This is a genomic window from Aeromonas sp. S12(2024), from assembly GCF_041402305.1.
GTDB classification, from domain to species: domain Bacteria; phylum Pseudomonadota; class Gammaproteobacteria; order Enterobacterales; family Aeromonadaceae; genus Aeromonas; species Aeromonas veronii.
In genome coordinates this window covers 56190-170792 of record NZ_JBGLRB010000007.1, presented here as the reverse complement: position 1 = coordinate 170792, position 114603 = coordinate 56190, and the positions used below count along the sequence as shown (strand labels likewise).

Here is a 114603-nt window from a genome sequence, read left to right as displayed (position 1 = left end):
ATGCGCTGGTATTCCCGGATCGTCCCGACTACGACTTCGAGCTGGGCGAAAATGGCGAAGTGCTGGCCATCCACGTCGAGCCGCGCCGCATCGCCAACCGCATGGTGGAAGAGTCGATGATCGCCGCCAACATCTGCGCCGGTCGCGTGCTGGGCAAGAGCGTAGGTTACGGCATCTTCAACGTTCACACCGGCTTTGACGAAGAGTCCCTCGACGGCGCCATCGACCTGCTGAAGAGTGCCGAAGCCCCGTTCGAGCGCGACGAGATCGCCAGCCTCTCCGGCTTCTGCGCCCTGCGCCGCTGGATCGACAACCTCGACACCCGCTGGCTGGATGGCAAGATCCGCCGCTTCCAGAGCTATGCGCTGATGTCCTCCGAACCGGGCGCCCATTACGGTCTGGGTCTGGATGCTTACGCCACCTGGACCTCCCCGATCCGTAAATACGGCGACATGGTCAACCATCGTCTGCTCAAAGCCGTCATCGCCGGCAAGACCCCGGGTGAGCGCCCGAGCACCGAGCTTACAGAGCATCTGACCGCCTGCCGCCGCCTGCACCGCATGGTGGAGCGTGACATCGGCGACTGGCTCTATGTTCGCTACCTGAAAGCCGCGGCTGGCACCGATCAGGTATTCAACGCCGAGATCATCGACGTGATGCGTGCCGGTCTCAAGCTGCGTCTGCAGGAGAACGGCGCCGTGGTCTTCCTGCCTGCCCGCCATATTCTGGACAACAAGGATCGACTGGAGTGCAACTGGGACAACGGCCGCGTCTATCTGGACAAGACCGAAGTGGTCTACGAGCTCGGCCAGATCATCGAGGTGAAGCTGACCGAAGCGGTGGAAGAGACCCGCTCCCTTATCGCCAAACCGGCAGTGGATCTGGTGCCGGGTCCGGCACCGGAAGCCCCGGCGACCGAGAGTGCGCCAGCCGATAGCAGTGAAACGACCGCTGAGACTGCCCCCAAGGCAGAATAAGCCACGTAGAATCATCTGATCTGCCCGAGAGCCCGCCATCGTGCGGGCTCTTTTTTGCCCGGCATCCCGCCCTACAAGCTGCTATATATACTGTTATGGCACACTGTTCTATCCACGATTGGCAGAGAACGCAGTGAATGTCTCCACCAGCAGGGCTGAAAGCAACCGTTATGTGCGCTGCCTCTCCTTTCTGACATATTAATCAAGGAGAAATATGTCTATACTCGCTTGGGTACAATCCAAGGGATATTGGTATGCAGGAATGGGACCCGGAACACTTCACCAACTTCGCTCAGTTATGCGAAGTGAGCCTCGCCACCATCCGTGAAAAGACCGATGCCGAACGCCTCTACCTCTGGCTGAAAGCCCCCGAACCGCAGCTCTACAGTTTTCAGCTCGATCACGGGCTGACCACGCTGGATCTCGCCCATCTCAGCCAACTGACCCTGCCCCACCACCTGATCGACAAGGCGATGGAGAAGGGACAACTGGTGATCGAGCAGCTCCCACCACCGCCTGATCCCAGCGAAAACGTGGAGCCCGCCCAGCCGCAGTTACGCGCCTGTTTCCCTCTCAAGCGTCACATGAAGCTGGAAGGGGTCATCTATCTGGAGACCCGCCGCCGCATCGACCGCCTCTCCTCCCACCAGCGTCAGGGCATCCAGCTCCTTATCCACTATCTGACTGCCGAGCTCAGCAATCACCTGCTCTCCAGCCAGGTCAATCAGGAGCGGGACCAGCGGCTCCATACCCAGACCGATCTGGTACAGAGTCAGGCACTGCAGGGCTCCTTCCTCACCATGTTGCAGGCGCTGCACATGGTCAGCGTCACCCTCTCCCGCAGTCGCAGCGAGAACGATCTGCTGCGGGATGCCGTGCTGCTGGCCCGCAAGGAGCTGCAGTTCGATCGGGTCGCCATCTTCCTGATCGAACCCGATGGCAAGACCATGCGCGGCACCTGGGGCACCAGCGAAGAGGGCGAGCTGATGGATGAACACAACTTCATCAGCCCCATTCCGGATCACCCCACGGTGCAAGAGGCGCTCAGGCGCAAGGACTACGTACTGGTGATGGAAGATACCCCCCTCTACTACGAGAAGCAGCAGGTGGGCCGTGGCTGGAACGCCATGGTATCGCTATGGGATGGCACCACCCCCATCGGCTGGATCGCCGCCGACAACCTGCTCTGGCACCGTCCGCTCAAAGCCTATCAGAGCGAGATCTTCAAACAGTACGCCGCCATCCTGTCGCAACTGCTGATCCGCCAGCGCACCCAGGAGCAGCTGGAAGCCCTCAACCGCCAGCTGGAGGCCAGGGTCGCCGAGCGCACCATGCAGCTGGCCGAGACCAACCGGGCGCTGGAGGAAGCCAATCACCGCCTCTCCCTGCTGTCGCTGGAAGATCCCCTCACCGGCATCGCCAACCGGCGCCAGTGGGACATCACCATGCAGCGGGAGTGGGAGTGGGCACGGCGCACCCAGAACCTGCTGGCGGTATTGATGATCGACGTCGACGAGTTCAAGGCCTACAACGACCACTTCGGCCATGCCAAGGGGGATCTCTGCCTGCAACAGGTGGCCCATGTGCTGCGGGATGCAGAGCGGCGCTGCACCAATCTGGTCGCCCGTTACGGCGGGGAGGAGTTCGTCATTCTGCTCTGCGCCCCCCAACCCGGTGAGGCCGAACAGCTGGCAGGGCGGATCCACGATGGTCTTGCCCGCTTGAAAATGCCCCATCCCGCCTCGCGGGTTGCTGATTTCATTACGGTTAGCATAGGCTTTAGCTATCTGGTTCCCTCCCAGGACGGAGCATGGCAGACCCTGACTGAACAGGCTGACCAGGCGCTCTACCACGCCAAGTCACAAGGGAGGGCCCGCACTCTGGCCTATCGGTGATCCCATGCTGTTGCGTCGCTACCCTATCTTCAATCGTCGCCTGGCTCTGGTGGCCTACGGCATCGACTATCAGCTCAGCTCACCGGCCGAATGGCCTTCACTGGCGCAACATTGCCGCCTGCTGGCGCAGGGGCGTCAATATCTGGTGCCCTTCACCCACGAACAGCTCGATGAACAGCGTCCCATGCTGCTGGATCAGGACGCGATCCCGCTGGTTGAAGCCTCCAGTGAACGCCAGCCCAGCTCGTTTCCGGTGCTGGAGCAGTGGCGCGACAGTCGGCGCAGACTGGCGGTGCACGGCGCCAACCGGGATCCACGATGGCTCGGCGCCAGCCGCCTGCTGGTGTACTGGATGGGGGAAGAGGGGATCTGCCAGCCCACCGAACACAAGCGGATGGCGCTGAACATCGAAACCTGGGCGGATTTTCTCCCGCTGCGGGAGGCCGGGGTCGACTTCTTTGCCGGCGGCTTTCTCGCCCGTCCGGAGCTGGTCAATCAGCGGGCGAACCAGCCCGATATGGCGCTGGTACAGCAGATCCTCCAGCTCATCTGCCACGAGGAGTTCTCCTTCGCCCAGGTAGCCCGCCTGCTGGAGCAGGATGCCTGGCTGCCCGGCCTGCTGCTCACCTACGTCAACGCCCCCGGCTTCGATCATGCCGCCCCCATCACCTCGGTGCCCCGCGCCCTCTCCTATCTGGGGGAGCAGGAGATCCGCAAGTTCGTATTGATCAACGGTCTGGCCCGGGTGAGCCAGCACATGCCGGAGGCCTGCACCCGCATGGCCATCGCCCGCGGCCGTTTCTGCGAGCTGATTGCCCTCACCGCCCTCGGTAAAGCGGAGGCAAGCTGGGCCTTTCTGGTAGGGCTGGTGCTAGATGGATCCCTGCTGTCGGAGCCGCTGATGGCCCACCTGCCCAAGAGCGTGCAGCGCGCCATCGAACTGCACGAAGGGCCACTCTTTCATCTGTTTCAGCTGGTCAGCACCTATGAACAGGGCAACTGGGCCCTGCTGGAACAGCTTGCCCCCAAATATCAACTCGATCCGGCCCAGCTCACCCCCGTCTATTTTCAGTCACAAATGTGGGGGCAAGCGTTTCTCACCAGCTAGGTGATGGCGAGGCGGGGAGCCACTGGCTAGAATGGGCTCCCTTTTTTCAGAGACTGACCCGCACCATGACCCTTTCCGGATTCCAAGGCCTGGTCTTTGACCTTGATGGCACCCTGGTCGACTCCATGCCGCTGCACCTCGCCGCCTGGGAGCACACCGCCCGCGAGTTTGGCTTTCACTTCGATGCCGACTGGTTCTATGAGCTGGGGGGCATGCCGAGCCGCAAGATAGCCCTGCTGGTCGCACAGGAGCAGCAGATCCCTCTCGATCCGCTCGAAGTCACCCGCTGCAAGACAGCCCACTATGTGGCCAACCTGCACAAGGCGACCGTCTTTCCGGCCATGCAGGTGCTGGTCGAGCGCTATCATGGCGTCATCCCGATGGGGATCGGCACCGGCTCGCCTCGCGTCAACGCCGAGGCAGTGCTGCGCAACACCGGGCTGGATCGCTACTTCTCCGTGGTGGTCACCGCAGACGATGTGGAGTTGCACAAGCCCAATCCGGACACCTTCCTGCTGGTCGCCAGCAAGCTGGGGGTCGATCCATCAAGCTGTCTGGTGTTTGAAGATACCGGTATCGGGGTACAGGCCGGAGAAGCGGCGGGTATGCAGACCTGCATGGTCAAAGAGGGCAAACCGGTCGGCATAACCGCGTAGTGCGGAAAAAAATATCGCCCTGCAAGGGGCGATAACCGGAACCGGCTCTCATACGGGACATGAATGAAAATGAGAGCAGGTTCCGTCAGCCGCTGACGCAGGGCGCGTCAACGGAGCGTGCGGGGCAGACGATTACTCGTTGTTGCCGCCGCCCTGATTGTCGTCATAACGACCCGGCGCACCGTGGGGGCGCGGCGCCATGGAGACACGCGGCTTGCGAGCACGCTGGATGTTCACTTGCGGACGGCCGGTGTGCATGGCGATGGTGGAGATCTTGGCCTTGTAGACCAGCTGCTGGTTACCATGAGCATCGGTCAGCAGCACGCTGTACTGGTCGAACCCGCTGATGGTGCCTTCCAGCTTGATGCCGCTCACCAGAAAAATAGCGACCTGACTGCGGTTCTTGCGCAACCAGTTGAGGGCAGAATCTTGCCCGTTCCCGAGGGAGAAGGCTTGCTCAATCGTGGAGTAGCTGGGGGATTCAGTTGTCATAAATTATTGTCCCGCGGAAAAAAAGTGGCGTTTGATTGTGCTAAATGGGCACTGGCTTGTCAAAGTCATTCTCACTCCCGCCAGCAATAGCGGCCTCCGGGGGCTGGTCGCTGACCAGCACAACTGCGATAATCGCCAGCTCTGGCTCTACCACGGGCCTTATCTGGGGTTTTATCTTGCATCCGGTTTCACACCAACACCACACCACCTATGTCCATGATGCCACTGCCTGCGAAGAGTGTGACCTGCTGATACCGGCCACACCGCTCGAGGTGGGACAGGCCAGCTGCTGCCCCCGTTGCGGACACACCCTGAGTCGCCACCTGCCACAGCAGGAGTTGCGGCCGATCTCCTACGGGTTCGCGGCACTCATCATGTTCGTGCTCGCCAATGCCTTTACCTTTATGTCCTTCTCGGCCAAAGGGGTGGGCCAGGAGATGACCTTTTTGCAGAGCATCACCACCCTGGTGGATGAGGGCTATCTGTTTCTCGGCGCGGTACTGAGCCTGACCCTGATCGGCCTGCCGCTGGTCTATATGGGCTCCATCATGCTGGTGCTGTGGCGGGTCGATAAAGATCTGCACAGCAATGCCCTGCGCTCCCTCGGCCGTCTGCTCTGCCGGATCAAACCCTGGCTGATGGTGGATGTCTTTCTGGTGGGGGTGCTCATCTCGCTGGTCAAGCTGATGGGGATGGCCGACATCAAGATGGGGCTGTCATTCTGGGCTTTCGTCGGCTACACCGTGCTGCTCATCAAGATGATCTCCTCGCTGGATCAGATGTGGCTGTGGCAGCGGCTGTTCGGCCCGACCGAGGCGCGGGATATCGACCCGGAAGCGGGCGCGCTGGAGTCCGGCCTGGTGGGCTGCCATATCTGTGGCGCTCTGAGCGAGGTGGGCAGCCACAGCTGCTCCCGCTGCGGCGGCAAGCTGCATGCGCGCAAGCCGGGCGGCCTGAACCGCACCTGGGCGCTGCTGTTTACCTCCGCCATTCTCTACATTCCGGCCAACGTCTATCCCATCATGGATACAGTGTTTCTCGGTGATGACAGCCCCTCCACCATCCTCGGCGGTGTGGTGCTGCTCTGGGCCATGGGCTCCTACCCCATAGCGGCGGTGATCTTTTTCGCCAGCGTGGTGGTGCCGCTGGTGAAAATACTGGCGCTATTCTGGCTTTGCTATATGGTGCAGCGCGGCAATGTCACCTCCCCCCTCGGCAAGCTCAAACTCTATCGCATGACCGAATTTGTCGGACGCTGGTCGATGATCGACGTCTTCGTGGTGGCCATTCTGGCGGGCCTGATCCGGCTCGACAATCTGATGACCATCTATCCCGGCCCTGCGGCCGTCGCATTTGCAGGTGTGGTGCTGATCACCATGGTCGCCGCCATGAGTTTCGACTCCCGCCTGATCTGGGATTTACAACAAGGAGAACGCGAACGTGAGTGAGCGTAAAAAAAGGTGGAAACCGGGCTCTGACTTTCTGAGCTCTGCCGCCGCAATCTGGATGGTGCCCCTGCTGGCGTTGTTCATCGGTCTCTGGATGCTGTTCCAGCACTGGTACTCCCAGGGCCCCAGTTTCACCCTGACAGTCGCCACTGCCGAGGGCATAGTCGCTGGCAAGACGGTGATCCGCTCCCGCGAAGTGGACGTCGGCCGCATCGAAGCCGTCGAGCTGAGCGATGACTATAGCCATGCGGTGCTGAAAGGACGGCTGACCAATGCCGCCTCCGGCATGCTGCGCGGTGACAGCCAGTTCTGGGTGGTCAAGCCCAGAGTGGGCCGTGAAGGGGTATCGGGTCTGAGCACCCTGCTCTCCGGCGCCTATATCGAGCTCGCCCCCGGCAAGAAAGGTCGGGCGCGGGACGAGTACGCCATGCTCGACAAACCGCCGCTCGCCTCCCTCGATGCCAAGGGGCTGCGTCTCACCCTCAGTAGTCGCGACACTCGCGCGCTGGGGGAAGGCTCCCCCATCAACTATCAGGGCTTCACCATAGGTCAGGTGGAAGAGGCGAAGTTCCTGCCGGAAAAGAGCGAGATGCAGTATCAAATCTTCATCCACGCCCCTTATGACATTCTGGTGAGCAGCAACTCCCGCTTCTGGATGACCCCGGGCTTCGAGGTCTCCATGAGCAGCGAGGGGATGAAGGTGAAGATGGATTCGCTGGAGAGTCTGATCGATGGCGGCATCACCATGGGGCTGCCACCCGGCTGGGCGCCTGGCGAGCCGGTCAAACAGATGGAAGGGTTCACCCTGTTCCAGGATGAGGCGAGCGTGCTGGCCGGTAGTCTGGATCAGTTCATCGACTACGTCTTCCTGTTCGATGACAACGTGGGTGGCCTGCACCCGGGCGCGGCGGTGCAGTATCGCGGTATCCGGGTCGGTACCGTCATCTCCGCCCCCTACCTCATCGAGGACAAGGGCGTGCAGATCTTCAAGAGCCGCCAGATCCCGGTGCTGGCCCGCATCGAGGTACAGCGCCTCTCCCACCGCTATGCCAAGGCGGAGAAGGATCAATGGCGAGCCCTGTTCGGCAAGCAGTTCAAGGAAGGGTTGCGTGCCAGCCTCAAGACCTCGAGCCTGCTGACCGGCGGCAAGATCATCGACCTCAACTTCTATCCGGACGCGCCACGTTTCGAGCAGGCCAAGCTGGCCGGTTATCAGGTCTTCCCCACCGTGCAGGGCGGGCTGGATCAGATCGAGCGCAAGGTGAACCTCATCCTCGACAAGTTTGTCGACATGGATATGGCGACCACCCTGACCAAGGTCAACGGGTCACTCACCACCCTGGATGGCACCCTGAAGAACATCAGTGCAGTCAGCGCCAACCTGAACAAGCTCACCGCCAAGGATTCCACCCAGCAGCTGCCCGCCTCGCTCAACGAGAGCCTCAAACAGTTGCAGGAGACCTTGCAGGCCTATGACGCCCAATCGCAGACCAATCAGGATCTGCGTCAGTCGGTGCAGACCCTCAATCAGTTGATGCGCGAACTGCAGCCGCTGGTGCACTCCCTCAACGAGCAGCCCAGCTCGCTGATCTTCGATCGCGCGCATCCATCGGACCCTGAGCCCAAGCGAGGCAAACAATGAAAAAAGAGATCCTGACGCTGGCCCTGCTGGGCCTGCTGGCGGGTTGCAGCAGCCAGCCAAGCCTGCACTACTACTCGCTCGATGCCGACAGCCAGCAACCCGTAACGGCCCCGGCCCAACCGCAGCACCAGCTGGTGCTGCGCCCGGTGGCGCTGGCCAGCCAGCTCGACCGGATCAGTCTGGTCTATCAGCTGGAAGGGCAAGAGCTGCACTTCACCGAGTACCATCGCTGGGCCGGTGCGCTGGACGATCAGCTCAACCAGCTCACCCTCAATGGCCTCTCCACCCGCCTGCCGGGCTGGGTGGTGCGACAGGATGGCGCCCGCAAGGGGCCGGTGCTGACCATTCTGGTGGAGCGCTTTCAGGGCCGTCATGACGGCAGCGCCGTGCTGAGCGGCCGCTGGCGCCTGCTGGCAGAAGATGGCACAGTGCTGCGCGATGCCCCCTTCCGTCAGGAGCGGGTACTGCCAGCCGATGGCTACAACGCACTGGTGAACGAACTGGGTCAGGGCTGGCAACAGCTGCTCGACCAGATTGCCGCCGAGGTGCGCAAGCAGGGTTGAGCACATCAACCTGCGAGCATCAGATAGAAAAAACGACGCCAGCTGGCGTCGTTTTTTTATGGGCAAGAGTCGGGGGCGACTTATGCCTTGGCAGGCTGGCTCAGACGGGCAACCGCTTCCACATGCATGGAGTGCGGGAACATATCGACCGGCTGCACCTCGTCCAGCACGAAGCCCTGCTTGACCAGCCAGGCAAGATCGCGGGCCAGGGTCTGCGGGTTGCAGGAGACATAGACCAGACGACGGGGCGCCATGGCGACCAAGGTCTGCAGCACCGCCTTGTCACAGCCTTTGCGGGGCGGATCCATTACCACTACGTCAGCGGTCACGCCCTGAGCGTGCAGCTCGGGCATCAGCTGCTCGGCCTTGCCGACGTGGAATTCGGTGTGCTCGATGCCGTTGAGGGCGGCGTTGCGGCGGGCATCGCTGATGGCGCTCTCCACCGACTCGATCCCCACCACCTTGGCGGCCTTGCCAGCCAGGAACAGGGAGATGGTGCCGATACCGCAATAGATGTCGAACACCGTCTCGTTACCGGTCAGCTCGGCATACTCGAGGGCGCTGGAGTAGAGCACATCGGTCTGGGTCGGGTTGTTCTGGAAGAAGGAGAGTGGCGAGATCTCGAACTCGAGTTCGTGGATCTTGTCGCGGATCACCCCTTCGCCGAGCAGCACCCGGTTGGTGGCACCCAGAATGCGGTTGGTGCGCTCGTTGTTGATGTTCTGCACCAGGGTAGTGACCGGCAGATCGCTCAGGGCTGCCAGCAGCTCGGCTTCGAACGGTAACTCCTCGCCCAAAGTGACCAGCACCACCATCAGCTCGCCGCTCTTGAAGCCCTTGCGGGTCATCAGGTTGCGCACGCAGCCGCTGTGGTTCACTTCGTCATAGGCGGATATGTCGTGCTCGCGCATCCAGTTGCGCACCCGGGCGTTGAGCTCGACATGCAACGGATCCTGCACCGCGCAGTCATCGGCGGTGATGAGATCGTGGGAGTGCTTGCGATAAAAACCGATCTCGGCACCCGCTTCGCAGCCACGCACCGCATATTGCGCCTTGTTGCGATAGGCGAACGGGCTCTCCATGCCAAGGATATCCTTGACCGGAGTATCACCCAGCCCAGCCTGCTCCAGTGCGCTCTGCACCAAAGCCTGCTTGAGCTTGAGCTGGGCCGGATAGGCCAGCGGGCGCACCTGACAGCCACCACACTCGGTGTTGGGGCAGAAATCGGCAACCCGATCGGCGGAGGGCTGGAGCAGCTCGGCGACCTTGCCGTGCAGATAGTTCGGCTTGACCTCGGTCAGCTCCACCAGCGCCTGCTCACCGGGCAGCAGACCTTCGACAAACAGGGGGCGATCGAACAGGCGTCCTTTGCCATCTCCTTTGTCGGTCAGTTCCAGGATCTCGATCTGGTGTTGATGTCCCACTAACGGCATGAGCGGCTCCAAAAGTACTAAAAATGGGGGGTGATGGACGCGGAAAAGCCATGCCCATCGAGAAAAGGTGGCAGAGTTTAGCGGAGATCCGGCCAAATTGCAGGCATAAAAAGCCTGCTTGTTGCAATGGTCATTGCCCTGACCATCTGCCGGGCGTGGCCACCTTTCGGGTTGCGGCAAATTTAGCCCTTGGGCCGCAACGCCCAGCCTGTTAAAATTCCGCTCTTGAAATTATCCTGGGCCCCGCGCCCGTTCTAGCTAAGGTCTACCGCGATGCGTACCAGCCAATATCTGCTTTCCACTCTCAAGGAAACCCCCTCCGACGCTGAAGTTGTCAGCCACCAGCTGATGCTGCGCGCCGGGATGATCCGTAAACTGGCCTCCGGCATGTATGCCTGGTTGCCAACCGGTCTGCGGGTACTGAAGAAAATCGAGAACATTGTTCGCGAAGAGATGAACAATGCTGGTGCCGTCGAAGTCTCCATGCCGGTGGTACAACCCGCCGAGCTGTGGCAGGAGTCCGGCCGCTGGGATGACTACGGTCCCGAGCTGTGCCGTCTGACCGACCGTCACAACCGTCCCTTCGTGCTGGGCCCGACCCACGAAGAGGTGATCACTGCGCTGGTGCGTTACGAAGTGAACAGCTACAAGCAGCTGCCGCTCAACCTCTACCAGATCCAGACCAAGTTCCGCGACGAAGTGCGCCCCCGTTTCGGCGTGATGCGCGGCCGCGAATTCCTGATGAAGGATGCTTACTCCTTCCACATCGACAAGGAATCTCTGGTCGATACCTACGAGAAGATGCACGCCGCCTACTGCAAGGCGTTCACCCGCATGGGCCTGAACTTCCGTCCGGTGCAGGCCGATACCGGCTCCATCGGGGGTACCGGTTCCCACGAATTCCAGGTGCTGGCCGAGAGCGGTGAAGACTTGATCGCCTTCTCCGACAGCTCCGATTACGCCGCCAACATCGAGATGGCCGAAGCACTGGCGCCGGCCGGCGAGCGCGCTGCAGCCACCGCAGCCCTGACCAAGGTTGCCACCCCGAACGTACACACCATCGACGAAGTGGCTGCCTTCCTGAACGTGGCGCCGACCGCCATCGCCAAGACCCTGCTGGTGCTGGGCGAAGAGGATGAGGCTGGCAAGCAGGCCGTTATTGCGCTGGTACTGCGTGGCGACCACGAACTGAACGAAATCAAGGCCGAGAAACTGGCTGGCGTGGCCAACCCGCTGACCTTCGCCAACGACGAGCAGATTAAAGCTGCCGCCGGTTGCGATGCAGGCTCCATCGGCCCGGTCGGCTTTGCCGGTCGCATCATCGTCGATCGCAGCGCTGCCCATCTGGCGGACTTCGTCTGCGGTGCCAACGAAACCGGCTTCCACCTGACCGGTGCCAACTGGGATCGCGACATCGCATCTTACGAAGTTGCCGACCTGCGCAACGTGGTAGAAGGCGACCCGAGCCCGTGTGGCCAGGGCAAGCTGCTGCTCAAGCGCGGTATCGAAGTGGGCCACATCTTCCAGCTGGGTACCAAGTACTCCGAAGCGATGAAGGCGAGCGTGCTGAACGAAGCTGGCAAGTCCGTCACCATGGAGATGGGTTGCTACGGTATCGGGGTTTCCCGTCTGGTTGCTGCCGCCATCGAGCAGAACAACGACCAGTACGGCATCATCTGGCCGGACGCCATCGCCCCGTTCGAAGTGGCCATCGTGCCGATGAACATGCACAAGTCCGAGCGCGTGGCCGAGCAGGCACAGCAGTTCTACGCCGAGCTGAAAGCCGCTGGTGTGGACGTGCTGTTCGACGACCGTAAAGAGCGCCCGGGCGTGATGTTCGCCGACATGGAGCTGCTGGGCATCCCGCATGCCATCGTCATCGGCGATCGCGGTCTGGACAACGGCGTTGTGGAGTACAAGTGCCGCCGTACCGGCGAGAAGCAGGAAGTGGCCATCAGCGACATCGTCGCCATGATCAAGGCCAAGCTAGGCCGTTAATTCCGCTCTCTTCCCGATATAAAAAAGCGCGCCATTTGGCGCGCTTTTTGTTTCTGTGTACTGACGACGGCAACCGGATGAAGGGTTGCCTCAGGGATTGCGACCGATAAAGAGGTCGGTCACGTGGCAGCTGCTTCTGGCTTCCAGTGCGTTGAGCATATAGGCCGCCGCATCTTCCGGAGTCATGAAGCCACTCGGGTCCACGTGATCCGAGTTATCCCAGAATTCGCTGCGGATCCCGCTCGGATAGAGGTTGACCAGCCGCAGTGGCGAGCCTTTCAGCTCGGCGCGCAAGGACTCGAGAAAGCCGCGCATCCCCCATTTGGAGGCGCAGTAGAGGCTCTCGTTGGCCTTGCCCACCTGAGCGGCGGAGGAGAGCACATTGGCCAGTACTCCGCCTTTCTCCCCGATAAGCCGCACCGTCTGCTGGGCCACCAGAATGGTGGAGATGAGATTGCTCTCCACCACCCGGCGGATCTGCTCGGCGGTGTAGACACCGACCGGGCCAAACTCGCCCACCCCGGCGCAGTGGATCACCATGTCGGGCTGCCCGCCCCACTCCACCGCAGCGGCGAAGGCAACGTCGACCTCTTCATGGTGCGCCAAATCGGCCGCGATGCCGATCACCGCGCTGCCGAGCAGTTGTTCCTGCTCCTGCAGTCGCTGATAACGGCGCCCCATCATGGAGACCTGATGGCCCCGCTCAACCAGACCTATGGTCAGCGCCCGGCCGAGACCAGAACCGGCGCCTGTCACTATGATGTGGCCCATTATCGCTCCTCGTCGTCAGTCGACGGTCAGATTAGAAAGTGAATTCGCCGCCCATGAACCAGCCATCAACAGACTGATCGATATTGGCGAAGTCGACCTTGGCTTCACGCCAGCCGGCACGCAGCTTGATCGGCATGGAGGAGAACTTGTAGGAACCACCCAGACGGTAGTCATAGTTGTCCGCATCGTGAGTGCGCAGATCGCCGAAGAAGGCGATGCCGGTGCCCGGGATCTTCACTTCGCTGCCGGCATAGGCCATCAGGGTATCTTCGTCATAACCCTTGCGACCGAAGTAGACCTGCTCGCCATCGTAGTGACGGCCGGTCATACCCAGATCGATCTTGAACAGATCGTTGTTGAACAGACGGTAGTAGAGGCTCAGATCGTAGGCAGTCAGATCGTTCTTGAAGTTGCCGCCGGAGGTGCTGAAATCGGAGACTTCAAACTTGGCGTTCGGCAGGAAGATGATGCCGTGTTCCAGTTGCAGATAGCCGTTCCAGTTGTAGCTGTCGTCATAGCTGCCATCAGCACTGGTGCCATAAGCCTGACCACTGCCCTTGGCGGCCCATACATCGGCACCGGCGGCAAAACGCCAGTCGTCAGCGGCCATGGCACTCTGGCTGCACAGAGCCAGCACAAAACCGGCAATCAGCGTCTTTTTCATTACGTCACTTCCTCTTGCATACATGGAAAAGAGCACTATTTTACTCGGTGCAGCCAAAATACCCAGCGTCAATCCTGAACAAACGACGACAAATGTCAGTGCTTCATATGCTTCATCTCTGCCATCGGCTCAATCGGCTTCACCGGCAGTGACAGATCCAGCTTCTGACCATCATCCATGGTGAGGGTGAGCGGGAAAGGGGTCTGCTCGGAGAGCGTGCCCACCTCGAACAGCATGATGTGCAGGCTGCCCGGTTTCAGCACCGCTTCGCCCTTGGCCGGGATCTCGATATTCTCGACCTGACGCATCTTCATCACGCCATTTTCGTGCAGATGAGTGTGCAGCTCGGCACGCCCGGCCGCAGCAGAAGCCGCCGCCACCAGCTTGACCGGCTGGTCGGCGTCATTCTTGAGCACCATAAAGGCGGCGGTGTTGGGGGAGCCCGGCGGCAACAGGCGCACATAACCGTCGACAGCCTCGACCTTGGCCAGTGCAGGCGCCGTCATACCCAGAACCAGCAGAGAATAAAACGCACGTTTAAACATGGTTGAAATCCTTTTATGATGTTGTTAAACGGCGCCAAGGTTACCCCAGCAGCAACCTTTTTTGCACCTTTCAATAACAAGGATTTAGACATGGCCCCCATTCTCATTGCCGAGCAGCAGGATGGCTTGCTCACCCTGACCCTCAACCGCCCCGACAAGCGCAACGCCCTCAATACCGAGCTCTATAAGCAACTGGTGGCAGCGCTGCGAGAGGCGGCAGCCGATGAAGAGGTGCATGTCCTGTTGTTGCAGGGGCAGCAAGATTGCTTTACCGCGGGCAATGATCTGGCCGACTTTATGGGCAAGAGTTCGCTGGAGCCCGACGACCCCATACTGCAGTTCCTCCACACCCTGGCCGATTTCCCCAAACCCGTGATCGCTGCCGTTGCAGGCCCGGCAGTGGGGATTGGCACCACCATTTTGCTGCACTGCGATCTGGTCTATCTGGCGGATAACGCCCGCTTGCAGCTCCCCTTTGTCGAGCTGGGGCTGGTGCCGGAGTTCGCCTCCAGCCTGCTGCTGCCGCGTCTGGTGGGGCACCTCAAGGCAGCCGAGCTGTTGCTGCTCGCCGAGGCGATTGATGCCGAAGAGGCGCTGCGATTAGGGCTGGCCAACAAGGTAGTGGCGGCCGATGGATTGCTCTCCCTTGCCCGCGAGCAGGGGCTGAAGCTGGCGGCCAAGCCGCCCAGAGCGCTGCAAAAGAGCAAGGCGCTGCTGAAACAGGAGCTTAAACAGGCGGTGCACTTTGTCATCGATCTGGAGGCGCGCGCCTTCGCCCAGGCACTGCAAGGGGAAGAGGCGCAGCAACGCATCGCCCAGAAACTCAAACGGCGAGGCTGAGCCGCGCCCACATCCGTTCAGTTGAGGCGAAAACGGCCGATCAGCTCGCAGCCCTGCACCTTGTCCTGCAGCTGGATCAGCCGGGCAATTTCCGGATTGGGGTGACGCTTGAGAAAGGCGAGCAGGGCTCCACGGCAGCAACCCAGCTCGCTGATCAGCGCCTCGCACTCCCGGTTCGGGCACTGCGGCACCAGCGCAGTCACCAGCTCGGAGGCAAGCTTCAGGTAGCGCAGCTCGTAAGTCGGCTCATCCATCGCCCGCCAGAAGTCAGCCAGCCGGTGACAGGTGGCGACCCGCATGGTGGCCAGCTCGGTCAACTCCACCTGGGTCATCTCGTAAACATCCCCCAGCGCCTGCTGATAAAAGCAGATCGCCGCCCCTAGCGAACCGGCCTGCCAGGCACGCTCCGCCTCCAACATGTATCGTTGCCAACTTTGCGGTGTCATCTCGCTCTCCCGAATCCGTCATGGTGGGAGTGTTATCATGGCTAATTGAGAATAAATATCAACCAGAGGGTTAGTGCAGGATCTCTGCGCAACCTTGGCAAACCCGGCGCCCGACTTTATGATCGCGCCCTTACACCCTTCTTTGGAGCACACCACAATGCGACCACGCCTCCCGCAGATGCTGGGCTGCTCCCTGCTCTGCGTGCCCCGCATGCTGGTCTGGATCTATTAGCTGCGCTCAAGCGAACGCAACCCATCCGATCCATTCAGCAAAGGAGTACCAGCATGAACACCTGCCAACACTGGTCGCAGGTCGAATACCTGCACCTGACGGTGACCAACCCCAATATCTGCCTCAAGGGGCAGCACAGCTACTACTCGGGTGCCTGGGATGGCCCCTTCGAAGAGGTGGCGGTGCGCTACCTCCATGGCGATCCCTTCAGCCGCAGCCCGGAAACCGGCTGGGAGCCGCTCTGGCATATCGACCGGCTCCATATCGGCGACTATGTGCAGATTGCCGCCGGGGTAAAGATCATCATGGGCGGCAACCACACCCACAACACGTCCTTCATCAGCACCTATCCGTTCGCCGATCTGGCGGCGCTCCAGCGCAGCTACCGCCCCGCTGGCGATACCCGCATCGGCAACGATGTCTGGATCGGCATGGAGGCGATGATCATGCCCGGCGTCACCATCGGCGACGGCGCCATCATCGCCGCCCGCTCACTGGTCAATCAGGATGTGCCGCCCTATGCCATGGTGGCTGGCACCCCGGCCAGGGTGGTGCGGATGCGCTTTGGCGAGGAGGAGATTGCCCGGCTACAGGCCCTAGCCTGGTGGGATTGGCCGGATCAACAGGTCAACGATCTGCTACCGCTGATCCAGCAAGGTGACGTCGCCCTGCTTGAGCAGGCGGCTGCCCGCTGGGCGGAGCGCCATGAGTGACCACCGCTAACCAGTAGCTGACAGCATAAGGGCGACCCCGGGGTCGCCCTCTTTTATCTCCGGCATGCTCTGGACGCCGTCATCGCCTATCCACTCACTGCGCGCTTTTGGACTGGTTGAGGCTGCACTGCTTGCCGGGATAACCGGGCAAGTCACTGGCATCGCTGCCGCAGGCGAGCCGTTTGGCCTGTTGCAGGCGGGCCGCCAGATTGGCGCTGTCCACCGGCATCCATTGCATCTGCTTGCCGAGCCAGCTGGCCCAGGCAAACTCGACGAAATAGACCTGTTTATCCTTGCGAAAGTAGCCCGCATTCTGCAGCAGTCCGGCGAGGGTGCGATAGGGGTAATCAGGCAGCTTGTCGATACTGGTCGGCAACTGCTCCGGGGTCAGCGGTTGCCCCTTCTCATCCTTGAGCCAGGCCCAATGATTGTTCTGCATCTGGCTCCAGAAGTTGGCTTTATCCTGCAGACGGCCAATCACCTTGACCCGGGCATCCTTGACGCCCTGCTGCCACAACGCCTTGGTGAGATGGTGGCGGTCCACCAGCCAGTAGCTGCCATCCGGCGCAATCACCACGGGGATCTCTTTCTTTTTCATCAACTTGTCGAGCTGCTTTGCGCTCATGCCCGCCAATGTGGCCTGGGTCTCATCGACCTGGATCTGGCCGACGCCCCCCTGAGTCGGGTGCAAGGCATCGATGCCGATCTCGCACCAGTTGCCCACCGCCGTATCGCTCTGGCACGGGGCCAACGCCCAGGCACCCTGGCTCAACACACAGGCCAGCAATAACCATGCTTTCATCGTTTGACACTCCTCACCACATTGAACTGCACAGACGCCGGGAACGATCTTCTACCCCGATTGGGAGTGAGAGTCGAATGCTGGCGGTCAGACCAGCAAACGGGATATCATGATTTCCCATCTGTCGGCGATATTTTCTCGCCGAGTTTTCTCCCCGCTTCACACTATTTGAAGGATCCGACCCATGAAAGGATGGAGCCCCTTGCTGGCCCTGCTGGGCTGTGCTGCTGTCCAGGCTGCCGATATTCCCGCCGGAACACAACTCGCCGCCGAGCAGATTGTCGTTCGCCACCTCAAGGATGAACCTGCGAGCCTGAGCCCGCTCAAGCTGGTCGGCCTGCCGGAGTTGCAGGTACTGCGGGATCTGTTCGAGGGGCTGCTGACCCAGGGGCCGGATGGCAAACCGGTTGCCGGGGTGGCGGCCAGCTGGGAGAACAAGGGCAACCAGTTCTTTACCTTCCATCTGCGCCCGGATGCGCGCTGGTCCAACGGCGATCCGGTCAAGGCCGGCGACTTCGTCTACGGCTGGCGCAAGCTGGTCGACCCGAAAGAGGCGGCCACCTTCGCCTGGTTTGCCCAACTGGCCCGTTTCGACAAGGTGGACGAGATAGTCGCTGGCAAATTGCCTGCCAGCGAGCTGGGGGTCAAGGCCCTCGATGACCACACCCTGCAGGTGACCCTCTCCCAGCCGGTGCCCTACTTCCTGAACCTGCTGAGCCACCCCAGCCTGTCGCCGCTCCATCAAGCCAGCATCGAGCAGTACGGCAACCAGTGGACCCAACCCGGCAAACTGGTGGGTAACGGTGCCTTTGTGCTGAACAACCGGGTGGTCAACGAGAAGCTGGAGCTGACCCCCAACCCTTATTACTGGGATCGGGCCCATACCGTATTGACCAAGGTGATCTTTATGCCGATCAATCAGGAGAGCGCGGCCACCAACCGCTACCTGGCTGGCGATCTGCATATCACCGAATCCTTCCCCAAGGAGCAGTACGACAAGCTGAAGCAGCAGATCCCGAATGAGGTCTACACCCCGGATCAGCTCGGCACCTACTACTACGCCTTCAATACCCGTCAGGCGCCACTGAACGATGTGCGGGTGCGCAAGGCGCTCTCCTACACCATCGATCGCGCCCTGATCGCCGACAAGGTGCTCGGCACCGGCGAGAAACCGGCTTATCACTTCACTCCGGATGTGACCGCCAGCTTCACCCCGGCCGCCAACCTGCTCTCCACCAGCAGCCAACCGGCGCTGGACAGCAAGGCCAAGGCCCTGCTCAAGGAGGCCGGCTATGGCCCGGACAAGCCGCTCAAGCTGACCCTGCTCTACAACACCGCGGAAATTCACAAGAAGATGGCCCTGGCGATTGCCAGCATGTGGAAGCAGAAGCTGGGCGCCGAGGTCGAGCTGACCAATCAGGAGTGGAAAACCTATCTCGACAGCCGCCAGAGCGGTCAGTTCGAGGTGATCCGCTCCTCCTGGGTCGCAGATTACAACGACCCTTCAGCGTTCCTTGGCCTGTGGGGCTCCCGTCACAGCGGCAATATGGCAGGCTTTGCCAATGCCCGTTATGACCAACTGTTGGCAGAGGCGGCCAGCACTCAGGATGCCGCCAGCCGCAGCAAGCTGTTTGGCGAGGCGGAGACGATCCTGCTGGATCAGGCCCCCATCGCCCCCATTTACCAGTACACCAATGCCCGCCTCATCAAGCCATGGCTTAAAGGCTACCCCATCAACAACCCGGAAGATGTGGCCTACAGCCGCCAACTCTACCTCGTCAAACACTGACACCGGCCACAATGATGCGAGGCCCCGCAGGGCCTCGCTATTGATACTGTTCACATCCCGATTTCCAGCCTAAAATGCCGCCCCTTCTGTTCAATTAATCTTCAATACCCAGTCAGACATGCGTTATTTGATACTGCTCTCGTTGTTGTGGACCCTGCCTGCGCAGGCCAATAGAGAATCCCAATGCCAGCAAGAGTTTGTCGGCTGGATGCTGCACCAGCAGCAACAGTTCAGCGATCGCAAGTCTGACAAGATGGAACGGCGCCGGGCCGAGCGGGCCATCGAGTTGGCTCGTCAGGAGTACGACAAGCAGGCCAGCTTCTGCAAAACCATGCAACTTGTACATGAGTACAAAGATGATGATCCTCGCCTCGCCCCAAGAAAGGGTGAAGTTCACGATTTCACACCGGCCAGCTGACCCTCACTTCATCAATTCATTGTGTTGATTAATTGACCCAAGCCAAGTTCGGGTCACTGAAGAGCCTTAGAATGATTAACTGAGAACGACAATAAAAAACATAGTTATCAGTTATTTGGCTTTTTCAGGAACGACACATGATCAGACTCCATCAGGAGGGGGAGATACACTTCCCCGACAACATCGCACTCATCTCGACCACGGATCCCGCCAGTCATATTACCTATGCCAACCAGCATTTCTGTGATGTGGCCGGGTATGGTGCTGCCGAAATGGAAGGGGTGCCCCACAATCTGGTGCGACACCCCGACATGCCCAAGGCGGCCTTCGCCGACATGTGGCAGCGGCTACGACAGGGCAAAAGCTGGATGGGGCTGGTCAAGAACCGCGCCAAAAGCGGTCAGTTCTATTGGGTAAACGCTTACGTCACCCCGATCCTCAATGCGCAGAAGGAGATCGTCGAGTTCCAGTCGGTGCGCACCAAACCCGCCGCCAACGATGTGGCCTGGGCCGAGCAGCTCTATGGCCTGTTGCGCAGCGGCAAGGCGCTTCCCTGGCTGAGCCGCTTTCACATTGAACCGGGTCAGCTGACCCTCTGGCTCTCCGCTTCTGCCTTGCTCACCACCCTTGCTAACTTTGCCACCGGCAACCTGTTATGGCTGCTGCCCACCGCCTTGTTGCTGTTGGCACAGGCAACCCACGGCTGGCGATTGCAGCAACGGCTGGCTCATCTGCTCACCCTTGCCGATCAAGACAAGGGAACCCGCCTCTGTCAGGTGCTCTACACCCGACGGCGCGACACTCTGGCGGCCGTCGAACTGGCCCTGCGGATGAAACAGGCCGAGCTCAAGGCCGTGGTCGGGCGCAGCGCCGACACCAACCAGCAGATCCTGCAGGCAGCCGAAGATGACCGGGGCAATATCCAGACCATTGATACTCATCTGCAGCAGCAGCGCACCCACAGCGAGCAGCTGGCGACCGCCATCACCGAGTTGAGCCACTCCATTCGCGATGTGGCCCACAGTGCCCATGAGGCGAGCAATCTGGTCATAGAGGTACAGCAGGTATCCGACGAGGGGCTGCAAGCATTGGCGACCACCCGTTCTGCCGTCAACCAACTCCATCAGGAGCTGGATGCCAACCACGCCGTGCTGGCCCAGCTCACCAGCGACAGCCAGAAGATCAGCGGCATTCTGGAGGTGATCAGTCAAATCGCCGACCAGACCAACCTGCTCGCCCTCAATGCGGCCATCGAGGCCGCCCGGGCGGGCGAACAGGGGCGCGGCTTTGCCGTGGTGGCGGATGAAGTAAGGGCGCTGGCCCAGAAGACCCGTGCCTCGACCAGCGAGATCCACGAGATGATCCAGGCGCTGCAACAGACTACACGACAGCTGTCGGAGGGGATGACACAAGGGGCGCAGACCTCGGTGCGCTGCCAGCAGCACGCGGGCACCACCGCCGACGTGCTCACCCAGATCAACCGGATGCTGGGGCAGGTAACCCGCACCAGCGACGAGATCGCCCAGGCGGTGAGTCAGCAGGCCGACGTCACGGCGACCCTCGATGAAGGGGTACACCAGATCCACCAGCTGGCCAGCCACACCGCCGACAACAGCAGGCAGGCGCTAGATGGCATCACCCTGCTGGTAGAGCGGCTGCAGGATCTCTCGCGGCTGATCAACCAGTTCAGATATTGAAGCGACAGCGATCAAAAAAGCGCGTCAACTGACGCGCTTTTTGGCTGCTCTTGCCTTGGCACAACTGGCTTATTCGGCCGTCTCGCTGGCGGCAAACTCCGGCACCTTGGCCATGGCATCCAGCACCACCTGAATATCCGCCCCCGGTTTGCAGGCGTTCTCGCTCAGGTGACGACGCCAGGCGCGAGCCCCCTGCATGTTCTGGAACAGCCCCAGCATATGGCGGGTCATGTGGGAGAGGTAGTTGCCCTTGGCCAGCTCCTGCTCGATATAGGGCAGCATCATCCGCACCACTTCGTGGCGGCTCGGCACGGCGTTGTTCTGGCCGAACACCAGATTGTCCACCTGCGCCAGAATGTAGGGGTTCTGATAGGCTTCGCGCCCCATCATGACGCCATCGACGTGTTGCAGGTGCTCAAGGGTCTGCTCCATGGAGGTGACACCGCCGTTGAGGGCGATGGTCAGCTCCGGGTAATCCTGCTTGACCCGATAGACGCGGGGATAATCGAGGGGCGGGATCTCGCGGTTCTCCTTGGGGCTCAGGCCACTCAGCCACGCCTTGCGGGCATGGACGATGAAGGTATCGCAACCGGCATCGCGCACCTGTTCGATAAAGGCCTGCAAAAACTCGTAAGAGTCCTGATCGTCGATACCGATACGGGTCTTCACCGTCACCGGAATATCGACCACATCGCGCATCGCCTTGACGCAGTCTGCCACCAGCGCCGGTTCACCCATCAGGCAGGCACCAAAGCGGCCGTTCTGCACCCGATCGGAGGGACAACCGACGTTGATGTTCACTTCGTCATAGCCGCGCTCCTCGGCCAGCTTGGCACAGCGCGCCAGATCGGCCGGATTGCTGCCACCCAGCTGCAGGGAGATGGGGTGCTCCTGCTCGCTGTAACCCAGATAATCCCCCTTGCCGTGGATGATGGCGCCGGTGGTCACCATTTCGGTATAAAGCAAGGTCTGGCGGCTCATCAGTCGATGAAAGTAACGGCAATGCCGATCAGTCCAGTCCAGCATGGGGGCAATTGAGAATGTCTGGCGGTGGGCAGGCTTGCCAGATATGGCCTCAGAGCCTGATTTAACGGTGTTTTCACTGATTTGTTTCTGAGTCATTTGCGGGTGTTTCCAGACATTTGTTGATTGAACCTGCCCCATATCTGCCCCACCATTTCATGGGGCAGGTGTACTCCACGAGGTATCTATGGCCGGCTACACAATAGAAAAACGTAAGACCAGCAAAGGCGAGCTACGCTATCGCTGCACCGTCAGGGAACATAAAGGCGAAGAGGTAGTATACCGAGAATCCCGAACCTTTGGCAGACAGTCCGACGCCAAGAGCTGGGGCACGCAGATGGTTGCGATGATCGAGAGGGATGGTTTGCCAGGACAGGTACAACCCGCCCCAACCATCCGCGAACTCATTTCTCTCTACCGTGCCCATCCAGCCATCAGCCCCACCATAGGCAGAACCAAGGCTTATTGCCTCGACCTAGTTGCCGATTGCGATATCGCCAAGCTCAATGCCGACGAGCTCACCATCAAAGACCTGGTCGATCACTGCCAAGCCAGAAGAGATGCGGGGGCATCTCCAGCTACCGTTGCTCACGACATCAGCTATCTTGGTTCTGTTTTTGCAGCCGCCAACCCAGTCTTCAATATCCCGGTCGACAACAAGCTCATCTTAGAAGCACGCAAGACCCTCAACAACCTGAAACTGGTGGGAAAAGCCCAGAAGCGCACCCGTCGTCCGGTGAGCGATGAACTGGAGCGGATCATCCAAGGGTTGGAAAAAAGGCAGAGCCATAGCATGGCCAAGATCCCCTACACAGACCTCCTTAACTTCGCCATCCTGAGCTGCATGCGAATAAGCGAGGTGTGCAAGATCAAGTGGTCTGCCGTAGATGAGAAGAATCGTGCCGTGCTGGTTGAAGACCGCAAAGACCCGAGAAAAAAGATAGGGAACCATATGCTGGTGCCCCTGCTCGGCGAGGCTTGGGAGATCCTCAAACGTCAGCCCAGAGCCGACGATCGCATCTTCCCCTACAACAGCAAGAGCGTCACCGCCGGTTTTCTGCGAGTCAGAACGGAGCTTGGAATTGAAGACTTACGCTGGCACGACCTACGCCGCGAAGGAGCCTGCCGTCTGTTTGAAGCTGGCTTTGTCATCGACGAGGTCGCCCAAGTCACCGGCCACAGAAACATCAACATCCTCTGGCAGATATACACCGACCTCTACCCCAATCGGGTACATGCCAAGTTTGAACGGCTACAACAGGCCAAGGTGGTAGCAGAGGCCAGATAAAGTGGGAAAAGTGGGATACAGATTGATGCTAAGATGTTGCTCTTGTCAGATGTATTCAGGATGATCAAGCAATTAACAGAACCCCATTGAGTCATTTTCGTGAGGTTATGGCCCCACTGATCTCAGGGATGAGGTCAGCATGAGTCACCAGCTCACCTTTGCGGACTGCCAGTTCAATGGTAAACGTCGCAAAACTCGCAAAGAGGCGTTTCTTGCTCGTATAGAGGCTCTGCCTCTATGGGGTATTGTTGCCCAAATCGGCCATTATGCCACAACTTCCCCAGCCCCAGGTGACAGCTACACTTGGGGCTTTCTAACCGGCAGACCAAGGGCATTCAGTTTGTTCATCGCACACACGTAGGCCATGAGCTCTCCCACTTGTCCGTTGTAGTTATGTAGACTGATTTTTCCCGTCATCAATTGTTTGAACCTATACATCGCCGTCTCGGCCAATGAGCGCCGATGATACCCGGACTGCTGCTTCCAGTGAGTCAGCCCCTCCTTGCGCATCACCAGAACCGCTTCATGACGTGGATGCTCCTCACCCCATAAACCGGCATTCTTGCGCGGCGGAATACAAGCCTTTGCTCCTTTGCGCTTTATCAGTTCATCGCAGGCCTTGGTGTCATATGCGCCATCGGCATACACGGTACCAAGGGCTCGGCGTAGCGGATTGAACAGGGTCGGCAACACCTCGGCATCATGAACATTTTCCAACGAAGCCTCGGCTGCCACGATGTCGTGGGTCGCCGGGTCTACCGCCAGGTGCAATTTGCGCCAGACCCGGCGCTTGTCATGGCCATGCTTTCTAACCTTCCATTCACCCTCGCCAAACACTTTCGTGCCGGTGGAATCGATAACCAAATCGGTAACCTTGCTCTTGGGTGGCTGGCGGTATGCCACCTTCACGGTACTGGCGCGCTTGCTGACACAGCTGTAGTCGGGGGCACACAGCGGCACATTCATCAGCTCAAACAGCGAGTCGAGCAGGCCCAGTGTCGCCCGCAGGGAGAGGTTGAAAATGCCCTTGAGCATGAGAAAGGTACAGATGGTCTGGTCGGTGTAGAGGGCGCTTCGTCCCCGGCGGCCATGATGTTCTTGATGGAACCAGTTATAAACGACATTCTCATCAACCCAGAACGTTAGCGAGCCGAGTTTGACCAAGGAACGGTTGTACTGTGACCAGTTGGATATGGCGTGAAGCGACTTGCCCATGATGCTGATTTGAAGAGGGATTTGGTGATCAGATCGCCGTCTCCACCATAAGTTCAATTCAGGTCACTCTGATGTGGGAAACAACGCCCCTCTATGGTTAAGAATGCTCGCTTGCTTCGTCAACTTCGCGACAAAACCTATCAATATACAACCGGTGCCTATGTACTGTAACGGAGCAAAAATTTAGCCAAAAAACATATTGAAACTAGATTTTTTCTTCAGATATATCCCCATTCTGATTAATACCTCTATTGTGTTATTATCGCAAATATAAGTCATAAACATTTTTTTATTGCTGATGTTAAGTAATTCGAAGGCTCGCTTCAGGTGGGTTTGAACTGAGCTGTCTTTTATTTTTAAAATGGTGGCCACTTCTTTTACTGACAAGTTTAATGTTGACAATGAAAGGCACTCAATCTGACGCCTGGTTAAGAATGGCGAGAGCAATTTTGGGATGACATCATACAAGTCCTCTAAAGGACTTCGCAGATTTATATTTTCATATTGCGCTAAAGATATTCCCATTAATTGACCTAATATACCCTGGATGTCAACGACAGATGAATAATGACTGATTTTATTATGTATAAAGGTAAACCGTGAACTCCCTTGGTAAACCAGATCTTTACCAGTTGCAGAAATGCTCAGAAATTCACCTAGGTGTTTTCCTTTTGTGGTCCACTCGATAACAATTTCGTTATGATAAGTTGTAATACTGTCTTCTTTATACAGTGACGTTGGAAATGCTTGCTGCCAAACTTTCAAAGTATTGCAAAATGAATCAGGTCCTACAGACAGTTTAATTGGGCTTTCAATCGTGGTTGTGGGAGTCATAACATCTTTCACGAACTCGGGTGCCTTATCATTCCATACTTTATTCATAAGCTCACGTGCGGTATGAACACACATCTGTCGGTGATTCAAAATACTAACCTTCATTTTTAAAATCGTTGGAATACTTAATTTTAATATTCTGTACCAACTCTTTGATTTTAGTGGGAGGAAAACTACCAATTAACAAGCCGATTACGACCAAAGCACAGCTTAACACTTTTTGTGAAGATATAGCCTCGTGAAAAAAAATATTTGAACCTAAAATGGCAAAGATTGGCACGAGTAAAGTAAAAGGGGCCACATAAGACAAATGGTAAGATACAACTAACCTATTCCAAATCCAGTAACCGAAAAGCGTTGTGAAATAAGCTTGGTATATAATTGAGAATATATCGAGTGTGGTCATGTTTTCTACCAAGGCAGTAAAGTTGTTTGCCCCGACCTGAATGTAGGAAATGAAAAAAAGTGGAATGGGAGCAAAGAGCATGGACCATACGCTGAAGGCGAAAACGCGTTTTGTTTTTGATTTTTTAAGCAAAATACCAGAAGCCGACCAACACAACGCAGCAACCAGAATAAGTAACACACCTTCCATATTGATAGAACCATCGGAAACAGTTAGACTGAAGGCCAATCCAAGCAAAGCGATTAGTGAACCGATGAAACGGTTGGTACTCACCGATTCTTTGAGTAAGAACCAGCTAAGCACCAAGCCGAAAACAACATTAGTCTGAATTAACAAAGCGGCCATGCCTGGTGATAAACCAGCGCCTATAGCCCAAGTTGACAGTCCCCACACACCAACCGAAAAAGTTAAACCATAGGCAGCCAGATAAAACCAATGCACATCAGGCTTTTTCACAAAAAAAACGGCGGGAACAGCCGCTAATGTAAACCTCAGCCCGGTCAGCAACATTGGATCAAGCGCATTTAGTCCTAATTTAACGACAGAAAAATTAAGACCCCATATAGCCATGACTAGAATGCACAGGGTGTAGTCCTTCGACCTCATAGCTAAGCCTTTATATGTTCTAGGGTGTATGAATTACATTTATTCCAGATTGCGAACTGCTTCGCAAAATAGGTTACGATAAGATCAGCCCCCGCTCTTTTTAAACCTGTCAGTGTTTCTAAAACTGCTTCTTGTTCGTTTAACATGCCCATTTGAGCAGCACACTTGATAGCAGCATACTCTCCGCTGACTTGATATGCCGCCAGTGGAAGCAGTGTTTTGCTGCGCAAGCTTGTCAAGATATCCAAGTAAGGCGTACCGGGCTTGATCATTAAAATGTCAGCCCCTTCTTGTTCATCGAGCAATGCTTCGCTTAATGCTTGTCTAGAATTAGCATAATCGAGCTGATAAGTTCGTCTATCTCCTTTGAGATCGCATTCAACGGCATGTCTGAAGGGCCCATAAAAGGAAGATGCAAATTTCGCACTATGTGCGAGTATGGCAACACTAGAAAACCCAGCTTCATCCAACCCTTGACGAATAGCCATGACTTGACCGTCCATCATGGCAGAGGGTGCTAGCATATCGGCCCCGGCGCGTGCTGCAGTGATGCACTGCTTGACTAAGTTTGTCACAGTCTGATCGTTATCTACGTCATGATTGGCCAATGTACCGCAATGCCCGTGCGTTGTATACTCGCAAAAACAGATATCGGGTATCACCATCATTTGCTGACATGCAGATTTTATAGTGGTGATCATACGACTAAGCAAACCGTTGCTATTCCACGTATCACTACCTATTTCATCTTTGTGATGACTAATACCAAATGGCATCACGTATCGAATCCCTAATGCAAAAAGCTCTTTTATTTCAGAAGCAAGCTGTGTTTCCGGTATTCTAGCCAGACCTGGTAAAGCGATAATTGGCACCTCGCTTGAGATATCTTCTTCGACGAAAATCGGGTAAATTAAATCACTTAATTTCACCTCATTTTCCCTGACTAGCTCTCTCATCAGTGAAGTCGTTCGCAAACGGCGTAAGCGTTTGGTTAACTCTTGTTGAGTTGAATTCTTTGAATTTGACATTAATACCACGGTGATGTGACTCCAGAATTTTCCTAGAATATCTTTTATAAGTGGCATCAGTTGGTTATATCGACCGAAGCCACTCCAGATCTACTAATTATCTTAAACTCGCTCAATGATCATGGCCATTCCTTGCCCGACACCGATGCACAAACTACAAAGTGCATAACGCCCGCGTTGTTGTTCTAGCTGATTAACTGCAGTGCCAATCACTCTCGCGCCACTCATTCCAAGTGGATGTCCAAGAGCAATTGCGCCACCATTCGGATTCAGACGCTGGTCGTCTCCCTCAATACCAAGGTTTTTAATAACAGATAGTACCTGAGATGCAAATGCCTCATTTATCTCGATCACGTCCATCTGGTCTAATGACAGTTGCGTTAACTCCAGTACCTTTTTAATAGCTGGTACTGGGCCGAAGCCCATAATATTTGGCTCTACTCCGGCACAGGCTGTTGCCACTATCCTAGCTTTTGGTACTAGTTTATAATTTGACAGTGACTGTTCTGAAGCTATCAATAATGCAGCAGCTCCATCGTTAATACCTGATGAGTTACCAGCACTAACAGAACCATTGTGATGAACGACCGGTTTGAGATTGGCCAAGGTTTCTAAACTCGAGAGTCTGGGATGTTCATCGGTATCAACAAGTACACTCCCCTGACGTTTGTGTTTGACTTCGACAGGTACAATTTCATTTTTGAAGAATCCTCGCTCTTTGGCATCGGCATATTTTTGCTGGCTCAAAAGCGCAAACGCATCCTGTTCTATTCGGGTAATGTGGAACTTTACCGCAAGGTTTTCAGCTGTTTCAGGCATAGAGCAAGTGCCGTACATTCCGTTCAGTTTTGCGTTAACAAACCTCCAGCCCATCGTGGTATCGTAGAATTCAGCATTACGAGAAAAAGGTGAATCAGTTTTCCCAAGCACATACGGTGCCCGTGACATGGACTCAACACCACCGGCAATGATCAGATTGGCTTCGCCAGCTTTAATGGCGCGAGCTGCGCTAGAAACTGCTTCCATCCCAGATGCACATAACCGGTTTACCGTTGACCCTGGTACCTCTTTATCAAAACCAGCTAATAGTAAACTCATCCTAGCGACGTTTCTGTTATCTTCTCCAGCCTGATTAGCACAACCTAAAATCACATCATCGACGTTACGCCAATCCACATTTGAGTGACGTTTTTTAAGAGCCTGCAAAGGGACTGCGGCCAGATCGTCAGCGCGGACAGAGGCCAGTGAGCCGGCATAGCGACCAATAGGCGTTCTTACGAAATCACAAATATACGCGTTATGCATATGCGACCTCCTCGTTATTCATAGTAAAGCTGGATGAGATTAACTCTCTAGCTCTCTCAACTTCAGGCTTAGAAATGTAGTGGTCTCGTCCGGTAAAAATCTGCAGATGCACACTCGCACCCAGCTGATCAAAATATTCGGCCGTTTCTGTCACACGCTCAGCAGATACCCAAGTATCGTTGTTACTACCAGTTATAAATATACTCATTCCATTAAATATATTTTTTTGAGATACTACTTTTGGATAATTAGGCCCGAATAGACCTCCGGTGAATATAATTGCACCACCAACCGGACATAAATATTGCCTCAAAAATTCGGCGACCATACAAGCACCCTGCGAAAAGCCAGCGAGCCAGATGTTTTGACTTTTTACTCCTTGTGAAAGTAAGTCTTGAAGTATATCGTTGATATAATCGAGACCATTATTTAGAAAAGGTTGATTGTCTTCAATGTCGCGGGTAAACCCACGCGGATACCATGTTGTTCCCGGGGCACAAGGTAGTAAATAGGTTACATCATCCAGATTCAGCTTTTGTATTAGTTTAGACATGTCATCTACAGTTTGGCGACGTCCATGCAACAAAATTACCACGGGGTTTTCTGTGCTAAGTTCAGCCCCTTTCTTAACGACTGAATATATGCTAGTGTCTGAAATGGCTTGGGTATTTAACACTATATTTTATTCCTTTTATTGGCTGAAGTTACATGGCCGTGGTGGCAGTTTTTTCTGGTTTTAAAGCTTGGCTTAACCCTAAAATATTTCTCGCCTCATCGACAGTAGCCACTTCCCTGCCTAATTCATGAGACAGCCTGACGATACGATCCACAAGCTGAGCATTGCTGGTCGCAAGCTCACCCTTGCGGTAATAAATATTGTCTTCAAGACCAGTGCGGACGTGACCACCAAGCAAAATTGAATAGGTATTTAGTGGGAGCTGCGCCTGACCGATGCCAATAGCAGACCAAATACTATTTTCTGGGAGACAATCGACTAAATGCAGCAGATCTTTGCAGGTCGGGCTGACCCCGCCATGGATCCCCATAGCGAATGCAAACACCAATTTTGAGCCAAGGTAGCCTTGCTTTTGAAGGGTGATTGCCTCGTTAATCACACCTGAATGATAAATTTCGATCTCTGGTGTAACATTGTGTTGCTTGATGGCAAGCGCCAGTTTTCTAGCAAGTGCGGGGCTATTGATAAATGGTTTATCGCCATGGTTAACCGAACCACAATTAAATGAGGCTATTTCTGGGCTGTACTGAAGATGGTTCCATGCTTCTTCTTCTGGAAAACCTTGTGGAAGGTTTAGACCAGATGTGCTCAGGTTGAGGATAATATTGGAACGCTCACGGACACGCTCAATAATTTCCCGCCAAACGTTGCTATCATAGCTTGGCATACCAGCTTCATCACGAGCGTGGATATGGGCGACACTGGCACCAGCCAAACTACATTGCACTACAGCATCGGCAATTTCTTTTGGGGTATGTGGGACTGCAGGGTTCTTACTTCTGGGAGTTATTCCACCATTTACGGCAGCAGTGATGATTAGATTTTCCATAATTTTTGAGCTTCTATGTTATGCATTTTGATTGATAATATAGATGCCAAGTAAAATAGATGTCCCTAAAAAAAGGGGATTGAAGCTGTATTATCACTCCGTTTATGTGGGCGACTGTCAGGTGAATACCGGCGTTGTTGCCCAAATCGGTCATTCAAACGCCATTCCCCCAGCCCCAAGGGATAGCTACACGAGTGGCTTTCTTACAGGCAGACCCAGGGCGTTGAGTTTGTTCAAGACGCTCACATACGCCATCACTCGCCCACCAGCAACTGCTTGAACCGATACATCGCCGTCTCTGCCAGTGAGCTAAGGTGATATCCCGACATCTTCTTCCAATGCACTAGCCCTTCCTTACCCATCTCCAGCACCGCCTCATTTCTCGGATGTCCCTTTTCCCATAACCCGCGTTCTTGCGAGGCGGGATACAGGCTTTCGCCCCTTTGTGCGAGATCAGCTGATGACTTGCTTTTCTGTCATAACTGCAATAGCTCCATCCGCATAAACACGTCCCAGCTTGCGCCGCAGTGAATTGAGCAGCGTCGGCAGCACCTCAGCATCATGGACATTTTCCAGCGAGACTTCCGCCGCCACGATATCGTGGCTCACAAGGTCTACCGCCAGGTGTAACTTGCGCCAGACTCGCCGTTTCTCAACACCGTGCTTTCTGACCTTCCACTCGCTTTCACCAAACACCTTCAACCCGGTTGAGTCGATAACCAAGTCGATAATGCGCTCCTTTGGGGGCCCACCGTCACCATGCGTGCCCGCTTGCTGACACAGTTATAGCCCGGTGCGCACAACGGCATATTCATCAACTCGAACAGGGAGTCGAGTAGCCCCTGACTGGCCCGCAGAGTGAGGTTGAAAATCCCCTTGAACATCAGGACGGTACAGATGGTCTGGTCCGTGTAAAGCGGACTACAGCAGCGCCACCCATGATGGTCGTTGTGAAACCAGTTCTTCATGGTCTCGGTATCAACCCAGAAGGTGAGTAAACCACGGTTAATCAAAAACTTATTGTACTTAGGCCAGTTGGTTATGGAGTGAAGCAACTGGACCATGATGCAGACTTGAAGAGGATGGTGGTGCAAGACCCAGCGAGCCACTATGCGAATTTCCAAATGGAGAAAATGAACGCTGAGATGGTCGCAGCAGCTTTACCGGATGTGGTGTTGAGGTGCGCGATGGGGTGAGTATTTATGCCAGTTTCAGTTAGTCAGAGTGCGTACCCATTTTCTGAAAAACTGCGAAGGCTGGCGCAGGATACTGTTACTTTACGGGAGGGGCATAAATATCAAGGCATGTTTGCATGCGGCATTGGGGAACCACATCACCCTATGTAACACGTAATTGGGACAGAACCAAAATGACGCTTCTTATACAAGCTTAGATAGCATGTCAACATTGAACGCTGTAAAAATCATTGCTCAAAGTTAACTTGTTTAAGAAATTGTAACAAAGATCACATCGCGTGAATTGATTGTTGTTTTTTTATTGCCATTGCGAGTCGTGTGAGTACCATTCGCCATCGGTTAGCGAACTGCATCTCAACTGGGTATATAGATGCATCTAATGCATCTTTCTGCGTGAATTATAAATAGAGTCAAAATGAAAAAATTAACTGATGTGACACTGGTAAAGCGTGATGACATTCCATCAATACGAACAATTGAAGTTGACGGGGTAGAGCACTGGCTTGGTCACGTGAAAGATTTTATGAAACAACCACATCTGCTGGATTTCCTTCCTGACGATAACCGCGTTTCCATGGCATGGGTACGTTTAGAGGCTGGTGAAGAGTTGGAACCGCACATTCATCCTGTAGAGTCGATGATTCTGATGTGCGAAGGTGGCGCATGGACCACTGGGGATGTTCAAGCAAAAATGCAAGCAGGTGATGCGCTTTTGGTTCCCCCTGGTAAGCTGCATGGATTTAAAGGTGCGAATCCAAATGGGTTCTGGGGGCTATCTATACAATTTGATAGCCGCGGCTTATATGAGGATTATTCTGATCCTTGGGCGACTTTCCTTCCCGACGATATTAAAAAGAATTTTGGCGGCTCTGTGGCAGAACAACTGTTTGCTCGCAATGAGATCTACATGGAGCGCTTTGATAAGCATAAGCTTTTTGCGTTAGTGAATCGCAAGCTGCTGGACAATCCGGTTGCTAAATCCAAGTTTCTCAATTGCTTTCAGGTATGGTCTGATCATTTTCAGCGAATGGTGCTATCTAGAGCCTCCACTCTGAATGACAAGGCTTACGAAGACATGACAATGTCGCACCTTGAAGAAGAGTTAGGACACAACCGTCAACTGAAAAACAATCGTCAGGATTTTGAAGTGGTTTTTGATCCGACATTGGAGGCAGCAAGTTCATGGTTTGTAAGTCAAATGTACTCTTTGACTGACCTCGAAAAGGTCGTCTTGGTGCATTTGGTTGTGGAAGCGTCAGCAGTATTTTTCTACAAGCATATTAAACCTGCTTTAGTGGATTCCTCTACAAAAGAGCATTTTGAGCTGCATAGTGTGCTTGATGATGAGCATGTTCGTATGGGCTACGATTTTATCGCTTCGGCTGAGATTGGAGATAGCCAGGCCTTGTTTGATATCCAGAACAAAGGTTGGGCCATGCTGATGACTGTGATGTCGAGAATCGCAGACCTGACGGTCTATGCCAGCAACCTCGGTGTCAGTACTGAGGCTCATGAGGAGCTTTCGGATGAAGCCATGGCCTAAGGAAGGCACACGCCGAATCCCTTCGGAAGTCTACACCAGTGATTCGGTTTATTCCCAGGAAATTGAATACATTTTCCAGGGCAACACTTGGAATTATGTAGGGTTGGCGGCTGAAGTCGCCAACCCGGGCGATTATATCCAGACATACATAGGTGAGACGCCCGTGGTTGTGGTTCGTGACCGTGAAGGGGCTATCAATGTTTTGGTCAACCGTTGTCCTCATCGAGGTGCGAAAGTTTGTCATAACCAACATGGTAACGTGAAATTGTTCGTCTGCCCGTACCATGAGTGGGCATTTAATCTTCAGGGTGAACTGAGAGGGATGCCGTTTAAGAATGGTATTGATGGTAAGGGCGGGATGTCGGCGTCGTTTAACCCTGATGAACATGGAATGCAGCGGCTGAACGTCACGGTACGTCATGGTGTAATTTTTGCGAGTCACTCATTTGACTTGCCACCATTTGAGGAATACCTCGATCCGACCATGCTTGCCTATTTTGATCGGGTGTGTGATGGCAGGGAACTTAAGGTGATCGGAAAAATGCGACATCGCATCAACTGCAATTGGAAATTGCAGGTTGAAAACGTCAAAGATCCCTTTCATGCAGCATTACTGCACTCGTTTTTCAAAAACTTCGGAATTTGGCGTTCCGATCAGAGAACAAGTGTCGAAGTGTGTCGAACTGGGGCGCACAGTGTTCTTGTTAGTACTGCTTCCTTTCAGTTGCGCCAGAACGAAGAAGCTGCACCTAAGGCTCGACTCAAAGCACCTCAGCTAATTGACCATCAGCGTGAATTTGAGCATGGAACTGGGGCAATTATGACGATTTTTCCAAATCTGATCATGCTACAGCAGCTCAATTGCCTGGCAATGCGACACGTTATTCCGGATGGGCCGAATACCTGTATTAAAGTCTGGACGTTTTTTGGCTATGCAAATGAATCTCAAGCGCTCACGAAACGCCGGCTGCTACAGGCCAATTTATTGGGGCCGTCCGGACTAGTAACTATTGATGACAATGAAATCTTGGCTGTGACGCAAGATGGTGCCAAAGGTAGCCCTCAGTCAAATATTGTTCTGGAGGCCAGCACGGGAGAATCGAGTGAAGACCATATGATGACAGAGTCGGCGATCCGTGGATTCTACCGATATTATAAAGAGGTATTGCACTTTGAGTAGTTTACAAAGAGACCTCACACTGCAGGCGGCGGTGGCAGATTTTTATGCTGCCTATCACCATACTCTTGAGCAAAACGACCTGATGAAATGGGTCACATTTCTAGCACCTGATTGCCTCTATAAAGTGACATCTCGTGAAAACGTTGAACGCGGCTGGCCCATATGTTTTGTGTTATGTGAAAACCAAGACATGGCGTATGACCGGGCCGCAGCATTGCAGGATTCTATTTATTTCCGGCAGCGTGTTCAGCAACACATGGTATCAAATCTGCGCATCACCGAAGTGGAACAGAAAGGATCGTGGACTCTGGTATATGCCACGAGCAGCTTTACGGTATATGAGAGCATTAATGGCCACGAGGCATCTCTACTGGTAACGGGTAAAACATTGGACATCCTGATGATGAGGGACACACAGATTACCTTTAAACGAAGGACCTGCATCTGTGCTCCCGACATTATATCAAACTCAATTGTTTACCCCCTCTAATCTGTCCAAATACTGACTGGAAAAATAACATGTGCCATTTACCTATGTCTGAGTTAACGGTAGTGGATTTAACACGTCATAGAGCTGGCCCTGTGACGTCCCGGCTTTTTGCTGACTGGGGCGCGGCCGTGATTAAAATCGAAGAACCAACCGACCGTGGTGACAGTATGGGGGGGGCACGAGAAGGATTTGATTATCAAAACTTACACCGGAACAAGCTCAGTTTATCGGTGAATCTCAAGACTGACGAAGGTCAGATGATCTTAAAGCGTCTTGTGGCAAAGGCGGATATTGTACTTGAAAACTTCAGGCCTGAAGTGAAATTCCGCTTAGGTGTGGATTATGAGTCTCTTAAGGCAATTAATCCCCGAATTATCTGCGGCAGCATAAGCGGCTTTGGCCAGCAAGGTCCATGTGCCAGTCGGCCTGCAGTGGATCAAATTATACAAGGTGTATCCGGCATCATGTCTCTGACAGGGACTCCGGATACGGGACCATTGCGCACAGGCGTAGCTATCGCGGATGTAAGCGCCGGGATGAATCTGGCCATTGCAGTGTTAATGGCCCTTTATCAACGTGAACTGACGGGCGAAGGGCAATGGGTGACAACATCATTGCTGGAATCGACCTTAGCGATGATGGACTTTCAAGTTGCCCGGTGGCTCCATGATGGGACATTACCGCAACGGATGGGGAATGATCATCCTACATTAATGCCCACAGGTGTTGTGAAAACGCTCGACGGAGAAATAAACATTGCTGCCGCCGAGGATGATAAATTCTCCATTTTGTGTGAACTCTTAGAGCTGGGCGCATTGTACGAACGTCCTGAATATCAGGACATCCACGCACGATCCAATAATCGTGTTGCTTTGATGGCTCTGATTGAGTCAGTAACTAAGAACCATGAGAGTGATGATCTCATTTTCCGGCTGAACGACAAAGGTATTCCTTGCGGTCCTGTCTATGATGTTGGCCAGGCTATGTCTAATCCTCAGATAGATGCGCTCAATATGAAGTGTTCTGTTACCCATCCACGTTTGGGTGAGATGTTGTTGGTGGGCCAACCGATACAACTGGGAGCCTATCCTGCGTTTGACGTTATCAGACAACCTGCACCAGAGCATGGTGAACATACTCGACAGTTATTGACTGATCTCCTTGCGTTTACGCCTGAACAAGTCGACAGCTTTGAAAAGAGTCGGTGCATTTCTCTTTCTGACAAAAAGTCGGTAAGGAGTCATGATGACGTTATTATCTAAGAATTTCTCGAGTCTTGAAAGAATGCCTTGGTTTGGGTTGGTATTACTGTGGCTGGCTGGAGCCGGGACCCGGCTAACGATTCTGGCAACTCCGCCAGTAATTTCACAGATTCATGCTGAAATGGCTCTCACGGAAACTCAAGTTGGGGTGATCTCTGGTATTCCCCCTATCTTGTTTGCGGCGGCCGCGGTTCTGGGGGCACTCCTGATCTCAAAAGCTGGGGCCCTCAAAACTCTCGTGGCGGGTTTGTTGATCACTGGTATCGGCTCTGGACTGCGCGGATCCGTGGATACGGCTATGGCCATGTACCTGGCTACTTCTGTTACAGGGTTAGGGGTGGCGTTTATGCAGCCAGCGTTGCCATCCATCGTTGCCAGCTGGTATCCCAAACATATCGTGTTTGCAACAGCTATTTATGTAAATGGTATGTTGCTTGGCGGTGAGGTTATCCCCGTGGCGATCACCGATACCTTGCTGGTGCCTTGGCTGGGTTCTTGGCGAGAGGCTTATAAGTTTTGGGGCATTGTCTCGTGGTTAATCGCTGGTCTGATTTATTTTGGCGTGCCCCAAAATAATGCTGCTGGCCAGCGATTGGGGAGCGGTGCCAAATGGTGGCCTGATTTCCGACAAACAAACCTCTGGAAACTGGGGCTTATGATGGGATGTGTGAATGCCACGTATTTTTCGACCAACTTTTTTATTCCTCGGTTTTTGGATGAAATAGGTGCAGCATCACAGACACCGTCAGCATTGATTGTATTGAATCTTGGCCAGATACCCGCTTCCATACTTTTGTTGATGGCCACAGGTTCTGTGGCGAAGTCTCGTATGCCTTATCTGTTGTCCTCTGTTGGATTATTGGGAGCCTTGGCGATGGTCGCACTCTATCAAGCGGAGGCTATTGTTCCTGCAGCCGCGATCGTTGGCTTTTTCTCTGCCATCGTACTGATTTTGATGCTTGGGCTTCCAAGTTTGGTGAGTCAGGCCAATGAGGTCCACCGTGTATCGTCATTGATGCTGACCATTGGCTACGCCTGCGCCGTGATCACTCCTGTGGTAAGTGGCTTTTTATGGGACCAGACCGGCCACCCTGAAAGTGCTTTTTATCCTATGATGGTGTGTTCAGTGATGCTCTTTCTTTGTGCAACGAAACCTATTATTGATAACACGGCAACCAACCGCATGGCAGTTAAATTGAATAAGACGACTGGAGATTAAGATGAGAAGTAGCCCTGAGTTTACCTTGAAAAAATTGAGTCCTTTTTTTGTCGCAGAAATTTCCAAACTGGACATGCGGGAGCCACTGAGTGATACGACAATTGCTCAGCTCGAGGAGGCATTGTGTGAGCATGAAGTACTGGTTTTCCCAGATCAAATTTTGTCGTCGGAAGACATCTTAAGGATAGGACGATATTTTGGCCAACTCACTGTACATCCTTTTGCTGAGAATAGTGAAGAACATCCGGAACTCATTGTCTTTGATTACAAAGATGGTAACCCACCAGTATTGACCGACAGGTGGCACACGGATGAGTCCTATAAGCGCTGTCCTCCCAAAGCGACCATGCTTTATTCACACGTTGTGCCTGAAATCGGTGGTGATACTTGCTTTAGTAGTATGACAACTGCATACGAATTTTTATCCAAAAAAATGCGTGAATACTTGCAAGGGTTAGAAGGCATTCACGATTTCTCACCTTATAAGTTTCTATTTCCTGAAACTGAAGCGGGACAGGCGCTCTTGCGTCAGAAAGAGCTGGAATATCCGCCAATATCTCACCCAGTTATTCGAGTGCATCCTATCACTGGGAAAAAAGCACTCTTTGTCAATCAGAGTTACACCCGGGCAATTCAGGGAATGACACAGCGTGACAGTGAAGCGTTACTGATGCAGCTATTCAACGCTACGTCGGTGCTTGAGTATCAATATCGCCATCACTGGAAACCTAATATGTTGGTACTGTGGGATAACCGCTCGGTGCAGCATGCTGCTGTTCATGATTATTACCCGAATCATCGTCATATGGAGAGGGTGACTATTGCTGGTGACAAGCCAATCGGTGCAGTGCCTGCGACTAGAATGGAAGAACTACAGACTTTTAAGGTTCCGCGCTACGATCACAACGATTCACGACGGGCACGTCGTCAGTTTGAAATCGAAACATATTAATACCTTTCCTGCTTCGGGAGAGCATCTCTTGGAGGTTGTTAACTTCTCATTGTTTTTTGTTGTTTGGGAGGAAAGCATTTTCCCAAACTACAGGACTTTCGATTGAATCAACGACAAAAAAAGTCAGCAGAGAAAATAGCCTACAACACAGAGAAGCACTTTGAACGGGGCAGGATTAAAAGGGTCTATTGTCCGTGCTACTGAATTGTCGCTGTTCATGCGGCATGACGACGATGCACAGGTTCTGCCAGACAGAAATAACAAATTAAATAAACTGAGAGATAAGCAGCCTCAGGCTTTCATTCACCTATTCGTAAAGGGAACGTGTTTTGAAATATACAGAATCCATCAGTATTCACCAGGCGATTAAAACTGCCAAGGTGTCCTCTTTTCATATTTACATTCTTTTACTATGTTTAAGCATTCTTATTTTTGATGGTTTTGATACTGCGTTGATGGGGTATGTTGCACCCTCCATTATCGAGCAATGGGGAATTACCAAAGCTGATCTGGGACTTGCAATGAGTGCAGCACTTATCGGCCTAGCTATCGGGGCTATTGTGTCGGGACCGGTCTCAGATCGGCTGGGCAGAAAGCCAATTATTGTTTTTTCTGTGATCATATTTGGAGTGTGCTGCATCGCTACAACACAGGCTATCAACGTGAATCAACTGGTATTCTGGAGGTTGTGCACCGGGATCGGGATCGGGGCAGCAATGTCGAATGCGTTAACCATTATTTCGGAGTTTGCCCCAGAACGATACAAATCTCTGATGGTGAATACGGTGTTCTGTGGTTTTCCTTTTGGCGCTGCATTAAGCGGCGGGCTGGCATCTTGGCTTATCCCGAATTTTGGATGGCACAGTGTATTCATCTTTGGGGGAATACTGCCGTTGCTACTGCTAGTTCCGATCATCCTGACGCTGCCAGAAAGTATTCTGTTTCAACTGAACCAGCCTGGAACAGAATCTAAAATTAGAAAGAGTGTCCATCGGCTGTTAGGTGCAAGACACGTAAACCTTTCTGTCAGCCCAACGTCAGTGTCAGAGTCTGCGACAACCCCAATCAGGGATATACTCTCGAGGTCAATGTTACCTGCGACAGTGTTGCTTTGGCTTGCTTATTTTATGGGGCTGCTCATTTTTTATGTTGTTACCAGCTGGATGCCGATTCTCATGGGGGAAGCCGGTTATGATCTGCAGCATGCGGCATTTTTGACTGCATTATTTCCGCTTGGTGGCGCAGTTGGCACCATTGTTTCTGGGCTGATAATGGACAAAATAACACCACACAAAATTGTGGCGTTTAACTACTTCATAACAGGACTGCTTCTGTTCTCAATTGGTTTTTTATCAGACATTTATCTGTTGGGATTATTTATTTTGTTAGCGGGTACTGTCATGAATGGGGCGCAGGCTTCTATGGGCTCCATCGCAGCACTTCATTATCCGACGTCTTCAAGAGCGACCGGTGTTTCATGGATGCTCGGAATGGGCCGCGCAGGAGGTATTGTTGGTGCCATGATGGGGGCGTGGCTCTTCCAACTTGGTCTGGATCATAAAGGGATATTTAAAACATTGCTTATTCCCAGTCTGTTTGCAGCCCTCGCACTGCTAGGGTTGATGTTAAAGCTGAAATGGGAAAAACGCCGTTTATCTGAGAGCGAATTGATAAACAGTGAAGCTTGTTTATGAAAAGCCTGTATTCTCATCAGTCACAGTCTTCCTGCGATGGGGTGGATCTGCCTCTCATGTACGGTCAGGGACGAGAAGACATTAGGGTTGACCTCAACGCTTTATCAATTCAGCCCTCTGATAAGGTCCTAGTCATTAGTTCCGGTGGTTGTTCTGCACTGCGGCTATTGGCTGAAGGTCCTGCATTGATGACGTCAATAGACTTGAATCGTTCACAAAACTATCTGCTTGAGCTCAAACGAGCTGCAATCAGAGTGTTCGAGCGCTCAGCTTGCATCAAATTTTTCGGTGAAGAAGATGCTTCCCCGCAGGAGCGACAAGGCTGGTTGGATATGCTCTGGGATGACTTGCCAGATGACGCAGCAGCCTACTGGAAAACACATCGTAGGCAGGTGAACCGCGGAGTTAATTATGCTGGCCGGACGGATCGACTGAGTCGTATCACAGGGCTGATTCTGCGGTATCTTATCCACTCCCCTAGAGTCTTTGATGAGATTATGGATCTTCAAACGCTTGAGGAGCAGCGAACTTATTTCAGAGAGCGATTCAATAATCGGCGCTGGCGGGCATTTTTACGCCTGTTCCTTAATTCTTATACATTAAGAAGAATTTATGGTGAAGGATTTTCAAAATATTTGTCTAACGATACTTCGCTGTCTCAGCATCTGGAACGTAAGATAGAAAAAGCCTTTTACTCAACCATGCTCAAAAAAAATTTTTTGATGACTCAGCTGCTCTTTGGCTGCCCTCCAGCTGGAGGCTCTTGTGCATCTTATCTTTCTGATTATTGTTATCAACGGGTAAAGCAAAACCTTGAAAAATTGCATGTTGTCAGCGCTAACCTTTTAGACTTCATCACCCGGGAAGACATGCAGAAAACCTATTCCAAAGTAACACTGTCAAATGTCATTGAGTGCATTCCCCAAGATGCTTTGCGGCTATTATTTATACAGCTTTCTGAGTTTTTGCCCAGTGGAGGTGTGGTAGTAACGCGTTCGATGATCGGCCACCAGAAGTACAATCTGCCTCCAGAGCTCGAAATTGATCATAACCTGAGTGAGCGACTCACGGATCAAGAACAAACGTACATGTACTCTAAAGTGTCGGTAATCAAGAAACGATAACGCTTATTTAAAAGTAGAGTGACCATATGAATATAACAAAATTGAAGACTGCAATTTCCTATGCGGCTAATCGTCAGTTTTATCAGAAACATTGGAGCGATTACGTGGATTTGACAACACCAGAATTTACCGTAGCGCTGTTTGAGCAGATTCCTGTAGTGCGAAAACATCATCTGCGGGACCACTGGGAGGACATCATGGAATACGGTGATGTGACTGATTTTGTGAGCTCATCGGGCACGACCGGCCGCCCTGTTGATATACCAGTACATCGTTTGCAAGAGCAGATTTGGGTGAGTTCAGTCGGTAGGGTCTTAAGTGAAATGGGGGTTCAACCTGGCGACTTTGTAATCCAAATGTTGAGCAATAACGATATGTATACGCTGGGTATGCTGGTGTGCCAAGCAGCAAAACAGCAGGGGGTTGGTGTTTTTCGCTGCTCGCCCCAGCGAGTGAACCGCTTAGTCGATATTATGAAATACCATCGCCCTAAATTTATTGTGGGAAATCCACTATTCCTGCTGGAGATTGCTGAACGACTGGGGGATGCTTTTCCAAGCAAAGATTTATTACCTAAGGTAGCATACTTGGCAGCTTGTGCTTCTTTTGATGCCAATAACCGTTTAACGGCAGCAGCGCAAAAAGTGAAGGAGGTTTGGGGCTTCGAGTTAATGCTCAACGAATATGGATGCAGCGAGATCGGCTCTATCGGATTCGAATGCGGTCATCACAACGGTTTTCATATTAATGATGACTACTTGCATGTGGAACTTCTTGATCCAGAGACGGGCAAGCCAGTAAAAGAGGGAGAACCGGGAGAGGTAGTTGTCACAACTTTGACACAGCCGCGAGGATTTGCGGCGGTGCGTTATGCAACAGGAGATATTGCCAGTGAATTGTCAACGCAGCGTTGCACTTGTGGTCGCTATGGTCCAAGACTAGGGGCGATCATCGGACGTATCGATCATCAACTGAAAGTCAAAGGTCAAAATCTGTATCCAGAATTTGTACTGGATATTGTTGAGTTGCAGAAGTGTACCGATAGAGCTGTTCTTGTCCGGTATCGAGACTCGCTCGAGAGAGATGTGGTTGTCGTGTGGGTCGAACTAAAGAGTGACTATCTGGGCAAACCAGTGCAAGCAGAAAAACAGCTGTCTGAGGCTTTGATGGAACATATCGCTGTCGGCCCTGAAATTTGTATTGTGGAACCTGGTACTATTGCAAGATATATTGCCGATAAAATGTCGCAGTCTAATGGCGTAAAAGTACCGAGACTGATTGATATTGATAGTGAACAACTATCTCTTAAACATAAACTTTCAAAACAACAACAATGTTAAGAGGAGTGTACAGATCTAGTTATCACCTGACACCGGCCTCAAACCGGTGTCTTGTTTACGCTACTTTAGTGCGCACTTCCTTCGGTATCAATTTCAGCCCCTTCTTGAACATGCTGTAGGGGGGTCTGACCCTCCCTCTCCTGCCCTGATGTGACCGCAGGGTGTTGTAGTTCTCCAGGTAGCTATCCAGGTCTGTCTACATCTGCTCTACCGACTCATACCAAGTCGTTCTCCCCTTGATAAGGAAGTATTCATCCAGCAAGGTTCGATGCAGCCGCTCGATAAAGCCGTTGCTCTGCTGCCTACGGGTAGGGGTACCGTTTTGTTATCCGGTTTGAAGCCACATGACCACTCCCTTTTGTAAGTAACAGTCAGGTGAATAGCATCTCCATACAAACTAATTCCGCGCAGAGCTCGATAGAGACCTTCCACAATTGTGGAATTCATGCAGCAAGATTCCAGATAGATAGTTATGTGGAAAGGATCTGGCTGGGGTTTGTTCAGGACTTGATGGCAAGTTTCCAGAGCCTTACTTTGGTCATAGAGAGGCCTTCGCTCACACCTCTCATGCATTTCACAAGTCAGGCATCAAGTTTGTACATATAGAACAATTTTCAATATTTTTCATGTGGTTATTGAGAAATTCCCCATCGTGAGACATCCTTTCTGATATGTACTGTTTGAGGGTTAGGCAATGACCGAAGGCTTCTTATATGGTATGGCACTACTGCTGGTTTTTTTTACCTTGGTGTTTATCTGGTCGCTGTACAGCTACCGCAAACAGCACTCGACGAAAAACCCAAGCCAGCATGACTGAAGAGTTGCATTTTTCTGCCTCGTGTTAACCTATTGGCAATAGGTGAACAGAGGAATTCAGCATGCGCCATGTGAAAAACATATTTATGATGTTAATCGTCACCATAGGATTGATGGCGATTCAGGACACCAAGTTCGGCTGGCTGCTGGTTTGTTACCCTGTCACACTGTGGGGCTGGCCCCTCTTGTCCTTTATGGTTGGACATCCTATCCGCTTTTATTTGTTGATATTCCTCTTTGTCTCATCACTGTTTTTATACTGGCAGGTCGCATTATCAATGTTGTTTTCAATATTGGTGATATGGGTTTACAAAACAAAGGATACACTGCCATCACGCCCAAAATCTGGCACCGTTATCAAAAATTACTACTTCTGGTGAAGAGTCAAGAAAGAGCAAGAGATTTCACATGTGAAAGTTTCACTCTATTAGCGCATCAAAAAACAATACGCTAATAACCAGTAAATGGACCTATAAAACCAGCGCATGAGCTAAAGGCTCCATTATATTGTTTTATAAATGAATTTTATTTTTTCATTTTGTCCTAAAAGGGCAGTTTCAGCGACGATGTTTTCTACCTACAACATTCAGAATGCTCCTGCCAACAAATGAAAAAACCGGAGGATGTATGGCTGAAACACAAAAGAGAACATTGTTAACGATGGCTGAAGTTGTTGAACTGACTTCCCTTTCACAGTCGACAGTACGGCGCCTTGTAAAAGCAGGAATCTTACCAGTCCCCATCAGGTTAGGCCCCACCGGACGTTCAATTAGATTAAAGCTGTCGGACATTCAGCAATATCTAAATAACATTTGAGGGAGGTGCTTATGGAGTTTCGATTACTGCCAGATGCACTGGAATGCAGGGAATCCGAACGCTGGGTAAAGATTGGAGGGCACATCAAGGTGCGAGTCCGAACCCGCGCGGCCGATCAGAAGCGTAGCTATGGCATCCTGCTTGAGTGGAAAAATCTGGATGGGGTGTACTTACAAGATATCGTCTTAGTTAAGCATCTTCAGGGTGATAACAGCAGGCAGGTTCGGGAAATGCTGATCGATTCTGGCTATCCACTGGAACTTAGCCCCCACGCATGGCCACGTATCCAGCGCTATCTACTCAGTGAGATCCAACGTGCTGAACCTGCGACCTGTGCTGAACGAACCGGGTGGCACCGAGAAGGTTTTGTCACTCCAAGCTGGGGGGCCCCCAGAAATAATGAAAAGCTGTATCTTCTGCGCAGGGGACTGGATATGGAGCTGAGGTCATCTGGCACGCTGGAACAGTGGCAGGAAGAGATTGGCAAAGTCTGCATTGGTAATCCGCTGCTGATTTTTTGCTGTGGAGTCGCTCTGAGTGCGCCTCTGCTCAGTAGCTCAGGCGTCGAAAACGTGATCTTCCATCTCTATGGCGACTCGGGCACTGGTAAATCCACAGCAATGAAGGTAGCGACTTCAGTCTTAGGCGATGAGCCACTCATGCGAACCTGGTTGAGCACAGCCAATGGCCTAGCTGCGGCCGCAGCACTACACCACGATGTCCCGCTTTTTCTGGATGAATTATCTCAGGCCAAAGCTGAAGATGCGGATGTAGCTGTCTACTCAATTTGTAATGGTAGACCCAAGCTGAGATCCAACGAAACGGGCCAATTAGCCATAGGCGAATCTTGGCGAACCATTGCCCTGTCAAACGGGGAGGTAACGCTGGCTGAACACTTGGCACAACTAGGTAAAGAACCATTGGCAGGACAGCTGAGCCGAGTGATTGAGATCCCGATAACAGGCCAGTATGGCATGTTTGATACACTCCACGGCTTCAAACGGGGAGACCTGCTGTCAGACGAGTTAAAGCGACGTTGTAAATGCTACTACGGCACCTTGTTCCCTGCATGGGTAAGCCGATTGGTTAGTTATGAGGAGGCGGAGCTAGCACGAAAAGTTTCGGATCTCCTCAATTATCGTAGCGAGCTGATGAAAGAAGACGCGGAGACCACCCTTGGCTATTCCGTCAGTCCACAAGTGATGCGAGTGATCCGGCGTTTTGCCCTGGTCCAGGTCGCGCTGATAATGGCAAACAATTTCAGCCTACTGCCTTGGCTTGAGCATCACTCCGTGGATGCGGTCAACCATGCTTTTAGCCAATGGCTAAAACACCGTGGCCATGGTCTAGATACCGAGGATTATCGGTTGTTCTATATGCTGAAGGCAGCCATACAGGCTTGGGGACCGCATATAAGGCCGCAGGAAGGCCGGTTGAACTCTGGGGTTGGTTACTACAGAACACATCAGGGGGAGCAGCAATGGTTAATCAAACCTGATGTGCTGAAAAATGCGCTGAATTTGCGCCCTCAATACCGTTCACAGATGCTGCGATTAGTCAAAAGAGATTGGTTGCAATTCAATGAGTTAGATAGATTGACTCTCAAAGTCGTACAGGAGAAAAAATCGGTCCGCTATTTTGCCATCTGGCCAGAACGTATCAAGAGAGGCTTGACCGAGCTGGAGGTTGATTGAATGGATTTCCCGGTTTTCCCAGTTCCATCGGCTCTGTTGTGAGGTGACAGCATGCAAACCGTTTTTATGCTCCTAGCACAATACGAGAAACCAGTCGTACTTCTAAAAGATATATGCAATGAATATTTTGGCTTGTCGTATCAAACTGCCAGACAGCGGGCAAACGCAGGGATGCTACCCATCCCAACGTTCAGAACCAGCCAAAAGAGCGACTATCTGGTACACCTGACTGACCTAGCCAACTATATAGACCAGCAGAGGGAGAAAGAAACACGCAGGTTAACGGCGATCACGAAGATGGAGGCTCGAAGATAATCTCCTGGAAAGGCCAGCCCGCGCATCGCGGGCTTTTTTTATTTTTGGTCTTTGTCAGTGGTCTGATGCAGGTGGTAGACGCCCCTGACAGCACAGCAAACAGATCAAGGAATGCACATAGGCAGAACAGTATGGCGATACTGCTACCCATGTTCCCTCCTATTCGCTCTTAAGATCTCGAGTGGGTATAATCAAATGGTCACCAACATAAACATAACCTGTTGATGATATTGATTTTTGTCTTTAACGAACAAAGTTGTTGGGACATATTCGCAAATAGACGAGAAGAGCAGAAAAACTTGAGAACAACACCTGTTTAAAGCCATTTTGGCAACAACCTGCCCCATATCTGCCCCATGGAAATTGAAGCCCACGCCTGATAAGGGCTAGGGAAAAAATCTCACCAATCCAGCATGGGGGCAATGGAAAAACGCTGCGCCTGCATAAAAATCATCCGGGTTGGCTAAAGAAAGGGGCGGATTTTATCACAACGTGAAGCAGCCCCAGAAAATGAATTTTGTCGCCGCGCCATGCGAGGCCCTGTGATAGTATCCGGCTAATAGAAAGGGTATCTGCGCGATCATGAATCAAGACCAACTTTTACAACGAGCCGAGCGACTCTGTATACAGCGAGGGATCCGCTTCACCCCGACCCGACGTCAGGTATTTCGCCTGCTGGCGGCACACGGCAACGCCATCAGCGCCTATGATTTGTTGGCCCAGCTGCAACAAACCGAAGCCAATGCCAAGCCGCCAACCGTCTATCGGGCACTCGATTTTTTGCTCGAACAGGGCTTTGCTCACAAGGTGGAATCTCTCAACGCGTTTATCTTCTGCTGCCACTTCGATCACGCTCACCCGATGCAGTTGCTGATCTGCGACGAGTGCGGGGATGTGGTCGAGCTTCACGATACGGCGATCGATAGCGCGTTTTCCGAGCAGGCCCACTTGCATGGTTTTACTATTACCAATAAGACGATAGAGGCACATGGCCAATGTGCCCGTTGTACGCCCACTGTAGGAAGTCATCATGAAGGCTGATTTTGTAAATCCGTTCCTGCTATCCCTGCTCAATGTGCTCTCGACCATGGCACAGCTGGAACTCAAACCGGGCAAACCGAAACGCAAGATGGATGAGCTGGCGCGCGGCGACGTCTCCGGCCTGATTGGCATGGTCGGCCCGCAGACCCGCGGTTCCCTCTCCATCAGCTTCGAGAAGGGGCTGGCGCTGGAGATCATGCGCCGCATGCTGGGGGAAGCGCCCGCCAACATCAACGAAGAGGTGACCGACATGGTCGGTGAAATCACCAACATGGTGACCGGCGGTGCCAAGCGGATGCTGGGCGAGAAGGGCTACGAGTTTGACATGGCTACCCCCATCATCGTCTCCGGCCCCAATCACACCATTACCCACCGTGCCGATGGCACCAAGATCATGATGCCGTTCGAATCTGATTTCGGTCGCGCCACTATCGAAATCTGCTTCGAGTAACCCTATGTGGAAAGCATTGAAATGGATTTTCATCTGCTGGGCCCTGCTGTTGATCCTGTCGGACATTCAGATCAGCACCTCCCTCTACAAGTACGAAGATAACCGGGTGCTCATCAACTTCCCGCGCTGGGAAGCCAAGCAGCCCTGGGGCACCTTCGAGTGGCATGCCGGACGGGTAGAAACCCACTGGTATGGTCTGGAGGGCAAACCCAAGCCGTCAGGCCCGCAAATCTGATCCGGTAACGGATCCGGCAGAAACAGAAGAGGCCAGCAGTTGCTGGCCTCTTTGCTATCTCGTTGATCCTGAATCAAGCCGCTTCGGCAGCCAGCTTACCGCTTGGTCGCATCAAGATGCCGACGATGCAGGCCAGCAGAGTCGGCAGCAGCCAGGCAAGCCCCTTGTCGAACAGCGGCAGGAAGGCAAAGCCGTCCATCGCCATCCCGGCAGCCCCCAGCCCATCGAGGCAACCAAACAGAAAGGCGACCGTCAGCACACCGCGAAACACCAGCCGTGGCTGGGCAAACCATCCCTTGAGGAAGGTCACCAGCACCAGCGCGATGGCAACCGGATAGATGGCCACCAGCACCGGGATGGAGAGGCCGATCAATTCGCTCAACCCCACATTGGCCACCACTGCACAGAGCGCCCCCAGCAGGATCACCCAGTTGCGATAGGCCCAACCTGTCAGGCCATGGAAGTAGTCGGCACCGGCACAGAGCAGGCCGACAGCACTGGTAAAACAAGCCAGGGTGATGATGGCAGCCAGAATAAACTGACCCGGTTGACCAAACAGACTCAGGACGTAGGCATTGACGATGGCGCCGCCGTTGCTGATATCGCTCGCCACCCCACCGGCACTGTTGCCCAGCTGAAAGAGCGAGACATACACCGCCGACAACCCGACCGCCGAGATCAAGCCTGCAATGGTCAGATATTTGAACTGACTGCGATAATCCTCGATCCCCTTCTGACGCAGCAGACCTATGATCAGGGCGCCAAACATCAGGGAGGCCAGGGTATCCATGGTGTTGTACCCTTCCAGCATCCCTTTGGTCAGGGCTGCATCTATGTACTCACCGCTGGCATCAGGCATGGTGCCCTGCGGCGTCATAAAGACCCCGACCGCCAGAATAAGCAGCATCGCCATCAGGGCTGGGGTCAGATACTTGCCGACCGCATCGAGCAGCTTGCCCCGATCGAGCGCCACCAGGATCACCAGCGCAAAGAAACTAATGGTGTAGATCAGCAGCCCCGCATGACCGGCATCGCCGAGCCAGGGCTTGAGCCCCATCTCGTAGGCGACCAGACCGGTGCGGGGAATGGCAAAAGCAGGCCCCATGATGATATAGATGGCGATGGCTAGTGCCGTCGCAGCCCCGGCGGGCAGATAGCGGGTCATTCCGGTCCAGCCACTCGCGCCGCCCCCCGAACTCCCCTTGGCCACCGCAATCAGGGTGATCAGCGGCAAGCCCACTGCCGTTAGCAAAAAGCCGCACATAGCGGCCAGCAGATGCTCACCAGCCATAAAACCGGCCAGCGGCGGAAAAATGATATTGCCAGCCCCCAGATAGAAGGCAAACGTCATAAACCCCAATCCGAATACGTCGGACAACTTCAATGATTTCGTCAAACTCAACCTCATCTGCCTTATCAGCTTGTTATTGATTGCACCCACTGCCTGGCAGATAACCGGTAACAATACCTCTAGCCCCCACACGGCCCGCGGACCGGATGAGGCGCACCACCTTTAGCATAAAGAAGAGGAGTTCGATCTCAATCACCAATTAATATCTTGAAACAATTTACCGCTGCGGAATTAATCGCCGAACAACTCGGTGCTCCATAAACAGGTGTCACACGTGGCGTATGGGAGGCAAGAAGGGGGAACGGGTTATAGCGGCCAAATTCGGCTGCTCAGATGCTATCTGCATACGGTGACAATTACAGCAGCAAAGCGAGGCGAGAAGCGAGGTTCACAGAAAACAAAAGAGCCTGCACGGGGCAGGCTCTTGGCAATATCACATCGCGTGTGATCAGGCAGCTTCGGCAGCCATCTCGGTCGGACGCACCATCACGCCAACTACGCAGGCCAGCAGGGTCGGCATCAGCCAGGCGAGGCCCTTGTCGAACAACGGCAGGAAGGCAAACGCATCCATCTTCATACCGGCAGCACCCAGACCATCCAGGCAACCGAACAGGAAGGCCACCATCAACACGCCACGGAACACCAGACGGGGACGGCCGAAGTAACCCTTCATGAAGGTGACCAGTACCAGCGCCACGGCAACTGGATAGATGGCAACCAGCACCGGAATGGAGAGGCTGATCAGCTGGCTCAGGCCCACGTTGGCTACCACGGCACAGATAACGCCCAGCAACACCACCAGCTTCTTGTAAGCCATGCCGGTCAGATTGTGGAAGAAATCGGAACAGGCAGAGATCAGGCCCACGGCAGTGGTGAAGCAAGCCAGAGTGATGATGGCCGCCAGAATGAACTGACCCGGCTGACCAAACAGGCTCAGTACGTAGGCGTTGACGATGGCGCCACCGTTGCTGACATCGGTCGCCACACCGGCGGCAGTGTTGCCCAGCTGGAACAGGGATACGTACACCACGCTCAGACCAACGGCAGAGATGAGGCCGGCAATGGCCAGATACTTGAACTGGCTCTTGTAATCGTTGATGCCTTTCTGGCGCAGCAGATCGACGATCAGGGCGCCAAACATCAGGGACGCCAGGGTGTCCATGGTGTTGTAGCCTTCCAGGATCCCTTTCACGAAGGGGCTGTTCTGATAGTCACCGGACGCGTCAGGCATGGAGCCTTGCGGCGCTACGAATACCCCGACCGCCAGAGTCAGCAGCAGCAGCATCAGTACCGGAGTCAGGTATTTGCCGATGGCGTCCATCAGCTTGCCCTGGTTCATGGAGACCAGAATGGCCACACCAAAGAAGATCACGGTATAGGCCGCCAGACCCGCCTGCCCCATGTCACCGATGAACGGCTTGAGGCCCATCTCGTAGGCAACCAGACCGGTACGGGGCGCGGCAAAGGCCGGGCCTATGATGATATAGATGGCAACGGCCAGCGCAGTCGCGACACCGGCAGGCAGCAGCTTGGTCATGCCAGCCCAGCCGTTACCGGCTTTCGCCACGGCCAGAATGGTCACCAGAGGCAGGCCCACGGCAGTGACCAGGAAGCCAAACATCGCCAGGGAGAGGTGCTCACCAGCCATGTAACCGGCCAACGGCGGGAAAATGATGTTACCGGCGCCCAAGTAGAAGGCGAAGGTCATAAACCCTAATCCGAGTACATCGGACAATGTGAGTGATTTCGTCAAGTTCAACCTCGTCTGTCTTGTAAATTATTGCTTGTTATAGTTTTTATCGGTCGCTGACCGGGTGTGTTCAGGGGGTATAAAAAAAGAGCCCCGCATGTTTTTTCATCGCAACCAGTGGTTTTAGCTGGTCTGGAGCGGGCGCTCGATCTGGAACCAGCATAATGGCGTGAAAAAATAGTTCAAGACGAAATTTACATCTTCAAATAGAAGGGGTTGGTCAGTTGGATATATCTGTCGGAATAGGCCCCATCAGCAGAATGGATCACAATTTCACCCCTCTCACACCTGTTTAATCCTCTGCCAAGTAGCAATAAAACACGATTTGCCTCTTTACCCTCTCTGGTGATAACAGCTGTATAACAAATGCCATGCAGATCATAATTCGCCGAAATGCATAAAATTTCATCGGCCATCGCCATCGGCAGCACCAGCGCCACCTGCCCGTTCGGGCTCAGCAAACGATCGCAGGCCGCCAGTAATGCGTGGCTGTCGAGGGCACCGGTATGGCGGGCCAACGCCCGCGCCGGATCGCTAAATGACTGGCCTGCCACGAAATAAGGAGGGTTGGAGACGACAAGATCGTAAGGGGCGGCCTGATAATCCTGAATGGCACTCTCTATGACGGTCACCCGATCGGCCCAGGGAGAAGCAGCCGCATTCTCCCGCGCCTGACTGGCCGCATTAATATCCAGCTCGACCGCATCAAGACGGCAGTCAGAGCTGCTGCGTTGGGCCAGCATCAGGGCGATCAGGCCGCTGCCGGTGCCGATATCGAGCACTCGTCGCGCCTGTTCGACCGGCGCCCAGGCACCGAGCAATATGCCATCGGTGCCTACCTTCATGGCGCAGCGATCGTGATTGATATGGAACTGTTTGAAGGTAAATCCGCGACTACGTCCCATCTGGCCCCCGTCATCTGCAAAAATGGTGGGCGATTATAGCGGCTAAGACACACTCACCAATAGGAGCCGACGAGATAATCGCCTATAATCTGCCGTTTCCTTAATGACCGAGTATTGCCATGAGCCAGTCCTTTGATGATTTCGACCTGCACCCAGCCCTCAACCGGGCCTTGGCCGAGATGGGATTCACCCGCCCCACCACCATCCAGCAGATGGTGCTGGAGCCAGCCCTGGACGGCCGCGATATTCTGGCATCCGCACCGACCGGTACCGGCAAGACCGCCTCTTTCCTGCTGCCGGCACTCCAGCACCTGCTGGACTTCCCGCGCCGCAAGCCGGGCCCCTGCCGCATGCTGATCCTGACCCCGACCCGCGAGCTGGCGCTGCAGGTGACCGCCCACGCCAAGGCGCTGGCGGCTCACACCAACCTCAGCATCGAGACCATCATCGGCGGCGTCAGCCATGAAGAGCAGCTGCCTGCCCTGACCAAGACCACCGACATAGTGGTCGCCACCCCGGGCCGTCTGCTCGAGTACATCGAGAAAGAGGAGTTCGAGAGCCACGACATCGAGGTGCTGGTGCTGGACGAAGCGGACCGCATGCTGGACATGGGCTTTATCAAGGATGTGAACCGCATCGTGGAAGAGGCGCGCTACCGCAAGCACACCATGCTCTTCTCCGCCACCCTGGAAGGGGCCGGCCTTGAGAAGTTCGCCAACGAGATCCTCAAGGATCCGGTGGAGCTGCACGCCGAACCGCCCCGCAGCGAACGTCGCCCCATCACCCAGTGGATCCATCTGGCCGATGACGCCGCCCACAAGCTGGCGCTGCTGACCCATATCCTGAAAGATCCGGAAACCCAGAAGGCGATCATCTTCGTCAAGACTCGTGAGCGTCTGGCGGAGCTCTCCGGCCAGCTGCAGGCTGCGGGTATCTCCTGCGCCTGGATCCGTGGCGAGATGGAGCAGAGCAAGCGTATCGAGTCGATCCGCAAGTTCCACGAAGGGGAAGTGCCCTTCCTGATCGCCACCGACGTCGCCGCCCGCGGCATCGACCTGCCGAACGTCAGCCATGTCATCAACTACGACATGCCCTACGGCGCCGATGTCTACGTCCACCGGATCGGCCGTACCGGCCGCGCTGGCAACCGTGGATGCGCCATCAGCCTGGTGGAAGCCCACGACATGGCGATGGTCGCCAAGATCGAGCGCTACACCGAAGAGCGCCTCAAGCGCCGGGTGATCGACGAGCTGCGCCCGAAACACAAGGAAGCGCGGGTACCGGTGAAGAAGAAAAAGCCGGTCGACAAGAAGAAGTCCGCCAAGAAGAAAAAGAAGAAGTGATCGCCTGGCGATAAAGAGAAGGGCCATCCCGCGGGATGGCCCTTCTGCATTCTGAATCACTCTGACGAGTGGTTATGCCACCACTCTGCGCATTCCCATATGGGGGATATCATCTTCGAGATAGCCTTCCCCTTCCGCCACAAAACCGTGTTGGCCGTAGAAGCCTTGCAGATGAGCCTGCGCCCCCAGCCAGATGCTGTGAGTCGGCCAGCGCGTCTCGCACGCTTTGACCGCCTCGCCGATCAGCTTATGACCAAGACCACCGCCACGCGCCTTGGGTGAGGTCACCACCCGACCGATGGCGGCACCGCTCTCATCGCCGATGCCGGGCGCCATAATCCGCGCATAGGCGGCCAGCAGCTCGCCCTGATAACCGAGCAGGTGCCAGACCCCGTCGCGGCGATCGAGCCCGTCCAGATCCTGAAAGGGGCAGGTCTGCTCCACCACGAACACCTCCGCCCGCAGCGCCAGCAACTCATACAACTCGTCTGTGGTCAGTTCAGACCAGGGTTTCAGGATCCAGTTCATCGGCAACTCCTTATCAGTTCGGCCTGCCAGCATAATCGTGGCGCCAGCGCCCTGCATTAACCTTTGTTAAGTTCTTTCAGCCGTTTGCGAATGCGGCTCAGACTGATGGGAGTGATACCGAGATAGGCGGCGATCTGGTGATCCGGCACTCTGGCATCAAGCGCGGGAAAGCTGTCGAGAAAGTGCTGATAGCGCGCCTGCGGGCTGCCGGTCAGCAGCAACTGCTCCTTCTCCTCCTTGATGCGCAGCTGCACCTCCAGCAGGTGCTGGTACCAGCGCGGCCAGCCGGGCAGCTGGCGCAGGTCGGCCAGACTGAACAGCTGCAGACGACAGGGCTCCAGCGCCTCCACGCTGTAGCGGGCCGGCTCGCCACTGAGCAGGTGGTGAAAGTCGAGAAACTCGTCCCCCTCCCAATAGAACTCCTTGATGTACTCGCGGCCATCCTCCAGCACCAGCTTGGCCCGCAGCAGCCCCTGCTCCACCCTGACCAGCAGATCCGGGCTGTCACCAGCGTGCCAGAGGCAGCTTTTCGGGCTGAGGGTCAGCGGGCGGGCAAAAGAGAGGAGGCGCGCGGCCTCCTCTCTATCTGCGACCTGCGCCCAATCGAAGGGGGGTCTGTCAGTCAGCATGATTAACCGCGACGCTGACGCACGGCTTCAAACAGGCAGACGCCGGTTGCCACCGAGACGTTGAGGCTGGATACCGCCCCTGCCATCGGGATGCTCACCAGCTCGTCGCAATGTTCACGGGTCAGGCGACGCATGCCTTTACCTTCGGCACCCATCACCAGCGCCATCGGGCCGGTCAGTTTGGCCTGATAGAGGTCGTGATCGGCCTCGCCAGCGGTGCCGACAATCCAGACGCCGCGCTCCTGCAATTCGCGCAGGGTGCGGGCCAGGTTGGTGACCTGAATGAGCGGCACCACTTCGGCCGCGCCACAGGCAACCTTGCGCACGATCGGGGTCAGGCCGGTGGCCTTGTCCCGCGGCACGATGACAGCATGAGCCCCAGCAGCATCGGCGCTGCGCAGGCAGGCGCCGAGATTGTGCGGATCGGTCACACCATCCAGCACCAGCAGGAAAGGCTGGCTCTGTTGTGCCGCCAACTCGTCCAGCAGGCTGGCCAGATCGTGCTCGGCGAGCTTCGGCGCCTCTTTCACCCGGGCCATGATGCCCTGGTGATTGTTGCCTTCCGCTTTGTCATCAAGGGTCTTGCGGTTCACGCTCTGCACCTTGAGGCCGAGGGATTCCAGCTCGGTCAGCAGGGGTTGCAGCCGGTCGTCGTCCCGCCCTTTCAGCGCCCATACCTCGATAAAGCGCTCGGGAGTGCGCTCCAACAACGCGGATACAGCGTGAATGCCGTAGATCAGTTCAGTACTCATTTAGTGCTCTTGGCCTTATCGCGAGCCTTTTTGCTCGGTCGTCTGTTGCTCGGTTTGGCGCGGCCACCCTTGTCGGATTTGCCGTGATCCTTGCCCTCTTTACGTTTTTCGTGGCGCTGGGCGCTCTTGGCCTTCTCTTTCTTGATCTCGGCCTGCTTGCGCGCCATCTCTTTGGCGTTCTTGCCGGTGGCCTTGAGCGGCTCTTCGACCATCACGAAGTCGATCTTGCGATCATCCAGGTTCACGCCCATCACCTTGACCCGCACCTTGTCACCCAGACGGTAGCGACGGCGGAAGTTCTCGCCGATCAGCTGCATGTGCAGGGGATCAAACTGGTAGTAGTCGTTGGTGAGGGTGCTGACGTGCACCAGACCGTCGATGTGGATCTCCGCCAGACGCACGAAGAAGCCAAAGCCGGTGACGCTGGCGATAACGCCGTCAAACTCGTCACCCACGTGATCCAGCATGTACTCGCACTTGAGCCAGTCGGCCACGTCGCGAGTGGCATCGTCGGCACGGCGCTCGGTCATGGAGCAGTGCTCGCCCATCGGGTCCACTTCTTCCAGCTGGTAGTGATAACCACCGCTCGGGGTCCACTTGTGGCGCAGGTTGCCCTGTTGCTCCTTGGCGGTCTGATACTTGATCGCCCGGTGCAGGATCAGGTCAGGATAGCGACGGATCGGCGAGGTGAAGTGCGCGTAGGACTTCAACGCCAGACCGAAGTGACCGATGTTGTCGGCCTGATAGATGGCCTGACGCATGGAGCGCAGCAGCATGGTGGAGAGCAGCTCCGCATCCGGTCGCCCTTCAAACTTGGCTGCCAGCTCGGCGAAATCCTTCGGCTCGGGCTCGAGACCGCCCTTGAGCTCCAGACCCAGTTCGGCCAGGAAGTCGCGGAAACCGGTCAGACGCTCTTCGCCCGGACGATCGTGTACTCGGAACAGGGCAAAGGCTTCGTTCTTCTCGATGTAACGGGCAGCAGCCACGTTCGCCTGGATCATGCACTCTTCGATGATCTTGTGGGCGTCGTTGCGCACCAGCGGCACGATGCGGTCGATCTTGCGCTGGGCGTTGAAGATGAAGCGGGTCTCCTCGCTCTCGAACTCCACCGCACCGCGCTGATGGCGGGCATGCTTGAGCGCCTTGTAGAGGTTGTTCAGCTCCTCGATATGGCCCACCAGCGGATCATACTGCTGGCGCAGCTTGGGATCGCCATCGAGGATCGCGGCAACCTTGGTGTAGGTCAGACGGGCGTGAGAGTTCATTACCGCTTCGTAGAACTTGTAGCCGGACATGCGGCCAGCGGCGGAGATGGTCATCTCGCACACCATGCAGAGACGGTCAACTTGCGGGTTGAGCGAGCAGAGGCCGTTGGAGAGCACCTCAGGCAGCATGGGCACTACGAACTCGGGGAAGTAGACGGAGTTGCCACGCTGATACGCTTCGGCATCCAGCGCCGTGCCGGGCTTCACGTAAGCGGAGACGTCAGCAATGGCAACCCACAGGCGCCAGCCACCACCGCGTTTGGCTTCACAGAAGACGGCGTCATCGAAGTCGCGGGCATCTTCGCCGTCGATGGTGACCAGCGGCAGGGCGCGCAGGTCGATGCGGCCCTCTTTGGCTTTCTCCGGCACCTGCTCGCCGAGACCGGCAACCTCTTTGGTCACCTCTTCCGGCCAGGTGTGCGGGATACCGTGGGTACGCAGGGCAATTTCGATCTCCATGCCCGGCGCCATGTTCTCGCCCAGCACTTCCAGTACGGTGCCGACGGCATTGATGCGGGAGGTGGCGCGCTGATTGATCCGCACAACCACGACCTGGCTCTGACGAGCCCCTTTGTTTTCCCCTTCCGGGATGATGATGTCCTGGCCGATACGGCTGTCATCCGGCACCACGAAACCAACGCCATTCTCGACGAAGTAACGGCCGACAATGTCTGCCTCACGAGACTTGAGCAGGCGCACCAGACGAGCTTCCTGACGACCCTTACGGTCGATCTCGGTCGGCTGCACCAGCACGTAATCGCCATGCATCAGGCGTTGCATCTCTCGGTTGTTCAGATACAGATCCGGACCACCACCTTCCGGACGCAGAAAACCGAAGCCATCCTTGTGGCCGATTACATAACCTTTGACCAGATTCAGGCGATCCGGCAGGGCATAACATTGGTTGCGAGTGAATACCAGTTGTCCATCACGCTCCATGGCGCGCAGACGACGACGCAAGGCTTCCAACGGCTCTTCATCTTTCAGCTTGAGGACCTTGGCCAACTCTTCACGGGACATGGGCTTTTCATGGCCCTTGATGAGTTCCAGGATCAACTCGCGACTGGCGATGGGGTTATCGTATTTTTCGGCCTCGCGTTCGAGGAAAGGATCTTTTTGAGACATAAGCAGGCCTTAGGGTAGGTGGTAACGGTGCCATTATATCGGAGGGGGGGGCGAATGGCATCCATCGGCTGCCTTTTGGCCAATCTCTCTGTCATACTATCTTCAGTTCGCTGGCATGATGAGACACAGAACTCATGAGTAAGGACACATTTGCCCAATCCGCCGCCTATCTCAAACAGGCGGTGCCCTTGATGATCAAGTACCAGATCCCCACGACGCCGGACAATTACCACCTGTGGTACAACTATGTCTCGGCCAGCATGCCCGAGCTCAACCAGGCGATTGATCAGGCAGTAAAAATGCAGGGAACCTGCTCACTCACCACCTGCGAGCGGCTCTATCACCAGTATCTGGCCGCTCAGGATGAGAAGCAGATGGAGGCGATGAAACTGAGCCTCGCCGCCATGGCCAATGAGCTCGGCCACTCCATGCAGGACGCCATCTCCGATACCGGCATGTTTCAGGAGATGCTCGACAAGAGTTTTGACAAGCTCAGCCGCATTGATGACGAGGGCTTCAGCCTGGAAGACACCATGGGGATCCTGCGGGAGCTGGTGCGCGAATCGCGGGATGTGCGCATGTCCACCATGCACTTTCGCAACCAGCTCAGCAATGCGGAGAAAGAGATCAAGGAACTGCGGGCCGCGCTCAACGAGACGCGCAAGCTGGCCAACGAGGATGCCCTCACCAACCTGCTCAACCGCCGCGCTTTCGATCTGGAGCTGGAGGGGTTGATCCGCAGCCAGCACCCCTTCTCGCTGATCCTCGCCGATATCGATCGATTCAAGAACTTCAACGACGAGTACGGTCACCTGCTCGGCGATCAGGTGCTGCGCGCCTTCAGCAAACGGCTGCGCGATGCCTGCAAGGAGGGGGTCACCGCCTATCGGCTGGGTGGGGAGGAGTTCGCCATGCTGGTCCCCCATCGCTCGCTGGCGTTGGCCAGACAGATGGCGGAGAGCATGCGCCGCGCCATCGAGCGGATGTCGATTCTGGATCGCAAATCGGGCCGCCGCATCGACCACATCACTGCCTCGTTTGGCGTGGGTGAGTTCAACGGTCAGGAGAGCGCAGACTGTCTGGTCGAACGTACCGACAAGCTGCTCTACAAGGCCAAGGAGCTGGGGCGCAACCGGGTGATGCCGCTCCCTTCCTGATTTAGTCCCCTGCCCGACCGCAATGCCAATGTAAAAAGCCAGTCAGATCAACTGACTGGCTTTTTGGTCTCTCTTGCTCCGACAGGGGCTGTTCCTTCCAGCCCCATTGGAGACCTTATCAGTGTGAAGGATTACTCCTGCACCTCGCTGACACCTTCGACTTTCACATCTACACGGCGATCCGGAGCCAGGCAGACGATCAGCTCACGCTTGGACTTGCTGACGCAGCTGTCGCCGGTAACCGGTGAGGATTTACCACGCCCTTCCACATTGATCTTGGCGGCCGGGATCCCTTTATCAACCAGATAGTTGGCAACGGTCTGGGCACGCTGCTCGGAGAGCTTCTGGTTGTAGGCATCGGAACCGATACGGTCGGTGTGACCAATTACGGTTGCCACGCCATCTTTGGGTCGTGCCTCTTCAATCTGGCTATAGAGGCTATCCAGTGCCTGACTGGCCTCTGGCTTGAGAGTCGCCTTGTTGAAGTCAAACAGCACATCGGAGCTCAGGGTGAACTGCTTCTCAACCATCACAGGTGCAGGAGCAGGTTCCGGAGCCGGGGCTGGCGCCACAGGGGCTACCTGACCAAAGCGATAAACCGCTGCCAGCGAGAGCAGGCCATTATCCATTCTCAGACCGGTATCATAGCGGCTGCCATACGGGGTGGTGTACTGATACTCCAGGCGAGCGGCCCAGTCGAGATTGAACGCATACTCGGCACCCAGTGCACCGACCATGACAAAACGGCTGTCATCTTTGTAGACATCGCTCTTGGTGTCAGCCCAGCCATAACCGCCACCGACACGACCATACAGATCCAGATTATCGGTAACCGGGAAGCCCAGTTTCAGGGTCAGTTGAGCCAGCTGTGCTTTTACTTCATCACTGAAAGCACCTGCCGCCGTAGTGGCATCGTATTTGTAATTGCCCAGATAATCGTAACCCAGCTCCAACCCCAGATTCTTGTTGATCTGATAACCGCCAAACACGCCTGCACCCAAGGCATCGTTGGTCTCATTGCCAAGGGTCAGGGCATTGCTTTCATCAATGCCGTAGAAGTTGGACCAGCCCAGTTTGGCACCGCCATACCAGGTGTTGTCTTGACCGGCAGCCTGGGCATTGGCCGCCAGCAAGCCGGTAACCAGCAAGGTAATCAATGATTTTTTCATGTTTGAGCCTCTGCAACTTTATGTAGGAGGAGGTTGATTGATATCACCTCGTCTTATAGGTGCAACCACCCAAAAGCGATCGCAGCATATCAACGTTAGCCTATTTTCAAGTCACTGATATCAATTAACAAAAAACACTCTAACGCAACCACGTTACAAAAACAGCAACAAACGTTTGTTATTTGAACTGAATGTGACGCAAAAAGACGCACAAATGAGGGCAGATAGGAGAAAAAGGCCAGCAACATGCTGGCCAGAAGCGATATCAGTGACGAACAAACTCGTAGTGTTGATCGATAAAGTCAGCAACACGCTGGCTCAGTACCTTGTGCACCGTCCTGGTCGGATGCACCTGATCCCAGAACATATGCTCATCGCAGTTGAGGGTCGCTGCTCGCCCTTTTGCCTGCCCGCTCACCACCGCCTGCGCCAGGATCGGGTTACCGGCAATAGCCACTCTTTCGGAGAAACTTAAAGCCGGGGTCGCAGCCACCTCGGCGGCGCTGCCGGAGAATGGCTTCCATGTATAGCCGCCACCGTAGCAAGCGTGTTCTGTGTCACTCAGCCCGAACTGCTGAGGATCGCGCATCATCTCGTCAAACTGCTTGTCCACTTCGAACAGCTTCACGATGCCAAGGGGAGCCAGCTCTCGAGTGAGGTTCTGCAACTTCTGGTTGTGGTAACTGGCCACATGGCGCACCTTCTCCACCACCTTCATGCTGCGGGCTGACGGGGTCTGCCCCAGATCAGGAATGTTGAACAGCAGGATCTGCTGCGCGCCGTTGAGCACCAACCGGTTGGATGCCAGCCGGATGGTATCGATCACCCGATCCGCATCCCGCTCGGTGTTCCAGCCATAGGCCAGATAGTCGTTGGCACCGACCCAGATCACCACCAGATCATCGGGACGGAACTTGTCCTTTTTCAGGAACTGATCGATCTCGTAATCGAGATTGTTGATCACCTGATATTTGGGATCCCAGGACCAGAAACCGAGCCAGCCATTCAGAGCCCCCAGATGGTTATAGGCCACCGCGGTTGCACCGCCTTCCGCCTCGTTGGCCACGACCAGACCGGGGAAACGCTCGTCACCCAACTGCTCCAGCCACACTGGGCCGTTGCTGAAGCGCCCGTTGAAGTAGGGTGGGCTGGAGGGGAGATACCCTCGCATCTTTTTGTACATCTTGCCGGTGTCGGAGAGGCTGTCACCAAACATCACAACCCGGGAAAAAGGTTGGCGTCCCTCTGCCGCTTGCGCGGTCAATGCCATTAACCCCAATAAACAAACAAGCCATTTTTTCATATTATTATGCTCTTCGATTAAGCAGGTGAGACCTGCGGACTTCTCCTCGAGTGGCGACAGGCATGGGAAGAGTCTGCTGCCACTGACTTCTGGTGAAGGCGACAGATTACAGTTCCAGATGAAATCACACATGTTCCGACACCGATGAAATCGCTTGCGCTCACAAAACAGACAATCACACCAGCCTATTTCTTTCACGCTTGTTTCACGCCCCCCCCGGCACAATGCACTCATACCAACGACAGGAGTATGAAATGAACAAGGCAAGCGCAAGCGTAATCGGACTGTTGACCCTGATGTCTGTCTCCTCTTTTGCCATGGCGGCCTATACCGGTCCGCAAGAGCAGAACAAGGTTTCCGTTGCTCAACTGAAAGATCTGGCCGATGACAGCTGGGCCACCCTGGAAGGTAAACTGGTCAAGCACCTGGGCGGCGAGAACTATCTGTTCCGCGATGCCAGCGGTGAGGTGGAGGTCGAAGTGGATCAGGATGTGTGGCGTGGCACCGAAGTGGGCCCGGATGATCAGATCCGCATCCGTGGTGAAGTGGACCACAGCTGGAACAAGACCGAAGTGGAAGTGAAAACCCTGGAGAAAGTGGGCGCGGCCCCGCAGACCAAGGGCGGCTTTATCGCCAAATAAGGCCACTTCAACGACGAACTGGCCAGACGTTAAAAGGGCGCTTGATATCAAGCGCCCTTTTGTATGGTTAACCCAGCATCACCGCTTAACCGGCCCGACTGGCAAAGGCTCTCTTGAAGCCCTTCTCGGCCTGATTGACCTTGTAGAGGTAACGGCGCGCCTCCTCTTTGGGATGTTGCTCGGTCAACACCTGATAGACCGCCTCGGGGGAGAGCCGGTTGATCCGGCCCGGCGCCGCCTTGCGATCGCTGGAGAAGGTATTGAGTACCCCGCCAGCGCCACCGTTATAGGCGGAGATCACCGCATAGCGACGGGAGCGCGGATCCTGAATATCCGCCAGATAGACGGTCTGCAACAGGTGCAGATAGGCGGTACCGACATCGATGTTGTAGGCCGGGTTGAACAGCTCCTCCCGGGTCGGCTGGCCGTTCTTGCCCTTGACCCGAACATAGACGTCACGACCGGCGGTAGCCGGGATCACCTGCATCAGGCCATAAGCGTTGGCATGACTCACCGCATAGGGGTTGAAGCTGCTCTCGGTCTTGATCACCGCATAGATCAGGCTCTCCGGCACGCCGTATTTGCGCGACGCTTCCCGGATGATCCCCGCATACTTGTAGCCCCGTCGATCTTCATGGTTGGCCACCATGGGAATATCGACGAAGAAGATGGTGCGAATACCCAGAGTGCGCTTCTTCATCGCCGTGTTGAGCAGGTAATCGGCATAACGCTCGGCGCGCCAGGAGGCGCGGATTGGCTGGCGCTGATTGTCCAGCACCTGACCATAGAGGAAAGGCTCGCCGCCGGTCAGAATTTCCCGGTCGGAGTAAAGATCCACTTCAGCCGGATCGTCCGGCGTCAGCAGGGTCTCGATGATGGCGCGACGCAGGTGAGCGCGGGGATCGATGCCAGATACCGTCTCCACCATGATGTGGCCGCTGGAGAAGTCGATGTGGGCCCGGCTCTTGTACTGATCCGTGTATTTGACGTAGTCAAACTTGCCCGCAAACAGCGCCTCCCGCCCCCATATCTCGTTCACGTTATGGGAGAGCGCGCTGATCATGTGTTCAAAACCGCGGATGTCCTTGCCGTTGACCAAATCGTCATCCTCACTCCCGCTGGGCTTGGGGGAAGATGAGCAGGCAGAGAGAAACAGCAGGGTGCACAGCAGCCAAAAAATTCGGCCCATAGGATCCTCAAACCGGGCAGCAGAGCTGCCCATCATTCATTTGCTGCGACTTCAGGAGCGGTCACGCCAGTGTTGCGCCATTCCCGCACCTGTTCACACGTACAACAGCCGGAGAGCTTACTGGGCAGGCGGGGTGTAACCTTCGATCTGCACTTCACCTGCATCAAACAGGTAGCTGACCATCTCTTTTTCCAGCAGTTGGCGATGCTCAAGATTCATCATGTTGAGCTTTTTCTCGTTGATCAGCATCACCTGTTTCTTCTGCCACTCGGCCCAGGCTTCCTTGCTGATGTTGTCAAAAATCCGCTTGCCGAGCTCACCGGGATAGAGTTGGAAATCCAGACCCGGGCCCTCTTTTTTCAGGCGTTGGCAAAATACAGTACGGCTCATGTTGACCTCTATGGTTGTAACTCTGGATAGGCGAGCAGACGGGCCGTGGCGGCCGCCAGCCCCACCTCGGCAGGATGGCGTAAGTTATACCAGAGTCGGTTATCTGCTTCCATGAGCCGCAGCGGCTGCGCCTCATCAATGTCAATCAGCAGCGGCTGAATATCGAGATGGAAGTGGCTGAAGGTATGGCGAAAACCGGCCAGTTCACGATAACTGTGATGGCTCAGGCCGAGGGACGCCAGCAGACCATCCACCTCCGCCAGCGAGGCCACCTGCGGGAAGCAGTAGAGCCCGCCCCAGATCCCCTGTGGCGGCCGCTTCTCCAGCAGCAACTCATCGCCGTGGCGGATCAGCAGCATGATGCCATCGCGAGCCGGAATGCTCTTCTTGGGCTTGCTGTTGGGATAAGCGGTAGGCTTGCCTTGCGACAGCCCCTGGCAATCGGCCCGCACCGGACAGCGATCACAGGCAGGCTTGCTGCGGGTGCAGATAGTGGCCCCGATATCCATCATTGCCTGATTGTATTGCGCCACGCCCAGCTTGGGGGTGAGCCGGATGGCGATCTCCCACAGCTCGTTCTCCACCTGTTTTTGGCCGGGCCAGCCCGGCAGCGCCAGCCAGCGGGTGAGTACCCGCTTCACATTGCCATCAAGGATGGCGTGGGGCTGACCCAGAGAGAGCGACAGCACGGCCCCGGCGGTAGAACGGCCAATCCCCGGCAGCGCCATCACCTCGTCAAAGCGCTCGGGAAAGAGACCATGGTGATGATCGCGGATCTGCTGGGCCGCCTTGTGCAGGTTGCGGGCCCGGGCGTAGTAGCCCAGCCCGGTCCAGTGGTGCAGCACCTCGTCGACGGGGGCATCGGCCAGCGCCACCACATCGGGGAAGCGCGCCATAAAACGCTGGTAGTAGGGGATGACTGTGGCGACTTGGGTCTGCTGCAGCATGATCTCCGAGACCCAGACCCGGTAAGGGGTCTTCTCCTGCTGCCAGGGCAGGGTTTTGCGGCCATGAAGCTCGTACCACTCCAGAACCCGGCTTGCGAAGGTTGATTGATTCACGTTGTTCTCATGTCGTTGATATATGGGGAACTCTGCGGTTCCTTCGGCTCATCTGGCCTGAGCGGGCATAAAGTCATCCCGCAGCACAGCGCCAGCTGTCTGGTGCGGCAGCGTAAGGCCTCGTCACGCCCAAGTCAAAGCCGCGCTGACTGGCACTGCGGGCAGGTGGTGCTCAGGCAGCAAAGCGGTAACAAAGACGATATACTCGGCCCCACAATTGATGACGGGAGAGACGGTTTGCAGACTTATCTGGTTGGGGGCGCAGTGCGGGATCGCCTGCTAGGATTGCCGCAGGGCGACAGGGATCATCTGGTGGTCGGCGCCACCGTGGAACAGATGCTGGCGTTGGGTTTTACCCAGGTCGGTCGCGACTTTCCCGTGTTTCTTCACCCCAAAACCCAGCAGGAGTATGCCCTCGCCCGTACCGAACGCAAACAGGGTCAGGGCTACACCGGTTTTGTCTGCCACGCCGCCCCCGATGTGACGCTCGAGCAGGATCTGCTGCGCCGGGATCTCACCATCAACGCCATCGCCGAAGATGAACAGGGAGAGCTCCACGACCCATACGGTGGCATTGAGGATTTGAAAAAACGGCTGCTGCGCCACGTCTCCCCCGCCTTTGCCGAAGATCCGCTGCGCATCTTGCGGGTCGCCCGCTTCGCCGCCCGCTTCCACGCTCAGGGCTTTACCATAGCGCCGGAGACCCTCACCCTGATGAGCGAGATGACGGCCGCTGGCGAGCTGGCCCACCTCACGCCGGAGCGAGTCTGGAAGGAGCTGGAGAAGGTACTGCTGGGGCCGACCCCACAGATCTTTATCGAGGTGCTGCGCCAGTGCGGCGCCCTCAAGGCACTCTTCCCCGAAATCGACGCTCTGTTCGGCGTTCCCGCCCCGGCCAAGTGGCACCCGGAGATCGACACCGGCATCCACACCCTGATGGTGCTGGAGCAGGCGTGCCGGATCTCCCCCGAGCTGACCGTCCGCTTTGCCGCCCTCTGCCACGACCTTGGCAAGGGAGTAACCCCCAAGGAGTTCTGGCCAAGCCATCACGGTCACGGCCAGAAAGGGCTGCCGCTTATTCGCGCCCTGTGCGAACGGTTCCGGGTACCCAATGAGTGCCGGGCTCTGGCGCTGCTGGTGAGCGATCTGCACACCCACATCCATATCGCCTTTGAGCTCAAGCCTGCCACCCTGCTCAAGGTGTTCGACAAGGCTGATGCCTGGCGCCGCCCCGAGCGCTTTGCCCAGCTGCTGGATGCCTGCCGCGCCGACTTCCACGGCCGCACAGGTTTCGAGGAGCGGGTCTACGCCGAGCCGGACTATGTGGCAGAAGCGCTGGCAGCCGCCCAGGCAGTGCCGGTGAAAGAGATAGTGGCGGCCGGTTACAAGGGAGAAGAGATCAAGGAACAGCTGGCAAGGAAACGGACTGATGCCATCAGCCGGGTCAAGGATGAGTGGACCTTTATCGAGGAGTAACCTCGGCCCCATAACAGACGGCCGCCCTGATGATGAGCTCCGCAAGGAGAGCATCGCCAGGGCGGCCGTTTTGCATCCAGGTTTATATGTGAAGGGGCGCTAACCCCTGCTGGTGCCGTTATGCCGGACCAATTCGCTCCATCAGGCTCATATGGGATGAGCCATCGTGGCGCTTGAGATTCTGGCGATATTCGAACTGGCGCTGGCTCTCCTGCTTGAGCCCCAGCATCAGCGAATAGCACATCGCCAGCATGATCACCGAGAACGGCAGCGCCGCTATGATGCTGGCCGCCTGCAAGGCCGCCAGGCCGCCGGAAACCAGCAGGATGGCCGCAACCAGCCCCTGCCCCAGACCCCATACGGCGCGGTGCAGAACCGGCGGCTCCTGATCACCGATGGAGAGCAGAGTCGTGATGACCAGCGTACCCGAGTCACTGGAAGTGATGAAGTAGGTGCAGATGAGCAGGGTCAACACTGCCTTGGCGATCCAGCCGAAGGTATCCCAGTGCAGCAGCTCGACCGTTTTGTAGAGCGCCAGCGTCACATCCTGATTGACCGCAGCGACCACGCCGCCACCGCCAAACAGCTCCAGATTCATCGCCGTACCGCCAAACACGGTGAGCCAGAACATGCCGAGCAGCGAGGGGACCAGCAACACACCGAGCACAAACTCGCGGATAGTACGCCCCTTGGAAATGCGGGCGATAAACATGCCGACAAACGGCGCCCAGGCAATCCACCAGCCCCAGTAAAACGCCGTCCAGCTCGACTGCCAGGCAGAAGTGCCGTTGGCCTCGGTGTTGGTCCAGAAGCTCAGTTTGACGATGTTCTGCAGGTAATCACCGATGTTCTGTACATAGGCGTTGAGGATATAGGTGGTCGGCCCCAGCACCAGAAAGAGTGCGAGTACGAAGACGCTCAGCCAGATATTGAGCTCGGAGAGGATTTTCACTCCACGCCCGACCCCGGAAACCGCCGACAGAGTGGCGATCAGGCTGATACCGCCAATCAGCCAGAGCTGGTTGGACTGCGACACCGCCATACCAAACATCTGGTTGAGGCCGGTATTCATCTGGGAGACCCCCAGACCAAGGGAGGTCGCCACCCCGAACACGGTGCCGAACACCGCCAGCACATCGGCCGCATGGCCCCAAAAACCGTAAATCCGCTCGCCAAGGATGGGGTAAAGTACAGAGCGGATAGCCAGCGGCAACTTGCGCCGGTAGCTGAAAAAGGCAAGTGACAGGCCGACGATCACATAAATGGCCCAGGGGTGCAGGCCCCAATGGAAAAAGGTGAGGCGCATGGCGATCTGGGCCGCTTCCGGGGTCATCCCTTCGGTAATGAACGGATTGCCCTGCAGATGGTTCATCGGCTCGGCGATGCTCCAGAACACCAGACCGATCCCCATGCCAGCGCTAAAGAGCATGGAGAACCAGGCGAAGTAGCCGAACTCCGGTACCTGGTCGTCGTCACCCAGCCGGATGCTGCCAAAACGGCTGAACATCAGGTAGACAGCGAAGAACAGGAACAGGGCGACCACCAGAATGTAGTACCACTTGAACCCGGCAATAATCTGATCCTTGGCACCGACAAACCAGGCGGCCGCGGTATCGGGAACAAATACGCCAAACAGCAAAAACAGGGTGATCACGGTGAGGGCCGTCATGGCCATGGTGGGGTTGAGGCCTTTCAATAGCCCTTTGCTTGCTCGCATCCAGCCTCCTTAGTCGTTGTTGAAAAAGTCTTCGCCCACATGATCACCGGCGCCGCCGATGGCACGATAGACCAGTTTGCCGGCTGCCTGTTCGCGGTGATCCACCAGCGAAACCGAGGGCTGGCCATTCACGGCGTGACGCTTGCCAAGGAAGATCGCCATGGGGACGCCCAGATTGGAGATACCGCTGGTGATCCAGAGGCGGTTGAAGTCGTAAGAGCCACCGATGAACTCCAGCTGTGCCAGGCCGGTATCTAGGCCAGTCAGATAGAAGTTCATGGCACTTTCGTCAGGAAAGAGGTGCACCAGCACATAGGCGTAGCGTAATTCATTCACCAACTCCTTTAGGTTGAAAGTACCTGTCTCACTACAAGAGAGGGGTAACTCACCATCATAGTGGTGTACCTTGAGGTTGTTCGGGTCTTCATCATAGGCAGGCTGATAGCGCACAAAAGCCGAGGTATCCGGCAGTTCATAGCGCACTCTGACCACACGTAACTCGGCCACCAGAGACTTGATATCCAGCTCGTCATTCATCATTTAGCTCCTCAAATGTCAGGGTGAATTCCGTGAAATGCCCGTCAACCTAACACAAAATTAATTAGAGCAGAAATCATTACAGCAAAAACAATATTGACCTTGTGACGAATTAGGCGGAAAATTTTGCCCCTCTCCATTGCCCTCCAATGACGCACACCCCATGGAAAAACATGATGAAGTGCTGGTCGCCCTGCGCCAGATTATTCGTGCCATCGACATGCACTCCAGGCGCTTGATCAAAGAAGCCGGGCTCACCTCCCCACAACTCTTGCTGCTCAAAGGGATCGACGAGCTGGGACAGATCTCCATGCGCCAGCTAGCCGATCACACCAACATGAGCCAGGCCACCGCCACCACCATCATGGACCGATTGGAGAGCCGCCAACTGGTGCAGCGCGTTCGCAGCAATACCGACAAGCGCAAGGTTCACGCGACACTGACTGACGCAGGCCGCGCCCTGCTGGCCCAGGCCCCGACCCCGCTGCAAGAGCGCTTCATCCAGCGTTTTCAGGCACTGGAAGCGTGGGAGCAGACCCTGCTGCTCTCTTCCCTGCAACGCATCTCCTCCATGATGAATGCAGACGAAATCGACGCGGCCCCGGTGCTGAGCGTCAGACCCCTCACCGAAGAGCAGGTATAAGCTGCTGAACAATTTCAGGCATAAAAAAAGCTCCCGAACGGGAGCTTTTTCGATCAGGAGCCGCAGAGGATTACTCTTCCAGGCTGATCCCGATATTGGAGACGCCATCCTGAAAGGCGAATGCTCTGATAGCCAGGATACGATCGCTGTCGCGCTCATGGGCAACCCGCTTGAGCAGTTCAACCTGGAACTCCAGCTCGGCCTCCATGTACTCGTGCTCGTAGAGCTCCTCTTCGGTCAGATCCCGCTCTTCCAGCAGCTCGATAAAACCGGCCACGGTACCGACTGACGCATGGCTGGCATCGTTGGCCTCTTCGCCGACCCGGCAGATCACCGAGTTGTAGGCGCAGCCCAGCGCAACACAGGCATCCAGCGCGGGATAGGCACCGTAGGATTCAAACTTGCGGGGATCCGGAATGTGAGACTCGAACTCTTCGAGAATGGTACCCAGATTGACCCGGGATCCCTTGACGGTGAGGTAGACCCACATCTGATCCAGCGCATGCCGGAAAGCACCAGCATTGCCAAAGCCGGAAGCCTGACAGAACAGGGCATAGTTGGGGTACATGCGCTCTGCCAGCGCCAGGGTGTAGACGGTCTGTTGCCAAGGCTGTAGCTCGGCCAGTCGCTTATAAAACTTGTCACCAAACACTGGAGTCGGATCCTTTGCAAAATGTGGGGCAGATTGTAGCCCACGAGGGGCGCGGCGAAAACGAAAAAGCGCCCTGGTCGGCTATGTTGCGATATGAAGTCAGGTAAGATGGGTCGAGAGCGGCATCTTGTTGCGCCGCAAATTCTGATAAGGAACAAGAGTATGAGCCAACGTACCCTTCTTTTGCTCAGCCAGGATAATGCTCACTACGAACGGCTGCTCAAGGCCGCCAATCTCCCCCATCTGCGCATTCTGCGAGCCGATAACCAGAGCGATGCCGAGAAGCTGATCGGCGAAGCCCATATTCTGATGGCCGAACCGGCCCGTGCCAAACCGCTGCTGCCCAAAGCCAACAAGCTGAGCTGGTTCCAGTCCACCTATGCGGGAGTCGATGTGCTGCTCGACCCTGACAGTCGCCGCGACTACCAGCTCACCAATGTGCGCGGCATCTTCGGCCCGCTGATGAGCGAGTATGTCTTTGGTCATCTGCTCAGCCTGATGCGCCAAATCCCCCTTTATCGGGAACAGCAGAAACAGCGACTGTGGCAAAGCCACCCCTATCAGGGCCTCAAGGGGCGCACCATGCTGATCCTGGGGACCGGCAGCATTGGTCAGCATATTGCCCACACCGGCAAACATTTTGGCATGAAGGTGCTGGGCATCAGCCGCAGCGGTCGGGAGCGGGCCGGGTTTGATCAGGTTTATCAGCTACCTGCGCTCAACAAGATGCTGGCGCAGGCCGATGTCATCGTCAGCGTGCTGCCAGCCACCCGCGATACCCGTCATCTGTTCAATGCCGCCCGCTTCGAACACTGCAAACCGGGCGCCATCCTGTTCAACGTTGGCCGTGGCAGCGCCGTGCACTCGGGCGATCTGCTCACTGCACTGCGTACCGGCAAGCTGGCGATGGCGGTGCTGGATGTGTTCGAGCAGGAGCCGCTTCCCGCCGACAGTCCACTGTGGGGCCAACCCAACCTCATCGTCACCCCCCACAACAGCGCCTACAGCTTCCCGGATGATGTGGCCCAGATCTTTGTGCGCAACTACATCCGCTTTATCGATGGCCAGCCACTGGATGGCAAAATCGACTTCGACAAGGGTTATTGACCGTCACTGCGCATGTAAAAAGGCCCCGCCAATCTGGCGGGGCCTTTCATTTCAGGCTGTGACGACAGGAATCAACCCGCTGCCAGCTCCTTGCGGTAGCTCTTCACCTTGGCAAGGAACTGACGACGCTCCTTGCCGCTGAGCGGTTCAGCCATCGGCAGCTTGGCGGTCATGGCATTGACCGGGCGGTTGTTGATCCGCAGCTCGTAGTGCAGGTGAGCACCGGTCGAGCGACCTGTGTTGCCGGAGAGGCCGATCTTGTCGCCCATCTTCACTCGCTGACCGGTTTTGACCAGCAGCTTGCTCAGGTGCAGATAACGGGTAGAGAGAGTACGGCCATGCTTGATGACGATATAGGTACCCGCCAGCGGGTGGCTGGTTGCCTTCTGGACGATACCATCGCCAGTCGCCAGCACTGGCGTGCCCACCGGCACCGCAAAGTCAGTGCCCTCGTGAGGACGCACCATACCGGTTACCGGATGTTTGCGCGCTGGGTTGAAGTTGGAGCTGATCCGATAGCGGCTGTGGGTCGGGTAGCGGCGGAATCCGCGCTCCAGACTGTTGCCCTGACCGTCGTAATAGTTGCCGTCATCGGAGAGCCAGGCCGACACCGTCTTGCCCTGGCTGGTCACTTCCACACCCAGCAGCTGGCTGTTACCAGTGCTCTTGCCTTCCACCGTCTCCTGGCGTACCAGCACTTTGAACTTGTCGCCCTTCTGCAGATCCTTGGCGAAATTCATTCGCCACTGGAACAGGTTGGCAATTTTCTGGATATGGTTGGCCGGAATCCCCGCATTACGGGCACTGACATAGAAGCTGCCGTTGATCACGCCGTTGTAACGCTGCGGTTGCCACTCAACCTTCTCATTGATCATGGAGGCGGTATAAGCATCGTCGCTGCGCGCCATCACCAGCGTCTGCTTGATGTTCAGGCGGATTTTGAGTTGCTGCAGGATGTTGTCCTGATCGATCAGCAGCTCGATATTCTGGCCCGGCTTGAGGCGCGCCAGATAGTTCTTGTTGTCCGCGTCCAGCACCTTGTAGAGGGTGGTGGTGGAGAGACCGAGATTGTTAAAAATAGCGGTCAGGTTTTCGCCGTTGCGGACCCGGTAATCCTGCCACTGGGGGGTGGTGTCGACCGGGATGTCGTCATCCGGCGCACTCTGATCAACCAGTTCGTGATCGGGAATTTCGTTAAAGTCGGTGTTGTTTTCGTTGGTTGCCGTACCTGCGGTATCAATGGGCAACTCAAGACGCAGCGGCCGCTCGAGGATGTCACCCGGAGCTGGCAATAATGCCACTGCTGACAGGGTCATGGCCGTCAGCATCAGCATGGCGTAAAAGTGTTTGCGGGGAACCGGTGGTTCCCAATTGGCAGCCTGTACTACCAAGGGACGGAGACGTTTCATCCGCTATCCTGTATTTAGATCTAAAGAGTGTGAGTTGCGATGTCAGTTGTGACAAAACCGTATAAAACTGTTTGTTGGACACAAATAGTTACAAATAGTTCATCACAATCTGCATGAACCTCACATTTTATGCATAACCCGCCCGGATGGGCAGAAATGATCGTCTTTTTTAACCATTTTTTCCTATTTTTAAGAACCGGGTCGGATTCGATACTGAATAGAAACCCAAAATGTTGCGATAACTTTTCCATGGAGTGGATATGTCGTTAGCAAAACTGTTAATCAGAATAATTGTCGTCCTGTTCCTGATCGGTGCAGCGCTGCTGTTTGCACTGGAAGTCACGACGGTCCGCCAATCCATCCTCGACCAGATGTCAGCCAACCTGGAAACCGCCATCACCGCTCTCGGGCTGGTGCTGCAAGGAACCCTGCTCAATGACGACAATGTGCTGGCCGAGACCATCGTCAATGCCATGTTCGATGGCGGCTTCGTCAGCTCGGTCACCCTGATCGATCCCGATGGCCAGTTGCTGTTTCAGAAGGTCTTCCACTCTACCCAGCAAAATGTCCCCGGCTGGCTTCCCTCGGTTATCGGCATGCCCCCCGTCAAGATTGAGCAAGAGTTGACCGATGGCTGGCGCATGCTGGGCACTCTGACCCTTGAAGGACATAGCGGCTACGCCTATCAGCATCTGTGGAATGCCATCAGCCGCACCGGTCTGGCGCTGCTGGCGGGCCTCGTCGTATTTACCCTGATCATCTCCCTGGTGTGCAAACGCCTGCTGCAGCCCCTGGAGCAGATCAACCTGCAGCTGATCCGCATCCGCAAACACCAGTTCAACAGCACCCTGCCCACTCCCTGGTTGCAAGACCTCAAAGAAGTGGCCCTTTCTATCAACCAACTGGTCTCCGAACGCAAACGGGATCTGCTGCAACAACGACTCAAGATCACCCAACTGGGAAAACAGCTGCCACTGACGACCCCACAGCCGCTGCAAGGAGTGAGCCCGCTGCCGGAAGGCGGGCAACTGCAGAAATTTGTCTCCACACAAGGGGAAATCGCGCTCTATCAGCGTTTCTTGCCCAGTCAGCCCCTCGGTGCCGACAGCGATCTCGCAACCATCCAGAGCGCCCTGCAACAGTGGCAGCACTCTCATATAGAAGGGGTCTTGCTGCCCCTCTCCCTGCTCAATCACCCGCAATGGTCCGAGATCGCCCCTCTGCTAAGCCAAGGTCGCGGCAAGACACTGGATTGGCGCTGGGATGTAGCCACATTCCCCGCCCACGGCCAGTCTACCTTGGCTGCGTTGCAGGAACAGGGGTGTGAGCTCGCCTTCAGCGCCATTCCCCTCAATGCGGATACCTTCAATCAACTTGACCCGCTCAATCCCATCTTTATCAGCTGTCAGCTGACCGATGCGCCGCTCTACTGGAATCTGCTCTCCCAAACCATGCATGCCGCTGGTTATACCCTGCTGGCAGAATCGGGAGAGTGTCGCGACATCGACAAACTGCGGACCTGGGGTATCGATGGTTATGCCAAGGAGGCGCAATCATGAAGAAGCTCGCCATGCTGTTGCCCCTGCTGTGGCAACCCGGCCTGATGGCTGAAACCGTCACTATCACCACCGGGGGTGAGCAGGGGATTTATCACCAGATAACCAAAGAGTTTTGCCGTCTGGCCCATGAGGTCGACGAGCAACTTGCGTGCACACTGCAGAGCTCATCGGGTTCAATAGAAAACCTGACGCGGCTGAAGAGTAGCGAGACCTCCTACGCCATGGTGCAGTCAGACTGGCTGTATCAGGCAAGCAATGGCTTGGGCCCTTTTGCCACGCAGCCGCAACCTGAGCTGCGCGCCCTGTTTGCCACCCATGCCGAGCCCTTCACCATAGTGATCCGTGCCGATGGCGATATCACTTCACTGGAACAGCTCAAGCTCGCCCCCATCGACATGGGGTTGAAGAGCTCGGGTACCCGCCAGACGGCGCTGGCTCTGTTCAACATCCTGGGAGCGAAAGAACAGGATCTCGATCTGAAGAGCATGGCCAACCTGCCGGATGCGCTCTGCAGCAAGCAGATCGACGCATTTGCACTGGTGATGGGACACCCTAACCGGATTGTGCTCGACACCGCCAAACGTTGCGCAGTCAGTTTCCTCCCCATTGATGGGGCCACCCGAGATCAGCTACTCAAAGGGGTCAAATATTACCAACGCAGTCAGGTGCCCGCCCGCATCTACCCCGGCAATCTGAAGGCGACGCCCACCTTTGCCATAGCCGCCACCCTGGTCACCAATGCCACCATGCCGGAAGAGTCTGTCTATCGCCTGACCAAGGCCATGCTGACCCAGCAAACCAAGTTCAATGAGCAGACTTATGGCTACGCCAATATGTTTCACCGGGCACGCAATAAAACCGGCCCGGTGCTGAGTATTGAGCAGCATCCGGGCGCAGCGAAATATTTCGATGAGTTGAAGGCGGCGGGCAAGCTATAGCTGACGACGGGGAGAGCGCAGTTGCTCGCTGGAGAAACGGGTCTTCATCGATGTCCACTGCGCCAGCCGATCGGCACTCCCCGCCAGCGTCCCTTCTCGCCGTGACTTCATGATCCAGATGCTCTTGGCATCGAAGCTGTAGACGGGGATGAGATCGGTTCGCTTGCTACCCGGCAGGATCCGGCTGTTGATGTTATCGAGCACCAGTGGGTCAGCCTTGGGCGTAGGGAAGTAGAGCGTCACCATGTGGAACTGGTTGTAACGCACCGCCTTGACGTAGGCCAGCCGCAGCTTCTTCTCATCCACCCCCAGCTCCATCAGGGTGTAGTACTTGGATATGCTGTAATCCTCGCAATCCCCACCCCGGGCACCGATGAACTCCAGCGGATTGGCCCAGTAATCCTCATCTCCCCACAACTTGGGATCCTCGCTGTAGGTCAGATTGTTGAAGTAGTTGTTCACCAGCTCGATCTTCTGCTGGTCGGTTGTACCCGCTCTGGGGGTGAGCAAGCGAGAGAATGCCTCGGCCCGCTGGATGGCCCGACCACCATACACTTCCTGCAGCTTGGCCCGCAGGTCCGGACTGGCAATATATTCGGAAAGACGCGAAGCCTGCACGTTGGCGCAACATAGCGCCAACGTGCAAGCCGGGATCAACAACCATTTCATACCGGACACTCCATGTCAGATGCTGGAGGTCAGTATAGTCCCTCCGGATGAGAGGCTCAGCAGGCGATCAGCGACACTGTGCGAATGCGTCTGCCAGTTGCTGCATGAATTGGGGATAACCATCCGGGCCGAGCGGTACCTGTTCACCCACCTCATCAAGCAACAACACCTTGGCGCCGGTATTGCGTGCCACCGATTCGATCACAGCCGGTGAGAATTGCGGCTCGGCATAAATGCAGCTCGCCTGCTTCTCTTCCAGTGCCTTGCGAATATCCACCAGGGTCTTGGCGCCCGGGCGACGCTCAGGGCTCACGGTAAAGTGACCCTTTGAACTCATGCCGTAGTGGCGCTCCCAGTAGCCATACGCCTCGTGGAAGACAAAGTACCCCTTCTCATTCACCGCCTTCATCTGGCCAGCAATCACCTTGTCTTTGGCATCCACCTTGGTATCAAATGCCGCGAGGTTGGCGTCATAGCGAGCCTGATTGGCCGGATCCAGCTTGCCCAATTCACTTGCGATCGCCTTGGCAATCACTTTGGCCTGCGTCGGGCCAAGCCAGATATGGGGATCGACCCCTTCGTGATGATGTCCCTCATGTCCTTCATCATGGTCACCGTGCTCATGGGCGGCATGATCGTGATCATCATGGTCACCGTGCTCATGGGCGGCATGATCGTGATCATCATGGTCATGGGAATCGTGACTATCCTGAGTCGCGTAGTTGAACAGCGGCATCCCCTCAACCTGAGTCAGGGCCAGAGCATGGGGATGGTTGGCCAGCGGCTTGGCCATAAAACCTTCCAGCTCGGGGCCAACCCACACCACCAGATCGGCACTGTTGATGCTGCGAATATCGGACGGACGCAGGGAGAAATCGTGGGGAGAGGCACCGGTCGGCAGCAATACCTTGGGCTCGCTCACCCCGTCAGTGATCGCTGCTGCGATGAAGCCAAGGGGCTTGATGGTGGTCAGTACCTCAATGGCACGAACAGGCAAACTCACCGCCAGCAGGGCAGTGAAAAGCGCAATAATTCTCATTGGTGAATCTCGTCAGGGGGTGAGTATGTGATAATATAACAGCTGCTTTTTGTTATATTATAACTCTCACTGGCTGTAAACCCCGGAGTTGTCATGAGCCAACTGGTAGAGCTGAAAGAGGTCTCTCTCTCGTTTGATGGACGCTCTGTGCTCGACAAGGTCTCCTTTACCCTCAATAAAGGCAAAATCACCACGTTAGTCGGCCCCAACGGGGCAGGCAAGAGCACCCTGAGCAAGCTGGTGCTGGGTCTGCTCACCCCGGACTCGGGCAAGATCACCCGCAGCCGCGATCTGAGAGTCGGCTATGTGCCACAGCGCCTCTATCTGGATCCCACCTTGCCGCTGACGGTACGCCGCTTCCTGCAACTGGGCAAAAACAGCCGCCTCTCCATCGAGGAGGCGCTGACCCGGGTTGGCGCAGAGGGATTGCTGGAAAACCGGATGCAGAAGCTCTCCGGTGGAGAGATGCAGCGGGTACTGCTGGCCCGCGCTCTGCTGGTCAAGCCCGAACTGCTGGTACTGGATGAACCGGTGCAGGGGGTGGATATCAACGGCCAGATCGAGCTCTATGCCCTGATCGGCAAGCTTGCCGCCGAATTCAACTGCGCCGTGCTGATGGTCTCCCACGACCTGCATCTGGTGATGGCCAGCACCCACGAGGTGATCTGCCTCAATCGCCACGTCTGCTGTCACGGCGAACCGGAGAGCGTGGCCCGCCATCCCGAATTTGCCCGCCTGTTCGGGCGACCGGAGCAGGAGGTGCTGGCGGTCTATACCCATCATCACCACTGCGACGGCGAACACCATCATCATGAACCGCAGGCCCCCGTCATCCGCCTGCCCTCTCGCAACAACGCTCACAGCAAATAGCGCAAGAACAGGACATTCAAGTGGACAGCTTTCTGTTATACGCCCTCGCGGCCGGCCTCGGCATCGCCCTGCTGGCCGGCCCTCTCGGCAGCTTCGTGGTATGGCGCAAGATGGCCTATTTTGGCGACACCCTCTCCCATGCCTGTCTGTTCGGTATCGCGCTGGGCATCCTGCTGCAGGTCGATCTCACCCTGGCGGTAGTGGTCTGCTGCCTCGCCATGGCAATGCTGCTGGTGATCATGAGTCGCAACCAGCAGGTGGCAACTGATACCCTGCTCGGCATTCTGGCCCACAGCGCCCTGTCGCTCGGTCTGGTTACCTTGAGTTTTATGGATAACGTACGGGTGGATCTGATGGCCTACCTGTTCGGCGACCTGCTCTCGGTACAACCGATGGACCTGCTCTGGATCTACGGCGGTGGCGCGCTGGTGCTGCTCACCCTGTGGCGACTATGGGATCCCCTGCTCTCCATGACCATCTCGGAAGAGCTGGCACGGGTAGAAGGGATCCGGGTCGATGTGCTGCGCTGCGTATTGATGCTGCTGATTGGGCTGGTGATCGCCGTAGCGATGAAGTTTGTCGGGGCGCTGATCATCACCTCCTTGCTGATCATCCCCGCCGCTACCGCCCGCCGTTTCAGCCAGACGCCGGAGCAGATGGCTGGCTTTGCCGCGCTGATCGGCTGTCTCGCCGTGCTGGGGGGGCTGACCCTCTCTTGGTATCAGGACACCCCGGCAGGCCCTTCGGTCGTCGTCTGTGCCACCAGCCTGTTTGTACTGAGTCAGTTCAAGAGAGCGTAACGTCGCAGGCTAGAGCGGCATGCTCTGGCGTGTCTCCATCATCAGCCACTGGCGCAAACGGCTGATGGCGGGCTCATGGGCCCGCGAGCGCTTGCAGGTAAAGTAGAAGGCATCCCCCGTCTCCAGCTGGTGTACCGGCAAGGCCACCAGCTGGGGATCATCGGGCCGCAGCATGTAATCATTCACGAATGCCACCCCCTGATCCCAGGCCGCCGCCTCCATCGCCAACAGCACATGGCTGAAGTGGTGCATCCGTGCCTCGTCCGGAATAACCAGCCCGCCGGCCTTGGCCCAGCGCTGCCAATCCTCCCCCCGCGCCTTGTAGATGGACTGCACCGAGAGCAGCGGCAGTTGCCAGATGGCGTCTGGCCACTCCCCCTCCACCTGCTGCAACAAACGGCGGCTGCAGACCGGGAAGAGCCGCTCCTGATAGATAAGGTCGTGGCAGTAGCCCCGCCCGTGGGGTGAGACTGTGATAAAGCAATCAGCCACCCGATCGGAGAGTTCGGGATCCTCCGCCACCATCTCCAGACTCAAATCCAGCTCGGGGTAGAGCTGGCGCAATCCGGCCAAGCGGGGGATCAGCCACTTCACCGCAAACGAGCTGTAGACCGCGAGGCGCAACCGCATCTCGCCGCCCCCGCGCAGCTGCTCGCTGCTCTGGGCAATCTGGCCGAGCCCGGCAGCAATCCCCTCGAAATAGCTCTCGCCCTGTGTCGTCAACGAGAGCAGCCGCCCCTGACGCAGCAGCAACCGCTCCCCCAGAAAATCCTCCAGCAGGCGGATCTGGTGGCTGACCGCACTCTGGCTGACGTTCAGTTCAAGGGCGGCACGGGAGAAGCTGAGCAACCGGGCCACCACCTCGAAATATTGCACCGCACGCAGGGGAGGAAGCTTCATTATCTAAATATCTCATGAGTGGTCATTTTTTATCATTTTACTGGATATCAACCGGCACGCTACCCTCCGCTCATCTGAAGTGGGAGGTGGTATGAATGCAGTAGGGATCGGCATCCTTTATCTGGTGCTGGGCAATATGGTGGCGGTCTTTTCCGATGCGCTGGTCAAGGTGCTGGAGCCAGATCAGCCCATCTTCCAGTTTGTCTTTTTCCGCCAGCTCTCGGCCGCCATTCTGCTGATGCCCTGGCTGCTCTGGTCATGGCGCCGCAATCCACCGGTGGCCATCAAGTGGCACCTGCTGCGGGCCCATATTTGGGCGGTCGGCGTCTGCCTGATGGTGGTGGCCCTCACCCGCTTGCCGCTCGCCACTGCCAATGCCCTCTTCTATGCCGCCCCCCTGATGATGGTGCCGCTGGCAGTGTGGATGGCGGGGGAAGCGATCTCGCGCCAGAAGGTGCTGACCGCAGTCATCGGATTTATCGGGGTTTTGATCGTGCTGCGCCCGACCGAGGTGAACTGGGCCGCGCTGGCGGCGCTTGGGGTGGCGCTGTCGATGGCGCTCAACAACCTGCTGATCAAGCGGATCCCGCTCAAGCAGCCCATCGCCCAGACCCTGTTTTTCACCAACGTGCTGAGCATGCCCTTCATTCTCGCGCTGGCCTGGTGGGAAGGGGGCGACTGGCAGTGGCAGATGTGGTGGCCCGCTTTTGGCTCCTCGGCACTGATCATGGTCTATGCGGGATTGTGCGTGGTGGCCTATCGCAAGGCGGAGGCGAGCAAGATCGCCTCGGCGGAATATACCGGTCTGCTGATGGCCGTCGCCATTGGGGTGTGGCTGTTTGACGAGCAACCGGGCCTGCCGCTGCTGCTGGGCTGTATCTGCATCGTCCTGCCGCTCATCGCCATGGCCCGCAGCAAACCAAAACCGCTGGCCGAACCGGCGGTTTAAGCACTCAGGGTCGTGCCAGCAAAGGGGCGACCCTTTGCTGCAGATGGGGGACAATCTCCTGTTCGAACCAGGGATTCTTCCTGAGCCAGAGGGTATTGCGCGGGGAGGGATGCGGCAGCGGCAGCCAACCGGGGCCATAGTCGGCCCAGCTGCGCACCGTGTCGGTGAGCGATCCCCTGGCTGCCCCCCGCAGATAGTAGGCTTGTGAATATTGGCCGATCAGCAGGGTCAGTTCGATGTTGGGTAACAGCATCAATACCTTGTCGTGCCAGGTGGGCGCGCACTCGGGTCTGGGCGGCAGATCGCCCGACTTGCCCTTGCCGGGATAGCAGAGACCCATCGGCATGATGGCGATGCGGGATTCGTCGTAAAAGGTGGCCTTATCGACCCCGAGCCACTGGCGCAGCCGGTCACCGGAGGGGTCATCCCACGGGATACCGCTGGCATGCACCCGGGTGCCGGGCGCCTGACCGATGATCAGCAAGCGGGCACTCTCGGCCCCGCGGATCACCGGACGAGGCCCCAACGGCAGATGAGCCTCGCACAGACGGCAGGCCCTGATTTGCTCAAACAACTTATCGATACGCTGCATGACGTTGATAGTACCAGCATTTCCCTGTTTTCCCTCTTGTGGAAACAGGGCGCGCCCCCTACTATCGCCATGGGCGTTTAATTTAATAAACGGAAAATAATGAAAAACTGGCTAGGTACCGGCACCGCGACCCTCTCCTTCATCCTGTGGGGGATGCTGCCGCTCTATTATCAATTCATGCCCGAGGTCAACATGTGGGAGCTGATCTCCCACCGGGTGCTCTGGTCTGTGGTGCTGCTGGGGGCCCTGTTTTTGCTGCTTGGCCACAAGGTGCCTTGGGCACAACTGCGCAGCGAGCCGCGCCAGCTCGGCCTCATTCTGCTGGCGGGCCCCGTAATGTCCATCAGCTGGTGCATGTTCACCTGGTGCCTCACCACCGGGCAGGTGCTGACCACCAGCCTCGCCTTCTTTATGACCCCGCTGTTCAATATCGTATTCGCCGTCATCTTCCTCAAAGAGCGACTCACCCCGCAAAAGCATCTGGCGGTCGCCCTGGCGCTGGCGGGGCTCGCCTACATGCTGTTCTGCTACGGCCAACTCCCCTGGTTCTCCCTCATCATGGGGGCCAACTTCGCCTGCTACGGCCTTATCAAGAAGAAGATCCACTACGACACCGGCAGCAGCCTCTATCTGGAAGCCATGGTGCAACTGCCCATCGCGCTGATCATCATCGGCACGCTGGCGTGGCACGGGGAAGGGGCATTCGTGAACGGAGATCTGGCCGACAAGCTGCTGCTGATGGGCAGTGCGCCCGCCACCCTGCTGCCGGTGGGGCTGTTCTGCTACGCAGTGGCGAGAACCCGGATGAGCACTGTGGGGCTGCTGCAATATATCGAGCCCAGCCTCGCCTTCCTGCTCGCCATCTACTGGTTTGGTGAGGCGCCGGACCCCATCAAGGCGGTCGGTTTCGCCTTTGTCTGGGCAGGTCTGCTGGTGAGCCTGTTGCCGCTGCACCGGCTCAAGCGCCGCCCTCAGGGCGTACCGCGATAGGACTCCAACACCTTGTGCCAACGGGGATCCCTATCCATCTGCTCGGCGATGTCGTTGAGGGTGGCATGCAGCTCGGGACGGGATTTGGGCAGCAGGATATGGCGGGTATAGCTGGATTGGGGGAAGGGCGAGATAAACAGCTTGCCCTGATAGTGCTGTGCGTCGATGAAAAAGCCCAGCGATGAACCACTCACCAGCGTCACATCGATGCGACCGCGCACCAGCAGCTCAAGATTGGTCTTCACCTTCTTGGCATCCTGACGCACCAGCTCCCCGCGGCCAGCTGCATCATCGATCCCCTGATAGCGGTAACCCTCCACCCCGCCAAACACCAGCCCCTTGAGGGAGTCAGGCCCGCGATAGGTGACCGGGTTGTCAATGTTCGAGACCAGCTCGTTGGTGTCGCGCATCACCGGAAAGGTCCAGAGATAGCGCTCGCGATGGGGATCCCCCACCCAGGCGGGATTGACCCAGACCACCAGACCGTCAAAGTCGGGATCTGCCATCTCCAGCGCCAGTCGGGCGCGATTGACCAACCAAAGCTCGATTCTGGGTTCACCCCCCAGCTTTTCATTGAGATACTTGACCAGCTCGCGGCTCAGCCCTGAATCCACTCCGGTGTTGAAGGGGGGATGCTGATGGTAATCGTAGAGACGGATCGTCTCCCCCAGAGCCGGGACCGACAACAATAACCACAACCAAAACCAGACTCTCATCGCACCTCCTTGAGCTGCCTCTGAGTTTGGCACAGAGAATTTGAATGAGAGAACCCGCGACCACCACACTGGCACAGCAACCATCCCCCCCTTCCCGCTGGTCTGTCTACATGGTGCGTACTGCCACCGGCCTGCTCTATACCGGGATCAGCACGGATCCGCTGCGCCGCCTGCGCCAGCACCAGAGTGGCAAGGGCGCTCGCGCCCTGCGCGGCAAGGGGCCACTGACGCTGGCGTGGCAACAGGAAGTCGGCGAGAAGGGGGCGGCTTTGCGCATCGAATATCGCCTCAAGCAGCAGCCGAAATCCTTCAAGGAGCAGCTGATCCACAGCCCGGCACTCTGGCAGAGCTGGAGCCCCCAGTGGTTACCCGCAGCCACCCAGCCTTGAGGACGACAGGCAAAAAAAGGCCACTCGATGAGTGGCCGGAAAGGGGAAATCAGGGAGCATCACACAACGTCTTGCACAACCTCAAGCGGGTTAGAGGTAGGTATTGGAACGCTTGCTGCGGTTACTGATCAGCCAGCAAACCGCCAGCACCAGCAGCAACCAGGGGGCCAGCTTGATGATCAGAGCAAGCATGCCGCCCAGTGCCCCAAGCAGCACGAACAGGCCGCTCACCAGCAACATGGCTACCAGGGTAAAACCGGTCAGTGCCATGACCAGCAGCACCACCAGCAATATGAAAAATTCCAGCATAACTTGCTCCTTATCAGTACCTTCTCTGCCGGCTGATCACCCCTTCGGTCAATCCAGCCAGCGCTTCAATTCATAACGGGGCGGCATCATCAGCACCGCCAGCAGATAGGCGGCCAGTGCCAGCGGCGGCATCAGGATCAGGGCGAGCAGTGCCACCACCCGCACCGTGACTCTGGAGACCCCCAACCGCCTGGCAATACCGGCGCAGACCCCGGTCAGCTTGCGATGCACCAGATCCTTGGGCCAGGGGCTCATGATTACACCTCCGCCTTCTGGCCTTTGAGGCGAGCCAGCTCGCGCTCGATCTCGTCATTGAGCTCCAGCTCGCGGAACTGGGCCTCCAGCGAGGGATTCTGCCCCAGGGTGGCCGCCTCCAGCTGGGCTTCCAGCTGATCGACCCGGCCCTGAAAACCGTCAAAGCGCGCCATCAGCTCATGCATCCGCTGGTTGTCCACCTGGGCGCGGGCACGAATGCGGCTATGGGCTGTCTGCTCGCGCAGGGTCAGCAGTTTCTGCTTCTCGCGGGCCTCGGTCAGCTTGGAGGCCAACCGTTCACTGTCGGCGGTAAGCTGGGCCAGCACTTCGGCGACCCGGGCCTTGTCCTGCTCCAGCTGTTCACATTTTTTGACCTCCGCCAGCTTCTCGGTGAGGGCGGCGCGGGCCAGATCCTCACGTCCCTTCTGGATGGCTAGCTCGGCCTTGGCCGACCACTCCAGGATCTGTGCCTGCAACGCCTGCTGGTGACGCTCCAGCTGTTTCTGTTCGGCAATCACGCGGGCGGCCTGGGTACGCATCTCGACCTGCACCTGCTCCATCTCTTCGATCATCAGGCGCAGCATCTTCTCCGGCTCTTCACTCTTGTCGAGCAGGCTGTGCAGGTTGGCATTTATCACGTCGGTCAGGCGGCTGAATACGCTCATGGTCTGGCTCCTTGTTGATGGATGGCTATCTCTTCCCATTGCATTACAAGAGCCGTGCCAAGAAAAATTATTGTTGTTTTACATATAGATGGGAATTTACCGAGGAAATTCAAGAAGCGTTTATTGGTGAAAATAGCCAACCTAGTGGTGATTTTTACCAACAAAAAAGGGAGCCTCTGGCTCCCTTGTCGATTCGTCTGCGCTATCCGTCAGGCAGCGTGGCTGTGGCCCAGCTTGCTGTCCAGTTCGGCCAGCTTGGCCTCCATCCGGGCGCGGCAGGTGTCGGAGAGATCGCGAATGCCGCTGGCACCGTGCTCCTTGCTGCAGACCGGCGCCATCACTTCCACCAGCACTTCGCCGTTGTCCCAGCGATTGAGATCGACCTGACCGAAGTAGCTGGAGCAGACGATGGGCACCACGGGCACTTCAGCCTGTACCGCAGTGTGGAAAGCGCCCGCCTTGAACGGCAGCAGGCCACGCCCCTGGGAGCGGGTCCCTTCCGGGAACATCCAGATGGAGGTGCCGCGGTTCTTGATGCGATCCACCACCTGACCTATGGTGCCGATGGCACGGGAGCGGTTGGAGCGGTCGATCAGCACGTTGCCGGAGAGCCAGAAGATAAGGCCGAACAGCGGCAACCAGAGCAGGCTCTTTTTGCCCACTGCCACCACGCCAGGCTGCACCGCACCGGTCACGGTGAAGATGTCGAAGTTGCTCTGGTGGTTGCAGACGTAGACCGCCGGGCCGACCGATTTGACCTCGTCGGCCACCGTCACCTTGACTCGCAGCCCGATCAGCGGGCAGACCGCGTGATACATGCGGGCGAAGACATAGACGTTGTTGGGATGGCGCGGACGAACCAGACAGAGCAGCAGGCCGAACAGGAACCAGAAAATGAGCAGCAGACCAAGCAGCAGCACACGGGCAATTTTGAGCATCGAACACCTCGAGTTTTAACTCGGCGCAGTATACTGATCCCCCTTTTAGCGAACAAGCGTTCGCCAAACAGAACCGACCACCCTCCCCGTCGCGCCCCCCACAGTACTGCTCATCAATACGCCGCCGACTTGCCCCACCCGCCATTGGTCGTTAGGATGGCCCCATCTTGATGGACGGGGCGAACATGATGTTGCAACAACGGGTAGCGAAACATCTCCTGCTGCTGGTCTGCCTGCTGGTGCTCAATTGTGCGGCCCAGCCGCTGGCCCGGCTTGCCCTGCTCGATCACGCCCTCAGCTGTCAGGCACTGCCCGTTCCAGGCTCGGCAACGGAGCAAGAGGATGCCAAACCGGCCAGCCCGCAGCCCACCAGCTGCCAGCTCAATGGCAAGTGGCTAAGCGCCGCCACCCTGCTCTGCGTCGAACAGCTCTTCTTTGCCGTGGCGGTGCTGATCGCCCTGCTGGCCCCCCTTTGGCGCTACACACCGCCACTGCCCCCTCCCAGAGTCATCTCGCCGCCCGAGCGGCGTCTGCACCTCACCCTCTGCGTCTGGCGGGAATGAGTTCGGCAGCGTTCTTTCGTTAGCTGTCACTCAATTTTTGCGAGACCAAAAAGATGTCGAATCTCTTCAAGGCGGCCCTGCTACTGGGCGGTCTGCTGTGGCAATCCATGGGATTGGCCAGCGACACGGGCTGGCTCACCAGCCCACAGAATGATCACGCCCGGGTACGGCTGCAGGCCGACCGCAGCACGGCAGATCAGACCCGCATCCTGCTCGATGTCGAGCTGGAGTCGGGCTGGAAGACCTACTGGCACAGTCCGGGAGAAGGGGGGATTGCCCCCCAGATCCTCTGGGATGAGCCGGTCGGAGACTTTCAGTGGCGCTGGCCGGTGCCACGCCACTTCGAGGTAGCCGGGCTCAGCACCCAGGGTTATCAGGGGGACGTGACCTTCCCCCTCAGCCTCAACTACCCAACCGGGCAACCGCTCAAGGGGACTCTGCGCCTCTCGACCTGCAGCAACGTCTGCATCCTGACCGACTTTCCCTTCACCCTCGCGGTGGATGGGCAGGCCCCAGCCAACTTCGATTTTGCCTGGGCGAAGGCGATGAGCACCCTGCCCCAGCAATTGCCTGCCGACACCCGGGTCGAGCTCGGTTATCAGCACAACCAGTTGCAACTGCGCGCCGAGCGGGCAGAGGGCTGGCAATCACCTGCGCTCTTTATCGACGCTCTGGAGGGTGCCGAATTTGGCAAACCGGCGCTTGAGGTCGAAGGCAACACCCTGATCGCCCGGGTGCCGGTGAGCGATGGCTGGCAGGGAGATGCGCCGGATCTACGCGGCCAATCCCTCGGCCTGCTGCTCACCAGTGGCGAGCTGGCATGGCAGGGCAAGGAGACGATCGGCGCGCCACTCGCGCTGCCCAACCAGAGTCATTCGCTGTTCTGGTTGCTGGGGGCGGCGCTGCTCGGCGGCCTTATCCTCAACCTGATGCCCTGCGTGCTGCCGGTGCTGGCGCTCAAGCTGGGAACTGTGTTGCAACATCAGAAGCGTGAACAGGGAGCGGTGCGCAAGCAGTTCCTCGCCGCCAGCGCCGGGATCATCGCCTCCTTCTGGGTGCTGGCGGCCATGAGCAGTCTGCTGCGCGCCACGCAAGGGGCCGTCGGCTGGGGCATCCAGTTCCAGAGCGCCGGTTTTATCGGCTTGATGGTGCTGGTCACCCTGCTGTTTTGCGCCAACCTGCTGGGGCTGTTCGAGATCCGCCTGCCCAGCGCCCTCAGCACCCGCCTTGCCACCAGCGGCGGCAATGGCCTCGGCGGTCACTTTCTGCAGGGAAGTTTCGCCACCCTGCTGGCGACCCCATGCTCGGCACCGTTCCTCGGCACCGCGGTGGCGTTTGCGCTGGCAGCGCCCCTTGGCCAGCTCTGGCTTATCTTCACAGCTTTGGGGATTGGCATGAGCCTGCCCTGGCTGCTGGTGGCGGCCCTGCCGCGGCTCGCCCTCTGGTTGCCGAAACCGGGGCGCTGGATGAACCATCTGCGCATCCTGCTCGGCTTGATGATGCTGGGCTCCAGCCTCTGGCTCACCAGCCTGCTCGACAATCATCTCGGCCGCTATGCCACCGGCTGGCTGATGGTTGCCATGCTGCTGGTACTGCTGGCTGGCATCGTCTGGCGTTACGGCATGCGCGGCTTCACGCTGGCGATCGCCCTAGCAGCACTGATTGGCAGCCCCCTGCTGCTGAGCGGTGCCTTTAGCGCGCAGGGCTCGGCCAACGTTGACAAGGTGGTCTGGCAGCCCCTCTCTGAGCGCGCCATCACAGATGCGCTGGCCCAGAACAAACGGGTCTTTATCGATGTCACCGCCGACTGGTGCGTTACCTGCAAGGCCAACAAATACAACGTGTTGCTGCGCGATGAGGTACAACAGGCCCTCTCGGCCCCCGATGTGGTGGCCCTGCGCGGCGACTGGAGCAAACCAAGCGACACCATCGCAGCCTTCCTGCGTAAGCGGGGCGCGGCTGCGGTTCCCTTCAACCAGATTTACGGCCCGGAGTTGCCGCAGGGGGTCACGCTGTCACCCCTGCTCGACAAGGACGATCTGCTGACCACATTGCATAAGGCTGGCCTGCTTCAGGCTGGCACCACCCGATTTTAAGGAGCAACCATGAAACCGACTCTGAGCGCCCTGACCCTGCTGGCCTCCCTTTCTGCAGCCCTGCTGGCTCCGGTCCTGCACGCCGCCCCCTTCACCCCGGAGCAGGAGGCGCGTATCAAGGAGCTGATCCGCGAGACACTGATCGCCAACCCCAAGATCCTCGACGAGGCCGCCGAATCCTGGGAGAAACAGAACGCGGCAGCCCAGGAGGCGCAGCTTGGCAACTTCATCAAGGGCAACAAGGATGTGCTGTTCAACAGCGCCACCAGCCCGCGCCTCGGCGCCAAAAACCCCAAGCTGACGCTGGTGCTGTTCACCGACTACAACTGCCCCTACTGCAAGCAGTTCGATCCCCAGCTGACCAAGCTGCTCAAGGCCTATCCGGACGAGCTGGGGCTGGTGATCAAGCTGCTGCCGTTCAAGGGGCAGAGTTCTGCCAAGGCAGCCCAGTACAGCCTGACCCTGTGGCAGCAGGATCCCGCCCGCTTCCTCACCCTGCACGACAAGCTGATGAGCAAGCAGGGGATGCTGACCGAGGCGGATATCAACAAGGCGCTGGCCGCCACCGGCAATACCGCGCTCAAACCGGCCGCCAAGGCGACCGAGGAGCTGCGCAACAGCCTGCGCATCGGCACCATCCTCGGGGTACAGGGCACACCGGCGACGCTTATCGGCAACCAGCTGGTGCCGGGCGCCGTTCCCTATGAGGAGCTGGAGCAGCTGGTGAAGGCCGAACTGGCCAATCTGGGATAAGGGATGACCACCAACCCTCAACCCCGCTGGCGCCGCTGGGGCAAGGAGGCACTCTGGCTGCTGCTGATGGCGCTGGTCATCTCGACCCTGCTGGATCTGTGGCGCAGCCCGACCCTGCCAGAGGGGGCGATGAGCGCCCCCGTCACCCTGCAGGATGGCAGCAGCACGGATCTCGCTACCTTAAGTCAGGGCAAGCCGCTGCTAGTCTACTACTGGGCCAGCTGGTGCGGTGTCTGCCGTTTCACCACCCCGGCCGTGCAGCAGCTCTGGCAAGAGGGGGAAAACGTGCTGACGGTGGCACTGCGCTCCGGCAATTCGGAAAAGTTAGCCAAGGGGATGAGCAACAAGGGGCTCACCTTCCCGACCCACAACGACGAGTCGGGAGCGCTGGCCGCCAAGTGGCAGGTGGGGGTCACCCCGACGTTCCTCGTTATCAAGGATGGCAAGCTGGTGAGCACCACCACCGGCTGGAGCTCGAAGCGGGGCTTGCAGCTGCGGCTCTGGTGGGCGTCGCTCTAGCCACGCGGCATCGTTGCCTGCAACAGGGCCATCCCACCGGATGGCCCTTTTTTATGCCGACATCAGACGGGGAGCTGCATCCCGCGCACCTGCTCCAGCAGGGCTGTCACCGCCGTCGAGCGCAATGCATCGGGGGCGTAGCAGAGCCCCACCCGCCGCTTGAAGGAAGAGGCCGCCAGCTCGACGACCGCACAACCGGGTGGACAAAGCGAACGGGGCAACCAGGCGATCCCCGCCCTGGCGGCCACCATGGTTGCCGCCAGTCGCAGCGACCCCGCCCGCCGTGGATAGAGCGGCGCCTGATTGCCGAGAATAGCGATCAGCCGCAGGTGGGAGTCGTGGCGCGGGCAGGTGACCCAGGGTTCATCCGCCAACGCTGCCGGGGTGAGCGCCCCCTTGCCCGCCAGCGGGTGAGCCGGTGGCAGCACCAGCACGAACTCCTCCTCCAGCAGGGGGATAAAGAGCTCGTCACCACAACGCAGGGATTCACAGCCCAGCCGCACATCGCCACAGCAGCCCTCCTCCAGAGTCAGCAGGATCTCCTCGTGGGCAAGCGCCCCTTGCACCAGCGCCCCCACCACGCCATCACCCAGATCCGCCTCAATCCCCACCGTCAGCTCGAGGCAGGGGGAGGTTTCACGAAACTCGCGGGCGAGGGAGTCGGTGTCGGCGATCAGCCGCTTGGCGCGGGGATAGAGCCGGTGTGCCGCTTCGGTCCCCTCCACCCCGCGCGCCTGCCGCACAAACAGGGTCACCCCCAGCTCATCCTCCAGCGTCTTGATGGTGGTGGAGAGGGTGGGCTGGGTAATGAAAAGGCGGGTAGCGGCCGCCGTGATGTTGCGCTCCTCGAAGACAGCGACAAACGCACGCAGAGTTCGCACATCCATAGAATTCACCTATGCCAGACAGTCATAAAAGCCATTTTTCACGGCGATACTGGGCAAATATAGTGGCTTACCTGCCACAAGGCATCCCAATTTTCTATATCAGCGTCTATCAACACTGTCAGGAGCCATCATGCGCCATCTCTCTGTCATCGGCCTCGGGGCCATGGGCTCCGCCCTCGCCACCACCCTGATCAAGGCGGGCCATCCGGTCACCATCTGGAATCGCAGCGCCGCCAAGGCGGCCCCGCTGCAAGCGCTGGGCGCGACTCTCGCCCCCTCGGTTAGCACGGCTATTGCCGCAAGCGATATCACCCTTGTCTGCGTCGATAACTACGCCGTCAGCCAGCAGTTGTTGGATGAGGCGAGCGATGCGGTGGCGGGCAAGCTGCTGGTGCAGCTCTCTACCGGCAGCCCGCAGGGGGCCAGAGCGCTAGAGAGCTGGAGCCATGCCCGCGGCGCCCGTTATCTCGATGGCGCCATCCTCTGCTTCCCGGATCAGATCGGCACCACTGATGCCCGCATCATCTGCTCGGGGGCCAGCGCTGCCTTTAGCGACGCCGAGCCGGTGCTGCGCCTGCTCGCCCCCACCCTCGACCATGTGGCCGAGGCGGTGGGCGCCGCCGCGGCGCAAGATTGTGCCGTTGCCGCCTATTTTGCTGGCGGTCTGCTCGGGGCCCTGCACGGCGCGCTGATCTGCGAGGCGGAAGGGTTGCCGGTAGCCAAAGTGTGCGCCCAGTTCAGCGAGCTCTCGCCCATTCTCGGTGGCGATGTGGCCCACCTTGGCAAGACGCTGGCGAGCGGCGATTTCGATCACCCCTACGCCAGCCTGAAAACCTGGAGCGCCGCCATCAGCCGCCTCGCCGGTCACGCCACCGATGCCGGGATCGACAGCCGCTTCCCGCGCTTTGCCGCCGATCTGTTTGAGGAAGGGGTGGCACAAGGGTTTGGTCAGCAGGAGGTGTCAGCCCTCATCAAGGTGCTGCGGGCACGCAATGGAGCGGCACAATGAACGGTAAACAAATCGCACTGGTCACCGGCGCCGCGGGCGGGATTGGCCGCCAGCTCTGCATCGGGCTGGCCGAGGCGGGCTATCGGGTGATCGCCACCGATCTGGCCCCTCACGCTTTCGACCATCCCGAGATCCACTTTCACCCGCTCGATCTGCGGGACGAGCAGGCTATCACGCGGCTCTTTGCCGAGGTGCGCGCGCAGCATGGCGGCATCCATCTGCTGATCAACAACGGCGCCATCAGCAAGTTCCACACCCGCTTCGAGGAGCTGAGCGCAGCCCAGTTCGATCAGGTGATGACGGTCAATGTGCGCGGCGCCATGCTCTGCGCCCGCGCCTTTGTGCAGGCCAACCGCGGGTTACCCTATGGCCGCATCATCAATATTGCCTCCACCCGCTGGCAGCAGAACGAACCGGGTTGGGATGCCTACGGCGCCTCCAAGGGAGCGCTGGTCGCCCTCACCCAGTCCCTCGCCAACTCGCTGGCCGACTACCCCATCACGGTCAATGCCATCAGTCCGGGCTGGATCCAGGCGGAGGATTACCACACCCTGACCGAGGCGGATCATCGCCAGCACCCGAGTGGCCGGGTCGGTCGCCCCGACGACATCACCCGCGCCTGCCTTTTTCTGGCGGATCCTCGCAACGACTTTATCAACGGTGCCAATCTGGTGGTCGATGGCGGGATGAGCAAGAAGATGATCTACCACACCTCTGCCTCCTTCTGGGAGGAGTAGCCCCTGCGGCGGCAGCCTCGCCCCGGCCTGCCGCCCGCCCCCTTCCTGCCCGTTTTTTCATCGCTTTTGCCCCGCCGCCCTTGCACTGGCCAGACCGACTGGCAACAATAGACGCTCAACTGACACCTCTTCATCTCGCCCGTTAATTGATCGCCCAACTCATCGCGTTGGCGGGCTGTTTCCGTTAAAATGACGGGTTTTTGCCGTGCCTGGTTTGCCAATCCCCACCATCAGGCACTCGCAGCGTGAATCCTATGATGCCAGTGATGCAGGATCTGCCATGAACAACTACTTTCGGGTGCTGGGCGTCAAGTCCAACGCCAGCGAAAACGACATCAAGAAAGCCTATCGTCGGCTGTCGAACCAGTACCACCCCGACAAGCTGCACGGGGCCAGTGAAGAAGAGAAAGAGCAGGCAGCCATCAAGCTGCACCAGGTAAAGCAGGCCTATGAAGTGCTGTCCGATCCGAAACAGCGGGCCGCCTTTATCAAGGATTTCAACAACGTCATCGTGACCGACCCCGCCTCCGCCATGCAGGAGATGTGGGATCAGTTCTACCCCTGAAACAGCAGGCAGAAAGAGCAACTATGCAAAAGAGATGGGACCAGGCGCGGCTCAAGTCGCTGCAAAGCGATGCCAGCGAAAACATCGAATCCTACCGGGATCAGGACGACCCCAAGGGGCTGGAACAGTTCACCGACCAGATGAAGAGCCTGCTGCTGGCCGATATGAGCATGCTGGAGTTTATGCCCGAGTATCTGCCGCTGGCCCTCTATGGCCGGGTGCAGTTCCCGGCCAAGGCCAAGTCGCAGTGGAACAAGTGGCTCGCCAGCGGCGAGCAGCCAAGCTGGGACGAGTTCAAGGTGAGCGTCGGCTTCAACAACGCCGCCCTGCCGCTGGTCAAGGCAGTGCGGGCCCAGAGCGAAGATCAGCTGATGGAAGCCTGCGCCGTGCTGTTCCTGCTCGACAACCCGCTGCCGCGCGGCAGCCACCGCGGTGATGATGACTATGAGCTGCGCGACGAAGAAGATGAAGACGGGGAAGATGCCGACGCCGACTACCACGGCGGCAGTGACCGCTATGGTGATGACGACGGCGATCAGGATATGTACGACGAAGTCCGTTTCTAATTGGGGCAAGGCATGAGCAACAGTCTGATAGAAATTACCGCCATCGAGATCAAAGAGCTGGCCGTTATCGAGCCGAAGCAGGCCAGCGAGAAGTTCGAGCTGATCGCCAAGACCATGTCTGACGACCAGCTGGCAGAAGTGATTGAAAACATTGATATCGTTACCCTGACCCAGATTAACGGCCAGCACGATATCTCCTTCCCCTCCATCATCTCCGAGCTGATGACCCCGGAGCGGATCCGCGACATCGTCTGCCAGCAGCCGCTCTATTGGGAAGAGGCGATCAAGAACAACGCCGACGAGCTGCAACAGCACACCTTCGACTTCCTCAACTACCTGATCCGCACCCAGGATAGCGAAGCCAAGCAGCGCGAGATCCTCGAGTGCGTGGCCGAAGATCCGGCCGGTCTCTTCTACCTCGCCATCCCCTTTATCGAGTTTTATCGCGGCGACCGCTATGAAGAGGACGAAGGGTATCGCGACGTGCTGCACGCCGAAGAGGAAGATCTCGAAGAGTCCCTGCGCTACAGCGAGCGCCAGCAGGCCGAAGACAGCCACGACTACGCGCTGGACGACCCGCGCAGCCTCTTGATGCTCATTCGCGAGCTGGCCCCCGAGGTGGAAAAATCCATCAAGTCGCTGCTGCGCAACGAGCACTCCACCTGGGACGGCATCATCAACAAGTTTGCCGCCGAGCTGGTGATGCAGGCCAAAGAGAAGAACAAGGTCGAGGAAGACGAGTACGGCGACGTCGACGACATGTTCAGCTTTCTGGATTAAGGAGCCCATTCATGCAGTTAGTCATTCGCGATGCCAACCAGGGCCCCTTTCTGACCCAGGTGCTGCGCTTTGGCCGCGACAACGAACTCTTGAGTCAGCAGCAGCTCGCCGCCATCAAGGGCAAGGCGGTGCTGATGAGCCTCAAATTCGCCGACAAGTACTACAACAAGTACAAGATGCACCTGCTGGAGCAGGCCGCCCACGACGTCATCGGCGTGGTGAGCCTCGGTCTGCAGGAGCTATCCCAACGGGATCCGGCCAAGGCACTGGCCCTGTTGCAGGCGCCGGAAGGCCCCATCAAGCCGTTCCAGAAGGGCTGGTCCATGCTCATTACCGTCAGCCCCAAGCAGGCTGGCAACAGCCTCTACGGTGACGTGGATGCGCGGCTCTTGGACAAGATCTCGAGCCCGCCCGATGTGGAGGAGTGGCAAGGGTGGCAGGAGTACGAGAAGGCGCTGACCGAGCACAACAAAAGCCGCCTAATGGAGCTCATCGACCAGCACTTCTTCGCCTGCGAGAGCGACCACCCCACCATGGAGGACAAGCTGGCCGAAGCGCTGCTCTACCGCATTCTCTGCGGCAAGGGCTGTGGCGCCGCCCCGCTCAAGGTGAAGCAGGATCTCAAGCGCAAACTGGCGCGGGAGATTGAGCTCGACGAGAGCTGGTATGACACCGACTACCTCGCCGCCCAGCTCGCCCTGATGCTGAGCGCGCTGCCAGCCGACATGGCCGCCGCCCTGCGGCAGGAGTTGAGCCCGGGCTTTGTGCCCAACCTGCTGCACACCCTCGGCTTTGTGCGCCAGTACCAGCTGCTGCAAAAAGAGAACGCCTCGCCGGAGAAGCTCGACAACATCGAGATGCGCGCCGGTCTCAAGCACCCGCTGCTCGGCTGGCCGCTCTACCACGACTTCTAAGGCCGCTTTCGCCGCCCATCAGTCGCACCACAACGCCCGGCCTGCCGGGCGTTGTTCTATCCTCCCCTCACCCTCTCGACAGCAAAGAGAGAACACACGCAAGTCACCCTGAGGCTGCCCCTTCTCTTCCCAATATTTATTCACTCAATGCCCAAGGATGAATAAACAACCTGCGATACAACCGCTTGGGGCCAGCTGCGTTTCGGGACAACAAAGCGGGACGCAGATCCCGCCACAGCACCATAATCGGCACCAAATAGCCGACTGGATCACATCAACCGTGTCGCAATCACGTGCTAAATCGAGCTACAACCACGGCTCAATAGCGCATAAAAAGGCGGAATAGATCAATAAAAAGCAATTAATCGCGCCGGATTAAATTTCAGGTATGGCTATTTGCACCGCTTGGCCGCTAAATGACAGACCGGCCTTCAGACCAGCATGGAAGCGCACAAGGCTAGCCGGCAGCAGACCGGTACGCTCTCAGGACGAGTTATGACTTTCTTCTCTCACAGGAGACAGACCGTGAGCGCTTCGAATCAACACCCCACCATTCCCCCCGGCTCCGGGGCGCTGTTCTTTATCCAGACCTTCTCGACCCTGGGGTTTGCCGTGCTCTACTCCACGCTGGTGCTCTACGCCACCAAGCGGCTCGGCTTCAGCGAATCCCAGGCCAACGCCATGATGGGGGTCTTCGGGGCCTTCAACTATGGCCTGCACCTGTTTGGCGGTTATCTCGGCGGGCGCTACCTCAGCAACCGCAACCTGTTCGTGATGGGGATGGTGCTGCAGGTGATCGGCTGCTACTTCATCGCCGAGATGGGGATCACCGGCCTCTACTGGGGGCTCGCCATGTTCCTCACCGGCAGCGGCCTCAACGTCACCTGCCTCAACATGATGCTGACCCAGCGCTTCGCCCCGGATGATCACCGCCGCGAGAGCGCCTTCCTGTGGAACTACGCCGGGATGAATCTGGGCTTCTTTATCGGCTTCACGGTGGCGGGCTACTTCCAGCTCACCGAGGATTACCGCACCCTGTTCCTGTTTGCGACGCTGGGCAACATCATCGCCATCATCGCCACCTTCGCCTGCTGGCCCATTCTGGCGGATATCAGCACCCCGCTGCGCCATGTCAAAGGGAGCGGCTTCTACCGCCGCATGCTGGCGGGGATCGCCATTCTGGCCATGCTGGTGCCGGCGCTGCGTCTGCTGCTGACCCACGCCAGCTTCAGCGGCAGCTTCGTGCTGATCCTGGGCGCCGTGGTGCTGGTGCTGCTCTGCGTGATGACTGCCCGACACCCAGACGCCGCCGAGCGCAGCCGCATGGTGGCCTACCTGATCCTCGCCCTTGGCTCCCTTATCTTCTGGTCGCTCTACCAGCTGGCGCCCATGGGGCTGATGCTCTTCTCCGAGCACAACATCAACCTCAACGTGTTCGGGCTGCGGGTCGCCCCCCAGTGGATCCAGAACATCAACACTATCGTCATCGTCATCGGTGGCCCGCTGATGGCGCTGCTGTTCAAGCGACTGCGCGAACAGGGGTGGAATATCGACATCCCCTCCCAGTTTGCCGCCTCCCTGTTTTGCATGGGGCTCGGCATGCTGGTGCTGCCGCTCGGCATCCATCTGGCGGGGGCCGACGGGCTGGTCGCCTTCAAGTGGATCGCCATCAGCTATGTGCTGCAGAGCTTTGGCGAGCTGCTCATCTCCCCCATCGGCTACGCCATGATTGGCAAGCTGGCCCCCGCCAGCCTGCAGGGCCTGCTGATGGGCTGCTGGATGATGGTGACCGGCATCGCCTCGGTGCTGGCAGGCTATGTCTCCGGCGCCATGCCGCAGAATATCGGCAGCACCCCGGTCGCCACCAACCCGGGTTACAGCTCGGTATTCAATATGCTCGGCTGGGGCTCGCTGGCGGGCGGCGTGGTGTTGCTACTGCTGGTGCCCCTCCTGCGCCTGCTGATCGCCTCGAAAATCACCCCGCCACCGGCGGCGACAGCTATCCCCGTCTGATCGATTTGAACCACTGGCAGCGTGAGCCGCAGACAAGACCAGAGGCCCCGCAATCATGGATTGCGGGGCCTCTGCTTTTGGTGGGATGGATCGTTTAGACTTCGCTAATCAGTGCAAATCGCCTTATCCAGCAAGGCAATCCGGTTACCTTCAGAATCCTGAAATTCGGCCACCTTGATGACTTCCCCCACCCGGGTCACGGGGTAAAGCAACCTGGCGCCCGCCGATAGCGCATCTGCCATCACCCACTCAATATCGTTCACCGTCAGATAAATACGCGTGCCATCCAGACTCGGGACATAACTCTCCCCTCTGGCCAACGCACCAGAGCAGCCTTCGGCACCGTCAATAAGCGGAAATAGCGCCATTTCATTGCCATCGATCTCCACTCGTTCGAATTCGATATCAAAAACGGCAGAATAGAAGGCAATTGCTCGCTGCATATCCGTTACCGGAATCTCGAAATGCATCCCAATATTGACCATCGAACCCCTTCCTTGTTAGTTAGCGAAAGCGCCGTGCAGGCAGAATAATGCCCCCATTATTGCCATGAAGCCATCCATCAGATCCACGCAGACGGGTCAAAAGACCAGATGGTACGCTGAGAAGCACGATCTCGCAGGGGACAAGTGCATGCCAACCTTTGGCCCTAGTTGTCACGTCATACCAAAATGGCTGCGATCTCTGCTCCCTTCTCCCACTCTTTGCCATAGACAAGGGGAGAAGGGGCGGGGATGAGGGGGCAAACCATCGACAAGCAGCAGAGCGTTAAATCAAGCAGGAGCGCGTAGGGTCGATTAGCAAAGCGTAATCGTCCGCACAGCAATCCCGGTCGCTATGGACATAGAGAAGAGATCAGCTGGAGCACCAGCAAAATTACGGCAACCGATTTTCGCGATCGTCTGATTACGCTTCGCTAATCAGATCTACGAGCCTCTAAGCTTTAAAAAACTGATTCTGCTCACAATAAAGAGCCACCCACTACTGATAAAATGCCCACCAAAACATAACTTCATTTACTTTAACTCAATTGACACTATGTTTAATAAGTATTCTTGACTAAACAGAAAATAGGGTTATATGGCAACAAATAAAAATCAACATTTTGTTCCAAGGTGCTATCTTAAAGCGTTTACACATAATTCAGAAAACAAAACCATTAATGTTTATAATGTTGACAGGAGAATATCGATCCCTCTTGCTCCAGTAAAAAACCAATGTTCAAGAGATTATTTCTACGGAAAGGACCCTAAATTAGAGGATGCAATTCAGTTCGTAGAGCGGGCATACGCCTCAATATTAAGAGATATTGTCCACAACCCTAGAAGCCTGAATGAATATCATTGGACAGTGCTAAAGCGCTTCTGGCTTCTTCAATATTTAAGAACAGAAGCGGCCTCAAAAAGAACTGTCGAAATGACAAGTGGCCTAGCTGATATAGCACAAGTCAAGGGAAAAGAATTTAATTTAGGTATCAAAGAGGCTGTGCTCATTGCAATGGATCTCTATGCAAAAAATATGGAGATCGTTGACGACTTAAAAGTCTGTTTGGTTCTCAATAAAACTGAATTACCTTTCATAACCTCTGATGATCCAGCAATACTTACAAATAGATGGCATTTGAATGATGAACGAACCAAGTTTAGATCTTTTGGGTTAGGTACTGCAGGTGATTTGCTACTACTTCCTATAACCCCTAATATTATGTTTGTAGCTTATGATTATGATGTGTATAGTATTCCTCATCAAGATGGATGGACAACTATATCTCAAAAAAGAGATGTTGAAGCATTTAATCAACATCAGCTTTTAAATTGTAGATCAAACTTGTTTTTTAAGAGCATACAACACCATGAATTCATTGATACCTCATTTAAATCAGTGGCCGAAATAAAACCCCCTGCGCGTCACAGAATTAATTATGCAATTTTTGATTATCAAGAAGGTGAATATACACGTTATAAAGTAGTTGATTATAAAACAGCTGAGCATCACGAAAAGGCTATAATACACACAGAAACTCTACATTATAACCCAAGCTTATGGCCAAGTATTATTCAGTGGAGAAATAAGGGCGTGGTCTATACAAATGGAACTGGAGCAGGCTATTTGAGAAAGAACTGTATACCTTATGAATACAACGATTTTCACAAAGAGCCTTTACGATCAAAAAAATAAAAACAGTAACACAAATTAAAAGGGAGCAAACAATAGCTCCCTTTTAATTATTACCCTTCCTGATTTTCCCCGGCTACCGGTTCGGCACCGGCGGCGGGTTCAATCTCGATGCGATCAACTCGCTGCAAACCGCGGGGCAGCTTGGCGCCACGGCGGCCGCGCTCGCCGCGATAGTAATCGAGATCGGACGGTTTGAGGGTCAGCTTGCGCTTGCCGGCAAACAGGGTGACCGACTGACCCTGCGGGATCACGGCAGCCATCACCACAAACTCCTCCCGAGCCTTGACCCGAGCAGAGGGGATGCTGATGAGCTTGTTGCCCTTGCCCTTGCCGAGCACCGGCAGGGTATTGAGCGGGAACAGCAGCATGCGCCCCTCGTTGGAGATGGCCATGCAGAGATCGGTCTCTGGCGAGCCAATCTTCTGGGGTGCCATCACCTGACCCCCTTCCGGCACGGTGAGCAGCGCCTTGCCGTTCTTGTTCTTGCCGATCAGGTCGTCATAGGTGCAGACAAAGCCGTAACCGGCATCGCTGGCGATCAGGTAGGGCTCGCCTTCGTTGCCCATCACCAGATGGCGCACCTCTTCCCCTGCCCCCAGCGCAAAGCGGCCGGTGAGCGGTTCGCCCTGACTGCGCGCGGAAGGCAAGGTGTGAGATTCGAGGGCGTAGGTGCGGCCCAGCGTGGAGAGGAACACCGCCTGCTGGTTGCTGCGGCCACAGGCGTGGGCCAGATAGCTGTCCCCAGCCTTGTAGGAGAGCCCTGCCACATCGACGTCGTGGCCCTTGGCGGCGCGTACCCATCCCTTGTCGGAGAGGATGACAGTGACCGGTTCGCTGGGAATAAGCTCTTTCTCGGTCAGCGCCACGGCGGTAGCACGCTCCACCAGCGGGGTGCGGCGATCGTCGCCGTACTTCTCGGCATCGGCCAGCAGCTCTTTCTTGAGCAGAGTGTTGAGGCGACGCTCGGAGCCCAGAATAAGCTCCAGCTTGTCTCGCTCTTCGGCCAGTTCGTTCTGTTCGGCACGCAGCTTGAACTCTTCGAGCTTGGCCAGATGGCGCAGTTTCAGCTCGAGGATCGCTTCGGCCTGGGTCTCGGTAATGTTGAAGCGCTCCACCATCACCTTGCCCGGCTCATCCTCGGTGCGGATGATCTCGATCACCTCGTCGATGTTGAGGTAGGCAATCAGCAAGCCTTCGAGGATGTGCAGGCGAGCCAGCACCTTGTCGAGGCGGAATTGCAGACGGCGACGCACCGTCTCGCGACGGAACTGGATCCACTCGCTGAGGATGGTCTTGAGGCACTTCACCTGCGGCCGATTGTCGAGGCCGAGGATGTTGAGGTTGACCCGGTAGTTCTTCTCCAGATCCGTGGTGGCGAACAGGTGGGCCATCAGCCCCTCTACATCCACCCGGTTGGAGCGCGGCACGATCACCAGACGGGTCGGGTTCTCGTGGTCAGATTCATCCCGCAGATCGGTGACCATCGGCAGCTTTTTCGCCACCATCTGGGCAGCGATCTGCTCCATGATCTTGGCGCCGGAGGCCTGATGGGGCAGCGCGGTGATGACGATGTCGCCATCCTCCTCGCTCCAGACCGCCCGCTGCTTGATGGAGCCCTTGCCGGTCTCGTAGATTTTGCGGATATCGTCGCGCGGGGTGATGATCTCGGCGTTGGTCGGGTAGTCCGGCCCCTGAATGTGCTGCATCAACACATCGAGCCCCGCATTGGGGTTGTCGAGCAGCTCGGCACAGGCGTAGGCCACTTCCCGCGCGTTGTGGGGCGGGATGTCGGTCGCCATGCCCACCGCGATACCGGTCACCCCGTTGAGCAGGATGTGCGGCAGGCGGGCGGGCAGCACCACCGGCTCCTTCATGGTGCCGTCGAAGTTCGGCGTCCACTCCACAGTGCCTTGCCCCAGCTCGGAGAGCAGCAGCTCGGAGAAGCGGGACAGCCGCGCCTCGGTATAACGCATGGCCGCGAAGGATTTGGGATCGTCCGGCGCACCCCAGTTGCCCTGACCGTCCACCAGCGGGTAGCGGTAGGAGAAGGGCTGGGCCATCAGCACCATGGCTTCATAACAGGCGCTGTCGCCGTGGGGGTGGTACTTACCCAGCACGTCACCCACGGTACGGGCGGATTTCTTGTGCTTGGAGAGGGCCGACAAACCCAGCTCGCTCATGGCGTAGATGATGCGCCGCTGCACCGGTTTGAGGCCGTCGCCAATATGCGGCAAGGCCCGATCCATGATGACGTACATGGAGTAGTTCAAGTAAGCCTGTTCGGTAAAGGTGCGCATTGGCTGGCGCTCTACCCCGTCCAGACTGAGCTCGATAGCATCACTCATATGTTTTTCTCTTGCTATGGCGCGCCCCAGGAGGGCATGCCTGAAATGCGGGTCGGCAGGTGACCGACGGCTTAGATGATGGCGAGGTTACCCTTCTCCTCTAACCACTCGCGGCGATCACCCGCCCGCTTCTTGGCCAGCAGCATGTCCATCAGCTGCAGGGTCTCGTCAGCCGCATCCCCTTCGCTCTCTCCTGCCGGCTCCATGGTGAGCTGCACCAGACGGCGGGTGTTGGGATCCATGGTGGTTTCCCGCAGCTGTTTCGGGTTCATCTCACCCAGACCCTTGAATCGGGTCACCATCACCTTGCCTTTCTTCTTCTCGGCTTCGACCCGTTGCAGCACGCCGTTCTTCTCATCCTCGTCGAGGGCGTAGTAAACCTCTTTACCGATATCGATCCGGTAGAGGGGCGGCATGGCCACATAGACGTGGCCCTTCTCCACCAGCGTGCGGAAGTGCTTAACAAAGAGGGCGCAGAGCAGGGTGGCGATGTGTAGACCGTCCGAATCCGCATCCGCGAGGATGCACACCTTGCCGTAGCGCAAGCCGCTGAGATCCTCGGAGTCGGGGTCGAGCCCGATGGCGACCGAGATATCGTGCACTTCTTGCGAGGCGAGCACCTGACCTGCCTCCACCTCCCAGGTGTTAAGGATCTTGCCGCGCAGCGGCATGATGGCCTGAAACTCGCGATCCCGCGCCTGCTTGGCACTGCCGCCCGCGGAGTCACCCTCCACCAGGAACAGCTCCCCCTGCATGGGGTCGGCGCAGTTACAATCAGTCAGCTTGCCGGGCAGGGCCGGGCCCTGGGTAATCTTCTTGCGCACCACCGTCTTGGCGGCGCGCATCCGGCGCTGGGCGCTGGAGATACAGATCTCGGCGATCTGCTCCGCCAGCTCGGTGTTGCTGTTCAGATAGAGGCTGAAGGCATCCTTCACCACGCCGGAGACAAACGCCGAGCTCTGGCGGGAGGAGAGGCGCTCCTTGGTTTGGCCGGCAAACTGCGGATCCTGCATCTTGATGGAGAGGATATAGGCGCAGCGATCCCAGATATCTTCCGGAGTGAGCTTGACCCCCCGCGGCAGCAGGTTGCGGAACTCGCAGAACTCACGCATGGCATCGAGCAGGCCCTGACGCAGGCCGTTGACGTGAGTACCGCCCTGGGCGGTGGGAATGAGGTTCACATAGGATTCGGCGAGGCATTCGCCCCCTTCCGGCAACCAGCACAGCGCCCAGTCCACCGCCGACTGTTCGGAGCTGAACGAGCCGATAAAGGGCTGCTCCGGCAGGCAGGTGAACTGCTTGACCGCATCGACCAGATAATCCTTGAGGCCATCCTCGTAGCACCACTCCAGCTTGATGCCGGTGTTCTTGTCGAGGAACTTGATGGTGAGGCCGGGACAGAGCACAGCCTTGGCTTTGAGCAGGTGCTCCAGCTTGGTGACCGAGAACTTGGGCGAATCGAAGTAGCTCGCCTGCGGCCAGAAGCGCACCCGGGTGCCGGTGTTGCGACGACCGCAGGTGCCGGTGATGGTCAGCTCCTGCACCTTCTCGCCGCGCTCGAAGGCGATGTCGTAGACCTGACCGTCGCGGCGCACCGTCACCTCGACCCGATCGGAAAGGGCATTCACCACCGAAATACCCACCCCGTGCAGACCGCCGGAAAACTGGTAGTTCTTGTTGGAGAATTTGCCGCCCGCGTGCAGCTTGCAGAGGATCAGCTCCACCCCGCTGACCCCCTCTTCCGGGTGGATATCGACCGGCATGCCGCGGCCGTCGTCGATCACTTCGAGGGACTGGTCTTCATGCAGGATCACCTCCAGATTGCGGGCGTGACCTGCCAGCGCTTCATCGACGCTGTTGTCGATGACCTCCTGGCCGAGGTGGTTGGGCCGGGTGGTGTCGGTATACATGCCGGGGCGGCGACGCACCGGCTCAAGGCCATTGAGGACCTCAATGGCATCCGCATTGTATTGAGTAGACATGGAGGGCCTTGCGAATTGACGTTTGGAGGGAATCTTAACTGCTAGGCGGGGGTAGAACAAACTCCCCGCACCGAAAGCTTGATCTGGAGAAGAACAAGCAGGGCGAGACCGCCCTTATTGACTCAAACCTGACTATAACCCGAGGAAACGGATGATCTGGGCGGGGTAGCGCTCGAACGCGACAAAGGCGTGGTTGCCGCCGCACTCCAGCGAGAGGCGGGCAAAGCGGTATTGATCCAGCGCCTTGCGATAGTCGAGCACCTCATCCCCCTGCTGTTGCAGGATCCAGAGTCGCTCCGGCGCCATCACAGGTACCGCCAGTGCCCGCAGCTCGTCCATATGTTCAGGCAGCAGTTCGTACTGCTCACCCGTATAGGGATTGGTCTGGGGGCCAAGGTAGTCACAGAGCAGCTCGTGCGGGCGCACCGCCGGATTGATCAGCGCCGCGCGGCAGCCGTACTGCTCGCTCACCCGGGTCGCCATAAAGCCGCCGAGGGAGCTGCCCACGGCGCCGAGTTTGAATTCACTACCATAACGACGCTGCAGATCGGCGATGGTCTGCTCGATAGCCGCCCAGGCCGCCGCTGGCGTATTGGGCTGGGCCGGAATGATCACCTCGATATCCGGCCGATTGGCGGCCACCCAGGCAGCCATCTGCTGCGCCTTGGCGGAGCCCGGTGAGGAGTTGAAACCGTGCAGATAAAGGAGAACCGACTTCATGCAATGCTCTCCTCAATAACCGGTGGCGTTGGGGTCGGGCACAAACTGCCCCACCGGCAGGCGCCACACCTCGCTGGCCACCCGCCCATCCGGATAGAGGGTGAGATAGCGCCAGCCCGGGCCGGATTCATCCAGCGCGAAGCCGTCGGATAGCGGTTTGAACTGAATGCAGGTGGAGGGGCTGGCAATCAGCCGCACCCCGCGGTGCACCTCGTCAAACTCCTGATGGACGTGACCGAACAGGATGGTCTTCTGCTGTGGATGACGGGCCAGCACGGCGAACAGGTCATCGGCATTCTTGAGATTGTGCTGATCCAGCCAGGCGCAGCCCACCGGTACCGCCTGATGGTGCAGGGTGATAAGGGCGTGGCGATCAGGATATTGACGCAGGGCACGGTCGAGAGCGGCCAGCTGGTGATCGCCAATCATGCCGTGGGGTTTGCCGCGCACCTGGGTGTCGAGCAGGATCACCTGCCAGTGGTCGCCCACCAGCTGTTTGGATTCGCTGATCCCGGCGGCATGCAGGTATTCGGTCATCAGCGGGCTGTCATCGTGATTGCCGGGGAGCCAGTAGATGGGGCGACCCAGGGGCGCCATCATGGAGGCGAAACGCTGATAGGATTCCGGGCTGTGATCCTGCGACAGATCGCCGGTCGCCAGAATCACCTCGTAGGGGTGTTCATTGGCCTGCACCTGTTCCAGCACGGCGGCCAGACTCTCTGCGGTGCGCACAGCCAACAGCCGCCCTTCGGCACTCGCGAAGAGGTGGGTGTCGGTAATTTGCAACAGGCGCACACTGCCGTCCTGCGCCTGGGGGAGCTCTGTTTCCAAAATCACGCTTCTTTTTATTTGTTCAACTGGAGATATTGATCGGGCTGGTACCATGTCTGAGACAAAATTTTAGCCATTCGGCCAGAAACAGATTTACCTGCTCCTTTTCGTCCCGCTGGTGCATCTTTTTATTGGGATAATCATAACGTGGTTGCAAACGGGAAATCTGTTGCGCTGCACACACTTCCGCCATCCGCACATCATGATACAAACGAATCTCTATCTGAGCTTGTAAATATTCGGGCAATTCGGGGTTGTGCTGGCTCAGGATCACCTGATTGGTGAAGCGACTCTCGCCAATGATGGTGAGCTGGAACTGCAGATCGTTGCCGACCCGATAGCGGCGCTCGGCCCCGACTTCCCCATCAGGCGGCAGCAGTTTCATCAACGCCATGTAATTGACCTCGCAGGTTCTCTGCAAAGACATCAAATCCGGCACATAACGTTTGGTCCGGGATTGAACTAACGGCATCGCAAAGCTCCATCAATCAACACCCGTGAGTAGTTGACCTCGCAGGTACGCTGCAAGGACATCAGATCAGGCACATAGCGCCTGCTCTGTTGCAGAGTCAGCGCCACCTCAGCGATCCGCCAGCCAGCGGGCACGCAGCTCGCCATGGTTGAGGGCCAGCCACTGCAGGGCGATGACCGAGGCCGCATTGTCAATGCGTCCCTCTTTAAGCCAGGCGTAGGCCTGTTCGCGGCTCACCACGTGCACCCGGATATCCTCGCCTTCATCAGCCAGACCGTGCAGTCCCTCGGCCTTGCTGGCATCCACCTCGCCCACAAAGACCTCGATCCGCTCGGTGCTGCCGCCCGGGCTCACCAGATAGCTGATGGCATGCTCGCAGCGGGCCACCTCGATCCCGGCCTCTTCCACCGCTTCGCGGCGCACCACCGCCTCGGCGGTTTCCCCTTCGTCAATGATGCCGGCCACCAGCTCCAGCAGCCAGGGAGTCGGGCTGGTCTCCATGGCGCCGATACGGAACTGCTCCACCAGCACGATCTGGTCGCGCACCGGATCGTAGGGAAGCAACGCGGCGGCATGACCCCGCTCGAACAGCTCGCGCACGATGGGCTGGTTCCAGCCGCCCGCAAATAACCGATGCTGCAGACGATAGACATTCACCTTGAAGAAGCCGTTATATCCAGCTGATTTTTCAATGATTTTCACATCATCGGCGGCGTAATGCCGATCTTGCGGCAAGGGTTGCTGCGACATCCGGGGCTCCCGTCAGCTTGACTTGTATCAGTTTGACCATAAAATCCGAGGAACATGAATGAACGTTCATTCACTCGGCATGCCATGGTAATGAGGGGTGGATTTTAGCAGCCACAGACCATTTGGCTAGGCACGCGGGGAGAAAACTGCGTCCGGTTCTTGACGTTCCCGTCACCGGACCTGAGACTCTTAGCATTAAATTTTGCTTATAGTAGAGTGATTAAGCTGCAATCAAGCTTGGTCGGTGACAATATTTGCCTCTCCAGCAACCAGTTTGGGTTACTACATAAGGTTAAAACGATCTATGAAAAGAACACTTTTGTCAGTCATGGTGTTGCTGGGCGTCAGTGCCGGTGCCCATGCCGAAAACCTGCTCGACATCTACCAGCAAGCCCAGATCAAAGACCCGCAGTTGCTGCAGTCCAAAGCCGTTCGCGACCAGGCCTTCGAGAAGATCAACGAATCCCGTGCTCCTCTGCTGCCCCAGATCGATCTGGGTGCCGGGCTCAATTATCTGCAAAACAAGAACGATACCCAGAGCAATACCAAAGCCAAGGGTGAAGTGACGCTGTCGCAATCCCTCTATCGTCGCAGTAACTGGGTCAATCTGGATATCAGCGAGAAGCAGGCTACCCAGTCAGATGTTGCCTACAACCTCGAAATCCAGAACCTGATGGTGCGCACCGCCAAAGCCTACTTTGATGTGCTCAAGGCGATGGATACCCTGGAGTTCGTTCGTGCCAACAAGGTTGCGGTAGAGCGTCAGCTGGAGCAAACCCAGCAGCGTTTCGAAGTGGGCCTGACCGCCATCACCGACGTCCATGAAGCCGAAGCCTCCCGCGACCAGGCGCTGGCTGACGAGATCAATGCCGAAAACTCGCTGGACAACAGCTACGAGACCCTGCGCGAGCTGACCGGTATCGATCATCGCAATCTGGACGTGCTGAACACAGATCGTTTCAGCCCGCAGAAGACCGCCTTCGGCTCCGACAAGTGGCTGGAGCTGGCGCTGGACAAGAACCTGCAACTGCACAGTGCCCGCATCAGCAAGGACATTGCCAAGGAGCAGATCGATCTGGCCAAGACCGGCCATGAGCCGACGCTGGATCTGGATGCCGGACTGCAAACCAGCAATACCGATTACAAGCTGGATAGCATGCCGGGCGGCAATGACAATCAGGCCAATATCGGTCTGACCTTCAAGCTGCCCATCTACAGCGGTGGCGCCACCAGCTCCAAGGTGAAGCAGGCTCAATACAACTACGTAGCGGCCAGCGAACTGCTTGAGAAGAACTTCCGCTCGGTGCAGAGCACAGTGCGCTCCTCCTACAACAACGTGAACGCCAGCATCGGCTCGGTGCGCGCCTACAGCCAGTCTGTGGTCTCCGCCGACAGCGCCCTGAAGGCGACCGAAGCCGGTTACGAAGTGGGTACCCGTACCATCGTCGACGTGCTGGACTCTACTCGCAAGCTGTACGAGGCCAAGCAGAAGCTCTCCGAAGCCCGTTACAACTACATCCTCAATATCCTGAGCCTGAAACAGGCTGCCGGTATTCTGGAAGCGCAGGATCTGGTGGAAGTGAACCAGGGCCTGATGCCCGCCACGGCAAAAGCCAAAGGCTGATAGCCGCTATCGGACATGAAAAAGGCGACCGCAAGGTCGCCTTTTTGTTATCCGTATTTCTGTCGGCTTGCTACCGCCGATAATGAGCCCCGCCAGATTGCGGGGCCAGCAGAACGTTAGCCGCGCTCGCGGATCGTCTTGATGATGTCGGTGGTGGAGCAGCCATCCTCGAAGTTGAGAACGCGCACCTCACCGCCATTGGCAGTCACTTCGGCGTAACCGGCGATATCTTCCGGCTTGTAGTCGCCGCCCTTGACCAGCAGATCCGGCAGGATCTCGGCGATCAGGCGCTGCGGGGTATCTTCACCAAACGGCACTACCCAGTCCACCGCGCCCAGCGCAGCCAGTACGGCCATGCGGCGCTCGGTCGGGTTGACCGGACGACCCGGCCCTTTCAGACGGCGAACCGACTCGTCTGTGTTGACCGCCACGATCAGACGATCCCCCAGCTTGCCGGCGTTGGCCAGATAGGAGACGTGGCCGGCGTGCAGGATGTCGAAGCAACCGTTGGTCATCACCACCTTCTCGCCACGCAGACGGGCGGCACGAACCGCCACTTTCAGCTGGGCTTCGGACATGACGCCGAAGCCGGTCTCCTGCTCGGTATAGAGGGCGTTGGCCAGCTCGACCGGGCTAACGGTAGAGGTACCCAGCTTGCCGACCACGATACCAGCTGCGGTATTGGCCAGCGCGCAGGCTTCGTCCAGGCTCTTGCCTGCCGCCAGCGAGGTAGCCAGGGTAGAGATCACGGTATCACCGGCACCGGTCACATCGTAAACCTCGTGGGCCTGAGCCGGCAGATGCAGCTCCGGCTGACCTTCGCGGATCAGGGTCATGCCGTTCTCGGAACGGGTGACCAGCAGGGCATCCAGCTCGAAGCGTTTGACCAGCTCCAACCCCTTGGCGACCAGCTCCTCTTCGCTCTTCACCTTGCCTACCACAGCCTCGAACTCGGACATGTTGGGGGTCAGCAGGGTGGCACCGCGATACTTCTCGAAGTCGGTCCCCTTAGGGTCGACCAGCACCGGAATACCGGCGGCTCGGGCACGCTGGATCATGCCGGGCACATCGTTGAGGGCACCCTTGCCGTAGTCGGAGAGGATCATCACGTCACTGTTTGGCAGTGCCTGCTCGACCTTGCTCATCAGCAGGGTGGCATCGACGGAGTGGAAGGGCTCTTCAAAGTCCAGACGCAGCAGCTGCTGGTTGCGGGACAGCACGCGCAGCTTGGTGATGGTCGGGAAGTCGGCCAGACGAACGAAGTCACAGGCCACCTTGACGCCAGCCATCTGGCCAGCCAGCGCATCGGCCGCTTCATCCTGACCGGTCAGGCCAAGCAGCACGGCATGAGCGCCAAGGGCGGCGGAGTTGAGGGCAACGTTGGCGGCACCGCCCGGACGCTCCTCAATGTGTTCAACCTTGACCACGGGCACCGGTGCCTCGGGCGAGATCCGGCCGGTGGGGCCATGCCAGTAACGGTCCAACATGACATCGCCAACGACCAGAACGCGGGCTTTTTCAAAATCGGGCAGGGTGATCTTCATCTGTATCGACTCTCAAAACCTGAAAAATCAGCGGGCGATTTTATCACACTCTTTTATCCGGTGTAGAAAAAGCCGACCGCAGTTGCCGCCGCTGTCACGCTAACCGGACGCAGGCTACCCCTCTGACCAGCACACAGCCATTCGCCCCCGCCCCCCCTTTTCGGCTAGAATCCCCCGATTGTGTTTGCGAACAAGAGATTAGCCATGGCCCACGACAACGCTCCCCGCCTGGAGCCCCGCCTGTTTCATCCCCGTTACTGGGCCAGCTGGTTCGGCCTAGGCCTGCTCTGGCTGCTGACCCTGCTGCCGTGGCGTAGCCAGATGTGGCTGGGCCGTCAGCTCGGTCGTCTCGCCGCCAGGATATTGAAGTCCCGGGTGAAGATTGCCCGTCGCAATCTGGAGCTGGCGATGCCCGAGCTGACCCGAGATGAGCGGGAGAAACTGCTCAAGGCAAACTTCGAGAGCGTGGGCTGCGCCGTGTTCGAGGTGGGGATCGCCTGGTTCTGGCCAGACTGGCGGATGCGCAACCTGATGAAGGTGGAAGGGGAAGAGCACGTCATCGCCGCCATGGAAAAAGGCCAGGGCATGCTGCTGCTCTCCTGCCACTTCCTGACGCTGGAACTCAACGCCCGCTGTTTCGGGCTGGTGCGCCCCGGGGTCGGGGTCTATCGCCCCAACACCAACCCGGTATTGGAGTATGCCCAGTACCACGGTCGCTGCGCCTCCAACAAATATCTGGTGGACCGGATGGATGTGAAGGGGATGATCAAGGCGCTGCGCAACGGTGACGCCCTCTGGTATGCACCGGATCACGACTACGGCTCCCACGCCAGCGTGTTCGTGCCTTACTTCGCGGTAGAGCAGGCCGCCACCATCACCGGCACCGCCACCCTGGCGCGGGTGAAGAACACCGTCACTCTGCCCTGCTACAACATCCGCACCAGCGAGGGTTACATCCTGCATATCGGCGCGCCGCTCGCCGACTACCCGAGCGGGGATGACATGGTCGATGCGGCTCGCGCCAACCGAGAGATTGAAGCAGCCGTGCGCAAGGCGCCAGAGCAGTACATGTGGCTCCATCGCCGCTTCAAGACCCGCCCCTCCCCCGAGGATGCCGGCTTCTACTAAACCGCAGCCCCCGACAGGGGATAGCTCGTAAAAACCGACAAACCGCCTGCTGGCGGTTTGTTTTTATCTGCAATCTGGCCTGCGCGGAAAACAAGCGCCCCGAACACTGCCGCTCGATAGCATCCTGCATGTTGGCGCCCATTCCCATCAATCAGCCGCAAAAGAGCCCTCATCACCAACCGTAAAAACTGAAAGCGGGTTACAAATTTATTGATTCATTGATAATCAATGGAGTGTTGCGATAGATCCATCGTCAATACCCGCTGATGAGTAATTGAGTGATTTGTCCCATTCGAATACAAAAACTGAATTCGTGATGCAAATCACCTTTGCACGAAGGAGCGGCAAAGCTGAACTGGTGATATAAATCACAAAAAATGGTCGTTCAAAACAGAAAAGATCGAAATGTAGCCGAATTACAGCATGGGAATGTGATGTGGGTCACTGGTTATGGATGGGGTATCGCTGGGTATCTGAGAGCTGGATCACAAGACACCCCGTTTTCAGCCTAATTTGATATCAAGCTGGTAGATTGAAGTTGCTTAGACGACCGGGATGGCGGTTCGGCAAAACCGGCCATCCCGACTACCACTTTTAATCAAACAGGCTTAAAACGGGGTCCCGACATGTTATCACCGGATACCAAAGTCAAGATACAGAATTTTGGACGCTTCCTGTCCAATATGGTCATGCCCAACATAGGCGCCTTTATCGCCTGGGGCTTTATCACCGCCCTCTTCATCCCCACCGGCTGGCTGCCCAATGAAACCTTGGCCAAGCTGGTCGGCCCCATGATCACCTACCTGCTGCCGCTGCTGATTGGCTACACCGGCGGCAAACTGATGGGCGGTGAGCGCGGCGGCGTGGTTGGTGCCATCACCACCATGGGTGTCATCGTGGGCACCGATATCCCCATGTTCATGGGCGCCATGATGGTCGGCCCGCTCGGTGGCTGGGCAATCAAGCGCTTCGACAAGGCGATGGACGGTCGCGTCAAAAGCGGCTTCGAGATGCTGGTCAACAACTTCTCCGCCGGCCTTATCGGCATGCTGCTGGCCATCCTCGCCTTCTTTGTGATTGGCCCCTTCGTCAAGGTGCTCTCCGGTCTGCTGGCCGGTGGCGTCGGCTTCCTGGTGGAAAACCACATGCTGCCGCTCACCTCCATCTTCGTCGAACCGGCCAAGATCCTGTTCCTCAACAACGCCATCAACCACGGCATCTTCTCGCCGCTGGGGATCCAGCAGGCGACCGAGCACGGCAGCTCCATCTTCTTCCTGATTGAAGCGAACCCGGGCCCGGGCATGGGTGTGCTGCTGGCCTACATGGTGTTCGGTCGTGGTGCGGCCAAGCAGTCCGCGGCTGGCGCCTCCATCATTCACTTCTTCGGCGGCATCCACGAGATCTACTTCCCGTACGTGCTGATGAACCCGCGCCTCATTCTGGCGGTGATCGCCGGTGGCATGACCGGGGTCTTTACCCTGACCCTGTTCAACGCCGGTCTGGTCTCCCCCGCATCGCCGGGCTCCATCTTCGCCGTGCTGTTGATGACGCCGAAAGCCTCCCTGATCGGGGTCGCCCTCTCCATCATCAGCGCCACTCTGGTCTCCTTCCTGGTCGCCGCCGTATTCGTTCGCGCCCAGCAACCGGAAGCGGACGAGGCCGATGCCCTCGGTGAAGCCACTCGCAAGATGAAAGCCATGAAGGGCGGCAAGCCCGAAACCGCAGCGGCCAAGAAGCCGGGCGGCGAACTGATGGCGGTACGCAATATCGTGGTCGCCTGCGATGCGGGCATGGGTTCCAGCGCCATGGGCGCCGGCATGCTGCGCAAGCGGGTACAGGCCGCCGGGCTCGATATCAGCGTCACCAACCGCGCCATCGATCAACTCGACGATCAGGTGGACTGGGTCATCACTCACAAGGATCTGACCGAGCGGGCCCGTCGCCATGCGCCGAACGCTCACCATATTTCCCTGACCAACTTCCTCGACAACGGCCTCTATCAGGAGCTGGTACAGAGCCTGAGCCGCGCCGCCAACGATGATGTCGCCAACCCGCAGCTGCTGGTGGCCGCCAACGACGACAGCTACGAGCCGCAAGCAGCCGAAGTCTTTACCCTGAGCCGTCATGACGTGCATCTGGGACTGAAAGCCGACAACAAGGAGGCCGCCATCCTGACCGCTGGCCGACTGCTGGCAGAGCGCGGTTACGTGGCGCCCGACTACGTCAACGCCATGCTGGAGCGTGAACAGCTGGTCTCCACCTACCTCGGCGAATCCATCGCCGTGCCCCACGGCACCATTGCCGCCAAGGAGTTTGTGAAGCGGACCGGCATCGTCATCTGCCAGTACCCGGCCGGGGTCGCCTTTGGCGAAGCCGCCGATGAGGTGGCGCGGCTGGTGATCGGCATCGCTGCCCGCAACGACGAACATATGCAGGTGATAACCCGCCTGACCAATGCACTGGATGAACCCGGTCTCATCGACCGGCTGGCCAGCACCACGGATCCACAGGCCTTCCTGGATCTGCTGGGTGCCGAACAGGCTGCGTAATCATCTTTCATCGTCTTTGGTTCAAGAGGTTAATATCATGAAAACATTGCATTTTGGTGCTGGTAACATCGGTCGCGGCTTTATCGGCAAAGTACTGGCGGATGCCAGCCATCAGGTCACCTTCGCCGACGTCAACGACACCCTGATCGACCAGCTCAACCACCGTCAAGAGTACAAGGTCCATGTGGTGGGTGCGGATCAGAAGCTGGACGTGGTGCGCAACGTGGCGGCGGTGAGCTCCGCCGGTCACGAGGTGATCGCCCGTATCATCACCGCCGACCTGGTCACCACCGCGGTCGGCCCCAACATTCTGGACAAGATTGCCAGCACCCTGGCCAAGGGGCTGCAAGCTCGCTTCGATGCCGGCAACCTGACTCCGCTCAACGTCATCGCCTGCGAAAACATGGTGCGCGGCACCAGCCACCTCAAGCGGGAGGTACTCAAGTACCTGCCGGTCGCGTATCATGCCACGCTCGAATCCTGCATCGGCTTCGTCGACTCGGCGGTGGATCGCATCGTGCCGCCCGCCGCGGCTGCCAACGATGACCCGCTGGAAGTGACGGTAGAGAGCTTCAGCGAGTGGATCGTCGACCAGACCCAGTTCAAGGGGGAGCTGCCACAGGTGGCGGGCATGGAGCCCACCGACAACCTGATGGCCTTCGTCGAGCGCAAGCTGTTCACCCTCAACACCGGCCACATCGTCACCGCCTATCTCGGCAAACTGCGGGGCTACCGCACAGTGCGCGAGGCGATCGAAGATCCGGTGATCCGCAGCAAGGTGCGCCGCGCCATGGAGGAGAGCGGTGCCGTGCTGGTAAAACGCTACGGCTTCGACCCGCGCCTGCACGCCGCCTATATCGAGAAGATCCTGGCCCGCTTCGCCAACCCCTATCTGGTGGACGAGATTGACCGGGTCGGTCGTCAGCCACTGCGCAAGCTGGCGGCGGGGGATCGACTGGTGAAGCCGCTGCTGGGCACCCTGGAGTACGGCCTGCCCAACGAGCAGTTGCAGGAGGGGATCGCCGCGGCGCTCCACTATCGCAATGCCGATGACCCGCAGGCGGTGGAGCTGCAAGCCCTGCTGGCGGAGCTTGGCCCGGCCAAAGCGCTGGCCCGCGTCACCGGACTGGATGAAGAGAGCGAAGTGGTTCGCGCCATCGTCGCCCGTTACGAAACCCTGTAATAACCCTGCTTGCGGCGCATTCAGCCACCACTGATAGCGCGCCAAGCGCTTGAATGGCAAGGGAATGTGCCCCATATGATAAAAACCGGGAGAGAGGCCCACTCTCTCCCTGTCAGCTGGACCCAATGCACCTATGACCACACACCAGGAAGATGAAGTACTGGAACGACTGAATGAGCAGGATGGCCCCCGCGGCTTCTTTCTCGAAGCCGTGACCATCCTGGAAGAGGCGGTCGACTCCCTGATGCGACGCGCGTTCCGTCAGGAGGAGTATGCCGTCAAATACGCCATCGAACCCCTGCTCAACCAGAGCGGCCCCCTCGGCCAGCTGGAGGTGCGCCTCAAGCTCATCTTCGCCCTCGGCCTCATCTCACTCGAGCGCTATCAGGATATCGAAGCCTATATCAAGATCCGCGACTTTCTGGTGCGCGACCCCAAGGATTACCGCTTCAGCGACAAGCCGATCCGCGATCTGCTCGACCGCCTGCACGGGGTCAATCAGGGCGGCATGATGAAGCTGGAGCCCCCCGCCAGCGAAGAGGATTGGGCCTTCTACCAGATGCAGCTCAACCGGCTCGATCAGATGGTGCGCTCCGCACTGGTACTGGCGCTGGCCGACTGTGTCGGCGAGCTCCACAAGGAGAGCCCCATCTAATCCGGCCCCGAGGCCACCCCATCACCACGGTTGGCGTCTGGCTGGCGCCCTGCACACCACCGCCAGCCACCATGACGCCGACTGTCGCACATCTCCCCATCCCGGCCATGATGCACGCTCCTTCAGGTGTCAATCTGACCAACTTAGCCACTACACTAGCTCCATACTCACTGCCTGAATCGAGGTCTGCATGATTGCCCTCTCTCTGGCCGGGATCGCCCTGGTCTCCGTGCTGGCCCAATGGCTCGCCTGGTCGCTGCGGGTGCCCGCCATCCTGTTTCTGCTGCTCACCGGCCTGACTCTGGGCCCGGTCAGCGGCCTGCTCGACCCCGATGCCCTGCTCGGGGATCTGCTGTTTCCGCTGGTCTCCCTGTCGGTAGCCATCATCCTGTTCGAGGGGGCGTTGACCCTTCATCTGGCCGAGCTCAAGGGGATCGGCAAGGTGGTGCGCAATCTCTGCTCCACCGGCATGCTGGTCAGCTTCGCCGTCATCGGCAGCGCCGGTTACTTCCTGCTGGGGCTGGACTGGCGGGTCGCCACCATGCTCGGCGCTGTGCTGGTGGTAACGGGCCCGACGGTGATCGCCCCCATGCTCAACGTGATCCGCCCCACCCGGGAGGTGGACCGCATCCTGCGCTGGGAGGGGATCGTCATCGACCCTATCGGCGCCCTGTTTGCGGTGCTGGTGTTCGAGGCGGTGCGCCTCGGCAGTCAGGGGGATCTCATCAGCCATACCCTGCTGGCGCTGGGCAAGACAGTGCTGGTCGGTTCCCTGATCGGGGTGGCGGCAGGCTGG

Annotated in this window: 110 protein-coding genes and 4 pseudogenes (2 of these 114 running past the window's edge); 63 read left to right on the top strand and 51 right to left on the bottom strand. The window is 57.0% G+C overall.

Annotated features, from left to right (window positions below; genetic code table 11):
* The 4 genes from ACB035_RS09420 to ACB035_RS09405 form a co-directional block, all read left to right on the top strand.
* Positions 1-977: the 3' portion of an exoribonuclease II gene (locus ACB035_RS09420; RefSeq protein WP_144714031.1), read on the top strand. 1060 nt of this gene lie to the left of the window's left edge; the window shows 977 of its 2037 coding nt (coding positions 1061-2037); its start codon lies off the left edge, out of view; it ends in the stop codon at positions 975-977.
* Positions 978-1231: 254 nt separating this feature from the next.
* Positions 1232-2872 (top strand): sensor domain-containing diguanylate cyclase, encoded by a 1641-nt coding sequence (locus ACB035_RS09415; protein ID WP_144714029.1) that lies wholly within the window; start codon positions 1232-1234, stop codon positions 2870-2872.
* Positions 2873-2876: 4 nt separating this feature from the next.
* Positions 2877-3980, top strand: a complete 1104-nt coding sequence (locus tag ACB035_RS09410) for an EAL and HDOD domain-containing protein (RefSeq protein WP_139429741.1) — start codon at positions 2877-2879, stop codon at positions 3978-3980.
* A gap of 65 nt (positions 3981-4045) precedes the next feature.
* Positions 4046-4636, top strand: coding sequence for an HAD family phosphatase (locus tag ACB035_RS09405; protein ID WP_162518397.1), 591 nt, complete (start codon positions 4046-4048; stop codon positions 4634-4636).
* 132 nt (positions 4637-4768) lie between these two features.
* Here the strand turns inward: ACB035_RS09405 and hfq are convergent, their stop codons facing one another.
* Entirely contained in the window at positions 4769-5128 is a 360-nt protein-coding gene (gene hfq, locus ACB035_RS09400) for an RNA chaperone Hfq (protein ID WP_005335772.1), read from the bottom strand.
* Between the two features lie 176 nt (positions 5129-5304).
* On the opposite strand from hfq, the gene ACB035_RS09395 reads away from it, so the two are divergent.
* Genes ACB035_RS09395 through ACB035_RS09385 form a run of 3 tightly spaced genes read left to right on the top strand, consistent with a single transcriptional unit; the run spans position 5305 to position 8781 of the window.
* A complete protein-coding gene (locus tag ACB035_RS09395) occupies positions 5305-6576 on the top strand; it encodes a paraquat-inducible protein A (RefSeq protein WP_040066978.1) in 1272 nt (423 codons plus the stop codon).
* Positions 6569-8218: an intermembrane transport protein PqiB gene (pqiB, locus tag ACB035_RS09390; protein WP_005335774.1), complete on the top strand. Its 1650-nt coding sequence runs from the start codon at positions 6569-6571 to the stop codon at positions 8216-8218. Before ACB035_RS09395 ends, pqiB begins: the two co-directional genes overlap by 8 nt.
* The gene (locus tag ACB035_RS09385; RefSeq protein ID WP_075116002.1) at positions 8215-8781 is read left to right on the top strand and encodes a membrane integrity-associated transporter subunit PqiC; all 567 of its coding nucleotides are present in this window, start codon (positions 8215-8217) and stop codon (positions 8779-8781) included. The genes pqiB and ACB035_RS09385 overlap by 4 nt, the downstream gene beginning before the upstream one ends.
* Before the next feature lie 80 nt (positions 8782-8861).
* On the opposite strand, the gene rlmD is transcribed toward ACB035_RS09385, so the two are convergent.
* Entirely contained in the window at positions 8862-10214 is a 1353-nt protein-coding gene (rlmD, locus tag ACB035_RS09380) for a 23S rRNA (uracil(1939)-C(5))-methyltransferase RlmD (RefSeq protein WP_371167152.1), read from the bottom strand.
* Between the two features lie 273 nt (positions 10215-10487).
* On the opposite strand from rlmD, the gene ACB035_RS09375 reads away from it, so the two are divergent.
* The gene (locus ACB035_RS09375; protein ID WP_371167151.1) at positions 10488-12212 is read left to right on the top strand and encodes a proline--tRNA ligase; all 1725 of its coding nucleotides are present in this window, start codon (positions 10488-10490) and stop codon (positions 12210-12212) included.
* Between the two features lie 90 nt (positions 12213-12302).
* Here the strand turns inward: ACB035_RS09375 and ACB035_RS09370 are convergent, their stop codons facing one another.
* From ACB035_RS09370 to ACB035_RS09360, 3 genes are all read right to left on the bottom strand, one after another.
* The gene (locus ACB035_RS09370; RefSeq protein WP_371167150.1) at positions 12303-12983 is read right to left on the bottom strand and encodes an SDR family oxidoreductase; all 681 of its coding nucleotides are present in this window, start codon (positions 12981-12983) and stop codon (positions 12303-12305) included.
* Between the two features lie 31 nt (positions 12984-13014).
* Positions 13015-13647, bottom strand: coding sequence for a TIGR04219 family outer membrane beta-barrel protein (locus ACB035_RS09365; protein ID WP_005354809.1), 633 nt, complete (start codon positions 13645-13647; stop codon positions 13015-13017).
* Between the two features lie 95 nt (positions 13648-13742).
* On the bottom strand, positions 13743-14192 hold the full coding sequence (locus tag ACB035_RS09360; RefSeq protein ID WP_005335782.1) for a copper chaperone PCu(A)C: 450 nt from the start codon (positions 14190-14192) through the stop codon (positions 13743-13745).
* Between the two features lie 90 nt (positions 14193-14282).
* Here ACB035_RS09360 and ACB035_RS09355 point away from each other — a divergent pair, with 90 nt between their 5' ends.
* Complete coding sequence (locus ACB035_RS09355; RefSeq protein WP_047434550.1) at positions 14283-15032, top strand: enoyl-CoA hydratase-related protein; 750 nt, start codon at positions 14283-14285, stop codon at positions 15030-15032.
* A 17-nt stretch (positions 15033-15049) separates the two neighbouring features.
* Here the strand turns inward: ACB035_RS09355 and ACB035_RS09350 are convergent, their stop codons facing one another.
* Positions 15050-15478, bottom strand: a complete 429-nt coding sequence (locus tag ACB035_RS09350; RefSeq protein ID WP_005335785.1) for a DUF2753 family protein — start codon at positions 15476-15478, stop codon at positions 15050-15052.
* Between the two features lie 285 nt (positions 15479-15763).
* Between ACB035_RS09350 and ACB035_RS09345 the strand changes: the two genes are divergently transcribed.
* The gene (locus tag ACB035_RS09345) at positions 15764-16423 is read left to right on the top strand and encodes a CatB-related O-acetyltransferase (RefSeq protein WP_371167149.1); all 660 of its coding nucleotides are present in this window, start codon (positions 15764-15766) and stop codon (positions 16421-16423) included.
* A gap of 94 nt (positions 16424-16517) precedes the next feature.
* On the opposite strand, the gene ACB035_RS09340 is transcribed toward ACB035_RS09345, so the two are convergent.
* The gene (locus ACB035_RS09340; protein ID WP_021231739.1) at positions 16518-17225 is read right to left on the bottom strand and encodes a ParB-like protein; all 708 of its coding nucleotides are present in this window, start codon (positions 17223-17225) and stop codon (positions 16518-16520) included.
* Between the two features lie 184 nt (positions 17226-17409).
* Between ACB035_RS09340 and ACB035_RS09335 the strand changes: the two genes are divergently transcribed.
* From ACB035_RS09335 to ACB035_RS09325, 3 genes are all read left to right on the top strand, one after another.
* Positions 17410-19014, top strand: coding sequence for an ABC transporter substrate-binding protein (locus tag ACB035_RS09335; RefSeq protein ID WP_257686910.1), 1605 nt, complete (start codon positions 17410-17412; stop codon positions 19012-19014).
* Positions 19015-19132: 118 nt separating this feature from the next.
* The gene (locus tag ACB035_RS09330; RefSeq protein WP_258720728.1) at positions 19133-19432 is read left to right on the top strand and encodes a hypothetical protein; all 300 of its coding nucleotides are present in this window, start codon (positions 19133-19135) and stop codon (positions 19430-19432) included.
* A 137-nt stretch (positions 19433-19569) separates the two neighbouring features.
* Positions 19570-21129, top strand: coding sequence for a methyl-accepting chemotaxis protein (locus ACB035_RS09325; RefSeq protein ID WP_371167148.1), 1560 nt, complete (start codon positions 19570-19572; stop codon positions 21127-21129).
* A 69-nt stretch (positions 21130-21198) separates the two neighbouring features.
* Here the strand turns inward: ACB035_RS09325 and dusA are convergent, their stop codons facing one another.
* Positions 21199-22251, bottom strand: coding sequence for a tRNA dihydrouridine(20/20a) synthase DusA (dusA, locus tag ACB035_RS09320; RefSeq protein ID WP_371167147.1), 1053 nt, complete (start codon positions 22249-22251; stop codon positions 21199-21201).
* 88 nt (positions 22252-22339) lie between these two features.
* On the opposite strand from dusA, the gene ACB035_RS09315 reads away from it, so the two are divergent.
* The gene (locus ACB035_RS09315; protein WP_371167146.1) at positions 22340-23440 is read left to right on the top strand and encodes a site-specific integrase; all 1101 of its coding nucleotides are present in this window, start codon (positions 22340-22342) and stop codon (positions 23438-23440) included.
* Positions 23441-23579: 139 nt separating this feature from the next.
* A pseudogene (locus ACB035_RS09310) lies at positions 23580-23681 on the top strand (IS5/IS1182 family transposase); the annotation flags it as partial.
* 56 nt (positions 23682-23737) lie between these two features.
* Here the strand turns inward: ACB035_RS09310 and ACB035_RS09305 are convergent.
* The 8 genes and pseudogenes from ACB035_RS09305 to ACB035_RS09270 form a co-directional block, all read right to left on the bottom strand.
* On the bottom strand, positions 23738-24655 hold the full coding sequence (locus ACB035_RS09305; protein ID WP_371167145.1) for an IS5 family transposase: 918 nt from the start codon (positions 24653-24655) through the stop codon (positions 23738-23740).
* A gap of 183 nt (positions 24656-24838) precedes the next feature.
* Positions 24839-25564, bottom strand: a complete 726-nt coding sequence (locus tag ACB035_RS09300) for an ester cyclase (RefSeq protein WP_371167156.1) — start codon at positions 25562-25564, stop codon at positions 24839-24841.
* Between the two features lie 19 nt (positions 25565-25583).
* Positions 25584-26501, bottom strand: a complete 918-nt coding sequence (locus tag ACB035_RS09295; protein ID WP_371167144.1) for an EamA family transporter — start codon at positions 26499-26501, stop codon at positions 25584-25586.
* Positions 26502-26503: 2 nt separating this feature from the next.
* Positions 26504-27586, bottom strand: a complete 1083-nt coding sequence (gene hemB / locus ACB035_RS09290) for a porphobilinogen synthase (RefSeq protein WP_371167143.1) — start codon at positions 27584-27586, stop codon at positions 26504-26506.
* A gap of 45 nt (positions 27587-27631) precedes the next feature.
* On the bottom strand, positions 27632-28834 hold the full coding sequence (gene pcaF / locus ACB035_RS09285) for a 3-oxoadipyl-CoA thiolase (protein ID WP_371167142.1): 1203 nt from the start codon (positions 28832-28834) through the stop codon (positions 27632-27634).
* Entirely contained in the window at positions 28827-29510 is a 684-nt protein-coding gene (locus ACB035_RS09280) for an alpha/beta hydrolase (protein ID WP_371167141.1), read from the bottom strand. The genes pcaF and ACB035_RS09280 overlap by 8 nt, the downstream gene beginning before the upstream one ends.
* Positions 29511-29538: 28 nt before the next feature.
* Positions 29539-30399, bottom strand: a complete 861-nt coding sequence (locus tag ACB035_RS09275; RefSeq protein WP_371167140.1) for a 3-keto-5-aminohexanoate cleavage protein — start codon at positions 30397-30399, stop codon at positions 29539-29541.
* 186 nt (positions 30400-30585) lie between these two features.
* A pseudogene (locus tag ACB035_RS09270) lies at positions 30586-31463 on the bottom strand (IS5 family transposase).
* 18 nt (positions 31464-31481) lie between these two features.
* On the opposite strand from ACB035_RS09270, the pseudogene ACB035_RS09265 reads away from it, so the two are divergent.
* From ACB035_RS09265 to ACB035_RS09220, 10 genes and pseudogenes are all read left to right on the top strand, one after another.
* Positions 31482-31615 (top strand): annotated as a pseudogene (locus tag ACB035_RS09265) (IS1595 family transposase); the annotation flags it as partial.
* 395 nt (positions 31616-32010) lie between these two features.
* Positions 32011-33138 carry a cupin domain-containing protein gene (locus tag ACB035_RS09260; RefSeq protein WP_371167139.1) on the top strand — a complete coding sequence of 376 codons (1128 nt, stop codon included), beginning with the start codon at positions 32011-32013 and terminating at the stop codon, positions 33136-33138.
* Positions 33122-34318 (top strand): Rieske 2Fe-2S domain-containing protein, encoded by a 1197-nt coding sequence (locus ACB035_RS09255; RefSeq protein WP_371167138.1) that lies wholly within the window; start codon positions 33122-33124, stop codon positions 34316-34318. The genes ACB035_RS09260 and ACB035_RS09255 overlap by 17 nt, the downstream gene beginning before the upstream one ends.
* Positions 34311-34808, top strand: coding sequence for a hypothetical protein (locus ACB035_RS09250; RefSeq protein ID WP_371167137.1), 498 nt, complete (start codon positions 34311-34313; stop codon positions 34806-34808). Before ACB035_RS09255 ends, ACB035_RS09250 begins: the two co-directional genes overlap by 8 nt.
* Before the next feature lie 44 nt (positions 34809-34852).
* Positions 34853-36070, top strand: a complete 1218-nt coding sequence (locus ACB035_RS09245; RefSeq protein ID WP_371167136.1) for a CaiB/BaiF CoA transferase family protein — start codon at positions 34853-34855, stop codon at positions 36068-36070.
* A complete protein-coding gene (locus ACB035_RS09240) occupies positions 36051-37289 on the top strand; it encodes a CynX/NimT family MFS transporter (RefSeq protein ID WP_371167135.1) in 1239 nt (412 codons plus the stop codon). The genes ACB035_RS09245 and ACB035_RS09240 overlap by 20 nt, the downstream gene beginning before the upstream one ends.
* Before the next feature lies 1 nt (position 37290).
* A complete protein-coding gene (locus ACB035_RS09235; RefSeq protein WP_371167134.1) occupies positions 37291-38241 on the top strand; it encodes a TauD/TfdA dioxygenase family protein in 951 nt (316 codons plus the stop codon).
* Positions 38242-38570: 329 nt separating this feature from the next.
* Entirely contained in the window at positions 38571-39935 is a 1365-nt protein-coding gene (locus tag ACB035_RS09230) for an MFS transporter (protein ID WP_371167133.1), read from the top strand.
* Positions 39932-41059, top strand: a complete 1128-nt coding sequence (locus ACB035_RS09225) for a DUF3419 family protein (protein ID WP_371167132.1) — start codon at positions 39932-39934, stop codon at positions 41057-41059. The genes ACB035_RS09230 and ACB035_RS09225 overlap by 4 nt, the downstream gene beginning before the upstream one ends.
* Before the next feature lie 26 nt (positions 41060-41085).
* Positions 41086-42399 (top strand): phenylacetate--CoA ligase family protein, encoded by a 1314-nt coding sequence (locus ACB035_RS09220; protein WP_371167131.1) that lies wholly within the window; start codon positions 41086-41088, stop codon positions 42397-42399.
* 55 nt (positions 42400-42454) lie between these two features.
* Here ACB035_RS09220 and ACB035_RS09215 read toward each other — a convergent pair.
* Positions 42455-42715, bottom strand: a pseudogene (locus tag ACB035_RS09215) (integrase core domain-containing protein); the annotation flags it as partial.
* 543 nt (positions 42716-43258) lie between these two features.
* On the opposite strand from ACB035_RS09215, the gene ACB035_RS09210 reads away from it, so the two are divergent.
* From ACB035_RS09210 to ACB035_RS09180, 7 genes are all read left to right on the top strand, one after another.
* Entirely contained in the window at positions 43259-43669 is a 411-nt protein-coding gene (locus ACB035_RS09210) for a hypothetical protein (RefSeq protein ID WP_371167130.1), read from the top strand.
* A gap of 137 nt (positions 43670-43806) precedes the next feature.
* Positions 43807-44031, top strand: coding sequence for a helix-turn-helix transcriptional regulator (locus ACB035_RS09205; protein WP_371167129.1), 225 nt, complete (start codon positions 43807-43809; stop codon positions 44029-44031).
* Between the two features lie 11 nt (positions 44032-44042).
* A complete protein-coding gene (locus tag ACB035_RS09200) occupies positions 44043-45725 on the top strand; it encodes a DUF927 domain-containing protein (RefSeq protein ID WP_371167128.1) in 1683 nt (560 codons plus the stop codon).
* A 51-nt stretch (positions 45726-45776) separates the two neighbouring features.
* Positions 45777-46040 carry a pyocin activator PrtN family protein gene (locus ACB035_RS09195; protein ID WP_159157671.1) on the top strand — a complete coding sequence of 88 codons (264 nt, stop codon included), beginning with the start codon at positions 45777-45779 and terminating at the stop codon, positions 46038-46040.
* Positions 46041-46622: 582 nt separating this feature from the next.
* Entirely contained in the window at positions 46623-47081 is a 459-nt protein-coding gene (gene zur / locus ACB035_RS09190; RefSeq protein WP_005335805.1) for a zinc uptake transcriptional repressor Zur, read from the top strand.
* Positions 47071-47532 carry a chemotaxis protein CheX gene (locus ACB035_RS09185; RefSeq protein ID WP_005335807.1) on the top strand — a complete coding sequence of 154 codons (462 nt, stop codon included), beginning with the start codon at positions 47071-47073 and terminating at the stop codon, positions 47530-47532. Before zur ends, ACB035_RS09185 begins: the two co-directional genes overlap by 11 nt.
* Positions 47533-47536: 4 nt before the next feature.
* Positions 47537-47767 (top strand): hypothetical protein, encoded by a 231-nt coding sequence (locus ACB035_RS09180; RefSeq protein ID WP_040066994.1) that lies wholly within the window; start codon positions 47537-47539, stop codon positions 47765-47767.
* A 73-nt stretch (positions 47768-47840) separates the two neighbouring features.
* Here ACB035_RS09180 and brnQ (ACB035_RS09175) read toward each other — a convergent pair whose 3' ends face one another.
* The 3 genes from brnQ (ACB035_RS09175) to ACB035_RS09165 all read right to left on the bottom strand — a co-directional run bounded on the left by brnQ (ACB035_RS09175) (position 47841) and on the right by ACB035_RS09165 (position 51773).
* Positions 47841-49118, bottom strand: coding sequence for a branched-chain amino acid transport system II carrier protein (brnQ, locus tag ACB035_RS09175; RefSeq protein WP_371167155.1), 1278 nt, complete (start codon positions 49116-49118; stop codon positions 47841-47843).
* Between the two features lie 448 nt (positions 49119-49566).
* The gene (brnQ, locus tag ACB035_RS09170; protein ID WP_371167127.1) at positions 49567-50871 is read right to left on the bottom strand and encodes a branched-chain amino acid transport system II carrier protein; all 1305 of its coding nucleotides are present in this window, start codon (positions 50869-50871) and stop codon (positions 49567-49569) included.
* 191 nt (positions 50872-51062) lie between these two features.
* Positions 51063-51773, bottom strand: a complete 711-nt coding sequence (locus ACB035_RS09165; protein WP_371167126.1) for a tRNA1(Val) (adenine(37)-N6)-methyltransferase — start codon at positions 51771-51773, stop codon at positions 51063-51065.
* A 119-nt stretch (positions 51774-51892) separates the two neighbouring features.
* Between ACB035_RS09165 and srmB the strand changes: the two genes are divergently transcribed.
* Positions 51893-53116, top strand: a complete 1224-nt coding sequence (gene srmB / locus ACB035_RS09160) for an ATP-dependent RNA helicase SrmB (RefSeq protein WP_005335816.1) — start codon at positions 51893-51895, stop codon at positions 53114-53116.
* Positions 53117-53188: 72 nt separating this feature from the next.
* Here the strand turns inward: srmB and ACB035_RS09155 are convergent, their stop codons facing one another.
* Genes ACB035_RS09155 through rnr form a run of 4 tightly spaced genes read right to left on the bottom strand, consistent with a single transcriptional unit; the run spans position 53189 to position 57415 of the window.
* The gene (locus ACB035_RS09155; RefSeq protein WP_371167125.1) at positions 53189-53644 is read right to left on the bottom strand and encodes a GNAT family N-acetyltransferase; all 456 of its coding nucleotides are present in this window, start codon (positions 53642-53644) and stop codon (positions 53189-53191) included.
* A 56-nt stretch (positions 53645-53700) separates the two neighbouring features.
* On the bottom strand, positions 53701-54273 hold the full coding sequence (locus ACB035_RS09150; RefSeq protein ID WP_005354833.1) for a Crp/Fnr family transcriptional regulator: 573 nt from the start codon (positions 54271-54273) through the stop codon (positions 53701-53703).
* A gap of 2 nt (positions 54274-54275) precedes the next feature.
* Positions 54276-55025: a 23S rRNA (guanosine(2251)-2'-O)-methyltransferase RlmB gene (gene rlmB / locus ACB035_RS09145; protein WP_040093937.1), complete on the bottom strand. Its 750-nt coding sequence runs from the start codon at positions 55023-55025 to the stop codon at positions 54276-54278.
* Entirely contained in the window at positions 55022-57415 is a 2394-nt protein-coding gene (gene rnr, locus ACB035_RS09140; protein WP_005354835.1) for a ribonuclease R, read from the bottom strand. Before rnr ends, rlmB begins: the two co-directional genes overlap by 4 nt.
* Positions 57416-57549: 134 nt before the next feature.
* On the opposite strand from rnr, the gene ACB035_RS09135 reads away from it, so the two are divergent.
* Positions 57550-58572: a GGDEF domain-containing protein gene (locus ACB035_RS09135; RefSeq protein ID WP_019445736.1), complete on the top strand. Its 1023-nt coding sequence runs from the start codon at positions 57550-57552 to the stop codon at positions 58570-58572.
* 131 nt (positions 58573-58703) lie between these two features.
* On the opposite strand, the gene ompA is transcribed toward ACB035_RS09135, so the two are convergent.
* Both ompA and ACB035_RS09125 read right to left on the bottom strand, forming a co-directional pair.
* The gene (ompA, locus tag ACB035_RS09130) at positions 58704-59741 is read right to left on the bottom strand and encodes a porin OmpA (RefSeq protein WP_371167124.1); all 1038 of its coding nucleotides are present in this window, start codon (positions 59739-59741) and stop codon (positions 58704-58706) included.
* A 265-nt stretch (positions 59742-60006) separates the two neighbouring features.
* The gene (locus tag ACB035_RS09125; RefSeq protein ID WP_216952085.1) at positions 60007-61044 is read right to left on the bottom strand and encodes an SGNH/GDSL hydrolase family protein; all 1038 of its coding nucleotides are present in this window, start codon (positions 61042-61044) and stop codon (positions 60007-60009) included.
* Between the two features lie 254 nt (positions 61045-61298).
* On the opposite strand from ACB035_RS09125, the gene ACB035_RS09120 reads away from it, so the two are divergent.
* Positions 61299-61685, top strand: a complete 387-nt coding sequence (locus ACB035_RS09120; RefSeq protein ID WP_005335826.1) for a YgiW/YdeI family stress tolerance OB fold protein — start codon at positions 61299-61301, stop codon at positions 61683-61685.
* 85 nt (positions 61686-61770) lie between these two features.
* On the opposite strand, the gene mltC is transcribed toward ACB035_RS09120, so the two are convergent.
* From mltC to mutY, 3 genes are all read right to left on the bottom strand, one after another.
* Positions 61771-62874: a membrane-bound lytic murein transglycosylase MltC gene (gene mltC / locus ACB035_RS09115; protein WP_005354839.1), complete on the bottom strand. Its 1104-nt coding sequence runs from the start codon at positions 62872-62874 to the stop codon at positions 61771-61773.
* Positions 62875-62991: 117 nt separating this feature from the next.
* Positions 62992-63264 carry an oxidative damage protection protein gene (locus tag ACB035_RS09110; RefSeq protein WP_005335828.1) on the bottom strand — a complete coding sequence of 91 codons (273 nt, stop codon included), beginning with the start codon at positions 63262-63264 and terminating at the stop codon, positions 62992-62994.
* Positions 63265-63272: 8 nt separating this feature from the next.
* A complete protein-coding gene (gene mutY, locus ACB035_RS09105; protein WP_139495088.1) occupies positions 63273-64325 on the bottom strand; it encodes an A/G-specific adenine glycosylase in 1053 nt (350 codons plus the stop codon).
* 237 nt (positions 64326-64562) lie between these two features.
* On the opposite strand from mutY, the gene ACB035_RS09100 reads away from it, so the two are divergent.
* Entirely contained in the window at positions 64563-65801 is a 1239-nt protein-coding gene (locus ACB035_RS09100) for a multifunctional CCA addition/repair protein (RefSeq protein WP_371167123.1), read from the top strand.
* Positions 65802-65919: 118 nt separating this feature from the next.
* Here the strand turns inward: ACB035_RS09100 and ACB035_RS09095 are convergent, their stop codons facing one another.
* Entirely contained in the window at positions 65920-67518 is a 1599-nt protein-coding gene (locus ACB035_RS09095; protein WP_005335834.1) for a BCCT family transporter, read from the bottom strand.
* A 9-nt stretch (positions 67519-67527) separates the two neighbouring features.
* Positions 67528-68055 carry a hypothetical protein gene (locus ACB035_RS09090; protein WP_005335836.1) on the bottom strand — a complete coding sequence of 176 codons (528 nt, stop codon included), beginning with the start codon at positions 68053-68055 and terminating at the stop codon, positions 67528-67530.
* A 163-nt stretch (positions 68056-68218) separates the two neighbouring features.
* Here ACB035_RS09090 and ACB035_RS09085 point away from each other — a divergent pair, with 163 nt between their 5' ends.
* Positions 68219-68698, top strand: a complete 480-nt coding sequence (locus tag ACB035_RS09085) for a MarR family winged helix-turn-helix transcriptional regulator (protein WP_236350964.1) — start codon at positions 68219-68221, stop codon at positions 68696-68698.
* Positions 68699-68768: 70 nt separating this feature from the next.
* On the opposite strand, the gene ACB035_RS09080 is transcribed toward ACB035_RS09085, so the two are convergent.
* Positions 68769-69350 carry a YjaG family protein gene (locus tag ACB035_RS09080; protein WP_371167122.1) on the bottom strand — a complete coding sequence of 194 codons (582 nt, stop codon included), beginning with the start codon at positions 69348-69350 and terminating at the stop codon, positions 68769-68771.
* Positions 69351-69512: 162 nt separating this feature from the next.
* Here ACB035_RS09080 and ACB035_RS09075 point away from each other — a divergent pair, with 162 nt between their 5' ends.
* A complete protein-coding gene (locus ACB035_RS09075; RefSeq protein ID WP_005363043.1) occupies positions 69513-70457 on the top strand; it encodes a D-2-hydroxyacid dehydrogenase in 945 nt (314 codons plus the stop codon).
* 71 nt (positions 70458-70528) lie between these two features.
* Here ACB035_RS09075 and mepM read toward each other — a convergent pair whose 3' ends face one another.
* The gene (gene mepM / locus ACB035_RS09070; RefSeq protein ID WP_005354854.1) at positions 70529-71866 is read right to left on the bottom strand and encodes a murein DD-endopeptidase MepM; all 1338 of its coding nucleotides are present in this window, start codon (positions 71864-71866) and stop codon (positions 70529-70531) included.
* Positions 71867-72126: 260 nt separating this feature from the next.
* Between mepM and ACB035_RS09065 the strand changes: the two genes are divergently transcribed.
* Together ACB035_RS09065 and ACB035_RS09060 are read left to right on the top strand one after the other, a co-directional pair.
* Complete coding sequence (locus tag ACB035_RS09065) at positions 72127-73425, top strand: LapD/MoxY N-terminal periplasmic domain-containing protein (RefSeq protein WP_139437020.1); 1299 nt, start codon at positions 72127-72129, stop codon at positions 73423-73425.
* The gene (locus ACB035_RS09060; protein WP_371167121.1) at positions 73422-74363 is read left to right on the top strand and encodes a TAXI family TRAP transporter solute-binding subunit; all 942 of its coding nucleotides are present in this window, start codon (positions 73422-73424) and stop codon (positions 74361-74363) included. The genes ACB035_RS09065 and ACB035_RS09060 overlap by 4 nt, the downstream gene beginning before the upstream one ends.
* Here the strand turns inward: ACB035_RS09060 and ACB035_RS09055 are convergent.
* Together ACB035_RS09055 and znuA are read right to left on the bottom strand one after the other, a co-directional pair.
* Positions 74358-75032, bottom strand: a complete 675-nt coding sequence (locus ACB035_RS09055; RefSeq protein ID WP_005335848.1) for a transglutaminase-like cysteine peptidase — start codon at positions 75030-75032, stop codon at positions 74358-74360. The two genes, ACB035_RS09060 and ACB035_RS09055, sit on opposite strands and share 6 nt — an antisense overlap.
* A gap of 67 nt (positions 75033-75099) precedes the next feature.
* Complete coding sequence (znuA, locus tag ACB035_RS09050) at positions 75100-76071, bottom strand: zinc ABC transporter substrate-binding protein ZnuA (RefSeq protein WP_371167120.1); 972 nt, start codon at positions 76069-76071, stop codon at positions 75100-75102.
* A 93-nt stretch (positions 76072-76164) separates the two neighbouring features.
* Here znuA and znuC point away from each other — a divergent pair, with 93 nt between their 5' ends.
* Together znuC and znuB are read left to right on the top strand one after the other, a co-directional pair.
* Complete coding sequence (znuC, locus tag ACB035_RS09045; RefSeq protein ID WP_158109133.1) at positions 76165-76941, top strand: zinc ABC transporter ATP-binding protein ZnuC; 777 nt, start codon at positions 76165-76167, stop codon at positions 76939-76941.
* Between the two features lie 20 nt (positions 76942-76961).
* Positions 76962-77741: a zinc ABC transporter permease subunit ZnuB gene (gene znuB, locus ACB035_RS09040; protein WP_005354863.1), complete on the top strand. Its 780-nt coding sequence runs from the start codon at positions 76962-76964 to the stop codon at positions 77739-77741.
* 9 nt (positions 77742-77750) lie between these two features.
* Here znuB and ACB035_RS09035 read toward each other — a convergent pair whose 3' ends face one another.
* Entirely contained in the window at positions 77751-78641 is an 891-nt protein-coding gene (locus ACB035_RS09035) for a LysR substrate-binding domain-containing protein (RefSeq protein ID WP_033115079.1), read from the bottom strand.
* Between the two features lie 91 nt (positions 78642-78732).
* Here ACB035_RS09035 and ACB035_RS09030 point away from each other — a divergent pair, with 91 nt between their 5' ends.
* Positions 78733-79590: a DMT family transporter gene (locus ACB035_RS09030; RefSeq protein ID WP_203118386.1), complete on the top strand. Its 858-nt coding sequence runs from the start codon at positions 78733-78735 to the stop codon at positions 79588-79590.
* A 4-nt stretch (positions 79591-79594) separates the two neighbouring features.
* Here ACB035_RS09030 and ACB035_RS09025 read toward each other — a convergent pair whose 3' ends face one another.
* Positions 79595-80182, bottom strand: coding sequence for a uracil-DNA glycosylase family protein (locus ACB035_RS09025; RefSeq protein ID WP_371167119.1), 588 nt, complete (start codon positions 80180-80182; stop codon positions 79595-79597).
* A 99-nt stretch (positions 80183-80281) separates the two neighbouring features.
* On the opposite strand from ACB035_RS09025, the gene rarD reads away from it, so the two are divergent.
* Complete coding sequence (rarD, locus tag ACB035_RS09020; RefSeq protein ID WP_371167118.1) at positions 80282-81172, top strand: EamA family transporter RarD; 891 nt, start codon at positions 80282-80284, stop codon at positions 81170-81172.
* On the opposite strand, the gene ACB035_RS09015 is transcribed toward rarD, so the two are convergent.
* Positions 81154-81888 (bottom strand): substrate-binding periplasmic protein, encoded by a 735-nt coding sequence (locus ACB035_RS09015; RefSeq protein WP_371167117.1) that lies wholly within the window; start codon positions 81886-81888, stop codon positions 81154-81156. The genes rarD and ACB035_RS09015 overlap by 19 nt on opposite strands.
* Before the next feature lie 44 nt (positions 81889-81932).
* Between ACB035_RS09015 and ACB035_RS09010 the strand changes: the two genes are divergently transcribed.
* Positions 81933-82277, top strand: a complete 345-nt coding sequence (locus ACB035_RS09010) for a GIY-YIG nuclease family protein (protein ID WP_371167116.1) — start codon at positions 81933-81935, stop codon at positions 82275-82277.
* Positions 82278-82367: 90 nt separating this feature from the next.
* Here ACB035_RS09010 and pspG read toward each other — a convergent pair whose 3' ends face one another.
* From pspG to ACB035_RS08990, 4 genes are all read right to left on the bottom strand, one after another.
* Positions 82368-82586, bottom strand: a complete 219-nt coding sequence (gene pspG, locus ACB035_RS09005) for an envelope stress response protein PspG (protein ID WP_005335871.1) — start codon at positions 82584-82586, stop codon at positions 82368-82370.
* 48 nt (positions 82587-82634) lie between these two features.
* On the bottom strand, positions 82635-82841 hold the full coding sequence (locus ACB035_RS09000) for a PspC domain-containing protein (protein WP_043826074.1): 207 nt from the start codon (positions 82839-82841) through the stop codon (positions 82635-82637).
* Between the two features lie 2 nt (positions 82842-82843).
* Positions 82844-83506, bottom strand: a complete 663-nt coding sequence (gene pspA, locus ACB035_RS08995; protein WP_371167115.1) for a phage shock protein PspA — start codon at positions 83504-83506, stop codon at positions 82844-82846.
* Positions 83507-83715: 209 nt separating this feature from the next.
* On the bottom strand, positions 83716-84444 hold the full coding sequence (locus ACB035_RS08990) for a 1-acylglycerol-3-phosphate O-acyltransferase (protein WP_019446682.1): 729 nt from the start codon (positions 84442-84444) through the stop codon (positions 83716-83718).
* Between the two features lie 185 nt (positions 84445-84629).
* On the opposite strand from ACB035_RS08990, the gene ACB035_RS08985 reads away from it, so the two are divergent.
* Genes ACB035_RS08985 through ACB035_RS08970 form a run of 4 tightly spaced genes read left to right on the top strand, consistent with a single transcriptional unit; the run spans position 84630 to position 88375 of the window.
* Positions 84630-85007 carry a hypothetical protein gene (locus ACB035_RS08985; RefSeq protein WP_371167114.1) on the top strand — a complete coding sequence of 126 codons (378 nt, stop codon included), beginning with the start codon at positions 84630-84632 and terminating at the stop codon, positions 85005-85007.
* A gap of 53 nt (positions 85008-85060) precedes the next feature.
* Positions 85061-87103: a protein-disulfide reductase DsbD family protein gene (locus ACB035_RS08980; RefSeq protein WP_371167113.1), complete on the top strand. Its 2043-nt coding sequence runs from the start codon at positions 85061-85063 to the stop codon at positions 87101-87103.
* A 9-nt stretch (positions 87104-87112) separates the two neighbouring features.
* The gene (locus ACB035_RS08975) at positions 87113-87856 is read left to right on the top strand and encodes a DsbA family protein (protein WP_371167112.1); all 744 of its coding nucleotides are present in this window, start codon (positions 87113-87115) and stop codon (positions 87854-87856) included.
* A 3-nt stretch (positions 87857-87859) separates the two neighbouring features.
* A complete protein-coding gene (locus ACB035_RS08970) occupies positions 87860-88375 on the top strand; it encodes a protein disulfide oxidoreductase (RefSeq protein WP_371167111.1) in 516 nt (171 codons plus the stop codon).
* A 62-nt stretch (positions 88376-88437) separates the two neighbouring features.
* Here the strand turns inward: ACB035_RS08970 and ACB035_RS08965 are convergent, their stop codons facing one another.
* Entirely contained in the window at positions 88438-89262 is an 825-nt protein-coding gene (locus ACB035_RS08965; RefSeq protein WP_371167110.1) for a LysR family transcriptional regulator, read from the bottom strand.
* Positions 89263-89392: 130 nt separating this feature from the next.
* Between ACB035_RS08965 and ACB035_RS08960 the strand changes: the two genes are divergently transcribed.
* The 7 genes from ACB035_RS08960 to ACB035_RS08930 all read left to right on the top strand — a co-directional run bounded on the left by ACB035_RS08960 (position 89393) and on the right by ACB035_RS08930 (position 95846).
* Positions 89393-90271, top strand: a complete 879-nt coding sequence (locus tag ACB035_RS08960; RefSeq protein WP_371167109.1) for an NAD(P)-dependent oxidoreductase — start codon at positions 89393-89395, stop codon at positions 90269-90271.
* Entirely contained in the window at positions 90268-91008 is a 741-nt protein-coding gene (locus ACB035_RS08955; protein ID WP_371167108.1) for an SDR family NAD(P)-dependent oxidoreductase, read from the top strand. Before ACB035_RS08960 ends, ACB035_RS08955 begins: the two co-directional genes overlap by 4 nt.
* A 280-nt stretch (positions 91009-91288) precedes the next feature.
* The gene (locus ACB035_RS08950) at positions 91289-91573 is read left to right on the top strand and encodes a DnaJ domain-containing protein (RefSeq protein WP_005343121.1); all 285 of its coding nucleotides are present in this window, start codon (positions 91289-91291) and stop codon (positions 91571-91573) included.
* A gap of 23 nt (positions 91574-91596) precedes the next feature.
* On the top strand, positions 91597-92139 hold the full coding sequence (locus ACB035_RS08945) for a hypothetical protein (RefSeq protein ID WP_042032639.1): 543 nt from the start codon (positions 91597-91599) through the stop codon (positions 92137-92139).
* Positions 92140-92151: 12 nt separating this feature from the next.
* The gene (locus ACB035_RS08940) at positions 92152-92919 is read left to right on the top strand and encodes a hypothetical protein (RefSeq protein WP_026035107.1); all 768 of its coding nucleotides are present in this window, start codon (positions 92152-92154) and stop codon (positions 92917-92919) included.
* A gap of 11 nt (positions 92920-92930) precedes the next feature.
* Positions 92931-93833 carry a hypothetical protein gene (locus tag ACB035_RS08935; RefSeq protein ID WP_371167107.1) on the top strand — a complete coding sequence of 301 codons (903 nt, stop codon included), beginning with the start codon at positions 92931-92933 and terminating at the stop codon, positions 93831-93833.
* 525 nt (positions 93834-94358) lie between these two features.
* Entirely contained in the window at positions 94359-95846 is a 1488-nt protein-coding gene (locus ACB035_RS08930; protein ID WP_371167106.1) for a peptide MFS transporter, read from the top strand.
* A gap of 104 nt (positions 95847-95950) precedes the next feature.
* Here the strand turns inward: ACB035_RS08930 and ACB035_RS08925 are convergent, their stop codons facing one another.
* The gene (locus ACB035_RS08925) at positions 95951-96331 is read right to left on the bottom strand and encodes a VOC family protein (RefSeq protein WP_371167105.1); all 381 of its coding nucleotides are present in this window, start codon (positions 96329-96331) and stop codon (positions 95951-95953) included.
* A 595-nt stretch (positions 96332-96926) separates the two neighbouring features.
* On the opposite strand from ACB035_RS08925, the gene ACB035_RS08920 reads away from it, so the two are divergent.
* Positions 96927-98024 carry a DUF4238 domain-containing protein gene (locus tag ACB035_RS08920; RefSeq protein ID WP_371167104.1) on the top strand — a complete coding sequence of 366 codons (1098 nt, stop codon included), beginning with the start codon at positions 96927-96929 and terminating at the stop codon, positions 98022-98024.
* A gap of 50 nt (positions 98025-98074) precedes the next feature.
* On the opposite strand, the gene parC is transcribed toward ACB035_RS08920, so the two are convergent.
* The 6 genes from parC to nudF form a co-directional block, all read right to left on the bottom strand.
* Entirely contained in the window at positions 98075-100369 is a 2295-nt protein-coding gene (gene parC / locus ACB035_RS08915) for a DNA topoisomerase IV subunit A (protein WP_371167103.1), read from the bottom strand.
* A 71-nt stretch (positions 100370-100440) separates the two neighbouring features.
* Positions 100441-102351, bottom strand: a complete 1911-nt coding sequence (gene parE / locus ACB035_RS08910; protein ID WP_005363090.1) for a DNA topoisomerase IV subunit B — start codon at positions 102349-102351, stop codon at positions 100441-100443.
* Between the two features lie 132 nt (positions 102352-102483).
* Positions 102484-103071, bottom strand: coding sequence for a YqiA/YcfP family alpha/beta fold hydrolase (locus ACB035_RS08905; RefSeq protein ID WP_100652703.1), 588 nt, complete (start codon positions 103069-103071; stop codon positions 102484-102486).
* A 12-nt stretch (positions 103072-103083) separates the two neighbouring features.
* Positions 103084-103902 carry a 3',5'-cyclic-AMP phosphodiesterase gene (cpdA, locus tag ACB035_RS08900; protein ID WP_041202814.1) on the bottom strand — a complete coding sequence of 273 codons (819 nt, stop codon included), beginning with the start codon at positions 103900-103902 and terminating at the stop codon, positions 103084-103086.
* 22 nt (positions 103903-103924) lie between these two features.
* Positions 103925-104374 (bottom strand): DUF1249 domain-containing protein, encoded by a 450-nt coding sequence (locus tag ACB035_RS08895; protein WP_042052480.1) that lies wholly within the window; start codon positions 104372-104374, stop codon positions 103925-103927.
* Positions 104375-104482: 108 nt separating this feature from the next.
* A complete protein-coding gene (gene nudF / locus ACB035_RS08890; protein WP_005335901.1) occupies positions 104483-105124 on the bottom strand; it encodes an ADP-ribose diphosphatase in 642 nt (213 codons plus the stop codon).
* A 304-nt stretch (positions 105125-105428) separates the two neighbouring features.
* On the opposite strand from nudF, the gene tolC reads away from it, so the two are divergent.
* Entirely contained in the window at positions 105429-106748 is a 1320-nt protein-coding gene (tolC, locus tag ACB035_RS08885; protein WP_139443424.1) for an outer membrane channel protein TolC, read from the top strand.
* Positions 106749-106864: 116 nt separating this feature from the next.
* Here tolC and hldE read toward each other — a convergent pair whose 3' ends face one another.
* Positions 106865-108292, bottom strand: coding sequence for a bifunctional D-glycero-beta-D-manno-heptose-7-phosphate kinase/D-glycero-beta-D-manno-heptose 1-phosphate adenylyltransferase HldE (gene hldE / locus ACB035_RS08880; protein WP_127006055.1), 1428 nt, complete (start codon positions 108290-108292; stop codon positions 106865-106867).
* Between the two features lie 204 nt (positions 108293-108496).
* On the opposite strand from hldE, the gene lpxL reads away from it, so the two are divergent.
* The 5 genes from lpxL to ACB035_RS08855 all read left to right on the top strand — a co-directional run.
* Complete coding sequence (gene lpxL, locus ACB035_RS08875; protein WP_371167102.1) at positions 108497-109420, top strand: LpxL/LpxP family Kdo(2)-lipid IV(A) lauroyl/palmitoleoyl acyltransferase; 924 nt, start codon at positions 108497-108499, stop codon at positions 109418-109420.
* 626 nt (positions 109421-110046) lie between these two features.
* Entirely contained in the window at positions 110047-111969 is a 1923-nt protein-coding gene (locus ACB035_RS08870) for a PTS mannitol transporter subunit IICBA (protein ID WP_021231686.1), read from the top strand.
* 37 nt (positions 111970-112006) lie between these two features.
* Positions 112007-113152 (top strand): mannitol-1-phosphate 5-dehydrogenase, encoded by a 1146-nt coding sequence (locus ACB035_RS08865; protein WP_005363105.1) that lies wholly within the window; start codon positions 112007-112009, stop codon positions 113150-113152.
* A gap of 133 nt (positions 113153-113285) precedes the next feature.
* On the top strand, positions 113286-113807 hold the full coding sequence (locus tag ACB035_RS08860; RefSeq protein WP_005335907.1) for an MltR family transcriptional regulator: 522 nt from the start codon (positions 113286-113288) through the stop codon (positions 113805-113807).
* A gap of 190 nt (positions 113808-113997) precedes the next feature.
* Positions 113998-114603, top strand: the 5' end (the start) of a protein-coding gene (locus ACB035_RS08855; protein ID WP_371167101.1) for a cation:proton antiporter. 1182 nt of this gene lie beyond the right edge of the window; 606 of the gene's 1788 nt are visible here — the first part of the coding sequence; the start codon lies at positions 113998-114000; its stop codon lies off the right edge, out of view.

Excerpts from the sequence above, each read along its gene's own strand:
- ACB035_RS09135 (WP_019445736.1), top strand. The coding sequence starts at position 57,550 with ATGAGTAAGGACACATTTGCCCAATCCGCCGCCTATCTCAAACAGGCG.
- ACB035_RS09095 (WP_005335834.1), bottom strand. The coding sequence starts at position 67,518 with ATGCGAGCAAGCAAAGGGCTATTGAAAGGCCTCAACCCCACCATGGCC.
- ACB035_RS08965 (WP_371167110.1), bottom strand. The coding sequence starts at position 89,262 with ATGGATGTGCGAACTCTGCGTGCGTTTGTCGCTGTCTTCGAGGAGCGC.
- ACB035_RS09125 (WP_216952085.1), bottom strand. The coding sequence starts at position 61,044 with ATGAAAAAATGGCTTGTTTGTTTATTGGGGTTAATGGCATTGACCGCG.
- ACB035_RS09090 (WP_005335836.1), bottom strand. The coding sequence starts at position 68,055 with ATGAATGACGAGCTGGATATCAAGTCTCTGGTGGCCGAGTTACGTGTG.
- parE (WP_005363090.1), bottom strand. The coding sequence starts at position 102,351 with ATGTCTACTCAATACAATGCGGATGCCATTGAGGTCCTCAATGGCCTT.
- ACB035_RS09410 (WP_139429741.1), top strand. The coding sequence starts at position 2,877 with ATGCTGTTGCGTCGCTACCCTATCTTCAATCGTCGCCTGGCTCTGGTG.
- ACB035_RS09360 (WP_005335782.1), bottom strand. The coding sequence starts at position 14,192 with ATGTTTAAACGTGCGTTTTATTCTCTGCTGGTTCTGGGTATGACGGCG.
- znuA (WP_371167120.1), bottom strand. The coding sequence starts at position 76,071 with ATGAGAATTATTGCGCTTTTCACTGCCCTGCTGGCGGTGAGTTTGCCT.
- ACB035_RS08935 (WP_371167107.1), top strand. The coding sequence starts at position 92,931 with ATGCAGTTAGTCATTCGCGATGCCAACCAGGGCCCCTTTCTGACCCAG.
- znuC (WP_158109133.1), top strand. The coding sequence starts at position 76,165 with ATGAGCCAACTGGTAGAGCTGAAAGAGGTCTCTCTCTCGTTTGATGGA.
- rlmB (WP_040093937.1), bottom strand. The coding sequence starts at position 55,025 with ATGAGTACTGAACTGATCTACGGCATTCACGCTGTATCCGCGTTGTTG.
- ACB035_RS08985 (WP_371167114.1), top strand. The coding sequence starts at position 84,630 with ATGATGTTGCAACAACGGGTAGCGAAACATCTCCTGCTGCTGGTCTGC.
- zur (WP_005335805.1), top strand. The coding sequence starts at position 46,623 with ATGAATCAAGACCAACTTTTACAACGAGCCGAGCGACTCTGTATACAG.
- ACB035_RS09345 (WP_371167149.1), top strand. The coding sequence starts at position 15,764 with ATGAACACCTGCCAACACTGGTCGCAGGTCGAATACCTGCACCTGACG.
- ACB035_RS09385 (WP_075116002.1), top strand. The coding sequence starts at position 8,215 with ATGAAAAAAGAGATCCTGACGCTGGCCCTGCTGGGCCTGCTGGCGGGT.
- ACB035_RS09375 (WP_371167151.1), top strand. The coding sequence starts at position 10,488 with ATGCGTACCAGCCAATATCTGCTTTCCACTCTCAAGGAAACCCCCTCC.
- ACB035_RS09025 (WP_371167119.1), bottom strand. The coding sequence starts at position 80,182 with ATGCAGCGTATCGATAAGTTGTTTGAGCAAATCAGGGCCTGCCGTCTG.
- ompA (WP_371167124.1), bottom strand. The coding sequence starts at position 59,741 with ATGAAAAAATCATTGATTACCTTGCTGGTTACCGGCTTGCTGGCGGCC.
- nudF (WP_005335901.1), bottom strand. The coding sequence starts at position 105,124 with ATGTCGCAGCAACCCTTGCCGCAAGATCGGCATTACGCCGCCGATGAT.
- ACB035_RS09405 (WP_162518397.1), top strand. The coding sequence starts at position 4,046 with ATGACCCTTTCCGGATTCCAAGGCCTGGTCTTTGACCTTGATGGCACC.
- ACB035_RS09075 (WP_005363043.1), top strand. The coding sequence starts at position 69,513 with ATGAGCCAACGTACCCTTCTTTTGCTCAGCCAGGATAATGCTCACTAC.
- hldE (WP_127006055.1), bottom strand. The coding sequence starts at position 108,292 with ATGAAGATCACCCTGCCCGATTTTGAAAAAGCCCGCGTTCTGGTCGTT.
- ACB035_RS09240 (WP_371167135.1), top strand. The coding sequence starts at position 36,051 with ATGATGACGTTATTATCTAAGAATTTCTCGAGTCTTGAAAGAATGCCT.
- ACB035_RS09350 (WP_005335785.1), bottom strand. The coding sequence starts at position 15,478 with ATGACACCGCAAAGTTGGCAACGATACATGTTGGAGGCGGAGCGTGCC.
- ACB035_RS09055 (WP_005335848.1), bottom strand. The coding sequence starts at position 75,032 with ATGAAATGGTTGTTGATCCCGGCTTGCACGTTGGCGCTATGTTGCGCC.
- ACB035_RS09085 (WP_236350964.1), top strand. The coding sequence starts at position 68,219 with ATGGAAAAACATGATGAAGTGCTGGTCGCCCTGCGCCAGATTATTCGT.
- ACB035_RS09330 (WP_258720728.1), top strand. The coding sequence starts at position 19,133 with ATGCGTTATTTGATACTGCTCTCGTTGTTGTGGACCCTGCCTGCGCAG.
- ACB035_RS09415 (WP_144714029.1), top strand. The coding sequence starts at position 1,232 with ATGCAGGAATGGGACCCGGAACACTTCACCAACTTCGCTCAGTTATGC.
- ACB035_RS09245 (WP_371167136.1), top strand. The coding sequence starts at position 34,853 with ATGTCTGAGTTAACGGTAGTGGATTTAACACGTCATAGAGCTGGCCCT.
- ACB035_RS08895 (WP_042052480.1), bottom strand. The coding sequence starts at position 104,374 with ATGCCGTTAGTTCAATCCCGGACCAAACGTTATGTGCCGGATTTGATG.
- ACB035_RS09340 (WP_021231739.1), bottom strand. The coding sequence starts at position 17,225 with ATGAAAGCATGGTTATTGCTGGCCTGTGTGTTGAGCCAGGGTGCCTGG.
- ACB035_RS09065 (WP_139437020.1), top strand. The coding sequence starts at position 72,127 with ATGTCGTTAGCAAAACTGTTAATCAGAATAATTGTCGTCCTGTTCCTG.
- ACB035_RS09195 (WP_159157671.1), top strand. The coding sequence starts at position 45,777 with ATGCAAACCGTTTTTATGCTCCTAGCACAATACGAGAAACCAGTCGTA.
- ACB035_RS09225 (WP_371167132.1), top strand. The coding sequence starts at position 39,932 with ATGAAAAGCCTGTATTCTCATCAGTCACAGTCTTCCTGCGATGGGGTG.
- ACB035_RS09110 (WP_005335828.1), bottom strand. The coding sequence starts at position 63,264 with ATGAGCCGTACTGTATTTTGCCAACGCCTGAAAAAAGAGGGCCCGGGT.
- ACB035_RS09305 (WP_371167145.1), bottom strand. The coding sequence starts at position 24,655 with ATGGGCAAGTCGCTTCACGCCATATCCAACTGGTCACAGTACAACCGT.
- ACB035_RS08955 (WP_371167108.1), top strand. The coding sequence starts at position 90,268 with ATGAACGGTAAACAAATCGCACTGGTCACCGGCGCCGCGGGCGGGATT.
- ACB035_RS09165 (WP_371167126.1), bottom strand. The coding sequence starts at position 51,773 with ATGGGACGTAGTCGCGGATTTACCTTCAAACAGTTCCATATCAATCAC.
- ACB035_RS09185 (WP_005335807.1), top strand. The coding sequence starts at position 47,071 with ATGAAGGCTGATTTTGTAAATCCGTTCCTGCTATCCCTGCTCAATGTG.
- ACB035_RS09335 (WP_257686910.1), top strand. The coding sequence starts at position 17,410 with ATGAAAGGATGGAGCCCCTTGCTGGCCCTGCTGGGCTGTGCTGCTGTC.
- ACB035_RS09155 (WP_371167125.1), bottom strand. The coding sequence starts at position 53,644 with ATGAACTGGATCCTGAAACCCTGGTCTGAACTGACCACAGACGAGTTG.
- ACB035_RS08960 (WP_371167109.1), top strand. The coding sequence starts at position 89,393 with ATGCGCCATCTCTCTGTCATCGGCCTCGGGGCCATGGGCTCCGCCCTC.
- ACB035_RS09015 (WP_371167117.1), bottom strand. The coding sequence starts at position 81,888 with ATGAGAGTCTGGTTTTGGTTGTGGTTATTGTTGTCGGTCCCGGCTCTG.
- dusA (WP_371167147.1), bottom strand. The coding sequence starts at position 22,251 with ATGACTCAGAAACAAATCAGTGAAAACACCGTTAAATCAGGCTCTGAG.
- mltC (WP_005354839.1), bottom strand. The coding sequence starts at position 62,874 with ATGGGCCGAATTTTTTGGCTGCTGTGCACCCTGCTGTTTCTCTCTGCC.
- ACB035_RS09275 (WP_371167140.1), bottom strand. The coding sequence starts at position 30,399 with ATGGAAAATCTAATCATCACTGCTGCCGTAAATGGTGGAATAACTCCC.
- ACB035_RS09260 (WP_371167139.1), top strand. The coding sequence starts at position 32,011 with ATGAAAAAATTAACTGATGTGACACTGGTAAAGCGTGATGACATTCCA.
- srmB (WP_005335816.1), top strand. The coding sequence starts at position 51,893 with ATGAGCCAGTCCTTTGATGATTTCGACCTGCACCCAGCCCTCAACCGG.
- ACB035_RS08925 (WP_371167105.1), bottom strand. The coding sequence starts at position 96,331 with ATGGTCAATATTGGGATGCATTTCGAGATTCCGGTAACGGATATGCAG.
- tolC (WP_139443424.1), top strand. The coding sequence starts at position 105,429 with ATGAAAAGAACACTTTTGTCAGTCATGGTGTTGCTGGGCGTCAGTGCC.
- parC (WP_371167103.1), bottom strand. The coding sequence starts at position 100,369 with ATGAGTGATGCTATCGAGCTCAGTCTGGACGGGGTAGAGCGCCAGCCA.
- rlmD (WP_371167152.1), bottom strand. The coding sequence starts at position 10,214 with ATGCCGTTAGTGGGACATCAACACCAGATCGAGATCCTGGAACTGACC.
- ACB035_RS09060 (WP_371167121.1), top strand. The coding sequence starts at position 73,422 with ATGAAGAAGCTCGCCATGCTGTTGCCCCTGCTGTGGCAACCCGGCCTG.
- ACB035_RS09235 (WP_371167134.1), top strand. The coding sequence starts at position 37,291 with ATGAGAAGTAGCCCTGAGTTTACCTTGAAAAAATTGAGTCCTTTTTTT.
- ACB035_RS09030 (WP_203118386.1), top strand. The coding sequence starts at position 78,733 with ATGAATGCAGTAGGGATCGGCATCCTTTATCTGGTGCTGGGCAATATG.
- ACB035_RS09200 (WP_371167128.1), top strand. The coding sequence starts at position 44,043 with ATGGAGTTTCGATTACTGCCAGATGCACTGGAATGCAGGGAATCCGAA.
- ACB035_RS08940 (WP_026035107.1), top strand. The coding sequence starts at position 92,152 with ATGAGCAACAGTCTGATAGAAATTACCGCCATCGAGATCAAAGAGCTG.
- ACB035_RS09365 (WP_005354809.1), bottom strand. The coding sequence starts at position 13,647 with ATGAAAAAGACGCTGATTGCCGGTTTTGTGCTGGCTCTGTGCAGCCAG.
- mepM (WP_005354854.1), bottom strand. The coding sequence starts at position 71,866 with ATGAAACGTCTCCGTCCCTTGGTAGTACAGGCTGCCAATTGGGAACCA.
- hemB (WP_371167143.1), bottom strand. The coding sequence starts at position 27,586 with ATGCCACTTATAAAAGATATTCTAGGAAAATTCTGGAGTCACATCACC.
- pspA (WP_371167115.1), bottom strand. The coding sequence starts at position 83,506 with ATGAGCGTATTCAGCCGCCTGACCGACGTGATAAATGCCAACCTGCAC.
- ACB035_RS08975 (WP_371167112.1), top strand. The coding sequence starts at position 87,113 with ATGAAACCGACTCTGAGCGCCCTGACCCTGCTGGCCTCCCTTTCTGCA.
- pspG (WP_005335871.1), bottom strand. The coding sequence starts at position 82,586 with ATGCTGGAATTTTTCATATTGCTGGTGGTGCTGCTGGTCATGGCACTG.
- pcaF (WP_371167142.1), bottom strand. The coding sequence starts at position 28,834 with ATGCATAACGCGTATATTTGTGATTTCGTAAGAACGCCTATTGGTCGC.
- ACB035_RS09205 (WP_371167129.1), top strand. The coding sequence starts at position 43,807 with ATGCTCCTGCCAACAAATGAAAAAACCGGAGGATGTATGGCTGAAACA.
- ACB035_RS09370 (WP_371167150.1), bottom strand. The coding sequence starts at position 12,983 with ATGGGCCACATCATAGTGACAGGCGCCGGTTCTGGTCTCGGCCGGGCG.
- ACB035_RS09150 (WP_005354833.1), bottom strand. The coding sequence starts at position 54,273 with ATGCTGACTGACAGACCCCCCTTCGATTGGGCGCAGGTCGCAGATAGA.
- ACB035_RS08990 (WP_019446682.1), bottom strand. The coding sequence starts at position 84,444 with ATGCTCAAAATTGCCCGTGTGCTGCTGCTTGGTCTGCTGCTCATTTTC.
- ACB035_RS08920 (WP_371167104.1), top strand. The coding sequence starts at position 96,927 with ATGGCAACAAATAAAAATCAACATTTTGTTCCAAGGTGCTATCTTAAA.
- ACB035_RS09315 (WP_371167146.1), top strand. The coding sequence starts at position 22,340 with ATGGCCGGCTACACAATAGAAAAACGTAAGACCAGCAAAGGCGAGCTA.
- ACB035_RS08860 (WP_005335907.1), top strand. The coding sequence starts at position 113,286 with ATGACCACACACCAGGAAGATGAAGTACTGGAACGACTGAATGAGCAG.
- hfq (WP_005335772.1), bottom strand. The coding sequence starts at position 5,128 with ATGACAACTGAATCCCCCAGCTACTCCACGATTGAGCAAGCCTTCTCC.
- ACB035_RS08865 (WP_005363105.1), top strand. The coding sequence starts at position 112,007 with ATGAAAACATTGCATTTTGGTGCTGGTAACATCGGTCGCGGCTTTATC.
- rarD (WP_371167118.1), top strand. The coding sequence starts at position 80,282 with ATGAAAAACTGGCTAGGTACCGGCACCGCGACCCTCTCCTTCATCCTG.
- ACB035_RS09035 (WP_033115079.1), bottom strand. The coding sequence starts at position 78,641 with ATGAAGCTTCCTCCCCTGCGTGCGGTGCAATATTTCGAGGTGGTGGCC.
- ACB035_RS08950 (WP_005343121.1), top strand. The coding sequence starts at position 91,289 with ATGAACAACTACTTTCGGGTGCTGGGCGTCAAGTCCAACGCCAGCGAA.
- ACB035_RS09000 (WP_043826074.1), bottom strand. The coding sequence starts at position 82,841 with ATGAGCCCCTGGCCCAAGGATCTGGTGCATCGCAAGCTGACCGGGGTC.
- ACB035_RS09010 (WP_371167116.1), top strand. The coding sequence starts at position 81,933 with ATGAGAGAACCCGCGACCACCACACTGGCACAGCAACCATCCCCCCCT.
- ACB035_RS08945 (WP_042032639.1), top strand. The coding sequence starts at position 91,597 with ATGCAAAAGAGATGGGACCAGGCGCGGCTCAAGTCGCTGCAAAGCGAT.
- ACB035_RS09300 (WP_371167156.1), bottom strand. The coding sequence starts at position 25,564 with ATGTGTGTTCATACCGCACGTGAGCTTATGAATAAAGTATGGAATGAT.
- ACB035_RS09295 (WP_371167144.1), bottom strand. The coding sequence starts at position 26,501 with ATGAGGTCGAAGGACTACACCCTGTGCATTCTAGTCATGGCTATATGG.
- ACB035_RS09220 (WP_371167131.1), top strand. The coding sequence starts at position 41,086 with ATGAATATAACAAAATTGAAGACTGCAATTTCCTATGCGGCTAATCGT.
- brnQ (WP_371167155.1), bottom strand. The coding sequence starts at position 49,118 with ATGACGTTTGCCTTCTATCTGGGGGCTGGCAATATCATTTTTCCGCCG.
- ACB035_RS08980 (WP_371167113.1), top strand. The coding sequence starts at position 85,061 with ATGTCGAATCTCTTCAAGGCGGCCCTGCTACTGGGCGGTCTGCTGTGG.
- lpxL (WP_371167102.1), top strand. The coding sequence starts at position 108,497 with ATGGCCCACGACAACGCTCCCCGCCTGGAGCCCCGCCTGTTTCATCCC.
- ACB035_RS08970 (WP_371167111.1), top strand. The coding sequence starts at position 87,860 with ATGACCACCAACCCTCAACCCCGCTGGCGCCGCTGGGGCAAGGAGGCA.
- ACB035_RS09180 (WP_040066994.1), top strand. The coding sequence starts at position 47,537 with ATGTGGAAAGCATTGAAATGGATTTTCATCTGCTGGGCCCTGCTGTTG.
- ACB035_RS09355 (WP_047434550.1), top strand. The coding sequence starts at position 14,283 with ATGGCCCCCATTCTCATTGCCGAGCAGCAGGATGGCTTGCTCACCCTG.
- ACB035_RS08870 (WP_021231686.1), top strand. The coding sequence starts at position 110,047 with ATGTTATCACCGGATACCAAAGTCAAGATACAGAATTTTGGACGCTTC.
- ACB035_RS08905 (WP_100652703.1), bottom strand. The coding sequence starts at position 103,071 with ATGAAGTCGGTTCTCCTTTATCTGCACGGTTTCAACTCCTCACCGGGC.
- rnr (WP_005354835.1), bottom strand. The coding sequence starts at position 57,415 with ATGTCTCAAAAAGATCCTTTCCTCGAACGCGAGGCCGAAAAATACGAT.
- ACB035_RS09325 (WP_371167148.1), top strand. The coding sequence starts at position 19,570 with ATGATCAGACTCCATCAGGAGGGGGAGATACACTTCCCCGACAACATC.
- ACB035_RS09120 (WP_005335826.1), top strand. The coding sequence starts at position 61,299 with ATGAACAAGGCAAGCGCAAGCGTAATCGGACTGTTGACCCTGATGTCT.
- ACB035_RS09255 (WP_371167138.1), top strand. The coding sequence starts at position 33,122 with ATGAAGCCATGGCCTAAGGAAGGCACACGCCGAATCCCTTCGGAAGTC.